Origin of the sequence: Photobacterium phosphoreum, assembly GCF_002954725.1 — a bacterium.
In the GTDB taxonomy this organism is placed as follows: domain Bacteria; phylum Pseudomonadota; class Gammaproteobacteria; order Enterobacterales; family Vibrionaceae; genus Photobacterium; species Photobacterium phosphoreum.
The window spans coordinates 998368-1113710 of the sequence record NZ_MSCQ01000001.1; the positions used below are offsets into that span (position 1 = coordinate 998368).

Sequence of the window (115343 nt, forward strand, 5' to 3'; positions counted from 1 at the left end):
AAAAACGCACATTTTCTCAATTAATCAATGATTTACGAGTTAAAATTTGCTGTTACGTAGTCAATAAATGCTCTTAGCCGAGCTGGCATAAACTTGGTTGGTGCATATTGAAGCGCGATATCACCGTGATAATTACCGCGTATTGTCCATGTAGGTAAGACTCGAATAACACTGCCTTGTTGCAATGCATCCTTGATCACGAAGTCAGGAAAGATACCAATACCTAAGTTGTCTTTTACACCATTAAGTCGCATTTGAGAGTGATTAACTGCATAACGACCACTAACCGTTACGCGATGGCGAATGTGTTGTTGTTCAAATTCCCAAATATTGTCGGTACTGGTTTCCCCTAAATACAAACAATCATGATCGACAAGATCTAATGGCGTTTTGGGCGTGCCGCGTTGTGCGAGGTAATCAGGGCTGGCACATAACATCAGGTCAACTTTGCCTATTTGTTTTAATACCAAATCTTCACTGGGTTTTTCAGTGAGTCTAAATACCACATCAATGCCTTCTTTTAGAATATCAATTTCACCATCACGAGCTTTAAGTTTTAATTGAATATCAGGGTATTGGGTCAAGAAGGGAGTCACTAAAGGCTGTAAGACAATTGATAGGAATGCTTTGGGGGCGGCAACCGTTATCATGCCCGCAGGTACAATCGGCTCTGAATGCGAAATTTCAACAGCTTGTTTAGCTGCATCAAACATCGTAGTGCATTGGGTATAAATACGCTTACCTGATTCACTGATCATTAGCTTACGGGTAGTACGTTCTAATAATTTAACGGAAAGTGCAGTTTCTAGGCGTGAAATTTGTTTACTCAACGCAGAAGGGGTGACATTGAGCTTTTTAGCTGCTGCGGTATAACTACCTTCATCAACAACCACGATAAATACTGCCAGATCTGGCATTAGTGCGATGAGCTTATTAGTTTCCATTCATTTGTGCCTAAGGGTCAATAATCATTTTCCATGGTGTGGGATAATACTGTGGTTGAGTTTGAATTAGAATGCTGAAAAGTAACCAATTAAGTTCTAGTTCAAAGAGTTGATAAAAAACACCAAATAGTTAACGATTTCCAAATAAAAAAGGTGTAAAAGGAATGCTATTCATTTAGGTTTCGATATTTAATACTGCACTGGCAGTATGTTATTGGCCTAGATAGAGTAGATTTTAGATTTTATTAGCGCTTGAGCTTTATTTACCATCCAATAAATCTGTGAGGAACACATGTCTTCTGCATTCTATAAGCAAATTAATCAGCAAATTGAAGATGTTAAAGCTGAAGGATTGTACAAATCTGAGCGTATTATCACATCAGCTCAAAAAGCGGCAGTGTCGATTCAATCAGGTGAAGAAGTTTTGAACTTCTGTGCCAATAACTACTTAGGTTTAGCTAACCACCCAGAACTGATTGCAGCAGCAAAAGCGGGCATGGATCAACATGGCTTTGGTATGGCATCAGTACGCTTTATCTGTGGAACACAAGATGCACATAAAGAACTAGAGCAGAAGTTATCGACATTCCTAGGAATGGAAGACACCATTCTTTATACCTCATGTTTTGACGCTAACACCGGTTTATTTGAAACGATTCTAGGTGCTGAAGATGCGATCATTTCTGATGCACTAAACCACGCATCGATTATTGATGGTGTGCGATTATGTAAAGCAATGCGATTCCGTTATTCAAATAACAATATGGAAGAGCTTGAGCAACAATTGATCGCAGCCAAAGAAGCAGGCGCACGTCATACCTTGATCGTGACTGACGGCGTATTCTCAATGGATGGTGTAGTTGCTAACTTGCCTGCTATTTGTGATTTAGCTGAGAAATATGGCGCACTTGTGATGGTCGATGACTCACACGCCGTGGGCTTTATGGGCGCAAATGGTCGTGGTACTCATGAGCACCATAATGTGATGGATCGTATTGACATCATTACAGGTACATTAGGTAAAGCAATGGGTGGCGCATCAGGCGGTTACACGTCTGGTAAGAAAGAAGTGATTGAGTGGTTACGCCAGCGTTCACGCCCATACTTATTCTCAAACTCTGTTGCACCAGCGATTGTTGCTGCATCAAACCGCGTTATTGATCTACTGGCTGAAAGCGGTGATTTACGCGATAACCTATGGATCAACGCCGCCCATTTCCGTACTCGTATGACGGATGCTGGCTTTACAATGGCAGGTGCTGATCATGCGATCATTCCAATTATGTTGGGTGATGCAAAAGTAGCAGCAGAATTTGCAGAGCGCGCATTAGTGAAAGGCATTTACGTGGTGGGTTTCTCATTCCCTGTAGTACCTAACGGCAAAGCACGTATTCGTACTCAAATGTCAGCAGCACATACTCGTGAGCAACTTGATAAAGCGATTGATGTCTTTATCGAAGTCGGCAAAGGAATGGCTATTATTTAATTCGTTTTTCGTTGTTAACATCGGCATGACCTTAGCAATTAGCTAAGGTCATTGTATAGAACGTTACTCATTGTTCGTTCTAGCTTTATGGAATTAAGTGTTATGAAAATCAAAGCTCTTGCTAAGTTAAAGCCTGAAGAAGGTATCTGGATGACTGAAGTAGATAAGCCGCAAATGGGGCATAATGATCTACTTATTCGTATTAAGAAAACAGCTATCTGTGGTACAGACGTACATATCTACAACTGGGATGAATGGTCACAAAAAACCATTCCTGTACCTATGGTTGTCGGTCATGAATATGTGGGCGAAGTTGTCGGCATTGGTCAAGAAGTGCGTGGTTTTAACTTAGGTGATCGTGTTTCTGGTGAAGGTCATATCACATGCGGACATTGCCGTAACTGTCGTGGCGGCCGTACCCATTTATGCCGTAACACTGTCGGTGTAGGTGTTAACCGTGAAGGTGCATTTGCAGAGTTCTTAGTTATTCCTGCTTTTAATGCATTTAAAATCCCTGATGATATTTCAGATGATTTAGCCTCAATTTTCGACCCATTTGGTAATGCTGTACACACAGCACTGTCATTTGATCTTGTTGGTGAAGATGTATTGATCACTGGTGCTGGTCCAATTGGTATTATGGCAGCAGCCGTTGCTAAGCATGTTGGTGCTCGCCATGTTGTGATCACCGATGTGAACGAATACCGTTTGAACCTTGCGCGTGAAATGGGTGTGACTCGTGCGGTTAACGTTGCCAATGAAAACTTAACCGATGTTATGGCTGAGCTAGGCATGAAGGAAGGCTTTGATGTTGGTTTAGAAATGTCAGGTAATCCGATGGCATTTAACAGCATGTTATCAAGCATGAACCATGGCGGTAAGATTGCTTTACTTGGCATCCCACCATCAGACATGGGCATTGATTGGACTCAGGTTATCTTTAAAGGTTTAGTTATTAAAGGTATCTACGGTCGTGAAATGTTTGAAACATGGTATAAAATGGCAAGTTTGATTCAATCCGGCCTAGATCTAACGCCAATCATTACTCACCACTATAAGATTGATGATTTCCAACAAGGCTTTGACGTTATGCGCTCGGGCATGTCGGGTAAAGTTATTCTTGATTGGGAATAAGTTGCTCGTTTTATAACTCATAAAACTGAGATCTATTATTAAGCGAGCTTGATGCTCGCTTTTTTATATCTATTTAGAAAAGCAAAGCATCTGCAGTCATTAATGATGACGACTAAAACTCAATAGCGTGCCAGCCCCAATAAATAACGACCCAAAAATTTGATTTTGTAACTTCATACGCCGAGCATCTTTTACGACTCGCATTAACCGTGTTGCTAATAGCGAATAACCTACCATTACCACTAAATCGACCACGATCATGGTTGAACCTAACAAGGTTAATTGATACCAATGGGAACCTGTTGGGGTTAAAAACTGTGGCAGTAGGGCGACCAAGAACATAATGCTTTTAGGGTTAGTAATATTAACAATAACCGCTTTAGTAAACAGTCGAGAATAAGAGGTGGTTACAGTATTGATTTGATCTAAATGAATAGTGCCAGCTTCTTGGAATTTTTGATAACCGAGGTAAATTAAATAAAGCACACCGCCCCATTTGATAACGCTAAAAGCCGTTTCAGATTCTGCCAACAAAGCCCCGAGCCCTGCACCAACAATGATGATATTAATCAGATTGCCCGTTTGTAGACCAAGGTTACCGACTAATGTGGTTTTAAAGCCATGCTTAATGGTGTTTGACATGGTTGAAATAGCCCCAGCGCCGGGGATGATCGATAGTAATATGCTCGCACATAAAAAGGTAAACCAAATTTCCATGCTCATTGTCGACTCCTATGCGGTAATATACATAACGACTGTTTGGTATTATTTATGCAGTAAGGGTATCGTAAGCAAGTTAAATCATCAATCTGAATGACAATTAATCTGCAATAAGAAAAATCATGGCTTTTTTATTGATGCGTCGTCAGTGATTACCAGTATAATAACTCTAGCACTCAGCCAATACCTGCTAGGAATAATGATGTCAGAGTTAGAGCAACAACCACAAACCCCAAAAGAGCCAAAAGAATTGACGCTAGAGCAGCAATTATTACAAAATAACCCATTACATGGTCTTAGCTTAGAGAAAATGCTAACAGAGTTAGTTGATCATTATGGCTGGGAAATTCTTGATACTGCAATGCGTATGAATTGCTTTAACACTAAGCCTTCGATTGCAAGTAGTGTTAAATATCTGAAAAAAACAGAGTGGGCACGTGAAAAAGTAGAGACATTTTATCTGTCTCGTTTTAAGCGTATGCCACGCGCATCTGAAGCTGAATTTGAAATGCCACCACGCATGCGTACTTTCGCTCATGGTATTAGCCCGAAAAGCCCAATGGAACTAACCGTTGAGTCTATCTTGCTATCACAAGCAAAAGCGGCATCAGCGCATAAAGAACGTTCAAATAGTGGTCGTCATCGTCGTCGTTAAGCGTATTGATGATTCATTAATGCAGTAATAGAAAAGTAAAAAAGCACCTTAAATATGTCGTTGTTAGCGATGTATTAAGGTGTTTTTTTATATCCAACTTAGCATAAAAGTAGTAATAATTAATTAACCACAGCAATACAAGAGCAAACGGGGATATTGGTCGCATCAAGCCCCGGTTCAGTACGATGAAAATCAAAACTAAGAGTAACTTGCGGCCTAAAAATAAGACAATGTGTTGAGCCACCACAGTGAAACATACCGAGTTGATCGCCTTTATCTACATGTTGTCCTTGAGCAATCGTAACTTCACACGATGACACTTCTGCAATCCCCACTGCAATAAAGCACATTAATCCAATATAAGGGTTATCTGATTCGATAAAAATAATCGCACGGGTGGCGATGGCGGTGAGTAATGGTAACGAAGTGTTTGGCGTATAATCATAACTGCCGTTTACAATAGATACTTTTTTAATCGTACCAGAAACCGGGCTATGCCAACGGTGATAGCTTAATGCATTTAAATAAGCTTGGTATACCGTTCCGCCTATAAACTGTTCAGCAAGCGGATTAAAATTCATCATATTTTGCAGCGAATAAGGATGCCCTTTGAGCCAAAATTTTGCATCCAGTTCTACATTCTCGACCACTTTTAATGGTGCTGACTCACAAGGATTGATAATAACATCGTCACCAGTCGCAATTGGGCGAATACTTGGCGTAAACTTTCGAGTAAAAAAGTCATCCCAAGAACGAAAACCATAGTAGTCATCATTTGGATCGCATTCAAAAAAATGTTCAAACGGATAATCTCTTAAGGCGGGATCAAAGCTCGCTTCACAAGCAATACCGATTATTTGTTTCTGCACTATTGGATTAAGCCACGCCAATACTTGAGGCGTTTGATTAAGGTCGTCTTTCACCAGCACATCACGTGATGCTTTACTGGCTAAATACACCGACCAATAGTTTAATATCTTCTTAAATTGTTGAGTAACCAGTAGATTAGAAAAAAAGCTGTGGCTGGCTGACGGTGTTATAGATGCAGCAAGCAAGGTATTGATAGGTAGACCAACAAAACCAGCAGGATTAAGTGCATCGGTTACCATGTCATTAGACCAAATATAGACTGGCGCTTGTGTCATAACCGCATTGAGTAACACCAGAAACTCATCAAAAGATTGAAGGACCAACGAGCTAAGCAGTGGTGATTGTGTTTGCTGGGACGTATTAAACATCTGCTCAGTAAGTAACAGTAACTCTTTATCTTGTTTTACCAATTCACTTAATGCTTCGATAGGCGGTACTAATGGCATCGGGTTGCTATCTGCATGTTGTTTGAGATGTTGCAGCCAAGTCTTTACCTGATGTTGATTGTCTGGTAGGACGTTACCCAAAGTATGTATGTGCATAAATAGTATCAGTTTGATAATTATAAACTTAATTCAATATACTATTTGGACAGCTTTTATCATCTAGTATTAAAATAATATCACTTTGCATTATTCTTATATGTAGCTGAGCTTTGTGTGGTCTTATTGATTATTAGAATCTGCCAATGTTATAAAATAATCACTAACGAACTCGGTGTAGTATAATTTAGCTGATAATTTTGAGGTGATGTGTGTCACGAAAGCTGCTATACTAACCAACAATTTAGAGAGAAGTCGCTTGTAAGAAGCGGCTTTTTTAATGCTTGATATATTCACAAATTTTGGAAACAGTACATTGATTTCAACAGCTAATATCACAATGCAATTTGGCGATAAGCCATTATTTGAAAACATCTCAGTTAAATTTGGTGGTGGCAACCGTTACGGCCTGATCGGCGCAAATGGTTGTGGTAAATCGACATTCATGAAAATCTTGGGTGGCGAACTAGAGCAGTCTGGTGGCACTGTTTCACTTGATCCTAACGAGCGCATGGCTAAGTTAGGTCAGGATCAATTTGCATTTGAAAACTACAGTGTTATTGACACTGTAATCATGGGTCATAAAGAATTATGGACTGTGAAAGAAGAGCGTGACCGCATTTACTCACTGCCTGATATGACAGAAGACGACGGCATGCGTGTTGCTGATCTTGAAGTTGAATTCGCAGAAATGGACGGCTACTCATCAGAAGCGCGTGCAGGTGAACTTCTTCTTGGTCTTGGTATTTCAGAAGATCAACACTTTGGTCTTATGAGTGCTGTTGCTCCAGGTCTTAAAGTTCGTGTGTTATTGGCTCAAGTATTGTTTGCTAACCCAGACATTATGCTACTTGACGAACCAACGAACAACTTGGACATCCATACAATTGCATGGCTTGAACAACTGCTTCTTGCGCGTAACTGCACAATGATCATCATTTCGCACGACCGTCACTTCCTAAACAGCGTATGTACACATATGGCTGACTTAGATTACGGTGAAATGCGTCTGTTCCCTGGTAACTACGACGAATACATGATCGCAGCAGAGCAATCTCGTGATCAACTACAAGCTGATAATGCGAAGAAGAAAGCACAAATTGCTGAACTACAAACGTTCGTAAGCCGCTTCTCTGCCAACGCATCAAAAGCAAAACAAGCAACATCTCGTCAAAAGCAACTAGACAAGATTCAAATCACAGCTGTGAAAGCGTCTAGCCGCCAATCGCCATTCATTCGTTTCGATCAGGAAAAAGAACTGTTCCGTAACGCACTTGAAGTTGAAAACCTAAAGCAAGGTTACGGCGATAACATTCTTATCAATGGTGTAAACCTATTGGTAGAAGTGGGCGAGCGCATTGCGATCATCGGTGAAAACGGTATTGGTAAATCAACTTTCCTTAATACGCTAGCGGGTCAAATGGAACCAATGGCGGGTATGGTTAAGTGGTCTGAAAACAACAATATCGGCTTCTACGCACAGGATCACAGTGAAGATTTCGCTGAAGACATCACACTACTAGAGTGGATGGGTCAGTGGAAGAAAGAAGGCGACGACGAGCAAGTTGTTCGTGGTATTCTTGGTCGTATGCTGTTCTCACAAAACGACATTAAGAAATCAGTTAAAGTGATTTCTGGTGGTGAGCAAGGTCGTATGTTGTTTGGTAAGCTAATTATGCAACGTCCAAACATTCTATTGATGGATGAACCAACCAACCACATGGATATGGAATCTATCGAAGCCTTGAACCTTGCGCTTGAGCATTTCAAAGGTACATTGATGTTCGTATCACACGACCGTCAGTTTGTAACATCAGTTGCAACACGTATTATTGAAATCACTAAGAATGGCGTAGAAGACTTCCACGGCACGTACGATGAGTACATTGCTAAGAAAGGTCTTGTAGGTTAAGTTTCATTATTAATGAAGCGGCCTAAGCCAAACAATTAAATAAAAGCCGCCTTTATACAGGGCGGCTTTTTTATACATAAATTTAACGTGTTAATTTGCGTAGTATAAATATTTAAGGGAAATGTATGAAAATTTGGGTTGATGCAGATGCATGTCCAAACGTTGTAAAAGAGATTTTATTTCGTGCTGCTGATCGCGCTAAAGTTCACGTAACGCTGGTGGCGAATCAATATATCCGCACGCCACCATCACCATTTTTACGCTCGATTCAAGTAGAGCAAGGCTTTGATGTCGCTGACAACTATATTGTTCAAGAATGCGAAGTAGGGGATTTGGTGATCACCGCTGATATTCCATTGGCTGATGAGTTAATTACCAAAGGTGCACACGCATTAAACCCACGCGGCGAGCTTTACACTAAAGACACCATCAAACAACGCCTACAAATGCGTGACTTTATGGAAACCATGCGGAGTAGTGGAATTCAGACAGGTGGACCGTCTGCATTAACACAAGCTGACCGCCAAAATTTTGCTAATAAACTTGATGCTTTCTTGGCTAAAAATCATAAGATACAATAAGTTATAACTATGGGGGTAAACTCAGTTTTACCTCCTTTTCTCCTTTCTGCGTTATTCACATTTCTTGTTATTTTTCTGCTAAATCCCAATTGCTAACGTTTTGCTAATATGAATTGCTAATATAAATGATTATTTTGAGTTTTTTTAGAAAATGCACATGCATAATTATTTAAAATAAATGAATTTAATAGGGTGGGGTTTAGTGATTTATTCTGACTGTAATAGCCGAAATTGTTTATTTAATCGGTAGGATTTAATTCTGGTTAATATTAGGTATTATGGTTTTTAGATATATTTCGTAACACATTCAAGAAATCATTAATTCTATTGAGTGGTTATTATTATCGCAGTATTATTTAAAATAGAGACTTATGTTTTATTCGAAATATAAGCGTGTAGTACAGGTTAATAGACTTGGTTTGAAATATGAATCTAATACGTTTTTTTCCAAAAAATGAGTTACGGTTCGGGAAAAATTGTCGAGTATTAGACTAATTTTACTATACACATCATGGTGGCTAAGCAAGTGACAAGATCTGTGGTTTTAGTTTTTTGCTTTTAGTTCCCTTCGTTCTCTTTATACTATTGTTTGTATTGTTGCTGTAAATCAGATTTGTGTAAAATATCTATTCGAGAATGATATGGAGTTAATGTGAGTACAGAGAACATGAATCCAGGTGAGATAGGTGATGCTGCTGGACGTATTTTTAATTTCTACGCACCATTAAATTGGATAATTCGTAGTCAAGAAGATCAGAATGATCATGGAATTGATCTCGAGATTGAATTAAAGAATGCTGAGGGTATAGCTCGCGGGCAAGGAAGTGTATTCAAAATCCAGCTTAAAGGACAAAAAAGGTGTATCTATATTGATGACGGACAGAAGCTGTCATTTTCAGTACCTCGTACTCGAGTTAAATATTATCTCCAATTTAATACTCCAGTTATTTTTGTAGTGGTTGATGTAACCACAGAATGTATTTACTGGGTATCTGTAACTGATAATGCTGAGATTCAGCAAAAACTAAATAGTTCTAGTACTGCAAGTCTAACAATTCATCTTCCGATAGAGAACAAATTGGAGCGTGGTAATACTGATTCATTTAATAAAGTTTTATCTGCTGTTCAATCGTGCTGGGAACATTTGTCACTTAGAGGCTTAAGAACAGCAGTCCTTAATTGTAGGACACTTAAGCCGAAGGCTCTGGATCAGCGTATAAATCAAGTCGGAGATGCATTATTTACAGCTTATCACATTAAATTTGAATGCCTTCTTGCGAATGGAAATTTCTCAGAAGTATATCAACAAGCCGATACCATCATTCGTTCGCCAATTGTGCCTCCGAAAGATAGGTTCATCGCCACATTGTATTTTGATTATTCTTTTAAGGTGGCTCCATTTACGAACGTGAAACAAGAGCAAATTACGCAACAGATATCTTTGTGTAGTTTGCTTATCGAGCTTGCAAGAGAACAAAAAGAGTCTCCTTACCGTTTAACTGCTATCGTTAAAGCAAGAACAGCGTTGTTCAGTATCATGACTGAGCAGCTTCATGCAACTCATGTAACACATCCACATTTCCAAAAAGATAGCATTGAATACTTACTTATAAATCAAGAAATTAATAAGTATTACGTTGAAACCTATCGTCATTTAGTCAAAATAATAAATTTGTGTAACAGGCTGATTATTAAAGGGCAATTTAGTATTCTAGCTAATTTAATGGTCGATCTAATGATGTCTATTGGTGAATTCAAAACTGTTCACAAAGCTAGAGGTACAGATGGAGGTATTGCTTTCTTAGATGATTGGCTTAATAACATGCTGATTACTGTGTTTTTTTATACTTCTAAAGTTAGTGACTTATGGAAAATAAACCAACTGTATTTGATGATTAACTTGCAATCAAATCTTAAGTCGATTGTGACATTCGATATTCGAGAGCTAGTGATTGAACACTGTGCTAAAGCTGAAGAAATGTTAAATGTTATAGATGAACAGATTGCTAATAAACCAAAGCAATTCCTGTTTAGAGACGCAAGCGTTGAAGAGCAAAAGGCATTTTTTGCTGATATGGCTAAGAAGCTTGGAATGGATCCTGATGATAAAAAGTCTAGAGAAGGTCAATTCGTATCTATTGGATTGAAGAACTATGATCCTACAAATGTTATAAGTCATTGTGAGCATATGTTTGTAGATTATCGCCCTCGAGGAATGATTGCTGAACAGTTACGTATGCATTCGTTGTGTACACCTTTAATGATTTGTTTAAAACATGGATATGCAGTAGGAGGTCGTTTACTTATTGAGGCATTTGATAACTCCGATGGGCCTGAGTTTATGCGCGGATTCAAGCAAAGACACTGTGATAACTGTAATGATTGTACTTCGAGGACTGCAGAGTGGCGTTGGAGTTTGAGGTGGCAAGGAGAAGAACAAATCAAACATGCCGATAAATTAGATAAGTTCAAGAACTTCTAAAATTTGATCGTATTAGAGTGAATATATTATTGAAGTGCTGTACCGCATAAACATTATAGTTTACATGGACGATTTAAATTACATTTCGAGAACCATGATGAACTCATTTATGTTCAATAACGCTATAACCTTAACGTAAAAAGCCCTCACTTCAATTGGAGGGCTTTTTTCTATTGATCACTCTTTGGTTGATTAATACTTTTTAGATTAAGTGGTGGCACCATATCCACTTTACGATCATAGGTATTAACTTGAGCAAATTCTTTATGGCCAGAGAAACGTTGTTTGTCTGCCATGGTTCCTTCATAATCTGAAATACCTTTAGCTTTTAAATTATGGAATGTGAAATCAGTATTGATGCCATATTCTAAAGCGGCTTTCTTTTTTGCTGTCTGCCAATAATCTTGTAGAAAAAACATAGGACACCCATAACTTTCCGTTTCAGGAACTAAATGATAATTAACGCTATTATCTGAACTGACAATCGTTATTCCCATCACAATGATTATCTGCGAGAGCGATAGGGCATCTATTTGCCTGTGTTGAAATCGTTATGTCTAATTTGCATCACACATTTAAACTGTATGTATATACATGACTCTATATTGATATATTATCCTTTGTTTTTTTAGTTATAGAGTTAAAAATGATCAATCACCTAGAAGCTGGTATCAGAGAGCTAGTTGAAGAATTCCAATCTAATGGTAAACCTTGCCCTTCAAAGCTACCAATTGCAGATCGTCGCGCGGGTTATATTGGTAGTACAGCCTTAGCTGGCGAGAGTCCTAAAATAGGAAATGAATTTTTAGATGTAGTCAATGGCATTCAGATTAAAGTGTATAAGCCAACAAATGAGGCTAACTTACCTATTACGGTTTATTTTCACGGAGGTTGTTTTATCAGTGGTGGTTTTGAGACGCATGATGTTCAGTTAAGGCAAATCGCACTGCTGTCCAACTCGATAGTTATTTGCATTAAATACCGACTTGCTCCGGAACATGTTTATCCTGCAGCACACGATGACGTATACCAAGCTGTACTTGGTATTAAGGATCATGGATACAAGTTTGGTGGTGATTCAGAGCATTTGGTCTTTGTGGGTGATAGTGCTGGTGGGCAATTAGCATTGGCTACGACGCTTAGGCTTAAAAAGTTGCAGCAGTGGTTACCACGAAAACAAATTCTTATCTATCCAATGTTGGATCCAATAGGTAGCTCACAGAGTTATAAAGAAAATGGATCGGATTATATTATTACTGCCAATATGCTTCTTTCTGGATTTGATTTATACGCAAATAATGACTCTAAAGTAATTGCAGAACCAGAATTTAACCTTTTAAGTTGTGATCTTAGTGGATTACCTGCTACGAGTATAATCACAGCTGAGTTTGACCCGTTACGTGATGAGGGTGAGCAACTCTATAAGTTATTACTCTCACAAGGTGTTGAAGCATACTGCGAGCGTTATTTGGGAGTGATCCATGGTTTCTTTCAGCTTTCCGGCCTAAGTGGTTCAGCAAAGCGATGTATCGCTTCGGTTTCAAACCAAATTAAAAACATTGGACGCCCATAACTTTCCGTTTCAGAAAATAGAAGATAATTAATGCTACTATCTCAACTGGCTATCATCACACCTCACAGTGAATGTCCGCGAGAGCGATAGGGCATCTATTTACCTGTGTTGAAATAGTTCAGAGATCTATATGGGTGTCCTGTATTTATCTTCGTGCATGGGCAGACACTTAGGCTGGCGTTATATTGCTTTTTAAAGAATGGAGTAAAAATGAAAACAATTGGAATGTTAGGTGGTATGAGTTGGGAATCTACTGCGAGTTATTATAAGGCAATAAATGAAGGAGTTAAGTCTGAACTTGGTGGCTTGCATTCTGCGAAAATATGTCTATATAGCGTAAATTTTGATGAAATAGAAAAGTTACAGCATCAAGGTAAGTGGGATGAAACGGCTTTAATTCTTGCTGAGGCTGCAAAATCGGTTGAAGCTGGTGGTGCTGATTTCCTAATTATTTGTACTAACACAATGCATAAAGTTGCTTCCGAAATTGAAAGTAACGTATCAATTCCAATTCTTCATATTGCTGATGCAACTGCTAATAAATTGGTTATCGATGGGATTAAAAAAGTTGGCCTGCTTGGTACTCGTTTTACTATGGAGCAGGATTTTTATAAAAGTCGTTTGGTTGATAAATTTGGCATTGAAGTTATTGTACCAGCAGAGAATGACCGAGTTGTTGTACATAACATTATTTACGATGAATTGTGCCGAGGTGTTATTAACTCTGATTCAAAAGAGGAATATTTAAAGATCGTTAAAAGGTTGCATGAACAGGGTGCTGAAGCTGTAATTTTGGGATGTACTGAAATCGCTTTACTTATTCAACAAGTACATACAGAAGTACCATTGTACGACACTACTGAAATTCATGCGGCACAAGCTGTTCAATTAGCAATTTCAGATATGGAAATATAACCGATAAGTTGTTAGTTGTTGCTGAAAATATTCAACTCCTGTACAAATCGAGCCTTGATAAAACAGGAGTGTAGTTGAATGAGTTTAGTGGTAAGACAAGTAATTGCAGATGATGCCCAAGGTGTCGCTGATGTACTTAACCCAATCATTATTGAAGGTTTATACACTGTATTAGATACCACTTTTTCGGTAGACGAAGAAAAAGAGTTTATCGCACAATTTCCGGAACAAGGTGTGTTTACAGTTGCAGTGAATACTGAAAACGCTGAGGTTATCGGTTTTCAGAATGTGGAACCATTTGCGTCATACACTAAAGCGTTTGACCATGTGGGGATTATAGGGACATTTGTTGGTGGTGCTAGTCAAGGACAAGGCGTGTCCAAAAAGCTATTTGAGTCTACCTTTGAAGTGGCAAAGCAAAAAGGGTATGAAAAATTATTTGCTTACGTTCGTAGCGACAATGAACGAGCTTTGACGGCTTATTTGAAGCAAGGTTTTGAAGTTGTAGGGACGGCTAAGAAGCATGCCAAGGTAGGCGGTGTGTATGTTGATGAAGTCCTAATTGAGAAATTTCTGTAAGCCTCAAAAAGCAACAACGAACTGATAAGGATGTGTGTCGCACAGCTGACACCTATCTGAAGTGTGAAAAACCATAACTTTCCTAGAATTATCCATCCAATCCTGTCATGTACTACAATAAATACTCGAGAGAGCGATAGGGCATTGAGTTTCAATACGTTGCATAGTAACGATTTCATTGGCATCTTTAATGCTCAATCACGTGGTGAGTAGATCACGGATAGTTCGTTCCTTACTTCCGAGATGACGGATAATAACCAGTCTCATCTGTTGCCCGTCATTTTCCACAAAAAAAGCATTGGACACCCATAACTTTCCTTCGAATTACCCATCCAATTCCGTCATGCCCTACAATAAATACTCGTGAGAGCAATAGGGTATCTACTATCAGCGTGTCGTAGAATGGCTATTTCACTGGCATCTTATCGGCTCAAATACGTGCTAAATAGATCACGGATAGCTCGTTGCTACTTTCGAAATGTGAATAATAACCAGCGTTATAACCTTTTTCTCGTAATATTCTGCAACCGATATCCTTCATCTATCTATTTTTAATATAAATTACGCCAACTCACCATTCTTGAAATCTTTGTCACTTTTAATGGTGAATGCTTTTAATTCTAAAAAAGCATATTGTTACTTTTTTAGTTAAGGACCGTTGAATGAAATTTAATCGAAAAAAAATAACCACATTGATTCGTTCGGTAATGACCGTTTCGGCATTATTAACCTGTGGATCAGCTTTGGCTGCCGATAATGTGGCAAACAATGCACTAGATTGGCATGTTCTCGATGGTGTTACGGTTAATAGCACAGCGTCTTTGTGTTCGAACTCAACGGTAAAAGTGTGCAATGGTGGCATTTTAAATACGCTGTATGCTGAAAATAACTTCATGCCATATTGGTTTAATCCAGTGCTTGTTAATGCGATCATGCCGCAATTACAAGCGTTGGCAGATTCCAATACACTGCCAGGTATGACGCAGCGTTTAAAAGAGTTAAAGACGTTAGAGGCATTGCCGAATCAGCGTGGATTTGATCTGTTATTAACCGATACATATTTGGTCTACGTAGATTATGTGCATCAATTAATGCAAGATCCTCGACCATTATACAATTCACATCCAGTAACATTGACGCCTTTGACATTGAAAATGGCGCAGAATTATTTCCCATTAACGGCTCAAAAGATCAATTCTCTTATTCCTTCTTCGCAGTTTGTTCCAACAATGGGGGTGATTAACCACCTATTAAGCTTGCCAGCTAACCCACTTGATTCGGATAACGTTCACTTTGATAAGGTTGTTCTGCTCGGTGATAGCATCCCTTATGGTGATAAAGTGGCGACAGTGCTTTGGAATTTGGGCTATTTAACTCAGCCTCAGTATCAACAAATTATTGCTCAAGCGACGATTACAAATACCGGTGTGATGAACCAAGCGATTAAAACCTTTGAAGGGAATTATGGTTTGAAGATGGACGGTATTATGGGGCCTGACGTTGTGAGCCAATTAATACGCCCTTATTCTAGCTTGGCGCGTATTACGGCATTAAACTTACAACGTGAGCGCTTTGCGACATTAAAAGGCAATGGCCCACAAATCATTGTGAACATTCCTGATTTCAAAATGACATTATACGATAATAAACAGCCAGTATTTGAATCGAAAATTATCGATGGTATGCCCAAACGCCCAACCAACTTGTTCCAGTCATACATTAATACGGTTGTGATAAACCCTTATTGGTATGTGCCTGAAACGATTAAAGTTCAGAATATTATTCCAGCGGCTAAAGCCAATCCTAATTTTTTAAAGAATAGTCGTATTGATGTTATTAATAGCTGGACTGATCGCTCTGTCGTGCCACCAGAATCAATTGATTGGGCAACGGTGAACCCAAAGACATTTACTCATCAATTTCGTCAAGATACAGGCCCTGAAAACGCTTTAGGTCGTGTGGCATTCTTGATGCCTGATTCGTTCTCTGTCTATATGCACGATGAATCACAATCAGAGTATCCATTGTTTAAACATTATCATCGAGATTTTAGTTCTGGTTGTATGCGTGTTCAAAACCCACGTCAGATGGCAACATTGATTTTGTCCTATCAAAATATGCCGAATTTGCCATCGGTTGACGATATGATTAATACCAACAACCACCGTGAGATTGGTTTAAATACGCATGTAAACCTTGATGTGGCTTACTTAACGGCTTGGGTAACACCTAGTGGTCAGTTAGAGATGCGCCATGATATTTATGGTTACGATAACCCTCAATCTCAACCGATTCAGAATCAATTTATTTCGATTCCAAACTACCGTACCCATCAACGTATTAAACTGGCCTTGAATGGTCAAACTAGTTGAGAAATAGATGAGAACTATAGGACACCCATAACTATCGATGCCGCTTCAAGTAGAAATAATCAATATTATTATTTGTTGTAATATTAAAGCTGCTTATCGTCATCTCTACTGTGAATACTCGCGAGGGTGATAGGAAATCGATTATTAGCGCGTTGAAACTTTAAAGAAATAGATATGGTGTCTTGTATCACTATTGTTAGGTGGCGGTGTTGCTTTCTACTTAATGTTCATTATGCGCTTAGGAGAAAAAATGGAAATGTTAACTGGCTCATGCTTATGTGGAAAGGTTGGAATTGAAGTCCCAGATGATTTTGATTATATGGGGAATTGTCATTGTTCTGAATGCCGTAAATTTACGGGTTCAGATTATTCATCTGTTGGTGGGGTTTCATCGCCAAAATTTGCTTTTACAAAAGGTGAGGAGTTTGTTTCCATTTACTCAAAAAGTGAAGAAACAGAACTAGCATTTTGTAAGTGTTGTGGTTCGAGCTTATTTTCTAGAAAAATTACTGGGGGTAAACATAATATCCGCTTAGGCATTCTAGATAACGCACCAACGCATAAGCCTAACTTTCATATTTTTGTGGCTTCAAAAGCACCTTGGTTTGATATTAATGATGACCTTAAGCAATTCAATAAAGGCCCTGTAGCATAGTAAAAAACATAGGATACTCATAAGTTTCGGTTTAAGAAAATAGATAATAATTAACGCTATTATCTGAGCAAGCTATCGTTATTTCCTACAGTGAATGCCCACTAAGGTGATAGGGCGTTTATCTTTAGCCTTCAAATATGGTAATCACTCTTTTTGAGTAGTAGACTAATATTATTTCCGCATAAATGTGCGAGGTAAGAGTGAAGTACGAATTATTAGTTTTAGCTGCAATGACACGATTAGATGCTCCAAATACTCAAGCTATTGTTGCTGCTACAGGGATCTCTGAACGTAAAGTACAATCTGTAGTTAACTCATTAGTTAAAAATCTAGGCTTAAATATTCAAAGAGAGCGTCAAGGTCGAACCTTTCGTTTTTCGATTAATAGTTGGGGTGTTTTTGAATCAGGGAAAGCTATTCAATCTCAACTTAATAACATTGATTTAGTGATACCAAGTAGCTCAACGCTTGCTTCTTATGAAGACAAACATGCATATTTCGAACAAGTTAAAATGGATAATTTTAAAGAGAGTATGCGTTTAGAAGGGCATGATATTGCTAGTGATTTCGACTTATCACTTGATAGAGAGCAACAACGTCAAATTTTGCTAGATAAGTACTCAAACGTAAATTAGTTAGAGGCGCTCAATGGCTGATAAATATGGCACAACACCAGATCCTTATACTTACGAAAATAGTACGGTTCTAGTTAATAAGCTCAATATTAAGAATGAAGCTATATTAGAGGCTGCTGAACGTGATTTAACGACGTTAGCTGCAATGTATATGGAGTTTCAATTACCTCCTTACGACTTTACCTACCTGAGTTTAATTCATCACATTTTGTTCTCGGATCTATTTGAATGGGCGGGTACTCTAAGGACGATTGATATTTCAAAAGGCAATACCCGTTTTTGTAACGTTGTTAGGATTGAAAAAGAAGCAAATAGCCTGTTCTCAATGTTAGAAAAAGATAAGTATTTAGTTGATCTACCTTACGATGAATTTCTTACTAAATTAGCTGAGTATTATTGCGATATTAACGTTCTACATCCATTTCGTGAAGGTAACGGTCGCGCTCAACGTTTGTTATTTGAGCATATTGCAATCAACTGTGGTTATAACATTAATTTTTCTGGTGTTACTTCTGAGCAGTGGGTTGCAGCAAATATTCATGGATACCATTGCAATTATATTCCAATGAAAGAGCTGTTTTTTGTTTGTGTAACGAAGGCTGAAAAGCGCAGTTAACAGATAAGAATACGCGTCGCGCAGGCAATATAGTAGAAAAGCTGACATTGTTGTTCCTGCCGCATATTTACGTGGCCACTTCAGACTGCTTCACCTTCCCTAAAGGACATTCTAAACGTAACCAAAGTTTATTCTTTGTGGCTGAAAAGGCGATTGAGTTTTTGAATGAAATTGGATCCTACATTTCTCTATGCTTTCCCTTTATGTTTTTCCATGATTTTGTGATGTCTATCGAGTATGAAATATAAACAGTGTCTGATTTAAACTGTTTTTTATATTGTTAAAAATGAATCTAAGGTAGGTTATTGAATACAATAAAAAGCAGGGGATATATGGATATTATTACAGCGTTAAAAAATGTGGAAGCACTAGCAAACGGAGTGGATCCTATAACCGGTGAAACATTACCAGAATGCTCACCTTATAATGATCCTGATGTTATTCGTTCATTATTTACGATGATGAAATTAGTTAAATTATCTAAAAAAGGGAAAATGTCAATTGAACAAAAAAAAGAACTAAATATTGCGAAGGGCTTACCTAAAAATGCGGGATTAGCTTGGAATAATGATGAAAGGAGTGAATTAATAGCTGCTTTTAATAATGGGGCTTTAATTAATGAGCTTTCAGATATGCATGGGCGAACAAAGGGTGCAATTACCTCTGAATTAAAGAAACAAGGATTAATAGACGATGTTGGAAACAGTATTTAATGAATGCATTTAGATAGTTTTATTAAAAAGTACGCATTATAACGAATGACTATCAGCCAATCATGATTATGAATCAATGTTTTTATGAAGGAGGTAAGCTTGATATTACCTCCTGATTTTTCGTTTTATAATGATGTTGAAATTTAGTAGGCTGCTACGTTGGGATCAACACACTGGAATATTTGACCGAAATTATCATTATTTAAAAGCAATTGGTGGCTCAATCGTGCAACCTCACTACGAGTAATAGCACCATGTACTTCTCTATTTTGTGATAGCTGACCTTGGTAGGTTGGGGCTCCATCTTTAAGTCCTGCAGGGCGGAGAATGGTATAGTCTAAACCGCTGCTTTGAAGCCACGCTTCCGCCAGTGTTTTTTCACGTAAAGCACCACCAAAGACTTGTTTAGCGCGATCTGATAGAAATTGCCATGAATCCCCGCAACCTAAAGATGTAATCAGCAATAAGCGGTTTGACGAACTTTGCTCAAGTGCATCAATCAAATAGCGATGCCCAATATAATCCACCGGGATATCAGCATGAAAGCTACCCATTGTTGAAATATTTACTGTATTTTCAGGCAGTAGAGCAACTGCATTTTCAACTTGTGTTTTATCTGTCGCGTCGCAAGTAATGGAAGTAAGATCATAGCCTGTAATCTTAGGATTTTTACTTGGGTTACGTGCAATCGCTATCACGTTGAACCCTTGTCCATGGAAATAATCGACCATAGCTGCCCCTAATCCGCTTCCTGCACCCCATATAGCAATATTCATCATGTTTACATCTCAGTTGTTGATAATGATAATAGTTTGCATGCTTATCAGCAAAGAGTCATCTTTTTTGTCTATATATCCAATACGATAAGATTAAATAATGATATTAGTTTTGTGTGAAAACATAATATCTATCATTTATTTATAAAATGAAAGAGAATCGATTCTAATTTATAAAAAATAATAGCTGGAAGTAATATAATACCGTAATTATAACTATTACTTATTAATTTGATAATAAATATTAATTATTCTTATGGTTGTTGGGGTTGTAAGATTGAAACGAAAACAAACATCTTTTCAATAAAATACGTATAACTTTATAAATCAAAGGGCAGCATGAAAAATATAAATAAACTTACTCAATATATTTTGATATTTATGATACTTGGTATCGGTGTCGGATTTGTTATTAATAAATGGTTTGGAATAGCATCTCAACAAATTTGGTCTGAAAATATTACATTACTGACAGATGTTTTTTTAAATCTCATTAAAATGGTTATAGCACCATTAATATTTTGCACATTAACATCAGGAATAATGAAATTAAAAGATATTTCTGCAATTCGTAATATTGGCGGACGAGCAATATCTTGGTTTCTTGTGGCATCAATACTCTCGATATTTATAGGCTTACTCATGGTTGTATTGATTAATCCTGGCGGTGGCATGAACTTAATATCAACGGATGTACAATCGTTAAATGTTGAAACCAGTAGTTTATCCTTTAGAGCCTTTATTTCTCATATGATCCCAACCAGTATTGTTGGAGCGATGGCGAATAATGAAATATTACAAATTGTTATTTTTGCGTTGTTTTTTGGTATTGCTGGCGCATCTATACCACAACAACAAAATGAACAATTGGTATCATTATTAGAAGGAATTTCTAATACGATGCTTAAAGTGACTAATATTGTAATGCTGTTTGCCCCTTTTGCTATTTTCGCTTCTATCTCAGCTATTATTGCCACTCAAGGTCTAGATGTTCTATTAAATTATACTAAGTTCATTTTTGGATTCTATACTACAATTTTAATAACAAGTTTAATTTTAATATTGTTAGGCTACTTATTTATAAAGGAAAAGGTATTTACTTTAGCCTCAATGTTGAAAAATCCAATATTAGTGGCATTTTCTACAACAAGCTCTGAAGCTGCTTATCCTAAAACGTTAGAACAATTAATTAAGTTTGGTTGTTCGAAGAATTTAGCGTCTTTTGTTTTACCATTGGGGTACTCTTTTAATTTAGTCGGCTCAATGTGCTACTGTTCTTTCTCTGCAATGTTTATTGCTCAAGCCTATGATATTCAATTGTCTAATTCAGAAATATTCACATTGATGTTGACGCTGATGTTAGCCTCTAAAGGTATTGCAGGAGTGCCACGATCTGCACTGGTTGTATTGGCAGCAACACTACCAAGTTTTAATATTCCGGCATCAGGGATTCTATTATTAATGGGTATTGATCATATTCTTGATATGGGGCGTTCGGCGATTAATGTGTTAGGGAATGGTATTACAACAGCCGTAATATCACATAATGTTGAGGGATTAAAAAACCCTGAACTAGAATTGGAACAGCCGCTGTTAGGGTAAAGATTAACGGATAGATGTAAGGGTTGCTTGGCAACCCTTTTTTATATTTAAGCGTTAAGGTGTCATCGTACCAATAATTAATTTGGCTGTTTGATCTGTGTATTTTTTTTCAATAAATGCGGTAATAATTGCATAGTGGCAACAGAGCCAACAATAACAATAATACCGAGGATTGATAATGAACTTAGGGGGTGTGCTTTTATTATATTTGGCCACCATCCCATAACGACAACATACGCGGTTGATATAAAGCTGATTACAGGGGCTACAGCAACAACGGCACTGACTTGAGCGGCAGGCCAATAAACCAATGCTTTGGCTAATGCGCTATAAGCGATTAAAGTATTGAAGGCACAAAATAAAGCAATACTCCAATCAAAGCTTGTTAATGTTGAGAAGCGAGTAAAATCAGTTAATGGTGTAAGTAAAACCATACCAATGCCAAACACACACAATAAAACATTAGAGGTTGATAATGTAGCCATTAATGATTTTTGTAGTAGGGTATAACACGCCCAAGAGAGTGCTGAAAACTCAATAATAATAACCCCAATTAAGACTTTATTTCCGGTGTGAACATGTCCACTAATATTGGGATAAAAGAAAAGAATGATGCCGATAGCTAAAGTAAACAAACAAGAGAGTTGAATCGCACTTAAGCGTTCTTTAAAAAATAACAGGCTACCAAAGGCGAGGAAAAAAGGTGCAACCTGAAAATTTAGTTGTGCTTCCCCTGGTGATAAGTATTTTAAGGTTAATACAAAAGTCACATAGTTAAGTGTTAAAAAAACACCGGCAAAAAAGAGTTTAATTATTTCAATTTTTGTTATTTTGCGAAACTGGTGTAGGTTTTTAGATGTTAATTGAATAGCAAAAATAATAATAAAAGCGATAAAAAAACGGAACCAACTCAGTGATGTCGCATCAATGAATTTTTCAGACAGTTTTAATGCAATAGGCAATATTCCCCAGAATAAAAGTGTAATGCTACTATAAAGTAGGCCAAGCTTATTGTTGTTCATAGTGATTGTTCTTTATGTGATGATATAAATCTCCTGCAATATAAATCAAGTGTGAGATGTATTGTATGATAAATGTCAAATGAGAATGAGTTGAACTGATATCTATATTTATTTCATTGATATATGTATTTATAAATGTGACATTTTAATTTTAGACTGTTTTTTATAAGATTACGTTATAAAGAATGGGGTAGTTAATCGTTTTTTATCGAACTATTTTATTTATGATGCTATCAACACTCTGGGTATTGAGTATAATTGCGCGATAATTAAAGCGTGTACATGTGTTAGAACAACAAGATGTATGCAAGTAGCATTTAAAGGGTTGTTATGTCTAAAAAATATGAATCAGTGGTTAGTGATTACTGTGTTGTTGTTGAAGCGATTGAGTCTTATGTATCGTCCCAAGTTGCAGACTTTGAGTATTGGGATGCAGAAGTCACCAAGTTTTTCATTGATACTGAATCAGCAACGTATATGTATGACTATGTTGAAGCTGCCAAAATTTTGGGTGTTTCAGACGTGCAAATGCAAAATTTCTTAATCGTACATTGCTGCTTAGGCGATTATTTAGACGGGCTTATTGGTGAAAAAGATCCCGAAGCTTGGGATATGAAAGGTCAACAATTAGTCGTGACTTACAGTGACAATTCAGAGGATGTATTTCAAACTTCTGATATCTGTGAATTAATGCGTAAAACTGAAGCGGCTGGTTGGACTTTTGCTGATTTAGTGAGTGCTGAAAAGGCGTTGCAAGAACAAGCAAAGAACGAGCATTAATTATTAGGTTGGATATGTGTCGAAATGTTGGCACGTATCCTAAATCTCGTTGTAATATTTATGGGTGTTTTTTACTCTAAGTGGTTGTTATTAATGGTATTGATTTTCGATTTTGATGGAACAATTGCTGATACATTTAAGTTGTATATTGATGTAATGAGAAAGATCCACCATGAATATAATTTTAAATATATTGATAATGATGATATTGAATTATGTCGAGCAATGACCGCCAAAGAAATAATTCAATATCTCGGTATATCGCCGTTACAAATACCCATTATTGCGCATCGAATTCGTGGTGATTTCACTCAACGAATGACAGAACAAAAAATATTTACTGGGTTTGATTCTGTTCTTGAAGGCTTAAAACAAGAAGGGCATAAACTCTTTATATTAAGTTCTAATTCAGAAGAAAATATTAATATATTTCTACGTTTAAATAATATTACTCAGTTTGATGCTGTCTTTTCTAAGTCGAGCATCTTTGGTAAATCAAGGATCATAAAAAATATTATCAATAAAAATAAGTTTATTGCTGATGATGTTTATTACATTGGTGATGAAACCCGTGATATTGAAGCGGCTAAAAAAATAAGTATTAAAAGTATTGCAGTTTCATGGGGATATAATAATCGCAAGGCACTTATCGATAAAAATCCTGATTATCTTATAGATAAGCCGCAACAGCTCATGTCATTGTTCGCAGTATAAAAAGCAGAGAAAAACAGGACACCCATAAGATCGCTATTTTGCGATAACCAATTGCTATGTATTCAAATTGATTACACTTTTATGAAGCGTAAGTTATGGCTGTCCCATCTTTTTAATCTTTTTGTTTGGTTTTTATGCTCAACGATAATCAGTAATAGCGACTTCAATACTGGTATATTCAGTTTTTTGACCCAAGATCGTCAGTAAGTTGGTCGTTTCAACCAAACGACGAAACCGTGGGTGTTCGATATTAACAAAGATTAACGTCACGTTGCGATGGACTAATTTTTGGCTTAGCACTTCAATTTTATCAACTGCGGTTAAATCCATATCACTGATACTACTGGCATCAATAATGATTAAGCGTAGTAAAGGGCGAGTATTGGCTAAATTTAAAATACGCTCTTCAAAGTATGAAAAAGTCGTAAAATATAATGGTGCTGAAAAGTGGAGTACGGCAACATCTTCTTCGTTAGATAAATTATCTTCTGGGTTTAAACGAGAACGGTGTCCCCAGTGATCGCAATTAGGCTCACGGAACAATTCTTCACAGTTTGGACGGGTGATAATAAACACACTGTGTAGCAATGATAATAAAACACCAAACATCACTCCAATATCAATCCTAAAGGTAACGATCATTAAGATGGTTGCTAAACAGAGATAGAACTCTTGACGGTTTTGTTGGTAGATCCGCTTAATTTCATTCCACTTAAATATACTCAAGCCGACATACATTAAGATCCCCGCTAAAGTTGCTTTCGGGATTAAATGAAATACATTTTGAGCATAGAGCAGCACTAGACAAATCACTGCCGCTGAAAATAATGCCGCCCATTTTGAGTGCGCACCACCTTGTTGGATCAACATACTGCGTGGGGGACTCGCATTACCGGGGAAACCACCAATTAAGCCAGATAACACTGAACCTAAACCGATGCCAGCAAAGTCACGGTTAAAATTAGGGGTGGTATTACGATCTTTAATGGTATTTGAAACCGCTGATGTTTGAACAATACAAATCATTGCGATCAATAACGCTAATGGGAAAATAGTTAATGCTTGTTGCCAAGGTAGGCCAATAAACGCCCAATGTAATTCAAACCCAGCTGGATTGGATAAGGTTGGAATATGAATATTGCTGGCATTTAACGCTATTTCAATCGTGATACTTACTGCTAAAGCAACAAGTGCAGCAGGGAAGCGTTTATATTGACGACTAAACCAAAAGATAAAGGTAAACACACCACCACCAATTAAGGTCGTAATGATATTTAGCTGTCCAATATTCAGTATTAAATGATAAAGGGCTTGAAACGGTGATGCTGAATCATGCGGTAAGCCTAAAATAGAAGGTAATTGACTGACTATAATATGGATGGATACACCCGCTAAAAAGCCTAATGTCACCGGATAAGACAGTAAATTGGCTACCCAACCTAATTTAAATACATATACCGCGAGTAAGATCCCTCCAACCAGTAATGCCAATAAGGAAGCGAGTGCCATATATTGGACACTGAACAATGCAGCATAACCGGCAAGGCTCACTGCGAAAATAGGTGCAATGGTTGAATCTGCACCACAAGATAAATAGCGATTGCTGCCAAAAATGAAAAAACCAATACTGGATACAACAAAAACGTATAAACCGTAAATAACGGGGAAGCCTGCTAAATGGGCTGTTGCCATTTGGGCGGGTAACGCAATGGCAGCGACGGATAATCCCGCAAAAATATCCTGACGCCACGCCATCACATTATGTACTTTACTCTGCATTTGATTGTTCGCTTTAAGATGACGTTATAAATTTCGAGCATAATCGCATTCTTTATACAAATATCAAAATAGATAATGAAATTATATAAGTCATAACATCTTGAATCAGTGCCAGATGATAAGGACATTATGACTTATATTAATGATAGATGAAGCTACATTAAATTCGTTGGTGTTGCTGGTTTCATTCTAATGATTAATGCTATTAAAGGACTAACGATAGCCAGCACTAAAACACCATTCCATCCTACATGTTGATAAAGATAACCACCTGCTGCCGAGCCTATTGCCATACCAATAAATACAAATGTAAATAAAATCGAATTAAGGCGTCCTCTGGCTTCTGGTTTGAGGCTATACACAATTGTTTGATGTGAGACTAATGATGAGTTAATACCAAAGTCAAAACAGATAACACACAGCACTAGAAACGCAATTTGAAAATGTATTGCGAGTAGTGGAATAAATAGCATGGCAATAAACGATAAAATAACAACGCTAATACTGACCAATAGTATTTTATTAGCACCAATGCGATCTGATAATCCGCCCGCTAATGGGGCCGAGATAGCACCTGCCGCGCCTGCTAATCCAAACGCGCCAGCTGTTGCACTGCCTAACCCATAATTATGAGCTAAAAAGACGGCAAGGGTGGTCCAAAATGCGCTAAATGCAATTGACAGTAATCCTTGGGCGATCACTGATTGTCTTAACTGAGGATATTGCTGCCATAGCGGTTTTAGCGAACCCATTATTTGTTTATAGGTCAGTGTATTTTGGGATGGCATTGATGGTAATGAAAACCAAAAATATATAATTAAGAGCAGAATAGAAGCAGCGGCGAGTTGAAAGATCATTTCCCAGCCTCCAAACTGACCAATAATACCGCTAAAAACACGGGATAAGAGTATTCCGGAGAATAAGCCTGTCATTACGATCCCGACTGATTTTCCTCTTTGATTCGATGGTGCGATTGCAGCGCTGGCAAGAACGATGTCTTGTGCTGCTGTGGCTAAAATCCCGATGAGTAGACTTATAATTAATAAGTAGGGAAAGGTAGAGGCAAAGCTGCATAACCATAGTGCGCTACAAAGAAGGGTTAATTTAGTTATAATCAGCTTTTTGCGATTGATCATATCCCCTAATGGTACGAGAAATAAAATCCCTAGTGCATAACCGATTTGAGTGAGCATTGGAACAAGTCCGACTTCACTGACTTTTAGATGAAAGGCATGTGATAATAAACCGATAATAGGTTGATTATAGTAGATTGAAGCGACACTAAATCCTGCGCCTGCGGATAAACCAAATAATTGTTTAAGTGGTAATGTTTCATTGTGTGTCAACGTATGAGCCTTGAGTGTCATCTTTGTGTCCGTGAACTAAAAATCTTTGATAGGAATATGCCTGAGCGGGATGTGATTTTGTAGAGGGTATTATCGCAATATTGTTATACACTCAGCGTATGAATACAAATAATCCTAAAAATCTAGACCGAATTTTGTTACTAACAACGTGGGTGAGGATTGTTGAAGCTGGAAGTTTAAGTGCTGCGGCTAAACAGTTAAATACCACCCAGCCTACGGTGAGTCGGCGTTTGCAGTCGTTAGAACAGATATTTAAGTGCAAGTTAATGCTACGTACTACGCACCAATTAAAATTAACCGATGAAGGGGACACCTGCTATCAATATGCCAAGCAGTTATTAGAACAGTGGTCGATATTAGAAGATACGGTAGGGAATGAGACATCGATAATTAAAGGTCGATTGAGAGTAAGAGCACCACATGCTTTTGGACAACAACAATTAATCAAGCCGTTAATGAAATATTTAACGATGTATCCTGAAATGCGTATTGATTGGTTGTTAAATGACACTTCTCCTGACTTTCTTGCTGATAATATAGATTGCGCAATTCATGTGGGTGTTATTACCAACCCTAATGTTGTCGCTAAATTGATTGGCTATGTGCCTCGTATTATTGTCGCTGCTCCTGAAGTGATAAATAAACACGGTGATATTAATCATATTACTGAACTACAACAATGGCCTTGGATTGCCGTGAGCACATTTTATAATCATGAGTTAACACTAAAAAATACAGTGTTAAATACGACATGCAGCTTAGCGTTAGATCCTATTTTATCGACCGATAATCTTTATTCAGCACTCGAATGTGTTAAAGGTGGTTTAGGTATAGGGGCGATTTCTTCATGGTTGGTCAAACCATATTTACTTACGGGGCAACTTGTTCACATTGCGGAAAATTGGCAAGCAGATCCATTGCCTGTTTATTTTGTTTACCCATATTCAAATTATTACGCTAAAAGATTGCGCTTATTTATGGAAATAATGACGATAGGGATCCAACAAATGATAGGAATAGATCAAAATGATGATCATATAAAAATGTAGATTATTTATAAGATCCCAACGTTAATGAGCAATGATAATAAGATTTACATTGCTCATAGAATAATCGGAGTAAAGTCAGCAAGTAATATGAAAATCTATTAAATGTAACCGACAGTAGTCCTGATGTCATAAGTGATTGATTATCTAAATATATTGCATGTTTATGAATAGCATATTTCAATAAGAAGTATATTTAATCTGTATAATTATTTGCTCACTTTCATGTACCATGGGAATTAAACCATGCTGTCAGATACACCTCGTTTACCAACTGTTATAGAGTCATTTTTTTTATTAAGCATAATTACTTTTATATTAATGGCTGGAATATTATATGCACACCTTGATGTACATATTTTATTAATCTGTACCGTTATTCTTACTATGTTATTTAGTGCGCGTTGTGGTTATTCTTTAACTAAACAAATAGATCTTATTGGTGATAGTTTAAAAGAAGCAACGGGAGCCATGTTTGCTTTTATTCTTATTGGCATGATCATTGGTGTTTGGATTTTATCTGGAACGATCCCCGCATTAATTTATTATGGGCTTAATTTTGTTTCTGCGGCTTATTTTTTACCCGCAGGTTTTTTAGTTTGTTGTGCCATCACTTATGCGACAGGAACGAATTGGGGAGCTGCCTCTACAATTGGTGTCGCTTTAATTGGTATGGGATTAAGTTTAGGTTTTCCTTTACCTGTGATTGCAGGCATGATTATTTCTGGTGGCGTTTTCGGGGTAAATTTATCGCCAGTTTCTGACGTTACGATACTTGCATCAGCCACGGTAGGTAGCCAAGTTCAACAACATCTTAAATCACTCTCTATTGTTGGTTTACCGACAGTGATTATCGTAACGGTTATCTATTACTTTATGGGTAATTACTATATTGGAATGGGAACGACGAGCGTTAATCATATTGTTGAATTACAAGATACAATTAGCCATATTTTTCAGATTACCCCCATTGTTTTATTGCCCATAATTATAACGTTAGGAATGACATTATTTAAAGTACCCTCACAGATAGCCTTATTTTGTGGTATTTTTTGCGGTGCGATAATTGCCATTATTATTCAAAGCCAACCGCTACATCAAATCTTCTTATCCTTAAATATTGGGTATCATATTCCCTCTGGTGATCCTCTCCTCGATAAATTACTTATTCGTGGTGGGATCCAAAGCATGATGTGGACTTTCTCTTTAGCGTTTATTGCGTTAGGGATGGGGGGGTTATTACAGCATGTTGGTTTTCTTCGCGTATTATTAAAACGTATTTTACCGCATATTCGCTCTACTTTTAGTTTGGTTGCAACGACTCTTTTTACCTGTGTACTGGGTAATATGGCGACCAGTGAAGTTTATATTTCGATGATTTTAAATGGCTCACTTTATAAAGAAGTATATGCAGAACGCGGTTTGTCACCACATATGCTAAGCCGATTATTGAATGAAGGCGCAATGACTTCTGGAATGTTGATTCCATGGACAACTGCGGGGGCATTTATGACGGCAACATTAGGTGTGAGTCCTTTTGTATATGCGCCTTATGCGGTATATGTGTGGCTTGTTCCTTTAATTACTTTAGTGTCTGTTGCTATCGGTAAAACGGTATTAATTCCAACGTTATCAGAGAGTTTATAATGAATAATGTGATAACTACGACATGTGGATTATGCAGTACAGGTTGCCGTCTTAGTGTGCATTGTAATGAGCATAACCAATACACAATAAAAGGGGATAAGCGTGATCCTGTTACGCATGGCGCATTGTGTACAAAAGGGCTCCATGCGATTGATATAATGCTTCACCCTGAACGGTTAACTCAGCCATTCAAGCGCACAGGTGAGCGTGGTGAAGGTCAATGGATAACAATTAGTTGGCAGCAAGCGATTGATGAAATAGCCCTACAGTTCAATCAGACTCAAAAAACGTATGGTGATGATAGTGTATTTTTTAGTTACGGCTATTCCAAAGATTTTATTAATACTCAGTTATTGAAACTCGCGAATGCTGCTAATAGTGTCAATATTCATGGCCCTGAAACAGTATGTTGGGCGCCATCAAAATACGGTAAAGAATATACGCTAGGCTATAATCCTAGCGCTGATATTAATCAACAGACTGATTGTATTATATTTTGGGGTGTTAATAAGCATAATACCCGCTTTACTGAAATGCGGGCTATTAATCATGCGATAGAGCATGGTGCTACAACGATTTGTATTGATCCTCAACAAACACATCATGCTAAAAATGCGAATTATTGGTTACCACTAGTACCTGGTTCTGATCTTGCTTTAGCGATGGCAATGATTAAGATCATTATCGATCAGCAGTGGTATGACGCTGCATTTGTAGCTGATTATTGTTATGGCTTTTCAGCTTTGCAAAGTCATATTCAACAACTGGATTTGGCTTATTTAGCGAATGAATGTCAGCTATCTATTGATATGATCACCGATATTACCCAGCAATATATTCACGCTAAATCTGCGGTGATAATAACAGGCAATGCGCTTGACCATAATCCTGATAGTTTTCAAGTTAATCGCGCTATTGCGATATTAATGGCGTTATCAGGTAACCTTGAAATTCAAGGCGGACAATCCAAACCGCAAGGAAAAGCATTAATTAATGGACGCTGGCCTTATGATCCACAAGATGTTGATCAATTATCACCAACGATCAGGCAACAAAGTGTCGGATCGCCTCCGATCCCTGAATATTTCAGAGCCACAAGTCAGGGGTTGATGGATGCGATGCTAACCGGTCAGCCCTATTCGATAAAAGCAGGGTTGATTATTGGTACGAATCCAATGACTAGTTGGCCTGATAGCAATAAAGTTAAGCAAGCTTTTGAGCAACTTGATTTTTTAGTGGTATCTGAATTGTTTATGACGCCAACAGCCATGATGGCGGATATCGTATTGCCAGCTGCCAGTTTTTTTGAGTATGCAGGTGTCACTCAAGGGCAAGACGGATCGATTCATTATCAGGCGCCATTACAACAGGTAGGTGATGCAAAACCTGATCATCAAATTATTGCAGAAATTGGTCACGCAATGGGGATCATGCCTGTTTATAATGACAATGATTTTTGGCGATCTGCATTATCGCCGGTTGATATTGATTTAATACAATTAAAAGCGCAAACAAGCATTGTTGCTGATGTTGAGAAGCAACAGACATTGTCTTATTTATCGGTAGGTTTTGATACACCTTCAGGAAAAGTTGAATTATATAGTCAAAAATTACATGCTTTAAAATTGGACCCAATACCAGTATATCGGCCTAACTTACCGCTGACTGAGTGCTATCCATTAAGAGTCACTACGGCAAAATCTCGATATTATATGTTCTCTCATGGGCGTCAAATTACAGCATTAAGAAATAAACATTCATTTCCGACTGTAAAAATGCATTCAAAACTAGGGCAGAAGCATAGTTTAAAAGAAGGGGATATAGCGGCAATAGAAACGGCACCAGATAAGATTATTTATCAAAAGGTTAAGTTTTATGATCAATTAAGGATTGATACTATTGTTGCGGATCTGAGTTGGTGGTTTCCTGAAATGAAAAATAAGCAATTATCAGGTGTATTTAAGTCAAATTACAATGTACTAACAAGTACTGATGTCGGTGTACATTCAGATATAGGCAGTTTTTATATTAACGGCTTACCTTGTTGTATATATAAAGCCATTAATATCGAATTGTCGACTATCTAAATAGAGCAAACCACATCTTATTTTTAATTGATAAGATGTGGTTTATCTTCTTTATTTTGATATAGATACAGTAACCGTAAAATTACCAGTAGTTGCTTGGGTAATGGATAATGGATATTGATTTATTTTACAAATATTGTTAACAATCGATAGTCCTAAACCATAACGGCTATCACTCGATCTTGAGCTATCATATTGATAAAGTGGTTGAATTAACTTTTCAATTTCTATTGCTGAGTAGATAACGGTTGCCATGTTTATTATTTTTATAATTGTATTTTCCTGAGAACTTAGTACATTAATTTTAATATGTTCAGTGGGTAAACTATAAAATAAAGCATTATCAATTAGATTGGTTAGAATTGTTTTAATACTAAATTCATCCGCAATAATGGCTGACTCTAGTTGAATATTGATGGTTATTCTATTAGTAATGTCAGGGTATTTGAACATTAATGCTTGTTGAATATTATCTAATAACATAACGATATCAAGAGGTTTTTTATAAAGATCAATAGTTGATGATGTACGCTGAAGTAATAATAAATTTTCAACAATAACTCGCATTCTATTTGAAATTTGTAAAATATCGTTGGTAAATGTTTTGGCTAACCGTTCATCATCAGGAAAACGCTGGTGGACTTCTGTGAGTGTAATCAGTTCAGCGATAGGGGTTTTTATTTCGTGAGCAATATCTGATGTGATGCGCTTTTCATTTTCAATACTATTACGATTAATGGCTAAGAAATTATTTAATTCATTAATGATTAAATTAATTTCAGAGTAATGTTTAGCGCCATCAAAAATAAAATGCTTATTTGAATCATCATTATTGTTATTGAAGGTTTTAATTTGTTGGTTTAATGATTCTAAAGGCTGCAATCCTTGGCTAACAATTTTTTTAGTCACAATTCGAATGATGATCATTGATAATAAAAAGCTGCCAATCAGCAAAATATCTAATAGTCCTGTTATACGAGTAAGGCTTTTGGTTGAGGTTGCGACGGTGATATACATATAGTCGCTTGAACCATCTTTGTTACGATGAACATATGACGATAAAAGCGCTTGCCCTGGTGCATTATTTGGCATAGTTACTTGAACCAGCTGATTTGAGTTAGTTGCAATTTTAGTGTGGCGCAGGTCTAGTTCAGGGTAGGGACGAAGATTTACTGACCGTTTAATTGTTTGATTGTTTTTCCATATTTGGTAAAAATAATGGCTATTCTTGTTATCAACAATGGGAGATGCATGATCATGGATCAAGACTTTTATCTGCTCCATTTGCTCTTTGAGTCCAGTTTTGAACTGTTGTTGAGCCCAATCATCAATACTGGTATCAATAAATGTATACACAATGATGATAAATAATCCAAAGATTGCGGAAATTGCATTAATTAAGTTTCTTTTTATTGAGCGTGTTTTAATCATTATTAATTCTCAATATAGTAGCCAAAACCACGTTTATTTTTAAGTGGAAAAGTCGCTGTAATTGGATGAGATTTAATTTTTTTTCGTATAGTGGAAATATGCGCTTCAATAGTGTTTTTAGAAATATAATCAAAATTATTGGCAATATTATCGCTGATCATTGCTGTGCTCATCACTTGATTTGGATGGTTAAAGAGGTACTCAATAATTTTAAATTCATTAGGTGTCAGATTAATATCGATCTCTTCATAACGCAAACGCATTGTGTTTGAATCTAAAATAAAGCCATTAATCGTTATGGTGTTGGTGAAATTATTAATAATACCGCGACGAGAAATAGCAACAACTCTGGCGTGTAACTCATCAAAAGAAAAAGGTTTAGTAAGGTAATCGTCTGCACCTTGGAGCAATCCATTAATGCGATCTTGGTGTTGACTATTAGCTGAAAGGATAATAACCCGTGTTTGTATCGCTGATTGCCTTAATTGTTTGAGTATCTCCATACCATCGATGCCCGGTAACATAAGATCTAAAATAATAATATCGTAAGGATTATTAAGCGCTAAGCTGAGTCCATCAGTACCATTACTTGCCTCATCGGTTGTGATCCCTAGGTTATTGAATCCAACAACTAAACTACGACGTAGTGGTGAGGAATCTTCAATAATCAATAGCTTCATTATAAACTCAATGTAAAAATGTATACTCATACAGGATGTATAAGTATACATTAAATCATAGTGTTACTTTAGTCGTTTATGGGGCAACTTTACAACTTGCACTAATATCAAGTGCTGGATTGATAACTTTAGATTGCACACCATAAAGGCCTAATAAACTATGGAACAAATTATCTTGAGATAAATGACCAATATTCTCTTTCGCTTTTAAGCAACTAAGGTTAATCCCTTTTTGTTGAGCATATTGGGTTGGGATCCATAATAGCCACGGTACATGTTTTTGTTCTTTAGGTGCGATTGGGTAAGGTGCTCCGTGAAGATAAAATCCATTTTCGCCAAGTGACTCACCGTGGTCAGACATATATAGCATTGCTACATTGTATTTGTTTTCATTTTTCTTCAAGAGCTTAATAACTTGTTCGTCAACATAGTCGGTGTAGAGAATTGTATTGTCATAAACGTTTTTAATTTCTTGGTCTGTACAGTTTTCAATATCGCTACGATTACAAGACGGTTTAAATCGATCAAACTGTTTTGGATAACGTTGGAAGTATGTTGGACCATGGCTACCAATTAAGTGTAAAACTAAGAGCTTATTTTTATCATCTTTATTAATAAAGGCTGCTGCTTTATTTAGCATTACGCCATCGTAGCAACTTGTACCATCACAATATTGGTTATGTTTTGAGGTGTCTGTAGCCACATACGGTACTCTATCTGCAACGCCTTTTGAACCACCATCATTATCAATCCATAATACTTCGGCACCTGCACGATGAATAATATCAATGGCATTATCCTGGCTGTAAGCGCGATCTTGGTTGTAGTGAGCGCGTGTTAGATTAGAGAACATACACGGTACTGATAACGCGGTGTAAGTACCGCAAGATTGGACATTTCTAAATGAAATTATCCCTTCATTTTTAGTATAAGGATTTGTATCTCGTTTATAGCCATTGTAAGCATAGTCATAAGTACGAGCTGTTTCACCTAACACCATGACAAATAATGTTGGCTTATGATTTTTCGTTGGTAGTAGTTTCGCGTCTAAGCCTTGTTTTTTATAGGGTAGAGGTTTGTAAATAAACTCTTTGTATAAGTATTTTCCACCTGCGTAGACATGGCCAGGAATAATCATTCGGTTTAAATAATGATTATTACGACCAACAGCAGCATAACTTTTATAGTTAGTTAGCGCGATAATAAGCAGTGCTGTTGTTGCGATACCAATAAGTATAATACGAGCGATTATTTCTTTTAAGAATGTTTTGCGCTTGGTGATTTTAATACAAGCAATCCAAATGCTAGGTATTAAACCAAATACAACAATATAGGTTATAGAGTGAGCGTTAACATACGACAGTGCTTCATCAGAGCGTGTTTGGAAGATACTTTCAATAATGGCATTATCAAATAACGTATGGAAATTAACTTCTGCAAATAATGCCATTGCTGATGTTATTGTTAAAAAAATCATGATGGCTTTAAAGATATAAGGCCAGCATAAGCAACTAAAAATGATAATAAAAGCAGCGAGTAAAACAATAGGTGCAGTATAAGGAAAAATTGGATTCGATACTGTATGACTTAATGAAAATATTTTTGCTAATGTTGGGAAGTTAAAGCATAGAGTGAAATAAAGAGACATCCATATAATGAAACTGGTCATCTTTAAATGGAAAATTTTACGCATTGTTTATTCCTTATTAGTTAACGAATAACACTATTATCTATAGTGTAACTTAAGAGTGACTTAAGACATGATCAAGAATAATAAATGTTAGTATTAAGTTTTTTGTTAACAATATAGAAATATGTGACAATACTGTTTCAAGTGAAACATTTGCTATTACTTATTTGCTCGTAATACATTTATAAAAATCTATAATCCGCACGTTTTTGATCTCGTCAGATCATATGTTCGGAGTTAGCTATAAATGAAAAAGTTTGCACTTAAAGCAGTAGTGATTGCAGTATTGGCTACAACACTAACAGGTTGTATTGGTCAAATGGGCGTATCAAAGGTCGTGACTAAGGCTAACTTGTCTGCTGTTGATAATCGTTATGGTCGTGCAGGATTGTATGTATTACTAAGCCCTGTATATGGTATTGCTGCAACTGCTGATTTATTTATCTTTAATTCAATTGAATTCTGGACCGGTAAGAATCCAATTACTGGTAAATCACCAGCAGTTGCAGATATGAAGTTAAAGACATATTTAAAAATCAATAATATGCTAGATCGTTCATTAACGACAGTACCTTTAGCGAGTGTGACTAATAGTGATATTGACGCTGCAACGTTTAAACAACTTGATGATAAGACGCTAGAAATGCAAGTGTCGCACCGTAATGGTACAACAACGTTATTACGTGGCGAGAAATCAGGTGACGCGGTTAATTTTTACCTAGATGGTGAGTTTATTACTGCTGTTACAGTTGCTGATCTTGATCAATATGCTGATTTGCAAGCATAGAAAGAGATAAGCTACTAAAAAGTAATATGTAAATCCTAAATCAATTTTTTAAAACCGTAGGCCTTATAAAGGTATACGGTTTTTTTTCGCCTAAACAATGTGTTATGTTTTTTGAGCGATAGATTCTTTTATCAAACTTATATTGGCTTTTTTTAGTTATTAATTGTCAAAAGAACCATATTAAGCTAAACGAATAGTGGATATAGTAGATAGCAAGTCAAGGGAATGAAGTCAAAAATCAAACTACACATTGAAAACTATAAATTTTTGTTTTTTGATTAATTAACACTACTCTAACTTAACGAGTATACAGGATTAACTTACATCGCAGAGGGATAACTTATGACTACATTTAATACACAACAACTAGAAAAAATGCGCACTCAGGAAGGTTTTATTGCTGCATTAGATCAAAGTGGTGGTAGTACACCTAAAGCGCTAAAAGCTTATGGCATTGAAGAAAGTGCTTATAGTAATGATGAGCAGATGTTTGATTTAGTACATGCTATGCGTTCTCGTATTATTACTAGTCCTGCGTTTAATGGCGATAAAGTTATTGGTGCTATTTTATTTGAAAATACATTAGATCGTGAGATTAAAGGTAAACCTTCTTCACTTTATCTTTGGGAAGATAAAGGAGTATTACCATTCCTTAAAGTAGACCAAGGTCTTGAAGATAAAGTGAATGGTGTCCAACTTATGAAACCTATTATTGGTCTTGAAGCACTTGTTGCTAAAGCCAAAGGTAAAGATGTATTTGGTACCAAGATGCGTTCTGTTATCTGGGATGCTAATGAAGTTGGAATCAAAGCTGTTGTTGCTCAACAAATTGAAGTGGCAAAAACAATTATCGCTGGTGGTTTAGTGCCTATTATTGAGCCAGAAGTGAGTATTGATAGTCCTGAAAAAGCACAGGCTGAAATTATTTTACATCGTGAGTTATTAGCACAACTTGATCAACTTAACGATGACCAACTTGTGATGCTTAAACTCACATTGCCAGAGCAAGCTAATTTATACAGTGATTTAATTGCACATAAAAATGTCGTTAAAGTTGTTGCGTTGTCAGGTGGCTTCCCACTTATGCAAGCATGTGAAAAATTAGCAGCAAATAACGGTATTATTGCAAGCTTCTCTCGCGTGTTAACAGATGATTTATTTGCTGATCAAGCACAAGCCGATTTTGACGCAGCATTAGAAAAAACAATTGAGCCTATTTATCAAGCATCTCGCTCATAAGTTATTTTATTATTTATAAGTAAGCCAAATAAAAATATTGATGTAGGATATAATATACATACTTATTAAGTGTGCATATTATGTCCTACATCTTTTTGTATAAGAACAGTTATTATTAATACCCTCATGAATAATGTATAAATGTTATTTTAAATTAATCTGAGATAGATGAAACAAAAACCTCCCTTAAATAATGATATGATTAATGAAGTAGCCATACTATATAATTGTAGTCATCATAGGAGTTGTTTTGGGTTTTTTAAGGAAATTATTTCTAAGCCATTGGAGTACTGAGTTTAGATGCGTAAGACCGGCAATTACGATTCAAAATGGACACCTAAAAGCCGTTTGGGATGATGAAAAAGAGAATACTTTCGGCATTGAACGCTTATTTAAATTATTTTTAGTGTTGTCCTCTTATGTATTCCCTGGATTATATATTCGTCATCTATCCGGGAAGTTCGGATTATTACCTCGTAAGATTTGTTCAGAAATTTATGTCATATTAAAACTAATAACACCAATAATAATATTCAGATGTAATATAGAAGACTCAATTTTTGCAATCATCCTTATTAGTTATCTTTTACTTGAAACATTATTATATTTACTTAGTATTATATTTCTTTCTGATATTTACAGCCCACCGATATCAAAAAAACGTTCTTATTTAATGCTCGTCATTAATTATATAGAAGTGTGTTTAGGTTTTGCGGTGTTATACAAAGCCACCGGTGGCGTTAGCGATTTAGTGTCTAATTTTGATGCGGTTTATTTTAGTTTTATAACGGCAACAACGATTGGCTATGGTCATATGGCACCAATCGGGCATGATGCCAAAGCCTTAGTTATTATTCACTCGATGTATAACTTTATCTTTATTGGTCTGATTTTAAGTAATTTTGCGTTTAACATTACTTATAAAGACGGTACTTACCGAGTGAAGGCAAACAAAGATAAACCAGAAATGGTTGATATTGAAAAACAATGAGTATAGCCCTCAACGTCGAGGGCTAATTTAATGTACCAATACTATTACCGATTCAATCGTATCAAGGTAAGTAATATAAATTTAGGGTAGTGCTATTTTTTCTTCAATAGTTGTACGAGAACTACAGTCAAGAGAGTCTGCAGTTCTTGGGCATTTACGACCAAAGCTATGGTGGGTCGTTGTGATGGTCATGGTGTGATTTGCGGAATTGATTTTTTTAATTGCGTAGCTAGTATCTATACGTTCTTTAGTCAGCAATACTTGGTCTGTATTAATATTTTTAATAATGAGTTTGCCATTATTAGAACCGCCACCTGGTTGAGGATAATTAGGCAATAATGACGAGTTTTCTAAGTAAGCAACTCGAGTATTATTGGCATAAAAATGGGCATTTATGGGAGCAAGGTAATGTTGAGTTGAGGTTGAAAGTTGTTGTTTACTATTATGAATAATAACATCATAGCCATAGTTAATGTTGCCACCACCAGCGCCAGGAGGACCCATCATTGCTTTTAATATTAGATTGTCACCATTGGGACTAAATTTATAAGGCACAAAAATAGCACCACTATTTCCGGTTCTATTTGTTGTCGCTAATGTACCAATAATATAAGGGTGTTGATTATTAGCATCAGAGGCAACTAGCTTTAGCTGCCAGTTATTACAACGGTTATTTTTTAATATACTGCATCCAGCAAAAACGCGGATGACAGTATTACATTGTGCGTTAACTAAAGATTTAGCATAAACATACTGGCTCGGAATTAATTGAGTGATATTTTTTGTTGGTTTAGTGGTGATTGTTGGGCATTGTTTAGTATTGCTTTTTACGGTGTTAGCATATTCTCGTAAAGAAAAATTTGAACGTTGCCATCTTTTACTGATTGTTGTTAATGCCGTCGATTCATATTTAATTTCATACTGTTGACGTTGAAAATTAAGACGAATACAGCCTTCTATATATTCTGATTTAGTACACTGCTTTTTTATTTGATCTTGCCATTCATTTTGAGTATTGGTAATAACCATTTGATCAACAGGACGATGAGATTTTTTCAATTGTGCATATTGTTGTTCAAGTTGATGATTCATCTTTGCCAATTCAGGTGATGCACAAATTGTTTTATCCACAATAGATGTTAATTGGCTGCACTTTTGTTTTGTAGCAGTAGCAGTAGCAGTAGCAGTAGCAGTAGCAGTAGCAGTAGCATTAGTGCTTATTATAAGTGTGCTTAAAATGATAACCAAGGGGAATGATCGCAAGTAATAAGGTAATGGCATGATAATGTCCTTTAGCTTTTAATAATTTATGTTATTGGCGTTATCTTGCCGTATTGTATGGGTGTTTATCTCTGTCTATTATCGACTGATGGTAGTACATCCGCTTATAAAATAGCAAACCATCGTTTATTGTTTTTTATTGATCAAAAAAGCGCCTGTCATTATTAGAGGCGCTTTAGGTGTCAATTACTTAGTATAATAACGTCAATTAATGAGTACGACGTGGACCTTTGCTGACTAATTCTTTACCATTATTAAACACATCATCGCTGATCCAACGTCCGTAAATGAGTTGATGTTGATTATTAAAAACAGCAATAAAGTGACGACCATCTGTATTGTTAGTTGCCATACCGATACCTTCAACACCTTGTAATCCAAGACCGCCATTTTCAACGGAAAGTAAAAAAGCTTCTAGTTCTTCAAGGCTATCGATAACACTTAATTCATTATTAATCATTTCTGTACTCTTTGAGTGGTTACTTATTGCAATCGCTTATTTTAAGGAAATTTTCCTGATGACACTAGCCTAATTATGATAGTGGCTATCCATAAAGGTTATTTGTTTAATAGTAACTAATGTTGATAGGATCATAATTGCTGAGATAAGATTAATGCAGCCACAATAAAGCCATTTTGACGTTGATTATCACCACCGATATAGGCATCAGCAATTGTGCTGTCATTGGTTGATAACCACAAAGTACCATTTGCTTTAATAATAGCGTTGGCGACAGTGCCATGATTGTCTTGTAACCAAATTTGGTTATTATTACGCAAAATGGCAAATGGTGGCTGAGTGTTAACTTCATTAATCCATATCTGATTCTGTTTAATCACAATAACACCTTGATTATTAATCAAAGCTTGGGTGATTTTGTTTTGATCCATTTGGTGCAAGATAATGAAATTAGGTGTTTGTGTACGGTTATTTGGCAACCAGATTTGGTTGTTTTTTATGACGGCATTTGGGGTAATATTCTTATGATTGCTGTTTAACCAGATATTACCTTCTGCGAAAGAATTGCTGGAAAATAGTAATAAAGTCAGTATTGCGAGACATATTTTTTTCATTGGGCGATGACCAAAATAGAAGGTATAGATAATATACAGTATTAGTAACGGGTTGTGATCTGCGAATAAGAATAATCAATAACTTTTGGTTGCTAGTTTGATGTGGTTATTCATGCTATACAATGAATATTCAATAACATACGGATGACACATTGAGGGAGTAACATGTCTAGCCATAAAATAAATACGCAACTGATTACTGCTGGACGATCAAAAAAATTTGGTCAAGGTGCAGTAAACAGCGTTATTCAACGGGCATCATCATTAGTGTTCGATTCAGTCGCCGATAAAAAGCAAGCCACAGCCAATCGTGCTAATGGTGAATTGTTTTATGGTCGTCGCGGAACATTGACCCATTTTTCGTTACAACAAGCGATGGTTGAAATAGAAGGGGGCGCAGGATGCTATCTTTATCCTTGTGGTGCTGCTGCTGTTGCTAACTCAATTTTAGCGTTTGTCGGCGCAGGTGATCATTTATTAATGACTGGTGCTGCTTATGAACCGACTCAAGATTTTTGTAATGTGGTGTTAAAAGGGCTCAATGTTGATACGACGTATTATGATCCATTAATTGGTGCAGGCATTGCTGATAAGGTGCAACCGAATACGAAAGTCGTTTTTTTAGAGTCGCCAAGCTCGATTACTATGGAAGTGCAAGATATTCCCGCGATTGTAAAAGCTGTTAGAGCCATAAATCCTGATGCGGTGATCATTGTTGATAATACGTGGGCTGCTGGGGTGTTATTTAAAGCACTCGATCATGATGTTGATATTTCTGTACAAGCAGGCACAAAATACATTGTTGGTCATTCTGATGCGATGTTAGGTACAGCTGTTGCCAATAGCCGTTGTTGGAATCAATTACAAGAACGTTCATATTTGATGGGACAAATGGTGGATGCCGATACCGCTTATGTTGCAGCTCGTGGTTTACGTACTATGGGAGTGCGTTTAAAGCAACATCACAAAAGTAGTATTAAAATTGCTAAATGGCTAGCACAGCATCCTCAAGTCGATCGCGTTAATCATCCTGCTTTACCTAGCTGTAAGGGGCATGAGTACTTTATGCGTGATTTTAGTGGCAGCTGTGGACTATTTTCATTTGTATTAAAAAAACGTCTTGATAGCCACCAGATTGCCAATTTTCTTGATAATTTCGAACACTTTAGCATGGCGTATTCATGGGGGGGCTATGAGTCACTTATTTTAACCAACCAACCTGAAGAGCTTAATCGTATTCGTCCTGCGGGTAAGGTGGATTTTACGGGTACGTTAGTACGAGTACATATTGGTTTAGAAGACAGTGATGATCTGCTTGATGATCTCGCAAAAGGCCTCGAACGTATTGTTTAATTTTATAAACGTCTTAGCATTGGTATGTTAAGGCGTTTATTGATTGATTTTAGCTATTGCAATAATAGCTGTAAATATTTCATTACACTCTGCATATTTCATTAAAACCCCAAATAATAATATTTCTTAAAAACAATGAGTTAGTTTTTATTGAAAAAATATCGCTTAATTTATAGACGAATTTTTGTCTGTATTTTGATGTTTTTTGTCCTATTTTATTTTTACAGTCAGTATTGTCATCGAAAGGTGGGAATGGTATCTTTATTGCCATAGATAAGAATGATTATCAATAAGATTAAGGTGCTTGATAAATACGCTAATAAAAAAGATGTTTTTATTGAAGTATGTAAATGATTAAAGGCTTAAAAATAACCATTTCATATATTGTGAGCTTTAATGCTAGGTCACTTCTTTGATTTAACGTGTTATTAATAGTTTTATTATTAGGTTTATATATTTCCATGAAAATAATTAGCACCGTTCTTAACACTAAATAGAATATAGAGGTTGCTATGAAAACGACTCGAATTGTTTTAATCCGTCATGGTCAAAGTCAATGGAATAAAGAAAACCGTTTTACTGGTTGGGCTAATGTACCATTAACCGAGCAAGGAAAATCTGAAGCACATTTAGCAGGACAAAAACTGAAAGAAAATAATTTTAGTTTTGATTTTTGTTATACATCAATGTTGAATCGTGCCATTAATACTTTATCAATAGTCCTTGAAGAACTTGATTTACTTTGGTTACCTGTCGATCATTGCTGGCAATTAAATGAACGTCATTACGGTAACTTACAAGGCTTAAATAAAGCAGAAACAGCAGAAAAATTTGGTGATGAGCAAGTGTTTGTTTGGCGTAGAAGCTACGATACACCGCCACCAGCGGTTGATAAAGCAAGTCCTTATTATCCTGGTAATGATCCACGTTATGCGAATCTAACCGTTGATGAATTACCTGTTGGCGAATCATTAAAAGATACTTATGAGCGCGTTATTCCGTTCTGGAACGATGTTATTGTACCTAAAATCAATAGTGGTGCCGATATTCTGATTGCAGCACATGGGAATAGTTTACGGGCATTAATGAAGCATCTTAGTGATATTGCTGATGATGAAATAACACAGATAGAAATTCCGACTGGAGTACCGCTAGTCTATGAACTAGACAGCAATTTAAAAGCAATAAAATATTATTATTTATAAAAGTACCTGAGTACTTAACGAGTTAATGTCAAAGATAAAACCTCACTTTGTTATAAAGTGAGGTTTTTTTTATTACGCTAAAACAGATATTTATGACGAACAACTGATTTCAAGGTGTTTACCCCAATTTGGCGGTAATTGTGCTAATGCTTCAGCGCCTTTATGTTCATCAAAAGGATGTGATAAAACGGTAATTAGTTGGTCAATAAGCTGGTAATTACCTTGTTCTGCTTCTTCAATGGCTTGTTGTGCCAGATAATTACGCAAAATATATTTAGGATTATGATGCAGCATAGTTGTTAAGCGTTGGATATCGTTAGGTTCGAGTAATAACCGTTGCTGATAACGGGTTAACCATGTTTTCAGTGCTGAGGTGCATTGGAAGAGTGCGCTGAAGAGGTGATCACAGTGGAGTAAGTTATCAATCGTTATGTGTGACAATGTTCTAAAGAATAGCGTGTAGTCAACGTGGTGCTGTTTTAATAATTGAAACAGTTCTGAAAATAAGACGGTATCACTTTCGTCTGTAATCGTTAATCCTAACTTTTGACGCATGTTATGGCTATATTGCTGTTGTAATGTATCTTGATAGTGTTCTAAGCCATGATCTATCTCTGTTTTATCTAACAATGGTGTGAGAGCGTAACCTAAAGCAGATAAGTTCCATAATGCGATTGAGGGTTGTTGGTCAAAGGCGTAGCGTCCTGAGTAATCGGAATGATTACAAATATAGCCTGGCTCATAATCATCAATAAACCCAAATGGACCATAATCAAACGTTAGTCCTAGTATCGACATGTTATCGGTATTCATGACCCCATGGGCAAATCCCACTGCTTGCCATGCTGCTATCATTGTTGCAGTACGTTGACATATCTGTTCAAACAGCGCCGCGTAAGGGGAGTCATTTGTTGTTAATTCTGGAAAATGATGCTCAATAACATAATCAGCTAATTGTTGTAGTTCTGCATGTTGGCTAGTATAAAAAAGGTATTCAAAATGACCAAAACGGAGATGGCTTTCAGCGACGCGAATTAATGTTGCTGCTGTTTCTATTTTCTCTCGTACAACAGGGGTTTGACTACCAATAATTGCTAATGCATGGGTTGTCGCAATACCGAGTCCTTCCATGGCTGCACTTGCAAGGTATTCACGGATAGACGATCGTAAAACGGCACGTCCGTCTCCCATTCTGGAATAGGGGGTTTTACCCGAGCCTTTTAAATGCAGATCCCATTTTTTGCCCTCACTGGTTAGCACTTCTCCGAGTAACAATCCTCTGCCATCACCAAGATCGGGGTTATATTGACCAAATTGGTGCCCACAATATTTCATCGCTAAGGGTGACAGTCCCGCTAATGTTGCATTACCACTAAATATATCAATAAAGTTGGGGTCGAGTGCGGTAATGGAAGCTAGCTCAAGTTTTTCTGCTACAAGCGGATTAAAATGTACTAGAAAAGGGGTATCTAAAGGTTGTGGTGTAACATGAGTACTGAGTGATGCAGGAAGATCACTATAGCTATTAGTAAACATCAGTGTCGAAAGTGTTTTCATGGGTATCCCTATAGCCAAAGAAGATCGCTATTTAAGCTTATCGAGTTATGCCAAATAAACAAGGGACGAAAAGTAGGGTTATTCGTCAAAGATAAGCCTTTATATAATGAGCAAAAATAAAACCTCAAATAAAAGAAATAAGCAAAGAAACAATATAAAGCAGCGGTATTCATAAACTATTCATTGAGGGGGCTGTATAAGTAAGATAAAAGCCGAGAGTAATTAATATATAGAATATTATTTGGTCTAATTCGAATTTTTTATATATTTCATATTTTCTTTTTTGTAAGTTTAGATTTAAAATATGCATGTAATAATTTGTTAAATCTTATTTTTCAACAATTAACGTTGTCGTCGACCTTATTTAAAGGCAATTTGTCATACAAATTAGTCATATAAGGAATAATCACGATGACAAATGAAACTTTTTTCCAAAATCTATTATCTCATGCAGATGTCACTATTAATGGTTCTCGACCTTGGGATCTTCAAGTTCATGATGAACGGTTATATGATCGAGTCTTAAGCGACGGTTCATTAGGCTTTGGTGAAAGTTATATGGACGGCTGGTGGAGCTGTGATGCGATTGACGAAATGATTAATCGTGTATTACATGCTCGCATTGATGAAAAGCTTGATTTATCCGCTAAATTGGCTGTTGGTTTAAAAATTGGCGCATCAAAAGTAAAACACCTTTTTAATCGTCAAAGTATTGATCGAGTGACTAAGGATGTACCTTTCCATTATGATTTAGGTAATGATTTATTTGAATCAATGCTTGATAAACGCATGACATATACGTGCGGTTATTGGAAAGATGCGGCTGATCTTGATAGTGCCCAAGAAGCAAAACTTGATTTAGTGTGTCGTAAACTGGGATTAAAGCCTGGAATGCGATTGCTCGATATTGGTTGTGGTTGGGGCAGTTTTATGAATTACGCCGCTGAGCATTATGGCGTAATTTGTGATGGCCTAACCTTATCAAAAGAACAATCTGCTCTTGGTCAGCAACGTGCTGATGATCTAAACCTTCCAGTGAAATTCATTTTACGAGATTATCGCTTACACAAACCAGAACAGCCTTACGATCGCGTTGTGTCTATCGGTATGATGGAGCATGTTGGTCCTGAAAACTATCAAGATTACTTCGAAGCCGCTTATCGTTACCTTGCTGAAGGTGGTATCTTTTTATTACATACCATTGGCAGTCCAAACTCTAAAACAGAAACTGACGCGTGGATTAATAAATACATATTCCCTAACGGTGTGGTGCCATCAATGACTCAGATTGGCTCTGCGGCAGAAGATTATTTTAATATTGAAGACGTACAAAATATCGGCCCTGATTATGATAAAACATTAATGGCATGGAACGATAAATTTGAACAAAATTGGCCGCAAATCTCTGAGCAGTACGGTGAGAAGTTCTATCGTATGTGGCGTTATTACCTATTATCATGCGCAGGTGCATTTCGATGCCGCGATTTGAATGTATGGCAATTTGGTTTAACGAAAAAGGGTGCAGAACTGCCTTTGTGTGTACGCTCGAACTAGTTATAACGAATAGTGTTTATTAATGAAAATGCCCTCGTGATGAGGGCATTTTTGTATCTGCCATTTTGTATTAGATTATCGACTATGAATTAGTGACATTGATGGCTTGTTTCGGTTTGGACTTTTTAGGCTCTGGTGTAATAATAACTTCAATATCAACAATTTTCGAACGACTCATGATGATTTTCCACCGTTGAATTCGTACGGTTTTATCTTCATCTGTTTCTTTGGTGATCAAGTTAATTAAGTGTCTTTTTTCTACAGATTCTTTGGTTACTTGACCGTCTTTGAGTTGATAGAGACGTTGTGAGCCTTTTTCCATTAATGTTGCAATTGCACGTAGGTCAAGAATAATTGACTCTCGAGTTTGTTCATAACCACTTAAAAATTTAGTGGGTGACATTCTAGTGGTACTTTTATAATGCAAAATGGTTTCTTCACGGTGAGACACATTATGCTTACGTGTTTTTCGAATAACTTCGGGTAAACTGTCGTAACTAATAAATTCTAACCATTCAAGCTGTTGTCCAATAACATTACCCGTATTGGCATCAAAAAATTGCTTTCGCCAACGAGCTTTGCCTTTTCTCATCCATCGCCAGAGCATGGTTTTTAAGTCATCTTTAAAGACTTCACGTGCCGCATAAATAAATGACAGTACAACAATGAATGAGGCGGTAATATCACCCAACATACCGCGCGCTTTTATCAGTATTAAGGTCACGAAAATCATTACAATACCGGCCGCTGCCCCTGTGACAATTTTACGGGTATTTTTACCTAATTCGATTGTCTTTTCACTCATGGTGACAGGGTATTCAATTAATCGACGCAATAATCGCATTTTATTCGACATTCGCGTTGGATCTTGCATTGCTCTGATGGAGTTATAATTGTTATCAGTACGGTGTTGGGCTTCTCTTTGACAGATTTCTAATAGCTGTGGCTTAATTTCATTATACTCAGACCCTCGGGGTAAATGGGCGATGAGTTGTAGAAACCGTTGTTCTGTAAACCAAGATAAATAGTTATCAATATTCTCATAATATTTAAGTAGTTTTTTATCGGTTGGAATATTTCGACGTAATCGCTTTAGAATACGAACAGCTAGCTGTGCTGCTTCTTCGATCTCTTCTTGTTTAGATTCATTGTTATCACCTAATAATTGCTGCGTTGTTTTTTCCAAGGCTAACGCATATTGATACGCATAGAGACTTAAACTTAAACGGTACTGCTCGATAGAGAGTTTGCCACGACTGGCGAGTCGACTATGTACCAACGGTAGATGGTTTATATCACTGAAATAAGTACGTTTGCCATGAATGGCATTATGATAAAACTCTTCTTCAGAGATGATATTGGCATTTAACCCAAGCTCGCCTGGGATAAAGATGTACATATCAAGTTGTCGATTAGTTGTTTCATGAATCACATGAGATATTTTGAGTTTATGCCCATCTTTTTTATCGACAGTAATCACTTTTTATTTTACCTCCAGAGGTTAATGCTAAATGGCATAAAGTGGTTTTCCTTGAGATTATATGAGAATAAACTTTTGTCCATTATTTATAAATCACAACTATTGATGCTAATAGGATGAAAAAACATCAAATAATCGCAGATAGGTTGGGCGAAGGGTAGCAACATCACGTATAATACCCACATCATAAGCGCAACCTGTGCATTATAGCGCATTGCCTAGTCAGCGATAGTCATTAATAATCGCGACTAATAAATTGATTGATAAAGATAGTGAACCAACTGCACTATAAGCGTGTTGTTGCCTATATAGAGAGTACCTGATAGATGATTAAAATTGGACAATACAACACATTAGAAGTTATCAAACTGGTAGATTTTGGTGTGTTCCTTAATGGTGGTGATGATTTCGGTAATATCTTGTTACCAAAGAACACAGTGCCAGCAGGTACTAAGCTCGGCGACAAGCTTAAAGTTTTCATTTACTTTGACTCTGAAGATGAAGTCATTGCAACGACTGATGAACCATTAGTTGAAGTGGGTGGTTTTGCGAAACTGCGCATTGTTGGTGCAACGACTATCGGCGCATTTGCTGATTGGGGTTTACGTAAAGACTTGCTAATTCCATTTAGTGAGCAACGTCGTCGCTTAGAAGAAGGCGAAGAGGTAATGGTTCGTGTTTATACGGATCGCGCATCAGGTCGTATTGTAGGTTCAACTAAGTTTAACCGTTTCCTTGATCTTACTCCTGCTAATTATAAAGTAGGCGAAGAAGTACAAGTGATCATCGCTGAAACAACTGACTTGGGTTATAAAGCCGTTATCAATGGTGAGCATTGGGGTTTATTCTTTAAGACAGAAGCATTCGGTAAGTTGTTTATTGGTAAGCAACTAAAAGCGTATGTTCAAGAAATTCGCCCAGACGGTAAAATTAACTTATCACTACAAAAAGTAGGTTTGGATAAGGTTGATGATTTAGCGAATAAAATTTTAACGTCGCTAGAAATCAAAGGTGGCTTTATTCCGGTTAGTGATAAATCAAGCCCTGATGAGATCTTCACTGTATTCCGTACGAGTAAAGCAACGTTTAAAAAGACGATTGGTGGCCTGTATAAGAAAGGCTTAATTGTGATCGAGAAAGACGGTATTCGTCTTAATGACAACGATTAATCATTACTAGTATCATCTTAGTGAAGATAATAAAAAACCGACATTCCACTAGAAATAGTTAAGGATGTCGGTTTTTTTATGACTTTTGGTTGTGGCGATATTAATCGTTGTCGCGCAATAGCTGTTCGAATTTGGTTATATTCCAGCCCATAAGCACACTATCACCAATTTTTATAACAGGGACAGAACGGGCACCAGTGCGGCTTAATTCTTTTCTGCCTTGTGGGGTTGCAACATCGACTAAACGAAAAGGGTAGCCTTTGGTCTTCATATACTGCTGAGCATCTTTACAATGCGCACAGTGTTTTTGAGTAAACAGGGTAATACGTTTCATAATAATCACTTCGCTATTCGATTAGCCGCACACAGAACAGCTTGGTTGCTTCATCAATTTCATTTCGCGCCAACTCATGCTCATAGCATCGAGCATCAATATTTTACCCGTTAAAGGTGTGCCAATATTGGCCGCTACTTTAATTGCTTCCATTGCTTGTACCGCACCTACAATACCGACAACCGGAGACATGATACCTGCTTCAACGCAAGTTAATGTTTGCTGACCAAAAAGAGCACTTAGGCATTGATAGCAAGGCTCACCATCACGGTAACTATAAACACTTATTTGACCTTCCATACGAATAGCAGCGCCAGAAACTAATGGTGTTTTAGTCTCAAAGCACAAACGATTTAGTTGATTACGGGTATCAACGTTATCACAGCAATCCAACACTAGGCTGTGCTGTTTAATCAGTGGTAGTAACTCTTCGTCGGTTAATCGTTTGGCGATAGTATCAACGGTTAAATAGGGATTAATGGCGGTTAATGCTTGTTTCGCTGAGTTAACTTTGAGCATGCCGACAGTCGCATCAGTGTGTAATACTTGGCGTTGTAGATTAGACACTTCGACCTTATCGTCATCAATAAGGGTGATTTTTCCGACACCAGCGGCTGCGAGATATTGTGAAGATGCACAGCCTAAACCACCCGCACCTAAAATTAACATTGATGAGGATTTTAATGCTTCTTGGCCTTCAAAATCAAATTGGCGCAGGATAATCTGACGGTTATAACGCAGCATTTCTTGATCTGATAATTCAGCATTGGTGGGTTGTTGTATTGTCATAAGTGAAATTACCGTTATTAGCTATTTATTCGAGCACACGTTATTTAAGATGACGCTCAGCGGTTAATGCATTAGCCATAGATTAAGCGACTTAATAGCTGGCTAATACATCAATCATCAGTTAGTACATGGTGTGATTAAACAGTTCAATGGTAACGAATTCACCCGCTTCAACACGACCACGATCTTGCTCTAGCACCACAAAACAGTTGGCATGGTGCATCGAACTAAATGCGCCAGAACCTTGATTCCCCGTTGTGGTCACTTCACATTGACCAGCGCTATTAATGCTATAAATTCCACGTTGGAAGTCAGTGCGTCCTGGACGTTTCTTAAACATTGAGGTTGCTTGTGCTTGTAAACGTACTGGTGGTTGGTATTGGCTGTGACCTGCTAGTTTTGCCAGCATAGGTTGCACTAATTGATATAACGTCAGCATTGCTGATACTGGGTTACCTGGAAGACCGCAGAACCACGCATTATTGATAGTACCAAAAGCAAAGGGTTTACCCGGCTTCATGGCTATTTTCCAGAAACCAATTTCACCTTCTTGCTCCAAAATGTCTTTGGTGTAATCCGCTTCACCGACACTAACGCCACCAGAGGTAACCACAACATCAGCTTCTGTTGATGCGGTTACAAATGCTTGACGTAGTTTTTCAGGGCAATCAGCAATAATACCAAGATCTAAAACATCACAACCAAACTTTTCTAATAACGCTTTCATACCATAACGATTGCTATCGTAAATTTGACCCGCAGCAAGGGCTTCACCTACTGGACGTAGTTCATCACCGGTTGAGAAAAAGGCCACTTTAGGACGACGATATACTGCGAAAGATGCAATGCCTAAAGAGGCAAGTAATGGCATTTCACGCGCCGTTAAACGAGTGCCTTTTACTAATACTGTTTCACCGCAATGCACATCATCACCAATCGGACGAATGTTATCATTGGCTTTAGGCTTGACGCTAAATTGAATATTATCGCCATCAACCTGTGTTTCTTCCTGCATGATAACGACATCAGCACCGGCGGGAATTTCGGCGCCTGTCATAATGCGTACACATTGACCAGCTTCACACGTACCCGTAAAAGGAATACCTGCAAACGATTTACCGATCATGGTTAATGTATCGGAATGTTCAAGATCAGCAGCACGAAGGGCATAACCATCCATTGCGGAATTAGCGAAAGGTGGCACATTAATAGGAGAAAGGATATCTTCAGCAAGCACCATACCCATAGCATCAGTTAATGCTACTGTGGTGATTGTCGTTAGTGGTGAAACTTGAGTCATAATATTATCTAACGCAGTTTCAACCGTCATTAAACCTGGTACGTCGCAGCATCCCATAATCGTGTCCATTTTATTTATTAGTGATAATGAAAGTGAGCAGGTCTGAAAAATTCTCAGTTAAGATTGTTTTGTGATTGCGTTTTTTACTAAGTATTGTTCAGATCGCTAATTGGTGCGTAGTTTACCCTTTATTGACTACCGCTGTAAGGGATTGAATATACTAAAATACACTTGAAGTGGATGACCATAAGAAATTTGGTGGTGAAATTATTCTCATTTGGAGGTATTCTGCTAAGGATTTTAGCGCTGGCAAGGTCAGAAGGGTATGTCTTTTTTATTCTACCTAGGTCAGCTGGAGGAAGAGAATGACAGCATTAAGTGTATCTGCAATACAAGTACGTGACGCCTTAGCCGCCCGTGGTCTAGAAACCCCAATGACGGCTGATGTTATAAGTCGCGAAGAAAAGAAAGAAAAAATTGAATACCATATGCGTGAGATTTTATCGCTGTTAGCGTTAGATCTGACCGATGATAGCTTGGTTGAAACACCGCACCGTATTGCAAAAATGTATGTTGATGAAATTTTTTCAGGTTTGGATTACACCAATTTCCCCAAAATCACAGTGATTGAAAATAAAATGAACTGTGATGAAATGGTGCGAGTAAAAGACATTACGTTAACCAGTACTTGTGAACACCATTTAGTTACGATTGATGGTAAAGCGACGGTTGCGTATATTCCTCGTGGAAAAATCATCGGTTTATCTAAAATTAATCGCATAGTTCGTTTCTTTTCTCAGCGTCCACAAGTGCAAGAACGTTTAACGCAACAAATTTTAGTTGCACTACAAACGTTACTTGAAAGTGAAGATGTTGCTGTCACTATTGATGCAACGCATTATTGTGTTAAATCTCGTGGTGTAATGGATGCGACCAGTGTAACGACAACAACTGCATTAGGTGGGATTTTTAAACGTAATCCTGCTACGCGTGCCGAGTTTCTCAGCGGCATCCGTTAATCGTCGCGATAACTGATTGTTATATAAATGCCAGCCAATAGATTATTGGCTGGCATTTTTTATTGTTTTTTATTTATGTCCTAGGGAAAATTGATGGATTTAATTAAGCTTTCGCGCATTAGTATGAAGCACCTTATTACTCTGCATGTGATGTTAGATACCTTGAGTGTCACTGATTGCGCGCAGCGGTTGTGTGTTAGTCCATCGTCAGTCAGTAAAACACTGAGTCAGCTTAGAGATACATTAAATGATGAGCTATTTTACCGCCATGGTAATCGCTTGGTGTCGACACCATTAGCCCGTCGTTTAGGTCCGACTGTGCATCAGATGATCAGTGATATGAATCAGATCATGACCCAAGAAGAGTTTGATGTTGCTCATTATGCGGGCAGTTTTTCGTTGTCGATGCGAGAAAGTACCTTTGAATTAATTGCTGCGCCATTATGTGAACAAGTATTGAAACTTGCGCCTAATATTCGGTTAGATATTTGGTCTAAAGATAATATTGGTGTCAGTGGCTTAGCAAAAGGGGTATTGGATTTTATTATTCTGCCGCATGATCTTAGTCAGCCACCGAATATCGATAATAATTTAGTCTGGGAAACCCTGTTTACCGATGAAATGGTGTGTCTAATGTCACATCAGCACCCATTAGCAGATCAACCACTGACGATTGATAATTATTTGCAGTATGATCATATTGGGATTGTTGATAACGATCTTAGTGTGCCATTTTTTGAACTGCAGCTCGTACAGCAACATCGTAAGCGTAAAGTAATGGTAAATGTGGCTGATTTTGGGGTTGCGGCAACACTGTGCAAAAATACCGAGTTATTATTTACGTGCTCAAAAAAATGGGCGGAAGTTGCGGCGCAAGCACAGTCATTGATCATGAAAGAACTGCCGTTTAATTATGGTCAAGTCGGGTACAGTTTAGTGTGGTATCAACCAAGCATGAACGATCCTGCCTTGCGGTGGTTGTATCAACAGATTACGGCAGTAGGGCAAACAATCGGTCGGTCTACATCAGTACAATAGCGAAGGGATGTCGCAATAAAAGACAGTGATGATCTTTAATCACCACTGGCGATAGTTTTAGAGTCGGTTACACATATACACTGGGTAACACTAAGTTGGTGACACCACGTTCGGTCAGTAATGCCGCTAATACTTCAATGTCGTCTTTTTTACATGTTGCCCAGTTGAGTGACTCGCCTGTAACCCCATGATGTTGGAAAGCATTGAGCTTAATACGTATACTCTCATTCAACGTTATTAAATAAGCAGCTACATCATCGATATATTGCTTATAGTCGGTGATCTCAGGGATCTGTAATAAGCGTACTTCGTATAATTTTTGATGCTGACTTAACCATTTAATACTGGCTAATACTCTGTCATTATCACGACCGGTTAACCAGCGATGAGTGGTGTTATTCCATGCCTTTAAATCAATCATTGCTCCATCAAGGTAGGGGAGTACGCTTTGCCAGCCTGTGATACTTAAGCTGCCATTACTGTCGATCATACAGCTCAGATGTTGCAAGGTTGGATCCGATTTTATAGCTTGAAATAACGCAATAATATACGGTAATTGTAACGTTGCCTCACCGCCCGTTACCGTAATGCCATTAATAAAGAATAAATTATCTTTGATCAAGGCTAAGGTATCTGCCACGGTTAACTGCTGTGTTTTCGGTGTCGATTGCTTATTACATGCGGTTAGGCATGTATCGCACTCAGTGCAAGTCGACATGTCCCATACCACAAAAGGCTTATTGTTTTGTGTCGTAAGTTGTAGTGATTGTGTGGGGCAACTTGGCACACAATCACCACATTGATTACACATATCAATGGTTTGTGGATTATGGCAGTTTTTGCAGCGGTAATTACACCCCTGCAAAAACAGCACCATACGATTGCCCGGACCATCAACACATGAGTAGTTTAATAGTTTGCTGACTGTGGCAGAAATCATAGTATGGGTATCTTTTATTTATTTTGCTGAATAAACAGGTGACATTTCACGGCTAACGACACGTGGTTGACGCTCTAGAATGCGTGTATTCTCAGAAGCTTCTGTACCTAACCATGTGGTATTAGTACGAGAACCTTGTTCTTTAAACTTAGAAATATCAGATAACTTAACCATGTAACCTGTTACACGAACTAAGTCGTTACTGGCAACGTTAGCGGTAAACTCACGGAAACCGAGTGCCAATGCGCCTTTGCATAATTGCATCAATGCCTGTGGGTTATTCTTAATGGTTTCTTCAATTGTTAAGATCTCACTGATACCTGACGTGTAGTATTTGTGGTGTGCGGCAAGTGCTTTAATATGAACAACAGGATCCGGTTCTGTGCCGTAAGGAATACGAATGCCCGGTGTGACTTCGTGGTCACAGCTAATACCACCTTGTGAGTGTAATAGCGCACGACCATTTAAGCCGTGTTTTACTGGGGTTGTGGTGACGATTTCATTCAATGCTTCACTGATTTTTAGTGCGATAGCATTAGCATCTTGGTTATGGCCGTATTTAGCGGTTGAGCCTGATTTTTCCATCAGAATGTTTACTGCTTCAGCCATGCCGAAAATACCAAACATGGGTGCAAAACGGTCTTCATTGATCAAACCTTCGGTGGTTAAGAAACCGGTAAAGAAGTTTGATTCTTGATGTAAGAAGGCTGAACGTGCTTCAATCAGTTCAAACATTAGCGCACTGTAATGTGGCAGCATCGTTGTTAGGAGTTCTTCAATACTCTTACTGCGCAGTGCAACCTCTTTTAAGTTCATACGTACTAAGGTATTTGCTCCACCAGCAATAGGCAGTGAATTATAGCAACTTACAATACCAAAACCTGGCGCCCCAAATGCCTCGGAGAACATTGGGTAGTTAGCAATGTGTGGTTTGCTGCACTCACAAATATTATTACATGCTTGCTGTAATAGGCTTTCTGGTGTGATTTGCGGGTCGTACATAAAGGTTAAGTTAGGTGCGACTTGCTTAAGCTCAGCATCAATCTTCAAAATCATACGACAAACAATGTTGTCTGTTGGGCCAATATTAACGTGCATAAAGGCATCAGGCAGGGTGCGGTCAAGCATGATCCAGAAATTTTTCAGTTTACGGTATAAAACATCTTCACTAACGTCAGTCACAAATGGCAGTAAGATTTGGTCAAGTTGACCAAGGTAAACCGGAATATTAGTTACTGACGGTACATGATGGTAAATAATCGTCAGTAAATTGATGGCTTCGTCTAAATTGGTTGCAGGTTCAAGTTCTAGGTACTCTGAACCTTGCTGTAAAAATTTAGCGTAATCTGGAAGAACATAACGAGGCTTGAAAGGCGCATTACCTTCAAACATATCACAAATGATGCCAGCCTCTTTTGCTGTTAAAACGTCGGCAGATATTGGCATATAGTCTACTAGTGCTTCAGCTTCTAATGATAAGAACAATGTTTTTTGTTTTGCGCTTAATGTCGCATCAGTAATGATATTCTTAATTTTAGATTGTAATGTCATTGCTATGTTCTTCTTAATATCCATAAGTTTTGTGCGGCTAATTTAACGTATTAATATTATTTCCAGAAGTGAAAAAGGAAGAATTATGCTTTTCTTAAATGGAAATCCGTGAGAGGTGTACTTTCAGAAAAAAGAATTCACATATAAAGGCTGTTGATCAGTAAAATCCAACATCAGTATATTGTGTTGAACTGGAAGGACAGTTTGTTATGCAACAAGAAGAGAAGAGGTTGGAAGGCTATTACTATTTGAGTGATGATAAGGTGGTTGTAGAGTGGACGTTGTATCGAGAATATAACAAACAAGCTCAATTATTGAGCTTATAGGGAGTTTAAATGGCAGATTTTTATTTTTTTCACATTGGCACCAAATTTTAATAAAAGAATGTTTTTTTAGCGTTATAATAGGAGGTGTTGATTTTAATTTAATAAAAATCAAAAAGTTATATTTATCATTGGCAAATTTCAAAGATAAAAAATCATGATATGGCATAATTAATTTTTAAAGTTTCATTTTTTAAATTGTATCATTTGTCAAAATTTGTCTAAATATACCTAGTTAGTTTTTTATGAACTATGGATTGCCGTCATTGCATATCAAGTAAGATAAGCTGTAATGCTAGGTCTGGTGTATTTTGTTCTTTTATATAGGTAAGGATCGCTTTGACGATGTTAAATCCTCAACGTGTTGTTGCTAAGCGTGTTAGCAAACTTTTAGTTTTGTCGCTGATGGTTCCCAGTAGTGTTTTTGCTGCTGAAGTGAGCCCTGTTGTTCCGCACAATGTCGCTGCAGTATCACAGAATAATGTGCAAGCTGTTGACTCAAATATTGTATTACCTCAAAGTTCTACCAATGCGCGGAAAGCACCATTAACAACAGGCAGTGTTGATTGGTCGTCATTGAATAATCAACATTTATTGAGCACCAAGATGTTGTGTGGTGACACAACCAGTAACGTGTGTTTCGCATCGCAAATAGAACAAGCTTACGCGCAAAATAAATTTTACCCACTTTGGAATACGGTTGCATTACGCAAAGAGTTGACATCACAGCTTCAAATGGTTGCGGATAGTAAAATGCTACCCGGTATTACACAACGTTTAGCTGAAATGAATAAACTTGAACAAGAAGGTAATCTTCGTGGTTATGATCTTTTAGCAACCGACACTTATTATGTTTATCGCGCATTCCTAAATTATATTGCTGATCATCGTGATGTTTTATTCTTATCCAAGCCTGTAAAAATGAGCCAAGTGATGGTTCAATATGGCGGCGGTGAAGATGCTTATCCGATGACGATGGCGAAGCTTACAACATATCGTCCTACTTATATTCCGTTTGAATCAACAATGAAAATGATTGGGGTATACCAACATTTGGCACCTCATCACTTAACGGCAGCAAGCTTTAAGTCTACAGTTTACCGTCAGGGTGATGTGCTACCAAATGGCCATGATGTGGTGAAGGTGCTTTATCATTTAGGTGATTTAAACCAAACACAATATGACACTTTATCTGCACAACCAACAGTGACTAATTCAGGCGTAATGTTAGCAGGCATTAAGCTATTCCAACAACGTCATGGTTTAAATCCTGACGGTATTGTTGGTCCTGAGACAATTAAACAAGTAGTGATGCCATACAGTGATATCGCGCGTTTGTTAGCATTAAATACGCTGCGTATTTCAGCATTGAATCGTCATGATGATGCTCGAGCTCATATCTGGGTAAACATTCCTAACTACAAGTTAGAATTATACGATAACGGCAAAAAAGTGTTTGAGTCTAAAGTTATCGTGGGTCGTGATACGCGCCCAACCAATTTATTCTCATCAGCAATCACGACCATGGTCGTAAACCCATATTGGAATGTACCGGTTACTATTAAACAGCATGACGTTATTCCAAAAGTGAAGCTTTCACGCGATTACTTGAAAGCGCATAACATGCAGATTCTCAATAGCTGGCGTGATCGCACTGTTGTACCACCAAGCAGTATTGATTGGGCAACCGTGAATCCAAAAACATTCCCACATGAATTCCAGCAAGGTCCTGGTCCTCATAACTCGTTGGGTAATGTGAAATTCTTGATGCCAAATGATTATGCAATCTTTTTGCATGATACACCTGCTCACGGTTTATTTAGCCGTAATAAGCGTGATTTAAGTTCTGGTTGTGTACGTGTTGAGCGTGCTGATGATTTAGCTAATTATGTTATTGATTATCAACAACGCAGTAATCTTAATACCTTTAAATCAATGTTAGATACCAAGCAGAATAAGGTTGTAAGCCTTTCTAAACGTATTGATGTTGATTTTGTTTATTTAACGGCATGGGTTGATCAAAGCGGTCATTTACAAATGCGTAATGATATTTATGGCTATGACTCACCACAAGCTAAGCCTATCAAAACAAAGTTCATTACGATGAAAGATTTTGTTAAACGCTAAATTATTATTGATTGTGTAATATGTTAAAGCCAGCACTTAGATGCTGGCTTTTTTATGTGCTAAATCCGTTAACTCAAGGTAGAATTTAGCAATTATTTTGAAATTAATACCGTTAAGGTGTCGTTGTGCGACATAACGAGGACGTAATGTTAAAAGCTATTTTTTTAGATATGGATGAAACCTTATGCGCGACGTCAGTTGCTGACAAACAAGCATTGGCGACCTTAAAAGAGTATGTTCAATCACAATTTCCAACGTTGAATGCAGATGTTTTTTGTCAGCGTTATATTGCAGGTATTTATAAACAGCTCAATGATGAATTCCCACAATTAGTGGCGTTACTCGATAATGAATTACTGTTTCGCCAAACGTTGGTACAAACCTTATTTTTTCAGCAACAGATAACCCTTTCTTTTGAACAAGCAGTCGCTATTCAAACGGCGTTTGATGATGGAAGAATGGCAGGGTTTGATTTTTTTCCTGAAGTAAAAGCGATGTTAGCCTCTTTGCGTCAACATTATAAGCTGGTGGTGATCACTAATGGTCCCGTCTTTTCACAACACCCTAAACTTGCTGCAACGGCGATGAATGAACACGTTGATTATATTATTGTTGGTGGGGAAGAGCCTGCAGAAAAACCTGCATTAAGTATTTTCCAAAAAGCATTAGATTGGGTGGGGTGTCAGCCTAATGAAGCTCTCCATATGGGAGACTCACTAGCAGCTGATATTGCAGGGGCTAATGGTGCGGGTATTGCTAGCGTATGGGTTGATACGGGTAAGGCGAGTGATCATGCTAAGCTTTCACAGATTACACCAACTTATATTGTTACTCAGCCACAACAACTATTAGATGTGATCACGCAACATTTTGCGTAGTTAGTAGTTAGTAGCTAGAGCCAAAAGTGCCAGAACAGACAATAAAAATGCCACTGTGGTTAGCAGTGGCATTTTTCACTTAATCAGGGCTGGACAGTAATTATTGTTCAGTTGTTTCAAGTTTACGTGTTTTCCATAGTGATGCACTAATAGCAATTGTGATGGAAAGAATAATGACGCCAAGTGAAATAACGGTTGGAATCGCATATGGCGAACCAACAAGCAGCATTTTGATACCAATGAAGCTTAGAATAAAGGCTAAAGCAACACGTAAGTAACAGAAGCGGGTTAGCATACCTTCTAAGACGAAATACAGTGAACGTAAGCCAAGTAGGGCAAATACGTTAGCAGTAAAGACTAAGAATGCTTCTTGTGTCACGGCAAAAATAGCAGGGATAGAATCCAGTGCAAACATTACATCAGTTAGCGAAATAACCGCAACTACAACAAGTAATGGTGTTGCAAGCCAGCCTTTGTCGTCTTTGATAAACATTTTATGATCATGATAATCATCAGACACTCTAAAGAATCGTTTTACGAGACGAACAGGCGCTGAATTTGAGAAATCTTCCTGTTCTTCATCGCCTTCACGCCAAAGCTTAAAGCCGGTGTAAAGTAAGAAAACAGCAAAGATATAAAGGATCCAGTGATAGTCAGCTAATAGCTTCGCACCAACGCCAATAAGACCTGCACGTAAGAAGAGGGCACCTACAATACCGAGCATTAGAATACGAGGGCGTAAACGCTCTGGCACTGCAAATTGACCAAAGATTAAAGCAAAGACGAATAAGTTATCAACACTTAGAGATTTTTCTAATAAGTAACCAGTAATAAATGATGTTGCTGCTTGTTTATTAGTATATGTGCTCTCTGGTGCCATCTGTGGCCAATATAGATAAATAAAGCCCATAAAAACGAAAGCTAAAAATACCCAAAATACACTCCAGAGTGCCGCTGTTTTAATCGATATTTTACCACCGCGAGTTTGGTACAAATCGAGTGCAAGCATTAATACTGTTAAAACAGCAAATCCTTCATAACTAAAAATACTCATAGAGTTCTCTCTTTATATAAATATTTAACGCGATAATTTATTGCTATTAGTTTTGCTATTTATTTAACGATATTTATAAAATCACAGAATTAAATAAAAACAAGTTTCATAACAATATGCTATAACGCAGAATAAAATACGAAAGGTATGATGTAGGCGAGCCTAAACAAAACCTTCCGCGCATTAAAAAAAACCCACACAATATATTGTATAGGTTCGATTACATTTTTATGTAAACGATAATGGCGTTGGTCTCGTCAAAATGGTGCTAGCAGTGATGTCTATGGCTGACAATGATTACTACTAACAAATCCATTCACGGCTGCCGGAAGCTTGTGGCTTCGAGATGACGACAGGCGAACAATTGTGACTACTCCCCAAACGGGGCAATTTTAGACTTGTAGGCGGTAAGTTACCAGTCGTTTTTACGGTTAATTTGGCTCAATATCTTAAATAGTCTTAATTTGGTGCAATTCGATGAATAAAATATCGTTTAATTATAGTAGTTGTGAAAAATTGATAGCTTAGTGCGCTGACAATATACTCAAAAATGAAGATTATGCTGCAATACAAGTAGCGTCACTAATTCTTCATATGGTAACGCTACGATGAATCTTGTTTTGGTCTATACCAATATAAGGATGACTAATGAATACTTCAACGCAACAAAAAATATTCACACCATACTGGTTTAGTGAAGCTTTGGCACAAGAGCTTCACGCTTACCCCACGAGACTTGAACATGATAATATCAATTGGGGCTCCTGATTTTTTAAGGTTGGGTTACGAATAGGCATAGAAATACCAACTCCACTTTTCATCGCTTGTATACAAGGTTTTGGGCCTGAATGAGTATAATGGCTGATATTTTTATCAAGCTGAGCCATATAAGCTCTGCTACTTTATTACGTATAGATTGCAGCCAAACTGATACTTACATGTAACTGATCAATATTCGTTATTAATTCCTGATATATTGTGAAAAAATAACTGTTACTAATAGTTAATGAGTGAGTGATTATCTGAAAGAGGGAAACTTTATCTTAATGCTGATGTTGAACGGTTATACGGATACAAATTATTGCTAATAGCTATTTTTTGCAAGTAAAGAGTGATCGTATAGATTATATCTTTTTTAGAGAGCATTAAGCGCACCCATGTTGTTAAATAATTGTTTTAAATGTGTTTTTTTATTGATTATCTATAATTAGAGCGTGATGTTTGTCGCATATTTTAATTGGGGTATGTGCAATTGAAATTAATATAGACGTATAGTAATCGTATTCGTTATATCAATTTATATATATAGAACAAATATTATGTTTCTGACTAAGGATAGCCATGGAAATCTTAATTGATAATATTATAGACAATCCGATTATTTTTGATTATACACGTTTTCTATCTAAGTTATGTCAGCAACGTTTATCTCTTATCGATGCTTTTACGTATTTAGTCCCTTCCTTTGAAGTAACGATAAAAGCAACAGAGAAAAATAATTTATCTTGTGCTGAGAAATTAGAAAAAAAAGCATTAAAAGTGCTATCAAGTAATGCTAGTGATACTCATAATTTAATTCGATTATTATATTTGGCTAAGCAAGAGGGTATTACGCAACTTGTTGTTCACCTACCTTATTATCTTGAAGAACAACAACTAACAGAATTAAAAAATAGAATAAAAGGTACTATTGAATATTTTCAGGGTAATAGCGAGCAATTATTGTTTATTTTAGACTAATGTTGCAAATTAAAAAGGTGACGTTATCCGTCACCTTTTTATGTGGAAATAAAAAATGTATTGCTACCAGAATAACCACGTAAACACAGTTAGAAAGATAATACAGACGATATTTAAATAAAATCCGACTCGCATCATTTCACTTTGTTTTATATAACCTGTACTAAAGACAATGGCGTTAGGTGGGGTAGCAACAGGTAACATAAATGCACAAGAGGCACTAATTGCAATTAAGGCCGATAATATAACGGGTGATACACCAAGCGCTTCAGCGACCGTTGCAAAAACTGGCACAAGTAAAGCAGCACTCGCAGTATTACTGGCAAACTCGGTAAGAAATACCACAAAAATTGCAACAGCAAGAATCGTTATTAAAAGACCAGCTTGTTGTAACATATTACTGAGTTCATTCGCAAGAAAGACACTAGTACCAGTGGCCTTAAGAATATTACTTAAACAAATACCACCACCAAACAGTAATAATACTCCCCAATCTGTTGAGTTTTTTATATCCTTCCATTCAACAACTCGTGATACTGCCAGCATGATAATGGCGCTTAAAGCAACTAAGGTATCAAACTTAGAATACCCTCCTAACATAGCATTAATTGGGTTGCTGAAAATCCACAACGTGACGGTGACTAAAAAAATAGCCATAGTAATTAACTTACCGTTACTCCATTGAATTGGACGATGATCGAGTTCAAATTGATGATTTAGATTCGGTTTTAATGTCACATACAGGAGTGCGACTGTAATCGGTAATAAAATAAGGGTAACGGGTACACCAAATGCCATCCATTCAGTAAAACTTAACCCAACTTCTGCTGCTGCAATCGCATTCGGTGGACTACCAACAATCGTCGCTATACCACCAATACTGGCACAATAAGCGGTGCCTAATAACACAAAAACATAGGTTTTATGGCCGCTTTTTGTATTTACTTTACTTAGAACACCAAGCACAAGTGGTAACATCATCGCTGTCGTCGCGGTGTTGCTGATCCACATTGATAATCCAGCGGTTACACCAAATAACATAAATACAGCAACAGACATCTTACCTTTCGCTGCAATAAGCACTTTATCTGCGATAACTTGGTCAAGTTGCTGTTTATGCAAAGCTGCAGCAAGCGCAAATCCGCCTAAAAATAAGAAGATGATAGGGTTGGAAAAGCTGGATAACGCTTTAGATGTATCAAAAACCCCAAATCCAACAGCAAAGAGTGGTACGAGTAGAGCGGTAATACTGACGTGAATGGCTTCCGTTAACCACATAACAGCAATAAAAAATAGAATACTTAAACCTATCACAACATTACGTTCAAAAGGTAATGTATTGAGGAGAATGAGCATCATTAAACTATTGCCGATCAGGATTAAGCTATTTCTATTAAATAACCAATGTTTGAGCGTAAGTGTGAGGGTTGTCATAGGTGAATCTTCCATATTGAGGCGACATTATTTTTATAGTTAGCTTTAATAAGCGGAAGTGATAATACGTCGTATTGATGTTGCATTAATGTGATGTGGTTATGTAAATGCGGTTATAGTGGTTGGTTTTTTGTGGGTATTGTGATCTTGCTATGATTTGTTGTTTCATTTTTATGTCGTTATTCATTTTCAGTAGCAGATAGTTACAGTTATAGTGCTGTTTATCTTTATATAATTTTGTTTAATATAGTAAGTGTAGATGATTTATATATATGATAAGCTTTAATAAGCAATGGATCGCTTATTAATATGGCTAGTAGAGAATGAAAGAAAAAAAGTTGTGTTTATCTAAAAAAATTCATAAAGAAGCTCAGGAACATATAAAATTTGTTCGAAAGCGAATGCTTGATAAAATGAATAATAAAAAACACAGTTAGTCGTATTCTTCTGGGGTTAACTGATAAGCCAATCGTTTTATTTCGATTGGCTTTTTTAGTGCTAAAAATTGATAGCTATGGGATCGTTTTTATTGCTGAAGATGGTGTAGTCGTGTCTGTAGGAACATTCTCAGTGCTCGCCACAGGCAGCGGATTTGGTTGGGTTTTAATTAAAGGATCAATAATTGGCTCTTTGGGTCCTAAGAATTTAGGCTGCACATGTAAGACAAATAAATCGATCATGGCTTTGACACGCGCAAAGACTTCTCGTACTCGAATTTTAAAGCTAGCTACACCACGTTGAGGTTCTTTAACTGCTAAACAAGTAGCATTGATGTTGTAGTGATCAGCAATGAATAATGCCCGTTCACAATGAAACTGCTGAGTAATAATCACAAAATGATTAGTATCAAAGACTTCTTTTGCGCGCACCACAGAATCAAGGGTACGAAAACCCGCATAATCGAGCACAATTTCATCTTTAGCCACGCCAGCTTTTAATAAATCACGCTTCATTGTTCGAGGTTCATTATATGAACGATGTGCGTTATCACCACTGACTAAAAAAACATCAACCTTATGCTTTTTATAGAGGTCGATAGCGGCAGACATACGGTAGGTATAATAGGGATTAAGCGTTTTAGCAATATATTTACTGGTTCCCAAGACTAACCCGACTTTATAAGCAGGTAGTTTTGCTGGGTCATGATATATCTGGCTTTCTGTTTGTGCTGAAACCCAACGATCAAGTAATAATAACGTAGCAACAAAGATGATAAAAATAACTGCAGTAATGCGAATAATGTTGAGCAGTTTCATATTTATCCAAATTAAAAAATGTAATGCTTTATTAATATATTACCTTAATAAATTATATTATTGTTCAAAAAAGCTAAAACGGAAGTACTAATAGAGAGAGTTTGTGGGTTTTGTGCACAAGTTCATGCATTAAAGCGCTTTAAATAAAAAAATCCGAAGTATTTGCTAACACTTCGGATGTTAAAAGCAGCTTAACGCTTAATTAGAATGAAGTACGTTTGTAACGACGATAGTCTGATTGCCAGAAGTTAGCGTCGATTTTTTCACGAATACGTTCATCTGAATTTTTAGGTGCTTTGTGTTGTTCTACGGCTTTCTTAGCGACAGCAAAAGCAATTTTGCGTGATACTTTTTGAATTTCTTCAAGACCAGGTAATAATGGACCTTCACCATGAATGGCTAATGGTGAGCATTCAGCTAACGCACGGCTACTTTCCATCAACATTTCGCTGGTGACACGACGAGCATTAACAGCCAATACGCCTAAGCCAATACCTGGGAAAATGTAGCTATTATTACATTGAACAATCGGGTAGGTTTTACCTTCATAAACAACAGGATCAAACGGTGAACCTGTCGCGACCAATGCATTACCTTCTGTCCAATGAATCAAATCAAACGGTGTTGCTTCAACACGACTGGTTGGATTTGATAGTGGGAAGATAATAGGGCGTGGGCAGTGAGCGTACATTTCACGGATCACTTCTTCGCTGAATAATCCTGGTACACCAGAAACACCAATTAATACGGTTGGTTTAGCATTACGCATAACATCAAATAATGAAATGTTGTTATCCGATAGTTCCCAATCTTTAATGTTGGTGTTCTTTTGGATTAATGCTTGTTGGAAGTTGAGTAGGTTAGGCATGTTCTCAACTAATAAGCCCCAACGATCCACCATAAATACTTGGCTACGTGCTTGTGCGTCGGTAATACCATCAGCAACCATTTGCGCGATAATCGCTTCAGCAATACCACAACCAGCAGAGCCAGCGCCTAAGAAAGTAACGCGTTGATCTGATAACTTAGTGCCAGCTGCTTTACATGCTGCTAATAATGAACCGACCGTAACAGCCGCAGTACCTTGAATATCATCATTAAAACAACAAACTTTATCTTTGTAACGTTCAAGTAATGGCATCGCATTTTTTTGAGCAAAATCTTCAAATTGAATTAATGCTTCAGGCCAACGGTGCTTCACTGCTTGAATAAAGTCATCGACAAAATTGTCATACTCAGTGCCCGTAATACGGGTATGACGCCAACCCATGTACATAGGATCAGATAAACGTTGTGGATTATTGGTACCTACATCAAGTACAACAGGTAAAGTGTAAGCTGGGCTAATACCACCACAAGCAGTATAAAGAGACAGTTTACCAATTGGGATGCCCATGCCGCCGATACCTTGGTCGCCTAAACCAAGAATACGTTCGCCATCAGTGACCACAATGACTTTAACATTTTGACGAGATGCATTATTTAGCATGTCATCAATACGGTCGCGGTTAGGGTAAGAGATGAAAAGACCACGACCACGACGGTAGATATTTGAGAAATCTTCACAGGCAGAGCCAACGGTTGGCGTATAAATGATCGGCATCATTTCTGTAATGTGATTCTCTACCAAACGATAGAAAAGCGTTTCATTAGTGTCTTGGATATTGCGTAAGTAAATATGCTTATCCATATCGTTATCGAATTTCTGATATTGCTGATAAGCACGCTCAGTCTGCTCTTCGATTGATTCGATAGCTTCTGGCAGAAGACCTTCTAGATTGAAGAACATGCGTTCTTCAACAGAGAATGCGCTGCCTTTATTTAGCAGTGGCGTCTCAAGAAGTATTGGGCCAGCGTAGGGAATGTATAGAGGTCTTTTATTGTTGTTCATACGATAAACTCTGTTGCGATTAGCCAGAAAAAGGGCTGAGAATTTCAATTCTGCTAATGCTAGAACTTCATCGTTGATAATTCAAAGGGTAGAGTGATTTATTTCGAGAAAACGATCATATTTCTGATGTTTATTTTATTAATAAGTGATTTTTTGGCGATTTTTTGCAATAAATTATCGTTTTATAAAATAAAAGCCCTTTAATAAGAGCTTTGTTTGATTTGTGCATTAGTCGCAAATTACCACTGTAACGTGATTAGTTTGTTTCCGTTTTTATTACTGAGATCAATAATGCCAAGGGAACTTACTGAAATCTTGATCACGTTTTTCTAAGAAAGCATCACGACCTTCTTTAGCTTCTTCTGATGCATAAGCTAAACGGGTTGCTTCACCTGCAAATAATTGCTGACCAACCAGACCATCATCTGGCAAGTTAAAGCCGTATTTAAGCATCCGCATTGCTGTTGGGGATTTACTGTTAATTTCTTTCGCCCAACGTAGTGCTTCTTCTTCAAGCTCAAAGTGATCAACCGCTTTGTTAACCATACCCATGTCATAAGCTTCTTGAGCGCTGTAGTTAAAACCACAGAAGAAGATTTCACGTGCACGTTTTTGACCAATCATTTTGGCTAAATAGGCAGAGCCATAGCCAGAGTCAAATGAAGCAACATCAGGGTCTGTTTGTTTAAATACCGCATGCTGTTTAGAAGCAAGGGTTAAATCACAAACAACATGTAAGCTATGACCACCGCCAACAGCCCAACCCGGAACAACCGCAATAACGACTTTTGGCATAAAACGAATGAGACGTTGTACTTCAAGAATATGTAAGCGGCCCATACGTGCAATATCAGGAGTGCCACCGTCTGTGCCTTCGTACTTGTAGCCATCTTTACCACGGACACGTTGATCGCCACCTGATGAGAAAGACCACTGTCCTTTATGAGATGGACCATTACCGGTAATTAATACACAACCTACATCTGACCATTGACGAGCGTGATCAAGCGCGGTGTAAAGTTCATCGACAGTTTTAGGACGAAAGGCATTTAAGCAATCAGGACGATCAATGGCAATACGTACTGTTCCATGCGCTTTAGCACGATGGTAAGTGATATCTTCAAAGTTAAAGCCCGGAACGGCTTCCCATAATTCAGGGTTAAAAATGGTTTTGCTAGTCATACGGCACAGCCTCCATAAGTTGATGCTGTAAGGCTAGGGAGTTACAGCAAAAAGTCAATTATTGTGGAGATAAACTGACATATTTATTGAAATTAACTAATGATTGTTTATGGAATCAGCAACTATAACGGCTGTACGATGACAACATTGCTGAATATTGTCACAATGACAGAGTCAGAATCAGTAATAGATTGAATTATGTACTCTTCACTACCTATCGATAGAATTAAGTCCGATTTTTTAGCAGCATTATCTCAGCAACATATTGTGGTTGAGGCTGAAACCGGTTCAGGAAAATCAACCCGTTTACCCTTGTGGGCTGCGGAATTAGGTCGCGTGTTGGTGGTTGAACCACGGCGGGTAGCTTGTACTTCGTTAGCCGAATATCTCACTACAACCATTACTAATCCCCAGCAGATATCCGTTGGCTATGCGATCCGTTTTGAACAACATTTTGATGCCGATACTCAAGTGGTCTTTGCGACACCGGGGGTTGCATTACGTTGGTTAAGTGATGATCAGTTAGCTTTGTTTGATACGGTGATCATTGATGAATTTCATGAACGTCGTTGGGATACTGATTTACTGTTAGCATTATTAAAACAACGTCAAAGTCATCGCTTGGTGGCAACATCCGCCACCATGGATAGCCAACGGTTAGTTGAGTATTTAGAGGCGACTCATTTGTATGCGACAGAGCGTAATTTCATGGTGGATGTTTATCATCATGCAACTGATACCCAAACCATGCCTAGTGATGATCGTCTAGATCAACGGATCGTTAAATTAGTCAGTCAGCACTATGCTGATCATCAAGATGTATTAGTATTTTTACCGGGCAGAAAAGAAATAACGGCAGCCACGCAAGCATTGAGTCGTTATTTTGCTGATGGCATTGCTGCTGATGAAATCGATGTGATCCCACTGCATGCTTCTGTTACTGATAATGAACGTCAACGGGCATTAACCGCAAGCAGCAAGCAACGTATTATTTTAGCCACTAATGTTGCTGAAACATCGCTGACTATTCCCGGTGTGACGTTAATTATTGATTCAGGATTAGAACGCCGTACCCACCAGCGCAATGGTCGTACGGTGTTATCACTGCATGCAATTTCAAAAGCGAGTGCTGAGCAGCGTAAAGGGCGCGCTGGTCGTGTGAAAGATGGCGTTTGTTTACGTTTATACGGTAAAGCAGCACCGTTGGAACGGTTAACACCCGCAGAATTACAACGTGAAGAGTTAGTTGAACCCTATTTGGCGGCTTTATGTTGTGATGCCAAATTTTCACAATTAACATTTATTGACTCTTTGCCAGAAAAGACCTTGGCGAGTGCATTTCAGACATTGCAAACCATGAAAGCTGTTACTGATGATGAAGTGGTGACTGATTATGGGCGGCAGCTATATCAACTCCCGATTGATACGTTATTTGCCCATTTGATTACCGCAATGCCTGAACGTCGTCATCAAGAAGCCATGGTTGATTTAGCGGCAGCATTATCTATTCCACAAAAACTGTGGCAGCCACCTAAATCAGAGCAAGACCAGCAAGCATTGTTTTTATGGCTAGGGCAGCAATATTGCGATGCGACCGCGTTAATTAAAATCGTTCGAGCTGATGTCGTGCCCGAATGGTTAACCGTTGATGACAATATGCGCGCAGAAGCACGATTATTAGCCGCCAAAATGCGAGAAGTGTTGCAATTACCACAACTTGAGGCGGCAAGTGCATTTCGTCGCCAACCGTGGATAGAGGCTGTCATTACCGCAGTGCCTGAACTTGTTTATGTGCGTCGAGAGCGACGTCGGCAAGCATTAGGTAATGGCTTTAATGAAGTAACGTTAAGCCGTGATACGTTATTTGGTATTGAACATGAGCAAGTATCAGATGCCGCAGTGGTATTTGACCAATTTGCATTACCCGGTAAGGGCATTAAGCAAAACCTAGTCTTAGCCACGTGCATTGCACCTGTGACGCTGTCACAAATAGTAGCGCTTGATCTCGGTGAAAACCAGCAAGGACAAACCACTGAAACCAGTGCGGGTCATTTTCAAACCGCAATTGAACGAATTTATGCAGGACGAGTGATTGATACCCAATGGCAAGATGTCAGTGGTGATGCGGCAGGTACTGCGATTGTCGATTTGATTTTAGCTAATGAAGTATTAACAGGGCTAGCGGCACGCTTAACCATTGATATTCACCAATGGAATTTATATTTAGCGTTAGGGCGTTATCAAGCCGATATTTGTCAGCGAGCACCGGAAACGGTTGATGTCGTTGTGTGGTTATCACAGCAGATTACCGATCTTGGAATAGAAACGATTGACGATATTGCTTTGTTCAGTGCTGAAGATTTTGTGTTTGATGGTATCCCTGATTGGGAACGTGAAGAGTTCGATAATCAATACCCGCACAGTGTGGGTTTAAATGATTTTGAGATGCGGATTGAATATCAGATCAGCCGAAAAACCGTGATTGCACACTATCTTCAGGGTAATCGTAAGCAAGATCCAAAGCGGTGGGAGCTACCACGTTGGCAAGGATGGCGCATTAAATATAAGAAAGCGAGTCGTATCATAGATATTCATTAAAAGAGAGAGATAATATTATCTAATTGATATGTATAAAAATAACCACGGTAGTGAAAATCTACCGTGGTATTGTTTGGTTTAGCGGAAGTGGTCAAGTAAAACTGGCGACGACTTAAATTATGACGCTAATTTACCTGCATTGAGTTTTGCGCGGATATATTCAGGATGATCTAAATAGATCAAGTCAGACACCTGTCTGATCACTGCTTCCTCTAAAGGATCAATCACACCGTCGGCATAGGCCACTTGCCACATCGCTTCGATTAATTGGTAACGTTGCGGTTGTGATAATTCACGTAACTTATTAGTGAACTCATACAAAGAAACTGCTTTCTGGCTTTGCTCTTGTGCTTGGCTCAGTAATATTGTTGCTTGTTCTTCTGTGGTATCAAGTAGTTTAATGAGCAGTTGCGTTTTCGCTTGTTCTTCGCGTGGGTCACGATCATGATCGGCATTAGCTACTTCACAAAGCAGTGAAGCCATCGCTAAATGAAGTGTTGGGGTATCAACAGCGCCCGCACTTGCACTTTCATTCATAACTTGTCTAAACAAAGTTCGTAATGTTGAAAACATTGTGGCCCTTATTTTGATGATAATTGCGTATAACTAACGATTAAGTTTATAACGATATGCGATATAAATAACAGTCGCTAAATATACGTTTGCAGTTTTATATGTTAAATCCATTTTCGTCGATAGAAGAGCGCCAGCTGTAGCATTAATACCCCGACTAATAATCCACAGAAAATTGAAAAAGATAAATGATCTTCTGCACCTGGAATACCATCAAGGTTGACACCAAATAAGCCAGTTAAAAAACCGAGCGGTAAGAAGACGGTGGTAATAAGCGAGAGGAAATATAAACGTTGATTTAATGTTTCAGATTGCAAACTCATTAATTCTTCTTGAGTGACATTTGCTCGCTCACGAATTGCATTAAGATCATCAAGCGCATGGCTTATTTTTTCATTTACTTCGTGGATTTTTTGACGCTCAACTAAAGACAGTAACGGTGTCTCGATAGTGATTAACTTCGCTAATGCATCGCGTTGAGGTGTGATGTAATGCCGTAAGCGAACAGTTTCACGGCGTAACACTGCAATGTTGTTACGGAGATTAATATCACTCTCTGTCATTACTTGATCTTCAAGCTTTGTCAATTGCTCGTCAAGGGTATCGATGACCTTCAGTTTATGGCTAGCAAGATGATCGCATAAACTTAAAATAAAGTTACCAATAGAGGTTGGGCCAAAGCCACCGTCAATATGAGCCGCTATACGTGAGATAGCTATAACAGGTTTATTTGACGTTGTAATAATAAGGCTTTTGGTAAAATAACAGCGAATAGATAGCATCTGATCTGAGAGTTTACCTTGCGCATTTTTATCAATGTCGACACCGCGTAATGCTAAAAAAAAGCCATCTTTAGTTTGATTTAATCGAGGGCGGTCATGATCGTTAAGTAATGCGTCTTTTTCAATGTCAGGTAAATGACTTTGTTGTATCCATTGTTGTGTTTGTGGCTGAGTGAAGTCGAGATGTAGCCAAAGTAAGCCATCATCGGGTTGCCAATTATTAATCTTATCAAGGGTCAGTACTTGTTTGGGATGATCGCCATTGAGTAGATAACAGTAAGCAAAGCAATTTGGCATGAGGGTTCCCTTTAATAGCATCAAGTACTTAAGTGTTATTGATTTTATAACTATAAGCTTAACCGATATAGGTCATCGATAGAAAATAAAATACATAATGTTGATTGATTCTAGGGTTCAGTGCTCAAGATTTGTTCTGAAAGTGATCTCTAAATTGACGCGGGCTAAAAGAACTCCATATTTTAAAGCGAGTGCTAAAATTGGTGGGATTAGGGTAACCACAAAAATCACTAACATGCTGAATTGGCCATGAGGTGGTAGTTAATAAACCTGCGGCATGTTCCATTCGCAAATGTGTTAACCGTGCCATTGGCGCATGGTGATAATATTGCTGACATAAACGATGTAAATGTGGTTCAGAGCAAGGATACAGTGCTGCCAGATCTTTGACTTTCCACGGATGATGTAATTGTTGTTTAGCTTGTTGAAAGACATGCTCCAAACGCTGTAATGCTAGTGGTGAATGAGGGGCGGTACGATTGGTAATCAGTAAACAAAGTTGTTCAGTAATATTAGTTGATAGTTGATCCGCAAGAGGATAGTTCAAACACAGTGCTTGTTGCAGACAACTGATAGTTTGAAACAATAATGCACCTGATTGTGACTGATGATAGGTTATCTCATGGGGTAAACGCTGATTCCAGTAGCTATGTTGTTCTAACATTACCCATGCCATATCCCAAATCAGATCATTATTATCATCAGGATTAATATCAAACCCATTCTCATATCCAGGGGGAACGTAAATCACATAACCGGGTTCTAAATCCCATTGTTTAGTTGGAGTGTTAAGTATTCCACGGCCTTTGATAGTAAACAGTAGCATATGCATATCAGGATTACGGCGATAAATAGTAAACGCTTCTTTACCGTAATTCAGCCCACATTGAATAATATGTTTTTGTTCCAATGCTAATGATTGTACTTGGTCAATAATGATTGATTGGCACAATGATGAAATATTTAAATGTTCAAACCATGCCATTTAAAAGTCCTTATCAGATTAAAGTTGATAGTTTGGCAAACGTTTTTGATTACTTAGAATAACTGTAAATTCACAATCTTAGGTATGATCATTATCACAACGAAACCGTTAATTGAGTATTTAATCATGACAACATGGCGCACATCAGCAGATAAAGATTTTTGGAAAAAAACGTGGCGGTTAGCATTACCCGTCTCGATGCAGTCGATGTTGTTTGCATTACTGGGTTTAGTCGATGTGCTGATGGTGTCAAAATTGGGCGAATCTGCGGTTGCAGCGGTAGGGATTGGTAATCGTATTTTCTTTTTTAATTTACTGTTGGTGGTTGGCGTTAGTGGTGCGGTTGGGGTATTAGCTGCCCAATATTTTGGCGCAGGAAGAATGGATGGTGTGCGTCGAACCTTATTACAATCTTGGGTGTGTGCGATTGTTTTTACGTTACCTTTTGCGATTATCTATCGTTTATTTCCACAACAAATTGTGGGTGTGATTAGCGATCAAGCTGATTTTGTGATGCATGCAAAAGACTATTTGTACGTTTGTGGTTGGAGCATTATTTTTACCGCAATCGTTGTACCTTTAGAGGCCGCTTTACGCGCAGTTGGTGAAGCTAAAATGCCCACTTATGTTGGTTTGGTGGCGGTGCTATTAAATGCGACCTTAAATGCATTATTGATTTTTGGGTTATACGGTTTCCCTGAAATGGGCGTTGCTGGTGCAGCATTAGGGACGACAATTTCGCGTGGCATTCAAACGGTGATTCTATTGGTCGCAACGTATTATCGTCATCGTGAAATCTTACCTCTAGCTATTGATATCAATACGGCTAAAACGCCACAAGCCCGTAAACGCTATTTTGCTATTGCTTTACCTATGATCATTCATGATGCTGGTTGGGCGATGGGAGTTTTAGTTTACAGTTTTATTTTTGCTCAGTTAGGTGTCACAGAGCTTGCGATTATCAGCTTGTTATCACCGATTGAAGGGGTACTTATTTCCGCCTTCATTGGCTTTGCCGTTGCTGCTTCGACTATTTTAGGGCATGAATTAGGCGCTGAGAATTACCAACGGGCTTGGCATCAATCATGGTTCTTTATTGGGCTCAGTGTGTCGATGGCCTTTGTGCTAGGTATTTCGATTTGGCTGGCAAGTGACACTGTAACTATATGGTTACAACGGGCAGATACTCCAAATTTAGCGATGTCGTTAAATGTGACGATGGTATTGGCGCTCGGGTTATTTTTAAAAGTGTTTAATATGGTGGGTATTGGCGGTGTATTACGCAGTGGCGGTGATATTAAATTCAGTATTTTCATAGACTTATTTGGACAATGGGGCATAGGTATTCCACTGGCTATCTTTACGGGTGTCTTTTTAGGTTGGCCTTTGCACTGGGTATTAATGGCTATTTTGGCAGAAGAAGTGGTCAAGGTTGGCTTAACGGCTTATCGTATTCGTGGCCGGAAGTGGTTAGCTAATTTGATTAATGATCACGACCAAGTATTAATATCGGCCTAGTTGTTATCGCTATTTATAAGCAAGATATTGCCCATTTATGTGTCCTCATAAATGGGCTTTTTTTTGAGTGGATTAGGCTGTTGTGAGTAATTGTCTTTTTAGCGCGCTGCAATGGCCTGATTTTGTGATAGAATTAACAAAAATTTTGTAGTATTTCTATACTCAACACATGCTTAAAATTTGCAGGTTGGGTTTTACTTAGTCATTGAAAAGTCAGGAATAACATTGAGTCAGTCTAACCAAACTCAACCAGACGTTTTGAATAATGAAAAAACGTTAAAAGCCGCGATTAAAGATTGCATGATGCGCGATCGTTTTCGATTGCACAAACGTGTGCAAGGTGCGGCACGAATTAAAAATGAAAAAGCCAAGCACGCGGTATTTGATGAAATTGCGTTAGATATTGCTAAATCGATGCAAATGGTGGAATTACGCCGCAATCATCGCCCTAAAATCATTTATCCAGCTCAGTTGCCTGTTAGCCAGAGAAAAGATGATATTGCAGAAGCGATTAAAAATAACCAAGTGGTTATTGTTGCTGGTGAAACGGGCTCGGGTAAAACAACCCAGTTACCGAAAATCTGTTTAGAACTTGGCCGTGGTACTCACGGTATGATTGGTCATACTCAGCCTCGTCGTCTTGCTGCGCGCTCTGTTGCGACACGTATTGCCGAGGAAATGGAGTGTGAGCTTGGTTCGCATGTCGGCTATAAAGTTCGATTTAACGATCAAGTTTCTGAGCGTAGCCACGTTAAGCTAATGACTGACGGTATTTTGCTGGCTGAAATTCAGCACGACCGTTTTTTAAGTCAATACGACACCATCATTATCGATGAAGCGCACGAACGTAGTCTTAACATCGACTTTATCATGGGTTACTTACGTGAACTATTGCCTAAGCGTCCAGATTTAAAAGTTATTATTACGTCGGCAACTATCGATCCTGAACGTTTTTCAAAACACTTTAATAATGCACCTATTATTGAAGTATCAGGCCGTACTTTCCCTGTAGAAGTGCGTTACCGTCCAGTGGTTGAAGAACGTGATGATACCGATCGCGATCAACTTGATGCAATTTTCGATGCCGTTGATGAACTGTGTGATGAAGGGTTAGGTGATATTCTAATCTTCATGAACGGTGAGCGTGAAATTCGTGATACCGCAGATGCATTAGAAAAACGCAATTTACGCCATACGGAAGTTTTACCTCTATATGCGCGTTTATCTGCTAATGAACAAAATCGAGTCTTCCAGTCGCATAATGGTCGTCGAATCGTTCTTTCTACCAACGTAGCGGAAACGTCACTAACCGTACCTGGGATTAAATACGTTATTGACCCCGGTACTGCGCGTATTAGTCGTTATAGTTACCGTACTAAAGTACAACGTTTGCCGATTGAAGCGATTTCACAAGCCAGTGCGAATCAGCGAATGGGGCGTTGTGGCCGTGTTCAAGAAGGTATCTGTATTCGTTTGTATTCTGAGGATGATTTCTTATCACGCCCAGAGTTTACCGATCCCGAAATTCTGCGTACTAACTTAGCGTCCGTTATTCTACAAATGACGGCAATTGGTTTGGGCGATATTCACGCTTTCCCATTTGTTGAAGCGCCAGATAATCGCAATATTCAAGATGGTATTCGTTTGCTAGAAGAATTAGGGGCAATTAACCCTAAGGCAACCGACCCACGTAAGCGTTTATCAAATCTTGGCCGTCAGTTAGCGCGTTTACCTATCGATCCACGTTTGGCTCGTATGGTATTGGAAGCACCTAAAACAGGTTCATTGCGTGAAGTGATGATCATTGCTTGTGCGCTATCCATTCAAGATCCACGCGAACGTCCATCAGATAAAAAGCAGCAGTCAGATGAAAAACACCGTCGTTTTTACGACAAAGACTCTGACTTTGTGACGTTTGTGAATTTATGGGATTACATTCAAGAGCAGCAGAAAGAATTATCTAATAACCATTTCCGCCGTTTGTGTAAGAAAGAATACTTAAACTACTTACGTATTCGAGAGTGGCAAGATATTTATTACCAAGTTAACCAAGTGGTCAAAGAGCTTGAGTTAAAAATGAACGGTAATGAAGCCAGCTATGACGGTATTCATATCGCATTGTTGAGTGGTTTGCTATCACATATCGGTATGAAAGACCAAGAGAAGAACGAATATCAAGGTGCGCGTAATGCTCGCTTTAATATCTTCCCAGGATCGGGCATCTTCAAGAAACAGCCGAAATGGGTAATGGTGGCTGAGCTGGTTGAAACCTCACGTTTATGGGGTCGAATTGGCGCAAAAATCCAGCCTGAATGGGTTGAACCATTAGCTGAACATTTAATCAAACGTAGCTACAGCGAACCCCATTGGGAGAAAAAATCAGCTGCAGTGCATGCGTTTGAAAAAATCACCTTGTATGGCATTCCAGTAGTTAGTCAACGCAAAGTTAACTACGGTAATATTGATCCTGCGTTATCTCGTGAAATCTTCATTCGTTCAGCATTAGTTGAAGGTGATTGGGATACTAAGCATAAGTTCTATCAGCAAAACCGTAAGTTATTGCGTGAAGTTGAAGAGCTTGAGCATAAATCTCGTCGTCGTGACATTTTGATTGATGATGATGAGCTGTTTAATTTCTACGATCAACGTATTGATTTAAGTGTAACGTCAGGTCGTCATTTTGATGGCTGGTGGAAGAAAGCCGCTAAAGAAAATCCAGAGCTGCTTAACTTTGAACGTGAAATGTTGTTCCGTGGTGATGCTAGCCATGTTACTGATCTTGATTATCCTAACTTTTGGCATCAAGGTAACTTGAAACTGAAGTTAAGCTATCAGTTTGAACCGGGTGAAGATAACGATGGTGTAACGGTTCATGTACCGCTAGCTATTTTAAACCAAGTGAAGCCTGATGGTTTTGATTGGCAAATTCCCGGCTTACGCCATGAACTTGTGGTTGCGTTAATTAAATCATTGCCAAAGCCGTTACGTCGTAACTTTGTACCAGCGCCAAACTATGCTGATGCTTTTCTTGCGCGTGTTACGCCGTTAGAAATGCCGTTACTTGATGCGCTCGAAAAAGAGCTGAAACGAATGACAGGTGTGACCTTAATTCGTGAAGATTGGAAATTAGAGCAGATCCCTGATCACCTTAAGATCACTTATCGTGCGGTTGATCATCACAATCGTAAGTTACGTGAAAGCAAAGATATCTATGGCTTAAAAGATAACTTGAAAGAAAAAGTTCAAGAAACATTATCGCAAGTGGCTGATGATGATATTGAGCAAGAAGGTTTGAAAACGTGGAGCTTCGGTGCGTTGCCTGAGCGTTATCAACAAAAACGTGGTGGCTTTGAAGTTAAAGCATTCCCTGCGTTAACGGATAACAAAGATTCTGTAGGTATCAAATTATTTGAAACCGAAGAAGAACAGCATAACGCGATGCAAGCCGGACAACGTCGTTTGATTTTATTAAACGTACCGTCACCGATTAAATATTTGCATTCAAACTTGCCAAACAAATCGAAGTTAGGTCTGTATTTTAACCCGTACGGTCGTGTGCTTGATCTCATTGATGACTGTATTGCGTGTGGTATTGATAAGCTGATCGAACAAAAGGGCGGCTTAGCTTGGCAGCCTGAAACCTTTGAAACACTGAAAGAATATGTACGTGCAGAACTTGGCGATACCGTGGTTGAGATTGCTAAGCAAGTAGAAGAAATTCTAACAACGGCATTTAATATTTCTAAGCGTTTAAAAGGTCGTATTGATTTACGTATGGCGTTTGCAATGTCAGATATTAAAGCACAAATTGAAAGTTTAATATTTAAAGGCTTTGCAACTGAGTGTGGTTGGAAGCGTTTGCCTGATATTTTACGTTATATGCGTGCCATTGAACGTCGCATGGAAAAACTGCCCATTGATCCTAATAAAGATCGGGTTCATATTTTAAAAGTTGAATCAGTAGTTAATGACTACCGAGAGTTATTGAATAAGATCCCGAAAGGGCAGCCAGTACCTGATAAGGTTAAAGAAATCCGCTGGATGATAGAAGAGCTGCGTGTGAGTTTCTTTGCTCAACAGTTAGGTACGCCTTATCCAATTTCTGATAAGCGTGTTCGTAATGCAATTAATGAGTGCTAGTCACTTAAGTAAGTTGTAATACAAACCCTATAAATGAAAAGGCCGATGCGATAACCGCATCGGCCTTTTGTTTAGGGGCATATTAATAATTAGTGAGTTTGAGTTGCTGTTTTATTCTTTGTTGATGTTGATGTTGATGTTGATGTTGATGTTGATGTTGATGTTTTAGCCGCTTTTTTCTCGAAACGAGATATCCATAAGTAAGCCAGCCCTGCAAAAACTGCTGTCATAAACACATTGATAAAGAATGCTTTAACAAGATCAACACCTGGAGGGAAAGCAGAAGCTGTCATACTCACGATAAAGATAACAATCAGTACCGACACCATACCCATACCAAACATCCGTGAACCCATGCGGAAATCGCGCGGGGTATCATCATGTTTAAGACGGAATACAAAGTAAGCCACCATAATAAAGATCGGCGGTAGCATTGCCGTGCCTGCGGTTAAATTAATCGCAGTACTCATCATCTCTTGCACTGATTCTGAACCAAACCCGTTAGCGATTAGCATCACTAATACAAAACCAAATTGCCACCATGCTGCGCGTACAGGTACACCATGCTTATTTAGCTGGGTAGTTTTTTCACCGTAAACACCTTTAGGAATTTCTGAAAAGTGAATTTTAACCGGTGCTGCGGTCCACATCATCATTGCGCCAAACATGGCAATAAATAGTACGATACCGACAAAACGTCCGACTAATGGTGCAGAAAGATCAAAGTAGTGAGCCATGCCGGTGAATATTTCAACCATACCACCTGAGTAAGAGAGATCACCACGTGCAACAAACACGTTAACCAATAGTGAGCCAATCGCATACATGCTACCAATAATAGCACCGGCTGCGATGATCACTTTAATGAATGATTTCTGTCCGCCTTTGACGTCGTTTAAGTAAGCTGCTGCGGTTTCTGCACCCCCTGCGGCTTGGAAAATCCAACACATAATACCCAATGTTGCCCAATTAATCGTCGGGGTCATGGCTTCTAAAGTGATAGGTTCTACGGGTGGGGTATCGCCATTTAATGCCATTAATGCACCAATGACGTAAACAGCAAATAAGGCAAAGACTCCGTAGGCAACGATTTCTGAAATCTTACCCAGCCATGATGCACCTTTGGTTGATATATGGGTGGCAGCCGCAAATAAGACAATTGAAATCATCGACGTTACCATTGGCGAAAACGCATATTCATAACCGAGCATCGCATAAGATGCATAAGCAATAACGTTAGGTAACAATGAGATAAACCAGAATAGATTTACAAACCAGTATAAAAATGACCCCATGTAAGCCGCTTTGGTGCCAAGAGGTTGTTTGATCCAATCATACATACCTGATTCGGAGTTTTTATTCGCAGAGACAAATTCAGCAATGATGAAAACAAAAGGGATGAAATAGATCAAGGTGGCAAAAAGAAAAATGGGGGCTGAACTTAACCCTAGTTCGATGTTGTTGTTAACAATATTACGGACATTGAAGACAGCTGCAAATGTCATAGATAGTAAAGCAAATTTTCCAATCGTACCGCGCATAGATTCAGACATAATGTCCTCCGTTGAATCAAATCGATGATAACTCAGACTGGAAATGAGAGTGTTACCAAAAGATGCGAGAAATAAACCACCAAACCGATGACGTTATAAACCATCGAATTAGTTAACATAGATACGATTTTAGTAAAACTTTTACTAAAATATAGTAGTGAAAACGTTTTCCTTTAACTTGGTCACAGTTTGCTGTTGATTGAATGTCGACAATGTGATCTTAGTTAAGAGTTGTTATTTGATTAGCATCGGCACAGAAAAATGCTGTAAAAATAGTCATAATTTAGGTGTTTTATATATTTATAATTTAGTTTCAATAAGTTAAGACTGTAGGCTGAATAAACGAGAGGGCTGTTATTTATAGTATTGGTAAGGTGAGCGACAAGTAGAAATGAGAGTAGTTGTTGACGAGTAAAGATATAAAAAAAGAGCGATCATTCGCTCTTTTTTAGAAAAAGGTAATCAGTGTTGATTAACGTTCCCAGTAAGCTTCTTCTAAACAGTCTTCGCGTTCAGGCAAGCCATGAGAAAGACGTGGCGCATGTTGAATTAGCACCTCGTAACTGACACGGTTTGAGTATTGGCAAATTTGTGAGAATGAAGAGTACGATAAAAAATTAGCAGTATGTTTAGCAGAGTTCGGTACATTGATTTTATGGAAACGGTTCGCTGACATATCATGTAGCAGAGCAGATAGGGCTGCATCACCGGCACCATTGGTGTTTTTTATCTCCATCGGGCCACCAAGGTAAGGGGCAATGTGAGAGTAGACACGAACAGGATTGATGCAATCAGCTTTAGCCATTGGACGACTAAATTCATACTTATTAAATTCAGCAATACGACCTGGCAATAATGGCAGCGTTGATTCACGCTTTAGTTCATTATCAGTGTAACCTGCCATGTAAAGACCTGCAGGGCCAGCAGTACATAATACCATATCAACCCATTCTAGCGCTTTATCAGCAGCCATTAGTGGGTCTTTTTCGCCAGTCAGTGCTTCTGCTTCTTCTTCATTCATTGCGATACAAGTAACGTGTTCTTTGATGAATTCAATCCACCATTCACGCTTGTCTTCAATGACATATTTAGTACCAAGAGTCAGTACGACAGGAACATTATTCTTTTTCGCAAATTCAATCGCTTTTAGTGCCGCATCTTTCATTGGATCGGTAGGTTTACCGCGTACCAAATAAGAAGAAAGTACTAATGCTGAGGCTTGTTTAAATGCACACTCAGGAATACTATCAGGACTTAATTGATTCATTTGACCTTCGTTGATAGCAAACGTACGTTCGCCATCTTTAGTGATCAGCGTGTAACAACGCCCAATAGGACCACATACAGGTTGAAGGTAATCAAGATCAATACGGCTAGAAGTATTACATAGGTAGCGGTAGGCGTAAGATCCAATTTTAAGATCTTTACTCATCACACCCAGTAAGATGGATTTATCATCAGCGAGAACAGAGTAGTTATGTAACGTATTACCAATGGTATCGCCAGGGTATTCATGGCTGATCAGTTTACGTTCTTTTAACTCTTGGTATAGGAGTTCCGCTTTATCTTCATCAAGAACTAAAGAGTGGCCTTTACTTAGAGCATGTCTGGCTAAGAAGTCATCGTCGACCCGCGCTTCAATATCAACAATCGTTTGACCTACGCCAACAAGATGTGATTTAGCTAATGGGTTTTCTTGTTGAATTTGAACAACCAATGGATCGCGAGCATTGACAGGGAAGTAATGCTTTGACTTACGTTGACCAGGAAATTTCATGTCTAAAGGCTATAGAAATAAGGGATTTTGATTCATTCTATCATAAAAATGAGAGATAAATCCCATTTCTTTGATGTTCTTACATTGAAATTGATTCTTTTGCTGTTTTTTTAAACGACTTGTTCAAAAAGCTACGTTTAGATGCTAATAAGACAAGTTTAATGGTGTTTTTATTGTTCAATTGGTATTTTTAATTATAAATTAGCCATACGGTATTTATTGCTATAACTGGTTGTTACAAGGGATATTTATAAAAAAAGCCGCAAAAGCGACTTTTTTGTTCAGAAACGATAAAGTTAATTTAATCGTTTGAGTTCTTGTTGGGCGCTTGTGCCACCAACAGGACGGCTTACTGAAATAGAACGGCCTTTTTTCATGCCTTTTTCGTAATCATCAGTGAGTGCTTTCATCGCTTCTTGAAGTTGTTTTTTAAATGTTTCACGATCTAAATTCTCAAACTGCTTATCGATATAGTTCGCCATGCGCTGATCATGGTCATCATCGGTATTTAATACTGGCAGTTTTTCTAATGCGCCTTCAAGCCAGCCCGCGAGAAATGATGACACGCGACGAGCGACTTCTGATGTACTCGTACCTGTGCCAGCAAAGCTATTACGGAATTGCCCTGTTTGTTGATTCATTTCACGGTAAACAATATCAAATGCAAATGCAGCAAAAATAGCGCGCTCTGCAGCACCAATAAACTCAGCTTGTTTTAAGCCTTTGTAATTAGTAAGAACACACTCAACCCCAAAGCGACGATTAATACCACGAATGATCTTAAGAATTTGTGCACTAATATCCGTTGGTAGTAATGTTTTCGATTTGGTTTTGCCCATCTTAATAAATTCAATATCGTCTTTTTCTAGACCATATTTGAGCATGAGGCGGTGAGCCATACGAATGGCTTGGGCTGCTTCGTTTACATTGGCTGAATTACCCAACTCAAGGCATTTTGCAATTTTCTTGAGGGCCTTTCGCTTCTGTTCTGACATTAAACATACTCATGACTAAAAGAGGGCACATATTTTACCGCTTTATGCCCCCATACTACAAGCATGGAATTGTGATAACTGTTAGATTTAATAGGGATTTCGCTAGGAGATTGATATTTAATCAGAAAGAGACTCAATAAAGTGTCGAAGAAAATAGTTTTAGGAGGCATTACAACGACAAAACGGTTATCTCAAACTCGGTTAGTTGATAGATAATACATCGGTAAAAACAATGGACAGCCATAACATTGCGCATCAACCATAAGTAACTACACTTAAGCTTCAAGTTGCTTATGGTGAAACTAATGACAATCTCAAGACGGAAATTGATAGAGCCTCACATTACGCCTTTTTATCATGTAATTAATCGCTGTGTTCGTCGTGCCTATTTGTGTGGTGATGACCCATATAACGGTAAAAACTATCAACATCGTCGTGGTTGGATAGTAAATAAAATCAAACAATTAGCCGCTGTATTTTGCATTGATGTTTGTGCTTATGCTGTGATGAATAACCATTATCATTTAGTGCTAAAAATAGACACCGAGCAGCAACAAAAGTTAACGCCAGAAGAGGTGATATCACGTTGGTTACAGTTATTTAGTGGTAATCCTATCGCTGTCGATTTTTTAAAAGAAGGTCAAATAGCCGCTGACAAACAACAAGCATTATCAAATTTAGTAGCTGAATGGCAACAACGCTTAGGCAGTATTAGCTGGTTTATGCGCTGTCTTAATGAAGAAATAGCGCGAAAAGCTAATAAAGAAGATCAATGTAAAGGTGCGTTTTGGGAAGGACGGTTTAAGTCTCAAGCATTATTGGATGAACAAGCGTTATTATCTTGTATGATGTACGTTGATTTGAATCCGATCAGGGCAGGCGTTACACCGTCACTCGAGCAGTCTGATTTCACCTCAATTCAGCAACGTATTCGTGAATACCATCAAACTAAAGTTTCTCGTTCAAGTAAAGCATCATCAAGTGCTAATCATTTTCAGTTATTACCCTTTGTTGGTGGTGAACATCAGGCAAAAACAGTCGGGATAAACTTTGCTTTTGCAGATTATCTTGAACTTATTGATTGGACTGGTCGCTGTATTCGCAATGATAAAAAAGGTTTTATTGGATCTAACCAACCAAAGATTTTGCAACAATTAGGAATAACATCAGACGCTTGGCTTGAGCATAGTGAACAATTTATGGAACGTTATGCTAATGTGAGTGGCAAATGGTCACAGATGTGTGCATTCAAACAACGTATTGGTGGACATTGGTGCAAAGGGAAATCTGCGAGTCATCAGTTACATCCTAGTTAGACATTATTTATAAATAAATTCAAATACCGCAATAACCGTCAGGATTGCGGGCGTTGTCGATCCTGCAATATAGGGATGTGACAGATTTAATGAAGAATTAAAATAATAAGCCGTAAATTTGATAGTAAAAGAGTTTGTTGTTGGTGGAATGGTTTATTTTTTAGGGGGCGATATTACAATGATAAAGATTTGGTTGTCCAGAGTGCTCTTTTGACACTTAAATGATAGGGTTTAAACGATCTACATTATAATTGTTTGAGGCGACACTCAGTAAGTAAATAAGGTAAGTATGAAAAAGGAAAACTATCTTCATAATATTTATCGCGGAAACGTTGAGCATTGTTATGGCTTTCAAACTGCGATAAATAAATCTTTGGTTGAGGGGCGTTTATATTTGTCTCTTAAAGGCTTGGAAGGTGATGAATGTGCTGATTTACGTCATCATGGTGGATTAGAGCGTGCACTACATCAATACCCCTTAGAGCATTATGCTTATTGGCAGCAGCAATATAGCATTGATGTTAATTGGATTGCGCCCGGAATGGGAGAAAACCTAAGTTCGATTGGTATGACAGAGGAAACCGTGTGTTTAGGGGATCGTTATCAATGGGGAGAAGCCATTATTGAAGTCAGCCAACCTCGTTCACCTTGCTTTAAATTAAATAAACGTTGGGGTATTGATAACTTTTCTCTGAATATGCAGCAAATAAGTCGTTGTGGTTGGTTATATCGTGTTATTCAAGCAGGAATGGTTAGTGTTGATGAGCCACTGATATTAATTGCTCAAGAACCTAATGTAATGACGTTACGTGAAGTCTGTGATGTTTTTTTTGGTGATCCGCTAAACAAAGCAGGACTTTTAAAGTTAACACAACAAGCGAAATTATCAGAAAGTTGGAAAGCAAAGGTAATTGCTCGCCTTGAAAATAATCAGGTAGAACGTTGGGATTTTCGATTGTTAGGGCATGAGAGTGTTGATTCTTTTTAGGGCCATGCTCGTGATATAAAGACCGCTAAAATATATGGCTGTCCAGAGTGCTTTTGTTCTTTGGAATATATCATCTAATTAATCGGTATATAGAATATTGGACAAGTAGAAATATCAATGTTAATTATGGGTATGCCACGATAAGGATGTCATTTAAGCGTTTAACTTATTGTAAAGAGTAATTATATGAACAAAAAAGTGATACTTTTTGATATAAATGAAACGGTTTTAAATTTAGGCGCTTTAAAACCAATATTTAAGGAAACTTTTGGTAGCGAAGATGCGTTATCTTTATGGTTTTCAAAGTTACTGCATCTTTCAACTGTTTGTATTACTACTAAGGTAAAGAGTAACTTTGCAGAACTCGCAACTATTGTTCTTGATGCTATTGCTGTTAATTATAAAATCCAATTAACGGAAGATCAGCGAACTGAGTTACTTGGCGCTTTTTCAAATTTATCACCGCATTCTGATATAAAACCTGCTCTTAGTAAGTTGCGTCAACATGGTTTTAAAGTGGTCGCATTATCGAATTCATCATTGAACCTTATTTCAATGCAAATGAAAAATGCTGAATTAACAGACTCTTTTGATGACATTATCTCAGTAGAAGAAACGGGAAGTTTTAAGCCTGATCCTACCGTTTATAAATTTGCAGCAACAAAGTTACAACAACCAATAGATCAATTATGCCTAGTGGCGACCCATGATTGGGATACACATGGTGCTTTATCAGCAGGTTTAGATGCAGCTTATATTGATAGAACGGGTGTTCCTTATAATCCACTGTATTTAAAACCAAAAATCCATTCAACTACGATGGGTAATCTAGTAGATAGCATTATTGCCGATCAAGCATAAAAAGAAATAAATGTATTCGTGAGATTGTCAGTAAACAAATAACAATGGTTAGGAGTTAACATGGAAAATCAATATATCCCACCGAAGCAATGGCAATTTGATAGTGAAAGTGGCGGTAAATGGGCACAAATTAATCGTCCTGTTGCTGGTTCAACACATGAAAGATCATTACCCATTGGTAAATACCCATTACAGCTTTATTCGATGGGAACACCTAATGGGCAAAAAATAACGATTATGCTTGAAGAGTTGTTAGCAGCGGGGAAATCGGATGCTGATTATGATGCGCATTTAATTAATATTGAGGAAGGTGATCAATTTTCTTCTGGTTTTGTTGATGTTAATCCTAATTCAAAAATTCCCGCTTTAGTTGATCATTCAGAAATCCCCGCCATAAATGTGTTTGAATCAGGTTCAATCTTATTTTATTTGGCTGAAAAATTTGACCTGTTCTTACCCAAGTCTGGTAATGATCGCACACAAGTGATGAATTGGTTATTTTGGTTGCAAGGATCTGCGCCATATCTCGGTGGTGGATTTGGTCATTTTTACGCATATGCACCAGAAAAATATGAATACCCGATTAATCGTTTTACGATGGAAATAAAACGTCAATTAGACGTACTTGATAAACAATTAGCAAATAATCATTACATTGCGGGTGATGAATACAGTATTGCGGATATTGCAATGTGGCCATGGTATGGCAATTTAGTCTTAGGGTACCTTTACAACGCAAGAGAGTTTCTTGATGTGGCGAGTTATACCCATGTGCAACGTTGGGCTACGATGATATTAAATCGTCCTGCGGTGCAAAGAGGGCGTATTGTCAATCGAACTTGGGGTGAAGTGTGGGAGCAGTTACCTGAGCGTCATACTGCTCAAGATATTACGGATGTGTTATCACAGAAGCCTTAGCTAACTTAGGGCAGTCATTAATAATAATGGCTGTCCTAAACTAAGAGTATAAATCGAGAAGAGAATAGTAATCGTGTTATTTAACGGTTGGTATTACTTCAGGTTTGATTGCTGGGGTAACTTTAGGTTCGTGACATAAATAGGCATTAGCAAACATGGTAACCGAGCTAGAGAAATCAAGTGGTTGATAGAGGTACACAGTGTTTGCACCTAATGCGGCAGCTTTAATGCGCATTTGGTTTAACGTTCCCCATACCATGTCTTTATCTGCATGAAACCAATAGTCATAAAAATGGCCTTCTGAGCCGTAGACAATTCCCATTCGTTGACAATTTTCAATAGCTTGTACATCATCCCAAATCACATCAACTTTAGCAGATTCAGGGGTAGGGAAAGTGACACAGCCACTTAATAACAGTGTTGAAGCTAACATTGAGTTAACTATTAGTTTTTTCATGTAAATATCACGGACAAAATAAATATCGCGCGAGTGTATGTAAAAAAAAAGTATTGGCAAGTAAATAAAATCAATACTCAGACAGTAATAACATTAATTGGTTTGTGGTTTAATGTTATGTGCTAATTAGTCTCGAGCTGCTATTTGTGTATCTTTAAGTAGTAGATTGAGGTAGATGAAATTATTTATCGATTAATGCGCTTTTAACGGTATTTTTTAGCTTGATCATGAGTGTTTTAAAGTGAGGCATAAACTCTGCAAAAAGAGGATGTTTGCGATTCATCATCATTACTGGACCTAATAATCGCAGAGAAACACCGACTCTGGTTGCTTGTGTCGCATCTAATCCACTACCTTGCTTTAAATTTTCAATGATCTTAAAAAGATCTTCTCTATCTTGAAATTCAAATTGTATCGTTTTATCTGTAGAGGGGTGAGAGGCGAGTTCCTCAATAGTAACGCGGTAGATATTTTCTTTAGTCATGACTGTACTCTTATTGAGATAAATGTAACCATGGTTGACAGTATCAACTATAATTCAATTTGGTTGATGTTGTCAACCTTATGTCGAATCGTGATTGTGCTAAATAGAGATAGAGGGAGTGAATAAGTAATGGTAATTAATAAATCGTTAGAGAGTTTGTATCAATTGGTACATGCGTTAAAACGTCAATTACATGAGGACGTTGAACAACTTGAGCTTGATATTACACCGATGCATGTGCGCGTGATTAAGATCATTAATAAGATGAGACCATGTACAGCAATTGATATAGCAACAGTATTAGAAAGAGATAAAGCACAGATAACACGCTTAGTAAGCACCCTAATAAAGAAAGGATTCATTATCAAAGCCCCAAATCCGATTGATAAGCGCAGTTCGTATTTATGTGTGACTGAGCGTGGAATGGAGATTGTTGAAAAGCTGGCTGTTATTGATAATGCGATTCAGGTAAAAATAACAAAAAATATTAGCTTAGATGAGATAGCGCTGTTTCAACAACTTGCCGATAAAATGATCAATAATCTTCGTGATCAATAATCATCTTGTTGTTGGTGTAGAGTCTTTGCATAATACCCAATGTACTTTCATTCATAAATAGCAGACAAATGACTTCTTCATACCATAATATCGATGTGCCTTTTGACTATCGCCATACCTGTTGGTTCTGTGGCGAACCGTATTTTGACAGTCATGCATTTATGGCTGTTCCAAATTATGATAACCAAACGTTGCCGATTATGTTGCCGTGCTGCCAAGAGTGTTTTGCTTTTGCTAATGCAGTAAAGGTCAGCAGTTTAGATTTGTTACGTGACAAAGTGAAACAACAGCTACATAAGAAATATCATAAACATCTACAGATTGGTGTTAATTGGACTAAAGAAGAGCTTGAATCGTCTGAAATGGACGGAAAGGCGCTAGAAGGGTTCCGTATCAGCGGCTGGAAGATGTTTGAAATAGCCAAAGAGCGAGTGAATTATGCTGGCTGGCCGATTAATATTGACGGGCTACCTTGCTACGATGTGACAACGACTTTTCAGTTTGAATATGATGGCATCATCTATACCAGCTTAAACCACGCCGTGACTCAATTAGCCGCTTTGTACGCTATTCCACAGCCTTATTTAGAGCAAGTCATTGAGCTGGTGGGGCGAGATAAAATGACCTATGCCTTACGCTTTTGTAAAACAACGTATGGCTATTCACCAGCTGAGAGAGAATCGAGCCTTGCTAGTTTACGAGCACTGCTTGCTGAGGAACAGGCGAATGCACAACCATTACGACGTTCAACAACAGGGCTGCGTAAGGTTGCGTTGACAGATATTAAGCAATTGATGTTGTACCGTACCATTATTGCGCCACCAGCGATTCAATGGGCATTAGAACGGGGTATACAAACGTTAGTAGAATTAGCTGACCATGAAGATGTGTTCTTTGAACATTTCGGTAAAGAATCAGAATTAACTGCGTTTACTTATTTTAATGGCTTACAAATTTATTTCGAAAAGCGCGAGTTAGATCCCGAGTGGGCTGAGCAATCTGATCCCAATCGAGATCTATTTACAGAGTAACGTGTTTAGATAACGCACTATAACTTTTTATATCTTAAAGAAAAACTACGTACTATTGATATATAGATATAACGACGGATACGTTTAATCGCTGAATTAAAGCTATCAAGATAATAATTAAGTAGTTTATTTAAGTGTGATGTTGTGGTTTGACGTTACTTTTTAACTATAGAAGAGTTTAATGATAAGAAGGTTAGCGCTAAATATTTAGCGCCAACCTTTATTTTATCTAGTGATTAGTTATGACTTGCCCATACCATAGTACGGCCCTTGTCATCAAAAGCGACCACGTTATAACTGTCTTTCTTATCGCCATATTCCATGCCTGGTGATCCCATTGGCATACCACCAACAGCCAGTCCTTTCATTCGTGTTGGCTTACTTGCCAAAAAGCGTTTGATGTCAGCCGCAGGGATGTGGCCTTCAAAAGTGTAACCTTCAATTTGAGCCGTATGGCAAGATGCATACTCAGGTAATACTCCTAACTTAATTTTAGTTGGCGTTAGGTTTTCTTGATAAACACTTTCGAGCTCAAAGCCATTATCTTTCATATGCGTTATCCACTCTTTACAGCAACCACAATACGGCGATAAGTAATTAGTGCCTTTGATGATAGGTGCAGTAGTGGCAGACGCAGTAGCTGAGATAAAAAGAGCACATGTTAATAGAGTACGTTTGATGATCATGATGACATTCCTAAAATAACAAGTTTGCACATTAATAATGTAATGAGTGCAAAGCAGATGATGTAAGTAAAGTGTTTAAAGCTGATATCACACTTTATGCCATCGGCGGTTTTAGTAATGGTTCATGATAATAACGAGGAGGATGGCAGAGTTCATTCATTAGCACTTCGGCACAACGGAATGATTGAAAACTAAAGCTAGGTAATAGTGCAGGTTGGTGTTGGGTTTGTGACGAGCAATCATCGCTATTACACCCATCACCACAAATTGAATTGTTAGCGAGTGTTGTTATAAGTTGTTCAATAGTAGCGTTATTTTCGCAACAGGCGCTATCGTTCATGCTGCTACAATGCGACATTGGTGTTGGTGTTATTTTTGTGGTGTACGCATACGCTGTATTAGTGAATACAGTTATGATAAGTACACTATGTACAATAAAATATACCCAATGGTGTATCATTTTGATGATTAGCTTATCCTTTATTATTTTCGTGCATTATAGGTTTAATCTGCAATTCAACAACGAATAACTTGTAATAAAGTATTAAGTATATCTATATTATATTACTGGCATAAAAAACTGACACATATTCTTACAGCTAATTTATGGATGAAAAAAATCAATTCGTTTAAATTCACCACTGCGCGCAGTGATGAATAACGTTGGGTTTATTCAATGTATTGAAAGCGCTTTTAGGAAAGAAAATGCAATATACAGAAAAAGATCGTCGAGTTTTGCACGATACATGGATGAGCTACAAAGCAAAAATGCGTATAACTCAAATAGAAATGGCTAAAAAACTGGAGTTAACGCAACTTGAATTTTCAAACATTCTGCGAGGGGATTCTGTTATTCATCATCAGTTTGTGAATGATTTTTGTGGCATTTTAAATATTGACCCAGTGTTAATTCTACCTTCGTTACGTGAAGCCGTACAAAAAGGATCGTTAACTAATTCTATCGTTAAAAATACGTTTATCTTTGACGGTGAAATTAAGAAAGTAACGTATGTTGGTAATCAACTTGTTGTTGAGTATGAACATACACCGAGTGCTATCTAAGAGTGATCTAAGGTTATTTATGCTATAAAAAAGGCTCATAGCATAATGCGATGAGCCTTTTTTGATGTTACGGTTTTATGCTATTTTTTTTGTTTATTTTTCTTTGCATTTTCGTCCCATTCAGGGATAAAGAAGTAAAGCACTGCCGCTGAGAGTATGGAACCCATCACATCAGAAGGGAAGTGCATACCTAGCCATAAACGACTTATACCCACACCTGTTGCCCAAATGATTAATCCACCCGCAACAAGATAATTACCTCTACGAATAAAGAAACCACCCCAGAACAGCACACAAATAGCAGCGAAGATAGTATGGCCTGATGGGAAAGAGTAGTTAGTTTCGCCTTCCCAACTGCGTAAACGCCAAGGACTAATATATGCCCCTGCTTGTTTCACAACATTCTCTTTCGCGGTTGAATCTAATGCATAGAAGTCTGCTGGTGAATCGACTAAGTGTAATGCTTGTAGTTCGTAAGTATAAGGACGAGGTATTGCTGTTTCATGCTTCAATACCGTTTTAGTCACGAAACTTAGCACAAGTAAAATACCAAATTGAATCCATACTTTAGTGATGGTTTTCTTTGGTAATTTTAGAAATACAGGTATAAGGCACAGTAACGCCGCAGTGATAAGGAAGAATGGACTCCCCGCACTATCGGTTAATAAAGCAAAGGATATGCCCGCAGCGTCACTCACCGGCATAGTTAAGACCGGTACGGGGAAGATATGAATAGCAATAAAAAGCAAGATTGCAAATAAGGCTAATGCAATAAAGTTAGGGAGTTTCTTAGATATAAAAGTCATCATGGAGGAAGTTCAATCTTATCATTGTATAATTATGTAAGTAGGCCATAAAAAAAATATAAACTGTCAGAAAATTGACATTTTTTTCATAATTTAAAGCGGAAGCATTTTTCGCATAAATTAGCTTGAATGTCATTAAGTATATCGCTGAAAAACACATTCTATGCTTATTTGTCAGGTAACGTTCATTTTTCTCATTTATTCAACAATCAGATAATGAAAAATAAGCATAATACTTACAAAAACAATGGTTGCCATAATGTAAAAATTGTATTTTTTCTTGATGTATTCTTGTGATATTTCTTAAATTGTGAGGGCTGTCACGTGAAATTGAGCCAACATTAAGAAAACTTAATGTTTATCTTAAACTAAGTTTAGCTAACTACTGTATGGTTAGCACATGCTTAAACGACATTTGTTGTTTATTAATTTTGATGTGATGACATGGAGAAGGGAATGAGTATTCTTGGACATTTCCAAAAGCTCGGAAACGCGATAATGTTTCCGATCGCAGTATTGCCTATTGCTGGTATTTTATTGCGTATCGGACAACCCGATCTATTAAATATACCTTTTATTGCAGCAGGTGGTCAGGCAGTTTTCACAAACTTAGCCCTGCTATTTGCAATGGGTGTTGCTGGTGGTTTTTCGAAAGATAACTCAGCAGCAGCAGCAATTGCAGCCGCGGTTGGTTACTTCATTATGATGGCTGCAATGAAGACACTTAATGCTGATGTCGACCCTGGTGTTGCTGGTGGTATTATTATTGGTGTATGTGCAGGCTTGTTATACAACCGTTTCCACGCAATTAAATTGCCAGAGTTCCTTGGCTTCTTTGGTGGTAAGCGTTTTGTTCCTATCATCACAGGTTTAGTTGCATTGGTTCTTGCTTTTGCCTTTAGTCTTGTATGGCCTCCTGTTCAGGATGCTATCAACCATTTAGGTAAGTGGATTCTAACAAGTGGTGTCCCTGGTGAGTTCGTATATGGTGTTGCTAACCGTCTATTGATTCCACTTGGTTTGCACCACATTCTTAACAGTATGGTTTGGTTTGTGTTTGGTAACTACACAGATCCTGCAACTGGTCAGATTGTTACAGGTGAAATTTCACGCTTCTTCGCAGGTGACCCATCTGCAGGACGAATTCTAAGTGGTTTCTTCCCAGTAGTAATGTTTGGTCTTCCAAGTGCAGCATTAGCATTCTATGTAACGGCTAAGAAAGAAAACAAGAAAGTTGTAGGTGGTATGTTATTGAGTGTGGCATTGACTGCATTCCTAACAGGTATCACTGAACCAATCGAATTCATGTTTATGTTTCTAGCACCTGGTTTGTACTTAGTACACGCTATTCTAATGGGTGTCAGTATTGTTGTTGCATCAATGCTTAACATTCATATGGCATTTAGCTTCTCGTCAGGCTTGATTGATTACATCTTGAATTATAACGCTCCCGCAGCGCACAATTCTTGGGAAATTATTCCAATGGGCTTAGTGGTTGGTGTTATCTACTTCGTGATTTTTGTTAGTGCAATTAAGATGTTTAATCTTAAAACACCTGGCCGCGAAGATGCACCAGCAGAAGACTCAAACCCGACTTCTGATAGCAAGGCTGATTTAGCCGTACAATATCTAGAAGCACTAGGTGGTAAAGATAACTTAACGGATATCTCTGCGTGTATTACTCGTCTTCGTCTAGGTATTGTTGACCGTTCAATCATCAATGATGCCAAACTAAAGCAGTTGGGTGCGAAGGGTGTTGTAAACGTAGGCTCAAATAACCTTCAAGTTATTATTGGTCCACAAGCTGAAATTATTGCTAACCAAATGAAAGCGCTATAAGCATCATTGATTAAGCAAAATACAGTATTCGCGATTTCATAACTTCCCCCTATGGTCGCGTTAAACGGTCTACCTTTTGGTAGACCGTTTTTTTTTGCTAATAATTTGCTAGTAATAAACTGAACATAACATCAGTAGATTTTCTTCCGCAGCTTTTGAGGGGATGTGTTCATATAACATTGAATGTTTTTTGAGTCTTATTTTTAAGGATAATTGCTTAATGAGTCAAACGGGAAGGATCAATAGGTATTGATATAACAGCAATGTGGGATTGATAGTCTAGTAGCCAGTTTTACTTGACCACGTTATGGCTAGCGATTAAAGAGGCGGATGTTGTATTCAATAATGGCTTTGGATGCCTTACTGACTTACTCAGGTGTGAGTATATTACCCCTGAGTAAGTCGGTGAGTTTCATTAATAGCGTTTAAACTATCTGCAGTAAACCGGTCATTGTTGAGGCATTGTATGTTGTGCGGATTCTATTTTATTCCATTGATAGAAGTCTTGTTTATAAGATAGGCTTCCCCATAACGCGAATGCATTTGCTGTTTTTATTTCGTCATCTGGTAATTCACTTGGTATTAATATGTGACTTGTAGGATCATAGTGAAAGGTCATGATGTCTTTATTTGGCTGGAAAACAATCGCATGGTTGTCATTGTTTAGCCATGCAAAGTTATTATGATATTGCATGACAGCTCTTTGCTTATGTTCTGCAACGTCTTTGGTTAGGTCATGACCCATCATTGGGTGATTAGCACTGATGCCCGCCATGGATAATAAAGTTGGTGGTAGATCAAGCTGACTTGCTAAACGATTATCTTCATGGGCAGCAACGCCACCACCAAAAATCACGGCTGGAATATGAAAGCAATCTATTGGTACTATTTGATCACCGTAGGCACGTGAATCATGATCAGCAACAAGTACAAAAATAGTATCGTCCCAATAATCTGACTTTTTCGCTTGCTCTATAAATTGTCCAAGAGCGAAATCTGAATATTTAACGGTATTTTCCCGTGTTGCAGATGGGTGATTATACGGTTCTATTTTACCTTGTGGGTAATCGTAAGGTGAGTGATTCGTTGTGGTAAATACAAGGCTGAAAAACGGCTTATTTTGTTCAGTAAGCATACTGAACTGTTCATGCGCTTTGTTATAAAGATCTTCGTCGCATGCCCCCCATGATCCAATAAACTCTGGATTATGAAACGTAGGTAAATCTTGTATATCAACAAATCCATTACCCAATAAGAAGCCTTTCATATTATCGAAATGACTTTCTCCCGCGTAGATAAATTGAGTATGGTAATTCTCTGCTTTAAGCGTCTGAGCGATTGAATAAAAGTTATTTTGGCTTTTAGGTAATTTCACCACAGCATTAGCAGGGGTTGGGAAAAAGCCGGTAGTAACGGCCTCAATACCACGAATAGATCGTGTTCCCGTTGCATATAATCGGGTTAGGTTCCAACTTTCTTGCATCAGTTTATCTAGGTTGGGTGTTAGTGGTAGGCCACCTAGCCCACCGACAAAGCGAGCCCCAAGACTTTCTTGTAGTAAAATCACAATGTTCTTACGCTTACCTGTATTACTCGCTTGATGATATGCCAGTGTTGGTAATAATGGCTGGGTGAACGCTTTAGCCGTTAATTGGCTGTTTTCTTGTAGGGTGTGAATAATATCGCTTGTTTTCATGGGCGGATATATCGTAGATGAATCAACTATTTTTCGCATTAGCTTCATCGCGTACAGTACAGAATAGGATGAATTGAGGGGTAAATCATTCATAAGATTATCGTGTGAAAATGCGATCATCGATGGATTAATCGCACGATGACCAAGTGTCGAACGGGCACCTAATACACACAATGCTACTGTACTAAGAGCGATGACTGGACGCCAGTACCAGTTTGGAGTCTGAAGATCTTGAACGAGGTAATTTGAAAAAATCCAGCCAAAATAAACGGTTGTCAGTGAAATGATCAGTCCAAGCGCTAGCTCAAGTTTGTAACCACTCCACATCATACTCATGACTTCTTTCGGATAAATAAGATATTCGACAAATAAACGGTTTGGTCGTACATCATATTCTTTAATGAAAAAAGGCGTTGCTGCTTCCATGTAGACTAGAAGCCATAATCCAAAGGTGATCCATATTGGAAGTATTATCAACCAAATCTGACTTAGATAAGGAACCCCAATAGCAAGTGGTGTAATAAGACAGGGTAAGATCAGTAAATAACACATACTGACGATATCCATTCGCAAACCAGAGATAAATATTACTTTCCAACCTCGAACGTTAGAGACTCGATTTCTTTGCCAGATACATAAAAAGGTCCGTGAAACAGTCAGTATTATAATGCCAGAAATTAAAAACATCAGTATAGGGAAGGTTACGCCAGTCATCTCTTTGACTGGATCTAGTAGTGTTAAAAAATGCATAAATTGGCTGCTTTAGTTATTTGTGTTTTATAATGATATATCTGATTGTTTATTCTAAAAAAAGTTCAGTTTAATATTTTTTTATTAAAAGTTTTTAACAGTATTAATAGTGGAATAATCATATATTTAGCTTAGATGGATGACAAATCGATATATTCAAAAAATAAAGGTGGACTGTGTATAATGCATAAGTGCCATGAAAAAATATCAATGAGTAAATAGATCTAGGTATGAAATGAAAATATTAGTAATTGAAGATGACCTTACCACTCGAGAGTTTGTTGCTCGTGGATTACGAGAACATGGGTTTGTGGTAGATGAAGCTGAAGATGGCCATCAAGGATTAATGATGGCAACCAGTTGCGAGTATCAACTCATTGTTTTAGATCGGATGTTACCGCAATTAGATGGTTTAAAAGTACTTGCTGCACTAAGAGCCACTGAGAATCACACGCCAGTGCTGATATTAAGTGCGATGGACAGTGTTGAAGATCGCGTTGTAGGATTAACAGCAGGCAGTGATGATTATTTGACAAAGCCATTTGCATTAGCAGAATTAGTGGCACGCGCTAAGATCCTTGTTAAACGCAATCAATTGGTGGCTATTGTTTCGTCAGAATATAGTTATGATGATTTACGGCTGGATATAAAATCACATCGTGTATGGCGTGGATCTCGGATAATTAACTTACAACAAAAAGAGTTCTTGCTACTGCAATACTTAATGGAACATGTTGAAAGTGTTGTTTCTCGCATGAGTCTATTTGAATCTGTTTGGAGTTATCATTTTGATCCAAAAACCAATGTGATTGATGTCCATATAGCTAATTTGCGTAAAAAATTAGAACTTGAAGGTGAGCCTAGTTTAATTCATACCGTTCGAGGAGCTGGTTATGTCTTACGCCGGGTCTGAAAACCTGTCGCGATCAACAATTTTTAAAGTATTGATGTATTTTATTACCTGTGTCGCTATTATTTTCATTCTATTTATCAATCAGGTAGTCGTTAGTTCTGAAACATTTTACCACCAGCAATTAAAACGTGATTTAGTCAATGAAGCTAATTTATTTACAATGATGGTGAGTAAAGGTAATAGTCCTGCATTGTATAAAACGATAGCGGAACGTAAAAAAAACAATACCACATTTAGTTATGTTATTCGGTCGGCAAAACATGTTGTTGATGATATTGGATTATATCCAACGGCATCATTTCTCTTTGGCCCGAGTAAAACAACTCAATTATCTCAAGTGGTGGCTCTGCCTTTAGGTATGGAATTAGTAATAAAGATTAATCCTCAGTTTATGCAAGCCTATCGGCAGACAGTGATTCCAATGTTACTGTCTGGTATTGCTGTTCCAGTGATTCTTATGCTAGCAGGTGCTTCTTTATTTGCCATTGTAATATTAAAAAAATTAGCCCGTGTTAATCATGGAATGAATCGGGTTATTTTAGGAGAGAAAGGGGTTAAATTACCGGTTAGTGAGAATGATGATGAATTTGATGTGTTAGCCATACATCTTAACTTTTTGATTGAACAGGTTGAGAAAAAAGAGACCTCACTAAAAGCTCTCTCTGTTGGAATGGCGCATGATTTACGTACACCAATCGCACGAATGAAACTACGGTTAGAACGGTTATTAACCCAACAAACAGCACCACATACACAAGAATTAGAAGCCTGTCATGATGATCTCGAAGTCTTACTTGGTATGTTTAATGGTATGTTAGAAATTGCTAATTTAAACAGTGGTAAGCAACATATTGATAAAGAATGGGTCGATTTATCACAAGTGTGTCGTGATGTTGTTGAGTTTTTATCACCGATTTCAGATGAGAAGTATCAGCAGCTAACATTTCGAGAAGATGAACAATACCGATTGCAAGGCGAGCCCAGTCTCTTATTTAGGGCGGTATATAATTTGGTTGAGAATGCAATTAAGTACACACCTGAACATGGTGTTATTAATGTGGTTGTCGATCATTTTGGTATTGTAGTCACTGATAATGGTATGGGGGTATCTGATGAAGATAAAGAGCGTATTCGTGAGCCAATGTTCCGCGCTGATCGCAGCCGTACTCATCAAGGATTTGGGTTAGGGTTATCGTTGGTTGAGGCGGTGGTTGTTCGTCATAATGGCGAATTGGTTTTCAGTGATAATAATCCGGGCTTACGGTCTCGATTATATTTACCACTAGCATCTGAAGGTGATTCAAAGAGTGGTGAATAATAATGGCTAATACCAATACCAATTATAATCAGTTTATGCTCTAGTGTAAGAGTAAAAAAGCCCAATCAATTATTATATACTTTCAGTGAGAAAGATAAGTATTGGTTGGGCTTTTTCTTAAAAAGGACAGTAGTACTTATTAGCTGTTGATAGCGTTGAATTTGTCTTTACGTTCATTAAAACGTGTAACTAAATCATCAATACTCTCTTGGCAGTAAGGTTTGAGTCCACTCATCAACATGCGCTTACTACCTGTGCCTACAATTTCTCCATTTTCTTTAAAGCAAAAACGCAGAGTGACGTAACCACGCTTGCCTTCTACTTCAATAATAGAGTCAGTGAGTTCAACCGTCGGTGCTGTTAGATCTAAACGTGTGAAATCAAGTTCCATACATTCATAGATTACTAATGGGCGCGCTGGATTGATCATGATGTCTTTTGATTTCATCAAAGGTACCATGATGTGAGGAAAGTTCATTCCAGAAAACTGCACATAGTTTTTAGTAACTTGTGAAATTAGTACTTCATTTGTTGTTGTTTCACCGCTACGAATGACATCCATGTACACTTTTCCCTTACAGTCGATCACGGACAGTTCTGTAGGGGTTTTTATGTCTATAAGTAGGCAGCTTGATTCATTGATCATACCTGCAAATTCGAAGCGCATTTTTTGGCTCAGGCCAACATTCGCTAAAAGAACAGAAAATAGCAGATCGCCAGGTACACAAAAACGCTTGTTATCTTCATCGTGAATAGGGTTAAAGTCACCGGCTACGCGTTTTGCAAAATGGCTTGCTTGCTCACGAGTAAAAGATAATTCACCGTTGTTATCTGAGTAATATGAATCTAAAAACATGTTTACTTATAATACCTAAAAATAAGACTAGGGCTATTCTACAACATAAATATCGCTTTAATGGTCTAGCCAGATGATATTAATGTAAATACATATGTTGACAAAATAGATAGCTATGATACTTGGATAAAAAAGCTAAGCTGAAAGTAATGAGCTTAGCTTTATAGTTGTTTTATCGTTAATTGTATTATTGTCTATAAGCGTAATTTTAGTGGAATTACGGTAACTTTATCGCCAATATGCGCATGTTCTTGTTTTGGTGGTATTTCTATTAAGCAATTAGCTTCACTCATTGAGCGTAAGATCCCTGAGCCTTGTGAACCAATACTTTTAACGGTAAGACGACCATTGGCATCCCAATTAAAATAGCCACGTAAATATTCGGTGCGTCCAAGGCGAGAACGTAAAGGTTCAGCCGCGATTGCAGTGTAGGTTTGTGGTTGCCAATGTTGGTAACCTTGCTGTTTACGAATTGCAGGCTCTACAAATTGTAAGAATGTCACCATCACAGCCACAGGGTTACCCGGTAAACCAAAGAACGGTACATTATCAATATGTCCAAACGCTAATGGACGTCCAGGACGCATGTTGATCCGCCAAAAATCAATTTTTCCTAACTTATCAAGTACGGTTTTAATGTAGTCAGCATCGCCAACAGAAACACCGCCTGATGATAAAATCATATCTGCTTGTTGGCTGGCTTGGCGTAATGTGGCTTCAAGTGCTGTTTCACTGTCTTCAATGATACCCAAATCAACCACTTCACAGCCGAGACGAGTCAGTAAAGCAAATAAGCTATAACGGTTTGAATCATAAATACAGTTTTGCTGTTGTGCTTCACCGGGAGCTTGTACTTCATCACCGGTTGAGAAAATGGCGACGCGAATAGGCGAGTTGATGGTGATCTTATCTAGCCCTAAGGAGGCAACCATCCCTAATTCAGGCGCGGTGATTGTTTGTCCTTTAGCTACTGCAATTTGATCAATAGCAAGATCTTCACCGGCTAAACGAACATTTTGACCGGCCTTAATAGCACCCATAGAAAGATTAAACGTGACGGTGTCACCATCTTGTTGTGCTTGCTCTCGCATAATAACGGTATCAGCATGTTGAGGAACAGGCGCGCCAGTCATAATACGTACGGCTTCACCCATTTGTAACGGATGCGGATAATGATGTCCCGCTAAAACCTGACCGACAACCGTGTAGCTATTAAGGTCAATATCAGTGCCGCGAATCGCATAACCGTCCATGGCTGAATTTGTATGTTGCGGCACATTCACTGGTGAAAGAATGTCTGTATGTACGATATGGCCTAGCGCTTGTTTTAGCTCAACCGTTTGAGGGTTATCAAGGGGTTTTATTTGATCAAGAATACGGGATCGACCTTCATCAACCGACAACATCCCTTGTGGTTGAATATCATCACAACTTGCTGTTTTTATTGGATACTGTTGTGACTGGCGACTGAATTGAACCACAAAATCGGTTAACTGTTCGATATCATCAATGCTTATCTGCGCTAAGGTTGTGTCTGTTTTAATGTCACTCGCAATCGCAATAATATTGTTATCGTCTTGATATAACCACGGCTTGTTAATGGCTTGACGATGTAACTCAATTTTAGGGAAGTCGAGCTTCTTGAACCCCTCAACTAAAATAAGATCCAATTGGGTTTGATCTAATTGGCAAATTAAATACGGTAAAGTAGCCTCAGTTGTTGGGGTTTCAGTGATTTGTGCGCGGCGATAACGCGAGGAGATGAGCATTTGGCTTGCGCCTGCTTTGCGTAATCGGTAGCTATCTTTACCGGGTTCATCAAGATCAAAATCATGGTGCGCATGTTTTATTACCGCCACGCGCAAACCACGCTCAACCAATTTAGGTAATATGGCTTCAAGAAGGGTTGTTTTACCCGTACCACTGAATGCAGCAAAGCCTAATAATGGTACTGAGGCGTTAATTTGATTCATGGCGTTCTCCAAATTGTGATAATTCCTCAGGGGTGTTGAGGTTAATAAAAGCATCAGTTTGGTCACTAAAATCAACGGTGATCATATTGCATTGACGATAAAGCAAAATGATCTTGCGATCGCCATTGGCTAAAAAGGCTTCCAGTTTAGGCAAAATACGACGATGAAGCAGGGTGACAACAGGTTGAATATAGTCGCCGTTATGCGCTACTGCTATATCAGTATCGGGTTGACATGCTGATGCCATTCTTACCACTAAATCATGGGGTAATTGTGGGCAATCACATGGGACGAAGCCAATCCAATCGTTATCAATATGATGCAGTGCAGCATGCATGCCGCCGAGTGGGCCAGGATAGTTTTCAATGCTATCACCAAACACTTCACCGTATTGACAGTAGATGTCTTGGTTACGGTTGGCATTAATACTGATATGAGATGTTTGTGGTGTAAGTGTATCAATAACATGTTGAATAAAGGGTTTACCTGCAAGTTCAATCAGGCCTTTATCATTGCCTCCCATACGGCTGGCTTGACCACCCGCTAAAATGACCCAATGGGTTTGTTCAGGCGTAGGCATAATTATCCTTATTGTTTTTGATATCTGTAACGAGTTGAAGATCAGCTCGTTCAATTAATTGGGTGTCATTGATTGTCCATTGTCGGCGACAAAGTGCAGTGAGTGCATTTTGCTGGTGGCTGGTGATCACTAAGCTACTACCACGCGCTAATAAATCTTTCGCTAAAATAACTTGGCGATTGATGGATTCTTGATCCATGCTGGCACTGGATTCATCCATTAATAACACACTAGGTTTAAGGACCCATGCACGTGCCATTGCGACGCGTTGGCGTTCACCACCAGACAAAACCGAAACATGTTCATCAGCTAAGGTTTCAAGACCGACCATACGTAGTGCATTAATGGCTTCATTGCGACGTTTTTGGCGATCTTTAATTGCAAACCTTAGTCCATAGCATACATTGTTAAACACTGTTGCATCAAACATATACGGTGTTTGGTGTAAGTAGATAATACTCCCTTCATAGCATCCACTAAAGAGGCGTTTTAAAAAAGTATGTTGATGAATATTAACCTTGCCTGTCGTTGGTTTTTGTAATCCCGCTAATACTTTCAATAAGGTCGTTTTACCAACCCCGTTATCGCCCGTTAAATAAACGGCATCACGAGGGGCAAGATTGAGCTGTGGAATATGGAAAAGCAATCGACTTTTAAAGCGAACCGAGAGGTCGAGAGCCTGAATGGAAGCATGAGTCATTAGTGAGGCCTCGGTTTAGTTGGTTCGCAAATGGGCTTTGCCACGGGCGATAGATAAAATAAAGTTTAGACCTAAGGCTAAAATAAGTAACACCATTCCTAAGGCAACACCCTGAGAAAATGCACCTTTTGAGCTTTCAAGGGCTATTGCGGTAGGAATGTTTCGAGTTGAATTGAGAATATTGCCACCGACCATCATTGAACAACCGACTTCGGTGATCACACGGCTAAAAGAAGCAACAATAGCGGCAAGTAACGGAAATCGACTTTCCCACATCAAACTAAGTAATGCGCGAGGATAGCTAGAGCCTAATGTAAGTGCTGTTTCCCATGCGCGACGGTCACTGTTTTGAAATGCCGCGTGCATCATTGACACTAATAGTGGGAAACAGATCAGTACTTGACCTAATATCATCGCTTTTTGAGTAAACAGCATTTGCCAATCACCCAATGGACCTGCACGTGAGAGCAGCATATAAAGCAGTAAACCAATCACAACCGTCGGTACCGATTGCAGGGTATTAATTAAAGACAGTGTTAGCCAACGACCTGGGAATTTACCGTAAGCTAATGCAAAGGCAATTAATAAAGAGGGGATAATAACTAAAGCGATGGCAAAAAGAGACACGGAAAATGATACCCCAACAATACCCCAAAGTGCACTATCGCCGCTCAAGAGAAGTTGGGTCGCTTGCTGAGTTGTCTGCCAAATATTCATGGTAGTGTTTGTTCTAACCTAAAAAATACGCCGATGATGTCATCATTGATGTTATTAGCACTAAGGCTCAATGCAATAACTGTGATCCCATAATGAATTATGCATTCAATAACGCATCATCGACGAAAAAACATATTAAATTAAGGTATTACCTTTTATAGCGTTTGAGCATCAGCAACGAATAATTGCTTGCCGTGGCGTTGGTAATTATTGATTAATTTTTGTGCTTTAGGATTCACTAACCAATCACTGAATGTTTTAGCGCCTTGGTAGTTAAGATCAGGGTAACGGCTTGGGTTAATCAGAATCACTTGGTAAGGATTAAATAAACGCTTATCACCCTCAACCATGATTTCAAGATCAAGCTTGGTTTCATACGCTAACCATGTACCACGATCCGTTAATGTGTAGGCTTGTAATTCTGATGCCATATTCAACGTTGGACCCATACCTTGACCTACGGCTTTATAACCACCGAAATTAGGTTCCATTTTGGTTTGTGCCCAGATATTAAGTTCTTTTTTATTTGTTCCTGAATCATCACCACGAGAAATAAATACCGCATTATCTGTTGCGATTTCTTTTAATGCGTGGGCAACATCTTTATCGCCTTTGATTTTTGCCGGATCATTTTTAGGGCCGACTAAAACGAAATCGTTGTACATCAAATTACGTGGTAACACCCCAAAGCCTTTCTCAACAAATTGCGCTTCTGATTGTGGCGCGTGGGTCATGACTAAATCGACATCACCATGTTCACCCATACTTAATGCTTTACCTGTGCCTGCCGCTAATACTTCGACGGTGTATCCGGTATCTTTAGTAAATACAGGTAATAAGTAATCAAGTAATCCTGAGTGATAAGTGCTGGTGGTTGTTGCTAGGCGTACCGTCTTATTTGCTGTGGTTTCTGTGGTTGCATAAGCCATTGTTGCCGATGCGCAGCCTAGAATAACTAAAGTCGTTTTTAAAAAATTCATCAACGTTCCTGATCGATTGGTTTGTATTAAAAAGCCATAGATGATGAGTGATAGGTGAGTTGTACCGAATACGTGCGGCAAAATGACCCACATCATTTCAATTAATAGCATTGATCAGTTATAAGCAATAAAAGTGCCATATTTTAAATGTTGATTAATAACGTTAATTATGTGATTTAGGTATCAAATATTACGTGAAATAAGTTAAAGGTAACCGAAGTTTTACCGGGTGATTAAACAGTTTTGACTTAATGATTGATAGTGAGACAAAATGTCGCAAATTTTAGTGTGGTTAAAATGTCTCTATATTTATGTCTGATTTTAGTTTGTCCTCATCGTGGACTGCGGTTTCTGTATTAGTGGTTGATGATGAACCAGGAATGCGCACGATTTTAAAGAAAGCGTTAAGTAAAAAGTTTGCTCAGGTTGATACTGCGGGAAGTATTGAAGAGGCTGAAGAAATTCGTAAGCGTTGTCATTTTGATTTATTAATTGTTGATATTAACTTACCCGGTCGTTCTGGTATTGAGTGGCATGAAGCGTTTGACCCAACAACCCGTCGTAGTGATGTGATCTTTATGACCGGCTATGCTGATTTAGAAATGGCGATTCAAGCATTACGTGCTGGCGCGTCTGATTTTATTCTCAAACCGTTTAATCTTGACCAAATGATGCAATCAGTGAGTCGCTGTATTGAACGTCGATTAGTTGAACGTCAAAATTTCGCATTGCAACGAGACGTTGAGCGCAGCTATCCAGTAGATATCATTGGTGATGCGCCAGCGACACAAAAGATGAAAAAGCTGATAGCCCAAGTTGCGCCGTCTATTGCTGCGGTATTAGTCGAAGGCGAATCGGGCACAGGTAAAGAATTGGTGGCACGAGCATTACATCAATTAAGCAAGCGTACTGGGCCTTTTGTGCCGATTAACTGTGCTGCCATTGCACCCGAACTGTTAGAAAGTGAATTGTTTGGTCATGTATCAGGGGCATTTACTGGCGCAAAGAAAAGCCGAGAAGGTTTGTTTCGAGTGGCGAATAACGGCACCTTATTTTTAGATGAAATTGGTGAAATGCCACTGGCAATGCAATCGTCATTGTTACGCGCCTTAGAACAAAAAGCGATTCGTCCGGTGGGTTCAGAGCGAGAGATTCAAATTGATGTTCGCATTGTTGCCGCGACCAACCGTAATTTAAAGCTTGAAGTTGAAGAAGGGCGTTTTCGTCGTGATTTGTACTATCGATTAAATGTTCTCACCATTGATTTGCCATCATTACGTGAGCGAGTAGAAGATATTCCATCATTAAGTCATCATTTTACGCTGCAGTTATCAAAAGACTTAGGCATGAAAGCCATCAATTGGACCCATGAAGATATTTTGGCAATGCAAGCTTATTCATGGCCGGGTAATATTCGTGAATTACGAAATATGATGGAACGTTGCATTCTATTGGGTAAACCACCAGCAGATTATTGGCGAGAATTACAAGGTGATGCATTGCCAGTTACCGCGTTAGCAGTAACAGGCGTCGATGCGATAACTGCGGCAGAATTAGCGGTGAATGCTGCATATCCTCAACGACCATGTCAATGTCACGATGAAGGTGAAGAACAATATTGTTACCCCGTCACTTGGACGTTAAAAGACGTTGAGAAAGCACATATTATGCAGGTTGTGGATGCCAGTGATGGTAATAAATCAGCCGCCGCGCGTCAGCTTGGTGTTGCAAGAAAAACCTTAGAGCGTAAATACAAAGAATGGACAGATGAATGACGATGAAAGTAACGCTATGAAGGTCAAAACATTTGTATTGATGTGGTTACGGCGTTTTAAAACCATGGTGCGTTATCGACTTTTAGTGCTTACTTCAGTGCCTATTTTTCTGACGCTATTAACGTTAATCGCCATCACCTTTTATTGGACGGTGACGTATACCTGGCAAAATGCCTTAATGAATGTAAAAGCAGACTTAGCAGTGGCTCATCATAGTATGGTGCTGTTGAAAAAAGAGCAGCGGATGGAACTGCAAGCACTGGCTAATTCTTATGATTTTCAACGACGATTACGTTTTAATGAAACAAGCTTAAAAAAGTGGGTGAGTCAGCAAAATCAACACTACCAGTTAGATTTTGTGGTGTTACATCCCGTAAGTGATATAGGAATGTTTTCAAGTCAAGAACAGCAACTATTAGTTACAGGAAAAGAGCAGACTTTTTTTCAAGTATTAGATCGTATTGCATTATTTGATTTGAATCCTGATCTTCCTGCACAAGCCCAGCTACCGTTAATCAAAGAAAGTACAATTGAGCACAAAGGGTTGGTTAGTCGTAGCTTGATCCCAATCTTTAATCAGCAAGGTAAGCTTAAATGGATTTTAGATGGTGGTATTTTATTAAATAACAGTACCTCGCTGGTGGATCGTATTCGTGATTTGGTTTATGCCGCTGATACTTTGCCTAAGGGAAGTCTTGGAACTGTTACTTTATTTATGGGGGATGTACGTGTTAGTACCAATGTGCCGTTAGATAGCGCCAATCTTATTGGTCGCGCTGTCGGTACTCGAGTTTCTAAGGACGTGCAGCAAAAAGTCTTACACCAAGGGAAGATCTTTGTTGATCGCGCATTTGTTTATGATAGTTGGTATGTGTCAGCTTATGAGCCGTTACATGGTAATGATGGCACCGTAGTGGGCATGCTTTATACCGGTTATTTGCAATGGCCATTAATTGAGCGCTATCTAACCAATATTATTGAAATGAGTGTCAGTATCTTATTGGTATTGCTCTTTACTAGCATTATTGTTTATCGCGGTGCGCGTGATTTGTTTTTACCGATCGAGAAAATCTATCAAGTTGCTAAAGCGGTACAAATGGGATTAAAACGACGTGTTGGTAAGTTGGATTTATGTGAAGGACATGAATTGCAAATCTTAGGCGAGCAATTTGACTCGATGTTGGATCAACTAGAACAACGTAATGGTTTAATTAAACTGACCGCGATAGAGCTAGAAGATAAAGTAGAACAGCGAACGCAGAGTTTGCATCAAAAAACGGAAGAGTTAGAGCGTCACATTCGGTTATTGCATCAAGCCCGTTCAAAGCTGGTGGCAACGGAAAAATTAGCTGCACTTGGTGAGTTAACCGCAGGTATTGCGCATGAAATTAATAATCCAGTTGCTGTTATTTTGGGGAATATTGAGTTAATTCAGCTGGAGTTAGGCGACAATACTGCTGAAGTCCAAGAAGAACTGACCGCAATTCATTTACAAATTGATCGGATTCGAAATATTACCCGCAGCTTACTGCAATATAGTCGTCAAGGTGGCGTTCAAGATGAAGTGACATGGCATCACTTAAACTTGATTGTTGAAGAGAGCTTAACTCTTGTTCGTTCAGGCACTAAAAAAATGGATGTTAAATTTGAAGTTAACCTTGCGGCTAAATGCAGTGTTGAAGTGAATCGGCATCAATTATTGCAAGTGTTGGTTAATTTACAGATGAATGGTATCCATGCCATGGATGATAAAGGGGTGTTGAAGATCACTACTGATGACTGGCTAGATGATGATGGTGAAGTTCGTGGCGCGATGGTTGCAATTACCGACCATGGTTGTGGTATTTCAAAGCAAAACATGAAGCGTATCTTTGATCCCTTTTTCACCACTCGTCGTTCGGGTACAGGGTTAGGTTTATCGGTAAGCCAAAGTATTGTCGCTAATGCTGGTGGAGAAATGGCGGTTGAATCGATAGAAGGTCAAGGTTCAACGTTTAGTGTCTATCTCAAGCATAAAAAAGAATGTCCAAGTGAACTGGATCTTCACGTGACAGCGTAACAAAATAATCGCAATAAAGAGAGTTGGCGATAACAAAAAGCCCCTTGGTAATGACAATAACAATGTCATTACCAAGGGGCTTTTTTGTCGCTTTGTATCTTTTGTATTATTGCAAGACAACCAAGATTACATAATGGATAAGCCAACAATAAGAAACAGTGATGCGGTAAGAGATATTCGACTAATAAGACCGAATGAAGAAGGGATAATCATTTCTGTATGCTGCACAGGTGCTCCTTTTCTTTGAAGAGGACTTAAAGCATAGTTGATATATCCATATCATATTATTTTAATGTTCAAGTATTTAGAAATAAAATCAGTATCAAAGCAATACAATCAGACTATCGCGATCATTTAATCACCAGTAATGATAAATGATCGCGATATAACGATAAAGTTGATGTTTAGATAAACTTCATTTGAGTCCAAGGTTCTGATGGGCGACTTAATAGATAGCCTGATTGCCAACCCCATTGCTGGTGGGCCTTAATAAAGGCTTTGGCATCAAATGGCGCACCATTGGCACGACCAAAGCGGGCGCTGATGGTTAAGTTTTTAATATCATTGCTGTTAGCAACTTTACCATCGACAGAGCCTGCTGGCGTAAAGGGTACGTTCCATACTGCTGCTGGATCAGAGACATACGGTTGTGAATCTTTGTCGTATTCAGCACAAATATTACGTGATGATGCATCTATTTTATTTAAATACACATCGTAGGTATCACCGAGCATTTTTTGACCAACTGCAACGTCGATTTTGCCATTGTATTTATGCATTAATTGGATCCAGCGTAGACGACGAGCACCTTCTTGTTGACGGATATCGTTATAGTCAACGTCAGAACCTTCAATATAGCGTAGGCGTGGATCGACAGAGACGTTTTCACCCGTGAAGTAACCAGATTTCAATTCATTGAAGTATTGGTAAACACGACCTTGACCAAACTTAGCAATATGGTTGTTATTAATATCACCAATTAACCATGTATTCGCATAACCACCGTTGTTGCCTTTTTCTTCTAGTTTGATCCAGCTATCAATATTATTGGCATATTGACTGGCTTCACGAACACGAATGAATTCAGGAATGCCACCTGCTTTCCAATCCATCACATTGGCTAGTGTCGTTTCAACAACAGCTAGACCAGCGCCTGTTTCCCAGAAGTCAGTACCAGATTCGATCATCCCTGGTGCTGTTTGGAAGGCCATTTTGTAGCCTTTTTCTGGTGTAATATCAAGAATGACGTTAGCAAACTGACCTGACCAGAAATCGTTAAAGGTTTCATGACCAATGACGATGCCTTTATTATCCGTTGCTTTACCTGTGGCGATAAAGGCACTGCAATTACCTTTGGCGCCTTCAATATTATTGCTGTTTTTACTTTTCTCGATATTGTTAGCTGCCATTTCTGCTTTGTTATATGGGGCAGGGAATGCGGATGCGTTAATTAAACCAGGATCAACCCACTTGGTATAATTATGCATCCCCACTGAAGGCCACCAGTAACCTGTAAGCTCAATCATGTCGTTCCAGGTAATGATGTCAGCAAGAGTGACATGCAAACCTGCGGCATTAAGACCTTTTGCAACTCCTTCCATTTCTTGGCGAAGTTCTGCTGGGATCTTACCTTTCGTTTGTTCTAGCGCAGCTTTCTGCCATGAACTATAAGGCACACCGGTTGTTAGGTAGGTCATGCTCCAACTGTCTTTCCACGCTAATTTAAAATCAGGTGCGATAAGATAACCATATTGGAAACCACGATCAAAAGCGTTGCCTTTAATACCGACATGCCACCAGCCATTCTTTTTCACTAATTTAGCTTGATCAACAATTTTCTGTTGTTGCTCAGTTAATTTGGTTTTGTATAACGCGCCAGTCACAGGAGCTGTAATTTGCTCAAGTAAGGGTTTCGGTGGGTATTGAGTTAAATTTTGTGTCTCAGAAGTTGATGCGTTGGCATAACTCACACATGCAAGGGCAATAACACATGCGAGAACTGTCTTTTTACCTAGATGATGTTGCGAAAGCTTATTCATAATAAATATGTTGTTTGAGGTGAGAAAGAGGTGCTCATCATCCCCCTTTTTTTCTGTTCAACAAGACATTGAGCAGTAGTGGTTATTTTATAAAATGTAAACATAAGCTGCCATTTTTTATATAATTCTTATTAGTTAGAAATACAAAAAAACAGATTAACTTTTAATGATAACCAAATGATTTGGTTACTAATAGTCGTTAAAGTGAGATGTTAAATTGCTAAATGTAGGGTTATTGAAATAAAAAAGCCAGCATATCGAATGCTGGCTTTTTACGTTATGAACTAACAACAATTATCATCAATTATTATTTGGTTAATTCTTTCAACTTTTGCTGTTGGTAGTATTTAGCATCAGTGGTAATTGACTTGCTTTTACCAGTTTGTAGCCATTGCTTAATACGACCAGCATCACCAATTGGAGTTAGCTTGCCTTGTGAATCAAGCATGACCATTAAGATCTTTTTGCCATCAATGGTTGTTACCATCGCTAAACAACGACCCGCTTCATCAAGGTAGCCTGTTTTGCTTAGATTAACGTTCCATTTTTCACCACGCACAAGGGCATTGGTATTGGTGTAACCTAATTTATAACGAGGATGCGTAAAGTAAGCAGTGTGAACCGCACCATTAGTACTGTATTTGCGGATCTCAGGGTATTTGTAAGCGGCACGTACCATCTTCGCAACATCAGATGCTGTTGAATGGTTCTTAGGGTTTAGACCTGAACTGTCTACAAAATGGGTATGCGTCATTCCTAGTGCTTTTGCTTTAGCATTCATCGCACGGATAAATGCGTTGTAACCACCAGGATAGTTAGCAGCAAGGGCAGCAGCTGCCAAGTTTTCAGATGACATTAGCGCAATGTGCATTGTTTCGCCACGGCTTAACTCAGAACCAACACGAACACGAGAATATGTGTTGTACATATGATCTCTATCCGTTTGAGTGAAAGTGATCTTTTGGTTAAGGGGGAGTTTGGCATCTAATGTAACCATTGCGGTCATTAGTTTTGTTAGTGACGCAATAGGCATCACAACATTGGAATTTTTGTGATAAAGCGTTTTCCCTGAGCTTAGATCGATAACATAAGCACTCACCGCAGCAGTCTGAAGATTACTTGGGTTGAGTTTACTGGTGTTGATACTTGCGAAAGAAGAAAAACTGACACTTGCAAGTGTAAAAAATAAAATTAAAGCGTTGCGCACAATGGCTCCTTGAGGTCACATTAAAGAGGAGAGAATAATTATCGTATTATTGTCATCTTTTCAATTGTGTTTAAGCAAGTCATGTTTGTGTGAATCCGTTCATAATCGTTCGTAAAACCAGCAGTTAAACAGAAGCAGCTAATTAAACATGATTCAATAAAACACTTGTTAAGAATACGTGTTCTAAAAGTGATTGTAGCGCATTAAATATCTTCTAATGATAGTTCTAATTAAAAGTGCTCGTCTTTAAAATAGCTGTATTAATGAAAATATTAATTGTGATTGCGTTTTTTGGTTTTTATTTAAATGGATTATATCTTAGATGGCTTTTTGTGCGGGTGGTATCATACTGTTTTATTGTTAATGCAATCATTGTGGTAATGGTAAGGCCATCGGGCGATGACCTTAGATTCTTGTGTTTTTACTTTTGAATTAATGAGCACTCCATACTTGTTGCCCTGTACGGAGAAAGTTATAACCGCCAAGCTGATCGCCATGCGCTTGAATATCACTGTGCATCAATGATTGTAATAACTGCTGTTGCAGGGTGCGGAAGTAAATGTTTTTAGGGATCACCAATTCAAATGCTTCGGTACATAACGGAATAAAGCCTAGTCCAAATTCTCCTGCGGTACTTTGGCTTGCACAACCAATATCTGCTTGTTCTCGGGCTATCGCTGAGGCTAATTCTCGTTCACTGTTACAACAATCAACTTGGTTGAGCATCGTCATATTGTAACCATGGCCATGGATCCATTCTTCTAATGCTCGCATGCTTCCAGCACCTTGTTGGCGTAACGCCCAGCGCCAACGAGGAGAGAGTAATTCATGGCGTTGGATGGAACGACTATTAACAGCGTCAGCCAATGCAGGACTCACCACTAAGCCTTGTTTGCGCTCAAAGGCATGGACTAATACCCAGTTCTTATGGCCCTGATATTGTTGTAATAATGCAGGATGACGTAGGCTAGCCTCTTCAACATTACCCCAATGGATAGCACAGATATCAACATGACCTTTGCTTAGCATTGCTAATCCTTGCCGTGTGCCTGTTGAGGTATAACCCACCAAGGCTGTACTGCCGAGTTGATTCGCCATTTTACCGACAACACACTGTAATAGCGGATCATCAGAGCCTGCAATCAGTAACCGATCGTTTAAAACGCCATTATGGCAAGATTCCAATAGCCACTTATCCAACATTGCTTTCGGAAAAAGCCATTTACCGGTTACTTTAGTGGCAGGGAGTAAACCATCATTCGCTAAGGCATAGACTTTCTTTTCATTAAGGTCGAGATATTCAGCGACGAGCTTGGCATTCATAAATTCAGGAAAGTCAGCCATTAGCCTTGTTTTCCTTCACTTACGTTACCTTTAACATCAAGTTCAATATTGTCGCTACCATTATAGATTTGAAAACGTAACCCTTTGGCGCGGGCAATCATGGTAATGCCGAGTTTCTTAGCGAGATCGTAGCCCATTTGAGTCGCACCAGAGCGAGATAGCAACACAGGAATACCCATTTGCGCGACTTTGATAACCATTTCAGAGGTTAAGCGACCTGTAGTATAGAAAACCTTATCTTCACCCGTTTGTTGTTGCAGCCACATTTCACCTGCAAGAGTATCAACAGCGTTATGCCGACCTACATCTTCCACAAACGATAAAATCTCTGTGCCTTTACACACTGCGCAACCATGTACCGCACCTGCGGCTTTATAAGTTTCATTATGATGGGTCAATGCTTCAAGTAGGCCATATAACATCGATTGTTTAATTTGCGGCTGTGGCAGTGTTATTCCTTCGAGCTTTTTCATGACATTGCCATACATGGTGCCTTGACCACAGCCAGAGGTAACGGTTTTCTTTTCTAATTGTTGAGCAAGGTTTTCTGTATTTTCATGGGTAATGACAACCGCAGCATTGGTTTGCCAATCAATCATCACTGATTCAATAGCACTTAGGTCATTAATAAAGCCTTGGTTTTTTAAATAACCTAATACTAAGGCAGACGGACGCTCACCTAAGGTCATGAGTGTAACGACTTCAACCCAGTTAAGGTACACCGTTAAAGGATGCTCACAGGCAATCTCTTTGGTGTGTCGGTCACCATATTCATCAACAATTTCTACTGACATGGTTTGCTGCACTGTGGCTTTGGTTTTTATGATTTTAGGCAATGTCGCCATTTGAAATTCCTGCGTAATAAGGTTGGTATGCGTGTAATTATTGCTATTGGAAACAGAAGTTAAGCAAAGATTGTTCCACTATTAGCTAAAAGCCAAATTAACTAATAGGCAGGTAATTAATAATAATGGCTAAAATCGCGTACTTTTCATGTGGTTTTTTGTTATTGGTCTAATATTTGCTTATATCCAATGGCGAGCGAAATAACGCTTATCATCACAACTTATTAAATAACAACATAAAGGCAGTATAAAAGCTGTCAGTAGGAGTCTATGTGCCAAAACAAGCAGAACTTGAATTAAAGAAAAATGAACATGTTTGGCCTATTAATTTTCGCCTACAAGCTGAAGAACGCCAAGTGGGTCGTTGGACAACATACGCATGGACGATTGAAGATATTTGTCTGTATGAAGAAGATCTTACTTCTGAAATGGATGTGGCAAACATAGGTTCTGGTAACTATATGATACCTTTGGAACTTTTTCGTGATGAACGCATGGAATATCGTTTTAATCTCAATTCACAAAGCCCGCATTTATTCTTTATTTGTGCAGAAGAGAATGAGCAATTAAAACCTGTTTTAGTGACTGTAGCCCAAGGTGTTGCGGCACGTTATATGGATGGTGATTATGTTGTTTTACATATAGAGATCCCATTAGCCGTTCAAGCATGGATGGAAGCTTTCTTAGGTCGTCATGGTGAGTTGTTTGAATTTAAACGTAAACGTGGCGGCGATAAGAAAAAAGGACGTTCAAGTGGCAACTAATTTTTTTGAACGTTGGTCAAGCCGTAAGTTAAGTCCTGTTGATAATACAGAT

The 115343-nt window shown here is 38.2% G+C and carries 97 protein-coding genes and 1 pseudogene (1 of these 98 running past the window's edge); 50 read left to right on the plus strand and 48 right to left on the minus strand.

All coding sequences use genetic code 11. The features are described 5' to 3' along the window. Positions 1-32: 32 nt before the first annotated feature. Positions 33-944 (minus strand): LysR family transcriptional regulator, encoded by a 912-nt coding sequence (locus BTO21_RS04430; protein ID WP_045028674.1) that lies wholly within the window; start codon positions 942-944, stop codon positions 33-35. A gap of 292 nt (positions 945-1236) precedes the next feature. On the opposite strand from BTO21_RS04430, the gene BTO21_RS04435 reads away from it, so the two are divergent. Together BTO21_RS04435 and tdh are read left to right on the plus strand one after the other, a co-directional pair. After that, positions 1237-2430 carry a glycine C-acetyltransferase gene (locus BTO21_RS04435; protein WP_105026703.1) on the plus strand — a complete coding sequence of 398 codons (1194 nt, stop codon included), beginning with the start codon at positions 1237-1239 and terminating at the stop codon, positions 2428-2430. A 102-nt stretch (positions 2431-2532) separates the two neighbouring features. Next, the gene (tdh, locus tag BTO21_RS04440; protein ID WP_045028672.1) at positions 2533-3564 is read left to right on the plus strand and encodes an L-threonine 3-dehydrogenase; all 1032 of its coding nucleotides are present in this window, start codon (positions 2533-2535) and stop codon (positions 3562-3564) included. Between the two features lie 99 nt (positions 3565-3663). Here the strand turns inward: tdh and rhtB are convergent, their stop codons facing one another. Continuing rightward, positions 3664-4287, minus strand: coding sequence for a homoserine/homoserine lactone efflux protein (gene rhtB / locus BTO21_RS04445; RefSeq protein ID WP_045028671.1), 624 nt, complete (start codon positions 4285-4287; stop codon positions 3664-3666). Between the two features lie 199 nt (positions 4288-4486). Between rhtB and BTO21_RS04450 the strand changes: the two genes are divergently transcribed. Then, positions 4487-4939, plus strand: coding sequence for a VF530 family protein (locus BTO21_RS04450; protein ID WP_082056826.1), 453 nt, complete (start codon positions 4487-4489; stop codon positions 4937-4939). Positions 4940-5058: 119 nt separating this feature from the next. Here BTO21_RS04450 and BTO21_RS04455 read toward each other — a convergent pair whose 3' ends face one another. After that, the gene (locus BTO21_RS04455) at positions 5059-6351 is read right to left on the minus strand and encodes a phosphatidylserine decarboxylase family protein (RefSeq protein ID WP_045028670.1); all 1293 of its coding nucleotides are present in this window, start codon (positions 6349-6351) and stop codon (positions 5059-5061) included. Between the two features lie 316 nt (positions 6352-6667). Here BTO21_RS04455 and BTO21_RS04460 point away from each other — a divergent pair, with 316 nt between their 5' ends. The 3 genes from BTO21_RS04460 to BTO21_RS04470 all read left to right on the plus strand — a co-directional run bounded on the left by BTO21_RS04460 (position 6668) and on the right by BTO21_RS04470 (position 11326). Next, the gene (locus BTO21_RS04460) at positions 6668-8263 is read left to right on the plus strand and encodes an ABC-F family ATPase (RefSeq protein ID WP_065193713.1); all 1596 of its coding nucleotides are present in this window, start codon (positions 6668-6670) and stop codon (positions 8261-8263) included. A gap of 125 nt (positions 8264-8388) precedes the next feature. After that, the gene (locus BTO21_RS04465) at positions 8389-8844 is read left to right on the plus strand and encodes a YaiI/YqxD family protein (RefSeq protein ID WP_045028668.1); all 456 of its coding nucleotides are present in this window, start codon (positions 8389-8391) and stop codon (positions 8842-8844) included. A 652-nt stretch (positions 8845-9496) separates the two neighbouring features. Beyond that, positions 9497-11326, plus strand: coding sequence for a DUF4365 domain-containing protein (locus BTO21_RS04470; RefSeq protein WP_239997960.1), 1830 nt, complete (start codon positions 9497-9499; stop codon positions 11324-11326). A 170-nt stretch (positions 11327-11496) separates the two neighbouring features. Here the strand turns inward: BTO21_RS04470 and BTO21_RS04475 are convergent, their stop codons facing one another. After that, positions 11497-11745: a site-specific integrase gene (locus BTO21_RS04475; RefSeq protein WP_082056828.1), complete on the minus strand. Its 249-nt coding sequence runs from the start codon at positions 11743-11745 to the stop codon at positions 11497-11499. Between the two features lie 227 nt (positions 11746-11972). On the opposite strand from BTO21_RS04475, the gene BTO21_RS04480 reads away from it, so the two are divergent. The 8 genes from BTO21_RS04480 (at position 11973) to BTO21_RS04515 (ending at position 19384) form a co-directional block, all read left to right on the plus strand. Continuing rightward, positions 11973-12899, plus strand: coding sequence for an alpha/beta hydrolase (locus BTO21_RS04480; RefSeq protein WP_045028665.1), 927 nt, complete (start codon positions 11973-11975; stop codon positions 12897-12899). Positions 12900-13109: 210 nt separating this feature from the next. Further along, positions 13110-13814, plus strand: a complete 705-nt coding sequence (locus tag BTO21_RS04485) for an aspartate/glutamate racemase family protein (protein ID WP_045028664.1) — start codon at positions 13110-13112, stop codon at positions 13812-13814. 78 nt (positions 13815-13892) lie between these two features. Next, the gene (locus tag BTO21_RS04490; RefSeq protein WP_045028663.1) at positions 13893-14393 is read left to right on the plus strand and encodes a GNAT family N-acetyltransferase; all 501 of its coding nucleotides are present in this window, start codon (positions 13893-13895) and stop codon (positions 14391-14393) included. Between the two features lie 662 nt (positions 14394-15055). Beyond that, entirely contained in the window at positions 15056-16765 is a 1710-nt protein-coding gene (locus tag BTO21_RS04495; RefSeq protein WP_045028662.1) for a L,D-transpeptidase family protein, read from the plus strand. Positions 16766-17015: 250 nt separating this feature from the next. Next, positions 17016-17420 (plus strand): GFA family protein, encoded by a 405-nt coding sequence (locus tag BTO21_RS04500; RefSeq protein WP_045028661.1) that lies wholly within the window; start codon positions 17016-17018, stop codon positions 17418-17420. 200 nt (positions 17421-17620) lie between these two features. Next, positions 17621-18055, plus strand: a complete 435-nt coding sequence (locus BTO21_RS04505; protein ID WP_232580956.1) for a YhfG family protein — start codon at positions 17621-17623, stop codon at positions 18053-18055. Between the two features lie 13 nt (positions 18056-18068). Then, the gene (locus tag BTO21_RS04510) at positions 18069-18671 is read left to right on the plus strand and encodes a putative adenosine monophosphate-protein transferase Fic (protein ID WP_045028658.1); all 603 of its coding nucleotides are present in this window, start codon (positions 18069-18071) and stop codon (positions 18669-18671) included. A 332-nt stretch (positions 18672-19003) separates the two neighbouring features. Beyond that, complete coding sequence (locus tag BTO21_RS04515; RefSeq protein WP_045028656.1) at positions 19004-19384, plus strand: hypothetical protein; 381 nt, start codon at positions 19004-19006, stop codon at positions 19382-19384. Between the two features lie 143 nt (positions 19385-19527). Here the strand turns inward: BTO21_RS04515 and BTO21_RS04520 are convergent, their stop codons facing one another. After that, positions 19528-20163, minus strand: a complete 636-nt coding sequence (locus BTO21_RS04520; RefSeq protein WP_181314953.1) for an SDR family NAD(P)-dependent oxidoreductase — start codon at positions 20161-20163, stop codon at positions 19528-19530. A 336-nt stretch (positions 20164-20499) separates the two neighbouring features. Here BTO21_RS04520 and BTO21_RS04525 point away from each other — a divergent pair, with 336 nt between their 5' ends. Continuing rightward, positions 20500-21762: a dicarboxylate/amino acid:cation symporter gene (locus BTO21_RS04525; RefSeq protein ID WP_045028655.1), complete on the plus strand. Its 1263-nt coding sequence runs from the start codon at positions 20500-20502 to the stop codon at positions 21760-21762. A gap of 77 nt (positions 21763-21839) precedes the next feature. Here BTO21_RS04525 and BTO21_RS04530 read toward each other — a convergent pair whose 3' ends face one another. Continuing rightward, positions 21840-22784 carry a DMT family transporter gene (locus BTO21_RS04530; RefSeq protein WP_045028653.1) on the minus strand — a complete coding sequence of 315 codons (945 nt, stop codon included), beginning with the start codon at positions 22782-22784 and terminating at the stop codon, positions 21840-21842. A 330-nt stretch (positions 22785-23114) separates the two neighbouring features. Between BTO21_RS04530 and BTO21_RS04535 the strand changes: the two genes are divergently transcribed. Both BTO21_RS04535 and BTO21_RS04540 read left to right on the plus strand, forming a co-directional pair. Then, positions 23115-23564 (plus strand): hypothetical protein, encoded by a 450-nt coding sequence (locus BTO21_RS04535; RefSeq protein WP_045028652.1) that lies wholly within the window; start codon positions 23115-23117, stop codon positions 23562-23564. A gap of 93 nt (positions 23565-23657) precedes the next feature. Then, positions 23658-24278, plus strand: coding sequence for an HAD-IA family hydrolase (locus tag BTO21_RS04540; protein ID WP_082960853.1), 621 nt, complete (start codon positions 23658-23660; stop codon positions 24276-24278). Between the two features lie 138 nt (positions 24279-24416). Here the strand turns inward: BTO21_RS04540 and BTO21_RS04545 are convergent, their stop codons facing one another. Both BTO21_RS04545 and BTO21_RS04550 read right to left on the minus strand, forming a co-directional pair. Further along, entirely contained in the window at positions 24417-26057 is a 1641-nt protein-coding gene (locus tag BTO21_RS04545; protein ID WP_052672631.1) for a SulP family inorganic anion transporter, read from the minus strand. A 155-nt stretch (positions 26058-26212) separates the two neighbouring features. Beyond that, positions 26213-27424: an MFS transporter gene (locus BTO21_RS04550; RefSeq protein WP_045028651.1), complete on the minus strand. Its 1212-nt coding sequence runs from the start codon at positions 27422-27424 to the stop codon at positions 26213-26215. Positions 27425-27522: 98 nt separating this feature from the next. On the opposite strand from BTO21_RS04550, the gene BTO21_RS04555 reads away from it, so the two are divergent. The 3 genes from BTO21_RS04555 to BTO21_RS04565 all read left to right on the plus strand — a co-directional run bounded on the left by BTO21_RS04555 (position 27523) and on the right by BTO21_RS04565 (position 32204). Further along, complete coding sequence (locus tag BTO21_RS04555) at positions 27523-28473, plus strand: LysR family transcriptional regulator (RefSeq protein ID WP_045028650.1); 951 nt, start codon at positions 27523-27525, stop codon at positions 28471-28473. A 243-nt stretch (positions 28474-28716) separates the two neighbouring features. Next, on the plus strand, positions 28717-30117 hold the full coding sequence (locus tag BTO21_RS04560) for a Na+/H+ antiporter NhaC family protein (protein ID WP_105026705.1): 1401 nt from the start codon (positions 28717-28719) through the stop codon (positions 30115-30117). Continuing rightward, positions 30117-32204, plus strand: coding sequence for a molybdopterin-containing oxidoreductase family protein (locus BTO21_RS04565; protein WP_045028649.1), 2088 nt, complete (start codon positions 30117-30119; stop codon positions 32202-32204). The genes BTO21_RS04560 and BTO21_RS04565 overlap by 1 nt, the downstream gene beginning before the upstream one ends. 51 nt (positions 32205-32255) lie before the next feature. On the opposite strand, the gene BTO21_RS04570 is transcribed toward BTO21_RS04565, so the two are convergent. The 3 genes from BTO21_RS04570 to BTO21_RS04580 form a co-directional block, all read right to left on the minus strand. Then, entirely contained in the window at positions 32256-33635 is a 1380-nt protein-coding gene (locus tag BTO21_RS04570) for a sensor histidine kinase (RefSeq protein ID WP_045028648.1), read from the minus strand. Positions 33636-33637: 2 nt separating this feature from the next. Continuing rightward, positions 33638-34315 carry a response regulator transcription factor gene (locus BTO21_RS04575; RefSeq protein WP_045028646.1) on the minus strand — a complete coding sequence of 226 codons (678 nt, stop codon included), beginning with the start codon at positions 34313-34315 and terminating at the stop codon, positions 33638-33640. Positions 34316-34391: 76 nt separating this feature from the next. Next, complete coding sequence (locus tag BTO21_RS04580; RefSeq protein WP_105026706.1) at positions 34392-36008, minus strand: phosphoethanolamine transferase; 1617 nt, start codon at positions 36006-36008, stop codon at positions 34392-34394. A gap of 244 nt (positions 36009-36252) precedes the next feature. Here BTO21_RS04580 and BTO21_RS04585 point away from each other — a divergent pair, with 244 nt between their 5' ends. From BTO21_RS04585 to BTO21_RS20225, 3 genes are all read left to right on the plus strand, one after another. Further along, positions 36253-36792, plus strand: coding sequence for a DUF3332 domain-containing protein (locus BTO21_RS04585; RefSeq protein ID WP_045028645.1), 540 nt, complete (start codon positions 36253-36255; stop codon positions 36790-36792). 342 nt (positions 36793-37134) lie between these two features. Continuing rightward, on the plus strand, positions 37135-38031 hold the full coding sequence (locus BTO21_RS04590) for a fructose bisphosphate aldolase (RefSeq protein WP_045028643.1): 897 nt from the start codon (positions 37135-37137) through the stop codon (positions 38029-38031). A gap of 673 nt (positions 38032-38704) precedes the next feature. After that, positions 38705-39022, plus strand: a complete 318-nt coding sequence (locus tag BTO21_RS20225; RefSeq protein ID WP_107198964.1) for a potassium channel family protein — start codon at positions 38705-38707, stop codon at positions 39020-39022. Positions 39023-39103: 81 nt separating this feature from the next. Here the strand turns inward: BTO21_RS20225 and BTO21_RS04600 are convergent, their stop codons facing one another. The 3 genes from BTO21_RS04600 to BTO21_RS04610 all read right to left on the minus strand — a co-directional run bounded on the left by BTO21_RS04600 (position 39104) and on the right by BTO21_RS04610 (position 41377). After that, positions 39104-40153, minus strand: coding sequence for a lysozyme inhibitor LprI family protein (locus BTO21_RS04600; protein WP_162270871.1), 1050 nt, complete (start codon positions 40151-40153; stop codon positions 39104-39106). A gap of 358 nt (positions 40154-40511) precedes the next feature. Next, entirely contained in the window at positions 40512-40760 is a 249-nt protein-coding gene (locus BTO21_RS04605; RefSeq protein ID WP_045028713.1) for a hypothetical protein, read from the minus strand. 134 nt (positions 40761-40894) lie between these two features. Next, the gene (locus tag BTO21_RS04610) at positions 40895-41377 is read right to left on the minus strand and encodes a hypothetical protein (RefSeq protein WP_045028635.1); all 483 of its coding nucleotides are present in this window, start codon (positions 41375-41377) and stop codon (positions 40895-40897) included. Positions 41378-41542: 165 nt separating this feature from the next. On the opposite strand from BTO21_RS04610, the gene metC reads away from it, so the two are divergent. After that, positions 41543-42730 (plus strand): cystathionine beta-lyase, encoded by a 1188-nt coding sequence (gene metC / locus BTO21_RS04615; RefSeq protein ID WP_065193649.1) that lies wholly within the window; start codon positions 41543-41545, stop codon positions 42728-42730. 512 nt (positions 42731-43242) lie between these two features. Then, a complete protein-coding gene (gene gpmA, locus BTO21_RS04620; RefSeq protein ID WP_045028633.1) occupies positions 43243-43935 on the plus strand; it encodes a 2,3-diphosphoglycerate-dependent phosphoglycerate mutase in 693 nt (230 codons plus the stop codon). A gap of 90 nt (positions 43936-44025) precedes the next feature. Here gpmA and BTO21_RS04625 read toward each other — a convergent pair whose 3' ends face one another. Further along, positions 44026-45492 (minus strand): protein adenylyltransferase SelO, encoded by a 1467-nt coding sequence (locus BTO21_RS04625; protein ID WP_045028632.1) that lies wholly within the window; start codon positions 45490-45492, stop codon positions 44026-44028. Positions 45493-45903: 411 nt separating this feature from the next. On the opposite strand from BTO21_RS04625, the gene cfa reads away from it, so the two are divergent. Next, positions 45904-47046, plus strand: a complete 1143-nt coding sequence (gene cfa / locus BTO21_RS04630) for a cyclopropane fatty acyl phospholipid synthase (protein ID WP_045028630.1) — start codon at positions 45904-45906, stop codon at positions 47044-47046. Between the two features lie 82 nt (positions 47047-47128). On the opposite strand, the gene BTO21_RS04635 is transcribed toward cfa, so the two are convergent. Beyond that, entirely contained in the window at positions 47129-48526 is a 1398-nt protein-coding gene (locus BTO21_RS04635) for a hypothetical protein (protein WP_045028628.1), read from the minus strand. A 326-nt stretch (positions 48527-48852) separates the two neighbouring features. Between BTO21_RS04635 and BTO21_RS04640 the strand changes: the two genes are divergently transcribed. Further along, entirely contained in the window at positions 48853-49695 is an 843-nt protein-coding gene (locus BTO21_RS04640; RefSeq protein ID WP_045028627.1) for a CvfB family protein, read from the plus strand. 100 nt (positions 49696-49795) lie between these two features. Here BTO21_RS04640 and BTO21_RS04645 read toward each other — a convergent pair whose 3' ends face one another. The 3 genes from BTO21_RS04645 to moeA form a co-directional block, all read right to left on the minus strand. Continuing rightward, positions 49796-50029 carry a glutaredoxin family protein gene (locus tag BTO21_RS04645; protein ID WP_045028625.1) on the minus strand — a complete coding sequence of 78 codons (234 nt, stop codon included), beginning with the start codon at positions 50027-50029 and terminating at the stop codon, positions 49796-49798. Positions 50030-50050: 21 nt separating this feature from the next. Then, a complete protein-coding gene (gene moeB / locus BTO21_RS04650) occupies positions 50051-50818 on the minus strand; it encodes a molybdopterin-synthase adenylyltransferase MoeB (protein WP_045028623.1) in 768 nt (255 codons plus the stop codon). Positions 50819-50939: 121 nt separating this feature from the next. Beyond that, the gene (gene moeA, locus BTO21_RS04655) at positions 50940-52175 is read right to left on the minus strand and encodes a molybdopterin molybdotransferase MoeA (protein ID WP_045028620.1); all 1236 of its coding nucleotides are present in this window, start codon (positions 52173-52175) and stop codon (positions 50940-50942) included. A 308-nt stretch (positions 52176-52483) separates the two neighbouring features. Here moeA and folE point away from each other — a divergent pair, with 308 nt between their 5' ends. Together folE and BTO21_RS04665 are read left to right on the plus strand one after the other, a co-directional pair. Beyond that, positions 52484-53137 carry a GTP cyclohydrolase I FolE gene (gene folE, locus BTO21_RS04660; RefSeq protein ID WP_045028618.1) on the plus strand — a complete coding sequence of 218 codons (654 nt, stop codon included), beginning with the start codon at positions 52484-52486 and terminating at the stop codon, positions 53135-53137. A gap of 93 nt (positions 53138-53230) precedes the next feature. Further along, entirely contained in the window at positions 53231-54175 is a 945-nt protein-coding gene (locus BTO21_RS04665; protein ID WP_045028617.1) for a LysR family transcriptional regulator, read from the plus strand. A gap of 67 nt (positions 54176-54242) precedes the next feature. Here BTO21_RS04665 and BTO21_RS04670 read toward each other — a convergent pair whose 3' ends face one another. Both BTO21_RS04670 and BTO21_RS04675 read right to left on the minus strand, forming a co-directional pair. Next, positions 54243-55115 carry a YjjW family glycine radical enzyme activase gene (locus BTO21_RS04670; RefSeq protein WP_045028615.1) on the minus strand — a complete coding sequence of 291 codons (873 nt, stop codon included), beginning with the start codon at positions 55113-55115 and terminating at the stop codon, positions 54243-54245. Positions 55116-55133: 18 nt separating this feature from the next. Next, positions 55134-56666, minus strand: coding sequence for a YjjI family glycine radical enzyme (locus BTO21_RS04675; RefSeq protein WP_045028614.1), 1533 nt, complete (start codon positions 56664-56666; stop codon positions 55134-55136). A gap of 176 nt (positions 56667-56842) precedes the next feature. On the opposite strand from BTO21_RS04675, the pseudogene BTO21_RS20410 reads away from it, so the two are divergent. The 3 genes and pseudogenes from BTO21_RS20410 to BTO21_RS04685 all read left to right on the plus strand — a co-directional run. Beyond that, positions 56843-56992 (plus strand): annotated as a pseudogene (locus BTO21_RS20410) (hypothetical protein); the annotation flags it as partial. A 342-nt stretch (positions 56993-57334) separates the two neighbouring features. Next, the gene (locus BTO21_RS04680) at positions 57335-59116 is read left to right on the plus strand and encodes a L,D-transpeptidase family protein (protein ID WP_045028612.1); all 1782 of its coding nucleotides are present in this window, start codon (positions 57335-57337) and stop codon (positions 59114-59116) included. Between the two features lie 146 nt (positions 59117-59262). Further along, the gene (locus BTO21_RS04685; RefSeq protein ID WP_045028610.1) at positions 59263-59994 is read left to right on the plus strand and encodes an HAD family hydrolase; all 732 of its coding nucleotides are present in this window, start codon (positions 59263-59265) and stop codon (positions 59992-59994) included. Positions 59995-60094: 100 nt separating this feature from the next. Here the strand turns inward: BTO21_RS04685 and BTO21_RS04690 are convergent, their stop codons facing one another. Beyond that, positions 60095-61048 carry a TerC family protein gene (locus tag BTO21_RS04690; RefSeq protein ID WP_045028609.1) on the minus strand — a complete coding sequence of 318 codons (954 nt, stop codon included), beginning with the start codon at positions 61046-61048 and terminating at the stop codon, positions 60095-60097. 1341 nt (positions 61049-62389) lie between these two features. Between BTO21_RS04690 and BTO21_RS04695 the strand changes: the two genes are divergently transcribed. Then, positions 62390-62788 (plus strand): hypothetical protein, encoded by a 399-nt coding sequence (locus BTO21_RS04695; RefSeq protein ID WP_065193659.1) that lies wholly within the window; start codon positions 62390-62392, stop codon positions 62786-62788. A gap of 63 nt (positions 62789-62851) precedes the next feature. Here BTO21_RS04695 and BTO21_RS04700 read toward each other — a convergent pair whose 3' ends face one another. From BTO21_RS04700 to BTO21_RS04715, 4 genes are all read right to left on the minus strand, one after another. Further along, a complete protein-coding gene (locus BTO21_RS04700; protein ID WP_045028607.1) occupies positions 62852-64222 on the minus strand; it encodes an SLC13 family permease in 1371 nt (456 codons plus the stop codon). 512 nt (positions 64223-64734) lie between these two features. Then, the gene (locus BTO21_RS04705; protein WP_045028606.1) at positions 64735-65478 is read right to left on the minus strand and encodes a SanA/YdcF family protein; all 744 of its coding nucleotides are present in this window, start codon (positions 65476-65478) and stop codon (positions 64735-64737) included. A gap of 202 nt (positions 65479-65680) precedes the next feature. Then, the gene (locus tag BTO21_RS04710; protein ID WP_045028604.1) at positions 65681-67369 is read right to left on the minus strand and encodes an NAD-dependent malic enzyme; all 1689 of its coding nucleotides are present in this window, start codon (positions 67367-67369) and stop codon (positions 65681-65683) included. 285 nt (positions 67370-67654) lie between these two features. Then, entirely contained in the window at positions 67655-68551 is an 897-nt protein-coding gene (locus BTO21_RS04715; RefSeq protein WP_045028602.1) for a 1,4-dihydroxy-2-naphthoyl-CoA synthase, read from the minus strand. 198 nt (positions 68552-68749) lie between these two features. On the opposite strand from BTO21_RS04715, the gene BTO21_RS04720 reads away from it, so the two are divergent. Further along, complete coding sequence (locus BTO21_RS04720) at positions 68750-71149, plus strand: helicase-related protein (protein ID WP_045028601.1); 2400 nt, start codon at positions 68750-68752, stop codon at positions 71147-71149. Between the two features lie 117 nt (positions 71150-71266). Here BTO21_RS04720 and BTO21_RS04725 read toward each other — a convergent pair whose 3' ends face one another. The 3 genes from BTO21_RS04725 to BTO21_RS04735 all read right to left on the minus strand — a co-directional run bounded on the left by BTO21_RS04725 (position 71267) and on the right by BTO21_RS04735 (position 73786). Further along, complete coding sequence (locus tag BTO21_RS04725; RefSeq protein ID WP_045028600.1) at positions 71267-71722, minus strand: tellurite resistance TerB family protein; 456 nt, start codon at positions 71720-71722, stop codon at positions 71267-71269. 104 nt (positions 71723-71826) lie between these two features. Further along, positions 71827-72801: a zinc transporter ZntB gene (locus BTO21_RS04730; RefSeq protein WP_045028599.1), complete on the minus strand. Its 975-nt coding sequence runs from the start codon at positions 72799-72801 to the stop codon at positions 71827-71829. Between the two features lie 124 nt (positions 72802-72925). Then, positions 72926-73786 carry an AraC family transcriptional regulator gene (locus tag BTO21_RS04735; protein ID WP_045028598.1) on the minus strand — a complete coding sequence of 287 codons (861 nt, stop codon included), beginning with the start codon at positions 73784-73786 and terminating at the stop codon, positions 72926-72928. A gap of 126 nt (positions 73787-73912) precedes the next feature. On the opposite strand from BTO21_RS04735, the gene BTO21_RS04740 reads away from it, so the two are divergent. After that, entirely contained in the window at positions 73913-75304 is a 1392-nt protein-coding gene (locus BTO21_RS04740; RefSeq protein WP_045028597.1) for an MATE family efflux transporter, read from the plus strand. Positions 75305-75562: 258 nt separating this feature from the next. Further along, entirely contained in the window at positions 75563-79444 is a 3882-nt protein-coding gene (hrpA, locus tag BTO21_RS04745) for an ATP-dependent RNA helicase HrpA (protein WP_373455477.1), read from the plus strand. An 89-nt stretch (positions 79445-79533) separates the two neighbouring features. On the opposite strand, the gene BTO21_RS04750 is transcribed toward hrpA, so the two are convergent. The 3 genes from BTO21_RS04750 to BTO21_RS04760 form a co-directional block, all read right to left on the minus strand. Continuing rightward, a complete protein-coding gene (locus tag BTO21_RS04750) occupies positions 79534-80997 on the minus strand; it encodes an amino acid permease (RefSeq protein WP_045028596.1) in 1464 nt (487 codons plus the stop codon). A gap of 472 nt (positions 80998-81469) precedes the next feature. Further along, positions 81470-82774 (minus strand): inosine/guanosine kinase, encoded by a 1305-nt coding sequence (locus tag BTO21_RS04755; protein WP_045028594.1) that lies wholly within the window; start codon positions 82772-82774, stop codon positions 81470-81472. A gap of 296 nt (positions 82775-83070) precedes the next feature. After that, a complete protein-coding gene (locus tag BTO21_RS04760) occupies positions 83071-83769 on the minus strand; it encodes a DUF2786 domain-containing protein (protein ID WP_045028593.1) in 699 nt (232 codons plus the stop codon). Positions 83770-84074: 305 nt separating this feature from the next. Here BTO21_RS04760 and BTO21_RS04765 point away from each other — a divergent pair, with 305 nt between their 5' ends. The 4 genes from BTO21_RS04765 (at position 84075) to yghU (ending at position 87852) form a co-directional block, all read left to right on the plus strand. Next, positions 84075-85085 (plus strand): transposase, encoded by a 1011-nt coding sequence (locus BTO21_RS04765; protein WP_105026707.1) that lies wholly within the window; start codon positions 84075-84077, stop codon positions 85083-85085. A gap of 289 nt (positions 85086-85374) precedes the next feature. Then, positions 85375-86073, plus strand: coding sequence for an MOSC domain-containing protein (locus BTO21_RS04770; protein WP_045030365.1), 699 nt, complete (start codon positions 85375-85377; stop codon positions 86071-86073). A 186-nt stretch (positions 86074-86259) separates the two neighbouring features. After that, positions 86260-86934 (plus strand): haloacid dehalogenase type II, encoded by a 675-nt coding sequence (locus BTO21_RS04775; protein WP_045030370.1) that lies wholly within the window; start codon positions 86260-86262, stop codon positions 86932-86934. 60 nt (positions 86935-86994) lie between these two features. After that, complete coding sequence (gene yghU / locus BTO21_RS04780) at positions 86995-87852, plus strand: glutathione-dependent disulfide-bond oxidoreductase (protein ID WP_045030371.1); 858 nt, start codon at positions 86995-86997, stop codon at positions 87850-87852. A gap of 76 nt (positions 87853-87928) precedes the next feature. On the opposite strand, the gene BTO21_RS04785 is transcribed toward yghU, so the two are convergent. Both BTO21_RS04785 and BTO21_RS04790 read right to left on the minus strand, forming a co-directional pair. After that, on the minus strand, positions 87929-88309 hold the full coding sequence (locus BTO21_RS04785) for a DUF4156 domain-containing protein (protein ID WP_045030372.1): 381 nt from the start codon (positions 88307-88309) through the stop codon (positions 87929-87931). Positions 88310-88490: 181 nt separating this feature from the next. Next, a complete protein-coding gene (locus BTO21_RS04790) occupies positions 88491-88793 on the minus strand; it encodes a DUF3861 domain-containing protein (RefSeq protein ID WP_045030374.1) in 303 nt (100 codons plus the stop codon). Positions 88794-88922: 129 nt separating this feature from the next. Between BTO21_RS04790 and BTO21_RS04795 the strand changes: the two genes are divergently transcribed. Together BTO21_RS04795 and BTO21_RS04800 are read left to right on the plus strand one after the other, a co-directional pair. Further along, positions 88923-89351 carry a MarR family winged helix-turn-helix transcriptional regulator gene (locus BTO21_RS04795; RefSeq protein ID WP_045030376.1) on the plus strand — a complete coding sequence of 143 codons (429 nt, stop codon included), beginning with the start codon at positions 88923-88925 and terminating at the stop codon, positions 89349-89351. A gap of 68 nt (positions 89352-89419) precedes the next feature. Continuing rightward, entirely contained in the window at positions 89420-90382 is a 963-nt protein-coding gene (locus BTO21_RS04800; RefSeq protein WP_045030379.1) for a hypothetical protein, read from the plus strand. 236 nt (positions 90383-90618) lie between these two features. Here the strand turns inward: BTO21_RS04800 and BTO21_RS04805 are convergent, their stop codons facing one another. Both BTO21_RS04805 and BTO21_RS04810 read right to left on the minus strand, forming a co-directional pair. Beyond that, positions 90619-91068, minus strand: a complete 450-nt coding sequence (locus BTO21_RS04805) for a DUF411 domain-containing protein (RefSeq protein WP_045030383.1) — start codon at positions 91066-91068, stop codon at positions 90619-90621. A gap of 94 nt (positions 91069-91162) precedes the next feature. After that, on the minus strand, positions 91163-91408 hold the full coding sequence (locus BTO21_RS04810; RefSeq protein ID WP_045030385.1) for a hypothetical protein: 246 nt from the start codon (positions 91406-91408) through the stop codon (positions 91163-91165). A 365-nt stretch (positions 91409-91773) separates the two neighbouring features. Between BTO21_RS04810 and BTO21_RS04815 the strand changes: the two genes are divergently transcribed. Beyond that, a complete protein-coding gene (locus tag BTO21_RS04815; RefSeq protein ID WP_045030386.1) occupies positions 91774-92130 on the plus strand; it encodes an L-threonine 3-dehydrogenase in 357 nt (118 codons plus the stop codon). A gap of 80 nt (positions 92131-92210) precedes the next feature. On the opposite strand, the gene BTO21_RS04820 is transcribed toward BTO21_RS04815, so the two are convergent. After that, a complete protein-coding gene (locus tag BTO21_RS04820) occupies positions 92211-92939 on the minus strand; it encodes a phosphatase PAP2 family protein (RefSeq protein WP_045030388.1) in 729 nt (242 codons plus the stop codon). Positions 92940-93392: 453 nt separating this feature from the next. Between BTO21_RS04820 and nagE the strand changes: the two genes are divergently transcribed. Then, positions 93393-94775 (plus strand): N-acetylglucosamine-specific PTS transporter subunit IIBC, encoded by a 1383-nt coding sequence (gene nagE / locus BTO21_RS04825; RefSeq protein ID WP_045030392.1) that lies wholly within the window; start codon positions 93393-93395, stop codon positions 94773-94775. 448 nt (positions 94776-95223) lie between these two features. On the opposite strand, the gene BTO21_RS04830 is transcribed toward nagE, so the two are convergent. Next, positions 95224-97221, minus strand: a complete 1998-nt coding sequence (locus BTO21_RS04830; RefSeq protein ID WP_052672675.1) for an LTA synthase family protein — start codon at positions 97219-97221, stop codon at positions 95224-95226. Between the two features lie 235 nt (positions 97222-97456). Here BTO21_RS04830 and BTO21_RS04835 point away from each other — a divergent pair, with 235 nt between their 5' ends. Together BTO21_RS04835 and BTO21_RS04840 are read left to right on the plus strand one after the other, a co-directional pair. Next, positions 97457-98134: a response regulator transcription factor gene (locus tag BTO21_RS04835; protein ID WP_045030394.1), complete on the plus strand. Its 678-nt coding sequence runs from the start codon at positions 97457-97459 to the stop codon at positions 98132-98134. Further along, a complete protein-coding gene (locus BTO21_RS04840; RefSeq protein ID WP_045030396.1) occupies positions 98115-99452 on the plus strand; it encodes a sensor histidine kinase in 1338 nt (445 codons plus the stop codon). Before BTO21_RS04835 ends, BTO21_RS04840 begins: the two co-directional genes overlap by 20 nt. A gap of 139 nt (positions 99453-99591) precedes the next feature. On the opposite strand, the gene BTO21_RS04845 is transcribed toward BTO21_RS04840, so the two are convergent. The 6 genes from BTO21_RS04845 to BTO21_RS04870 form a co-directional block, all read right to left on the minus strand. After that, on the minus strand, positions 99592-100308 hold the full coding sequence (locus tag BTO21_RS04845; RefSeq protein WP_045030401.1) for a DUF3581 domain-containing protein: 717 nt from the start codon (positions 100306-100308) through the stop codon (positions 99592-99594). A 194-nt stretch (positions 100309-100502) separates the two neighbouring features. Next, complete coding sequence (locus BTO21_RS04850; RefSeq protein ID WP_045030403.1) at positions 100503-102281, minus strand: bifunctional molybdopterin-guanine dinucleotide biosynthesis adaptor protein MobB/molybdopterin molybdotransferase MoeA; 1779 nt, start codon at positions 102279-102281, stop codon at positions 100503-100505. Beyond that, on the minus strand, positions 102268-102861 hold the full coding sequence (mobA, locus tag BTO21_RS04855; protein ID WP_045030405.1) for a molybdenum cofactor guanylyltransferase MobA: 594 nt from the start codon (positions 102859-102861) through the stop codon (positions 102268-102270). Before mobA ends, BTO21_RS04850 begins: the two co-directional genes overlap by 14 nt. After that, complete coding sequence (locus tag BTO21_RS04860; protein ID WP_045030406.1) at positions 102848-103561, minus strand: ATP-binding cassette domain-containing protein; 714 nt, start codon at positions 103559-103561, stop codon at positions 102848-102850. Before BTO21_RS04860 ends, mobA begins: the two co-directional genes overlap by 14 nt. Positions 103562-103576: 15 nt before the next feature. Continuing rightward, complete coding sequence (locus tag BTO21_RS04865; protein WP_045030407.1) at positions 103577-104278, minus strand: ABC transporter permease; 702 nt, start codon at positions 104276-104278, stop codon at positions 103577-103579. A gap of 155 nt (positions 104279-104433) precedes the next feature. Next, on the minus strand, positions 104434-105207 hold the full coding sequence (locus BTO21_RS04870; RefSeq protein ID WP_232572991.1) for an ABC transporter substrate-binding protein: 774 nt from the start codon (positions 105205-105207) through the stop codon (positions 104434-104436). 362 nt (positions 105208-105569) lie between these two features. Here BTO21_RS04870 and BTO21_RS04875 point away from each other — a divergent pair, with 362 nt between their 5' ends. Together BTO21_RS04875 and BTO21_RS04880 are read left to right on the plus strand one after the other, a co-directional pair. Further along, positions 105570-107033: a sigma-54-dependent transcriptional regulator gene (locus tag BTO21_RS04875; RefSeq protein WP_065193691.1), complete on the plus strand. Its 1464-nt coding sequence runs from the start codon at positions 105570-105572 to the stop codon at positions 107031-107033. 64 nt (positions 107034-107097) lie between these two features. Continuing rightward, complete coding sequence (locus tag BTO21_RS04880; protein ID WP_205068411.1) at positions 107098-109092, plus strand: sensor histidine kinase; 1995 nt, start codon at positions 107098-107100, stop codon at positions 109090-109092. Between the two features lie 404 nt (positions 109093-109496). On the opposite strand, the gene BTO21_RS04885 is transcribed toward BTO21_RS04880, so the two are convergent. The 4 genes from BTO21_RS04885 to fdhD form a co-directional block, all read right to left on the minus strand. Continuing rightward, the gene (locus BTO21_RS04885; protein ID WP_105026709.1) at positions 109497-111131 is read right to left on the minus strand and encodes a C45 family autoproteolytic acyltransferase/hydrolase; all 1635 of its coding nucleotides are present in this window, start codon (positions 111129-111131) and stop codon (positions 109497-109499) included. A 307-nt stretch (positions 111132-111438) separates the two neighbouring features. Then, positions 111439-112338, minus strand: a complete 900-nt coding sequence (pbpG, locus tag BTO21_RS04890; protein WP_045030409.1) for a D-alanyl-D-alanine endopeptidase — start codon at positions 112336-112338, stop codon at positions 111439-111441. Positions 112339-112770: 432 nt separating this feature from the next. Then, positions 112771-113682 carry a helix-turn-helix transcriptional regulator gene (locus BTO21_RS04895; RefSeq protein ID WP_105026710.1) on the minus strand — a complete coding sequence of 304 codons (912 nt, stop codon included), beginning with the start codon at positions 113680-113682 and terminating at the stop codon, positions 112771-112773. Then, positions 113682-114527, minus strand: a complete 846-nt coding sequence (gene fdhD / locus BTO21_RS04900; protein ID WP_045030411.1) for a formate dehydrogenase accessory sulfurtransferase FdhD — start codon at positions 114525-114527, stop codon at positions 113682-113684. Before fdhD ends, BTO21_RS04895 begins: the two co-directional genes overlap by 1 nt. Positions 114528-114799: 272 nt before the next feature. On the opposite strand from fdhD, the gene BTO21_RS04905 reads away from it, so the two are divergent. Beyond that, on the plus strand, positions 114800-115291 hold the full coding sequence (locus tag BTO21_RS04905; RefSeq protein ID WP_045030412.1) for a DUF3305 domain-containing protein: 492 nt from the start codon (positions 114800-114802) through the stop codon (positions 115289-115291). Next, positions 115281-115343, plus strand: partial view of a DUF3306 domain-containing protein gene (locus tag BTO21_RS04910; protein WP_052672676.1) — the start only. 645 nt of this gene lie beyond the right edge of the window; only the first 63 of its 708 coding nucleotides appear in the window; its start codon is at positions 115281-115283; the stop codon falls past the right edge of the window. Before BTO21_RS04905 ends, BTO21_RS04910 begins: the two co-directional genes overlap by 11 nt.

Bases quoted from the DNA above. Each gene is read 5' to 3' on its own strand.
- BTO21_RS04430 (WP_045028674.1), bottom strand. From the start codon at position 944: ATGGAAACTAATAAGCTCATCGCACTAATGCCAGATCTGGCAGTATTT.
- BTO21_RS04435 (WP_105026703.1), top strand. From the start codon at position 1,237: ATGTCTTCTGCATTCTATAAGCAAATTAATCAGCAAATTGAAGATGTT.
- tdh (WP_045028672.1), top strand. From the start codon at position 2,533: ATGAAAATCAAAGCTCTTGCTAAGTTAAAGCCTGAAGAAGGTATCTGG.
- rhtB (WP_045028671.1), bottom strand. From the start codon at position 4,287: ATGAGCATGGAAATTTGGTTTACCTTTTTATGTGCGAGCATATTACTA.
- BTO21_RS04450 (WP_082056826.1), top strand. From the start codon at position 4,487: ATGTCAGAGTTAGAGCAACAACCACAAACCCCAAAAGAGCCAAAAGAA.
- BTO21_RS04455 (WP_045028670.1), bottom strand. From the start codon at position 6,351: ATGCACATACATACTTTGGGTAACGTCCTACCAGACAATCAACATCAG.
- BTO21_RS04465 (WP_045028668.1), top strand. From the start codon at position 8,389: ATGAAAATTTGGGTTGATGCAGATGCATGTCCAAACGTTGTAAAAGAG.
- BTO21_RS04475 (WP_082056828.1), bottom strand. From the start codon at position 11,745: ATGTTTTTTCTACAAGATTATTGGCAGACAGCAAAAAAGAAAGCCGCT.
- BTO21_RS04480 (WP_045028665.1), top strand. From the start codon at position 11,973: ATGATCAATCACCTAGAAGCTGGTATCAGAGAGCTAGTTGAAGAATTC.
- BTO21_RS04485 (WP_045028664.1), top strand. From the start codon at position 13,110: ATGAAAACAATTGGAATGTTAGGTGGTATGAGTTGGGAATCTACTGCG.
- BTO21_RS04490 (WP_045028663.1), top strand. From the start codon at position 13,893: ATGAGTTTAGTGGTAAGACAAGTAATTGCAGATGATGCCCAAGGTGTC.
- BTO21_RS04495 (WP_045028662.1), top strand. From the start codon at position 15,056: ATGAAATTTAATCGAAAAAAAATAACCACATTGATTCGTTCGGTAATG.
- BTO21_RS04500 (WP_045028661.1), top strand. From the start codon at position 17,016: ATGGAAATGTTAACTGGCTCATGCTTATGTGGAAAGGTTGGAATTGAA.
- BTO21_RS04510 (WP_045028658.1), top strand. From the start codon at position 18,069: ATGGCTGATAAATATGGCACAACACCAGATCCTTATACTTACGAAAAT.
- BTO21_RS04515 (WP_045028656.1), top strand. From the start codon at position 19,004: ATGGATATTATTACAGCGTTAAAAAATGTGGAAGCACTAGCAAACGGA.
- BTO21_RS04520 (WP_181314953.1), bottom strand. From the start codon at position 20,163: ATGATGAATATTGCTATATGGGGTGCAGGAAGCGGATTAGGGGCAGCT.
- BTO21_RS04525 (WP_045028655.1), top strand. From the start codon at position 20,500: ATGAAAAATATAAATAAACTTACTCAATATATTTTGATATTTATGATA.
- BTO21_RS04530 (WP_045028653.1), bottom strand. From the start codon at position 22,784: ATGAACAACAATAAGCTTGGCCTACTTTATAGTAGCATTACACTTTTA.
- BTO21_RS04535 (WP_045028652.1), top strand. From the start codon at position 23,115: ATGTCTAAAAAATATGAATCAGTGGTTAGTGATTACTGTGTTGTTGTT.
- BTO21_RS04540 (WP_082960853.1), top strand. From the start codon at position 23,658: ATGGTATTGATTTTCGATTTTGATGGAACAATTGCTGATACATTTAAG.
- BTO21_RS04545 (WP_052672631.1), bottom strand. From the start codon at position 26,057: ATGCAGAGTAAAGTACATAATGTGATGGCGTGGCGTCAGGATATTTTT.
- BTO21_RS04550 (WP_045028651.1), bottom strand. From the start codon at position 27,424: ATGACACTCAAGGCTCATACGTTGACACACAATGAAACATTACCACTT.
- BTO21_RS04555 (WP_045028650.1), top strand. From the start codon at position 27,523: ATGAATACAAATAATCCTAAAAATCTAGACCGAATTTTGTTACTAACA.
- BTO21_RS04560 (WP_105026705.1), top strand. From the start codon at position 28,717: ATGCTGTCAGATACACCTCGTTTACCAACTGTTATAGAGTCATTTTTT.
- BTO21_RS04565 (WP_045028649.1), top strand. From the start codon at position 30,117: ATGAATAATGTGATAACTACGACATGTGGATTATGCAGTACAGGTTGC.
- BTO21_RS04570 (WP_045028648.1), bottom strand. From the start codon at position 33,635: ATGATTAAAACACGCTCAATAAAAAGAAACTTAATTAATGCAATTTCC.
- BTO21_RS04575 (WP_045028646.1), bottom strand. From the start codon at position 34,315: ATGAAGCTATTGATTATTGAAGATTCCTCACCACTACGTCGTAGTTTA.
- BTO21_RS04580 (WP_105026706.1), bottom strand. From the start codon at position 36,008: ATGCGTAAAATTTTCCATTTAAAGATGACCAGTTTCATTATATGGATG.
- BTO21_RS04585 (WP_045028645.1), top strand. From the start codon at position 36,253: ATGAAAAAGTTTGCACTTAAAGCAGTAGTGATTGCAGTATTGGCTACA.
- BTO21_RS04590 (WP_045028643.1), top strand. From the start codon at position 37,135: ATGACTACATTTAATACACAACAACTAGAAAAAATGCGCACTCAGGAA.
- BTO21_RS20225 (WP_107198964.1), top strand. From the start codon at position 38,705: ATGCTCGTCATTAATTATATAGAAGTGTGTTTAGGTTTTGCGGTGTTA.
- BTO21_RS04610 (WP_045028635.1), bottom strand. From the start codon at position 41,377: ATGAAAAAAATATGTCTCGCAATACTGACTTTATTACTATTTTCCAGC.
- metC (WP_065193649.1), top strand. From the start codon at position 41,543: ATGTCTAGCCATAAAATAAATACGCAACTGATTACTGCTGGACGATCA.
- gpmA (WP_045028633.1), top strand. From the start codon at position 43,243: ATGAAAACGACTCGAATTGTTTTAATCCGTCATGGTCAAAGTCAATGG.
- BTO21_RS04625 (WP_045028632.1), bottom strand. From the start codon at position 45,492: ATGAAAACACTTTCGACACTGATGTTTACTAATAGCTATAGTGATCTT.
- cfa (WP_045028630.1), top strand. From the start codon at position 45,904: ATGACAAATGAAACTTTTTTCCAAAATCTATTATCTCATGCAGATGTC.
- BTO21_RS04640 (WP_045028627.1), top strand. From the start codon at position 48,853: ATGATTAAAATTGGACAATACAACACATTAGAAGTTATCAAACTGGTA.
- BTO21_RS04645 (WP_045028625.1), bottom strand. From the start codon at position 50,029: ATGAAACGTATTACCCTGTTTACTCAAAAACACTGTGCGCATTGTAAA.
- moeB (WP_045028623.1), bottom strand. From the start codon at position 50,818: ATGACAATACAACAACCCACCAATGCTGAATTATCAGATCAAGAAATG.
- moeA (WP_045028620.1), bottom strand. From the start codon at position 52,175: ATGGGATGCTGCGACGTACCAGGTTTAATGACGGTTGAAACTGCGTTA.
- folE (WP_045028618.1), top strand. From the start codon at position 52,484: ATGACAGCATTAAGTGTATCTGCAATACAAGTACGTGACGCCTTAGCC.
- BTO21_RS04665 (WP_045028617.1), top strand. From the start codon at position 53,231: ATGGATTTAATTAAGCTTTCGCGCATTAGTATGAAGCACCTTATTACT.
- BTO21_RS04670 (WP_045028615.1), bottom strand. From the start codon at position 55,115: ATGATTTCTGCCACAGTCAGCAAACTATTAAACTACTCATGTGTTGAT.
- BTO21_RS04675 (WP_045028614.1), bottom strand. From the start codon at position 56,666: ATGACATTACAATCTAAAATTAAGAATATCATTACTGATGCGACATTA.
- BTO21_RS04680 (WP_045028612.1), top strand. From the start codon at position 57,335: ATGTTAAATCCTCAACGTGTTGTTGCTAAGCGTGTTAGCAAACTTTTA.
- BTO21_RS04685 (WP_045028610.1), top strand. From the start codon at position 59,263: ATGTTAAAAGCTATTTTTTTAGATATGGATGAAACCTTATGCGCGACG.
- BTO21_RS04690 (WP_045028609.1), bottom strand. From the start codon at position 61,048: ATGAGTATTTTTAGTTATGAAGGATTTGCTGTTTTAACAGTATTAATG.
- BTO21_RS04695 (WP_065193659.1), top strand. From the start codon at position 62,390: ATGGAAATCTTAATTGATAATATTATAGACAATCCGATTATTTTTGAT.
- BTO21_RS04700 (WP_045028607.1), bottom strand. From the start codon at position 64,222: ATGACAACCCTCACACTTACGCTCAAACATTGGTTATTTAATAGAAAT.
- BTO21_RS04705 (WP_045028606.1), bottom strand. From the start codon at position 65,478: ATGAAACTGCTCAACATTATTCGCATTACTGCAGTTATTTTTATCATC.
- BTO21_RS04710 (WP_045028604.1), bottom strand. From the start codon at position 67,369: ATGAACAACAATAAAAGACCTCTATACATTCCCTACGCTGGCCCAATA.
- BTO21_RS04715 (WP_045028602.1), bottom strand. From the start codon at position 68,551: ATGACTAGCAAAACCATTTTTAACCCTGAATTATGGGAAGCCGTTCCG.
- BTO21_RS04720 (WP_045028601.1), top strand. From the start codon at position 68,750: ATGTACTCTTCACTACCTATCGATAGAATTAAGTCCGATTTTTTAGCA.
- BTO21_RS04725 (WP_045028600.1), bottom strand. From the start codon at position 71,722: ATGTTTTCAACATTACGAACTTTGTTTAGACAAGTTATGAATGAAAGT.
- BTO21_RS04730 (WP_045028599.1), bottom strand. From the start codon at position 72,801: ATGCCAAATTGCTTTGCTTACTGTTATCTACTCAATGGCGATCATCCC.
- BTO21_RS04735 (WP_045028598.1), bottom strand. From the start codon at position 73,786: ATGGCATGGTTTGAACATTTAAATATTTCATCATTGTGCCAATCAATC.
- BTO21_RS04740 (WP_045028597.1), top strand. From the start codon at position 73,913: ATGACAACATGGCGCACATCAGCAGATAAAGATTTTTGGAAAAAAACG.
- BTO21_RS04750 (WP_045028596.1), bottom strand. From the start codon at position 80,997: ATGTCTGAATCTATGCGCGGTACGATTGGAAAATTTGCTTTACTATCT.
- BTO21_RS04755 (WP_045028594.1), bottom strand. From the start codon at position 82,774: ATGAAATTTCCTGGTCAACGTAAGTCAAAGCATTACTTCCCTGTCAAT.
- BTO21_RS04760 (WP_045028593.1), bottom strand. From the start codon at position 83,769: ATGTCAGAACAGAAGCGAAAGGCCCTCAAGAAAATTGCAAAATGCCTT.
- BTO21_RS04765 (WP_105026707.1), top strand. From the start codon at position 84,075: ATGACAATCTCAAGACGGAAATTGATAGAGCCTCACATTACGCCTTTT.
- BTO21_RS04770 (WP_045030365.1), top strand. From the start codon at position 85,375: ATGAAAAAGGAAAACTATCTTCATAATATTTATCGCGGAAACGTTGAG.
- BTO21_RS04775 (WP_045030370.1), top strand. From the start codon at position 86,260: ATGAACAAAAAAGTGATACTTTTTGATATAAATGAAACGGTTTTAAAT.
- yghU (WP_045030371.1), top strand. From the start codon at position 86,995: ATGGAAAATCAATATATCCCACCGAAGCAATGGCAATTTGATAGTGAA.
- BTO21_RS04785 (WP_045030372.1), bottom strand. From the start codon at position 88,309: ATGAAAAAACTAATAGTTAACTCAATGTTAGCTTCAACACTGTTATTA.
- BTO21_RS04790 (WP_045030374.1), bottom strand. From the start codon at position 88,793: ATGACTAAAGAAAATATCTACCGCGTTACTATTGAGGAACTCGCCTCT.
- BTO21_RS04795 (WP_045030376.1), top strand. From the start codon at position 88,923: ATGGTAATTAATAAATCGTTAGAGAGTTTGTATCAATTGGTACATGCG.
- BTO21_RS04800 (WP_045030379.1), top strand. From the start codon at position 89,420: ATGACTTCTTCATACCATAATATCGATGTGCCTTTTGACTATCGCCAT.
- BTO21_RS04805 (WP_045030383.1), bottom strand. From the start codon at position 91,068: ATGATCATCAAACGTACTCTATTAACATGTGCTCTTTTTATCTCAGCT.
- BTO21_RS04810 (WP_045030385.1), bottom strand. From the start codon at position 91,408: ATGAACGATAGCGCCTGTTGCGAAAATAACGCTACTATTGAACAACTT.
- BTO21_RS04815 (WP_045030386.1), top strand. From the start codon at position 91,774: ATGCAATATACAGAAAAAGATCGTCGAGTTTTGCACGATACATGGATG.
- BTO21_RS04820 (WP_045030388.1), bottom strand. From the start codon at position 92,939: ATGATGACTTTTATATCTAAGAAACTCCCTAACTTTATTGCATTAGCC.
- nagE (WP_045030392.1), top strand. From the start codon at position 93,393: ATGAGTATTCTTGGACATTTCCAAAAGCTCGGAAACGCGATAATGTTT.
- BTO21_RS04830 (WP_052672675.1), bottom strand. From the start codon at position 97,221: ATGCATTTTTTAACACTACTAGATCCAGTCAAAGAGATGACTGGCGTA.
- BTO21_RS04835 (WP_045030394.1), top strand. From the start codon at position 97,457: ATGAAAATATTAGTAATTGAAGATGACCTTACCACTCGAGAGTTTGTT.
- BTO21_RS04840 (WP_045030396.1), top strand. From the start codon at position 98,115: ATGTCTTACGCCGGGTCTGAAAACCTGTCGCGATCAACAATTTTTAAA.
- BTO21_RS04845 (WP_045030401.1), bottom strand. From the start codon at position 100,308: ATGTTTTTAGATTCATATTACTCAGATAACAACGGTGAATTATCTTTT.
- BTO21_RS04850 (WP_045030403.1), bottom strand. From the start codon at position 102,281: ATGAATCAAATTAACGCCTCAGTACCATTATTAGGCTTTGCTGCATTC.
- mobA (WP_045030405.1), bottom strand. From the start codon at position 102,861: ATGCCTACGCCTGAACAAACCCATTGGGTCATTTTAGCGGGTGGTCAA.
- BTO21_RS04860 (WP_045030406.1), bottom strand. From the start codon at position 103,561: ATGACTCATGCTTCCATTCAGGCTCTCGACCTCTCGGTTCGCTTTAAA.
- BTO21_RS04865 (WP_045030407.1), bottom strand. From the start codon at position 104,278: ATGAATATTTGGCAGACAACTCAGCAAGCGACCCAACTTCTCTTGAGC.
- BTO21_RS04870 (WP_232572991.1), bottom strand. From the start codon at position 105,207: ATGGCTTATGCAACCACAGAAACCACAGCAAATAAGACGGTACGCCTA.
- BTO21_RS04875 (WP_065193691.1), top strand. From the start codon at position 105,570: ATGTCTGATTTTAGTTTGTCCTCATCGTGGACTGCGGTTTCTGTATTA.
- BTO21_RS04880 (WP_205068411.1), top strand. From the start codon at position 107,098: ATGGTGCGTTATCGACTTTTAGTGCTTACTTCAGTGCCTATTTTTCTG.
- BTO21_RS04885 (WP_105026709.1), bottom strand. From the start codon at position 111,131: ATGAATAAGCTTTCGCAACATCATCTAGGTAAAAAGACAGTTCTCGCA.
- BTO21_RS04895 (WP_105026710.1), bottom strand. From the start codon at position 113,682: ATGGCTGACTTTCCTGAATTTATGAATGCCAAGCTCGTCGCTGAATAT.
- fdhD (WP_045030411.1), bottom strand. From the start codon at position 114,527: ATGGCGACATTGCCTAAAATCATAAAAACCAAAGCCACAGTGCAGCAA.